Genomic DNA, 112,035 nt, shown 5'->3' with positions numbered 1-112,035 from the left:
GTGGTGGAGTACGTCAACCCCAGCTTCACCGCCATCACCCAGTACAGCACCGACGAGGTCCAGGGCCATCACCTGGCCGAGCTGCCGGCGCTGGAAAACCTCAGCCAGATCCTCTTCGACTCGCCGTCGAGCCTGGCCATCGGCAACAGCTGGCAAGGCGAGTTCAAGAGCCGGCGCAAGAGCCTCGAACCCTACTGGGGGCAGTTGTCGATCTCCAAGGTGTACGGCGACAACCGCGAGCTGACCCACTACATCGGCATCTACGAAGACATCACCCAGAGCAAGCTCGCCCAGCAGCGCATCGAACGCCTGGCCTACACCGACAACCTCACCAGCCTGGGCAACCGCCCGGCGTTCATCCGCAGCCTCGACGAACGCTTTGCCCGCGACGGCAGCAGCCCGACCTGCCTGCTGCTGGTAGACATCGACAACTTCAAGCGCATCAACGACAGCCTCGGCCACCAGACCGGCGACAAGCTGCTGATCAGCCTCGCCCGCCGCCTGCGCAACAGCCTGAGCAGCGGTGGCAGCCTGGCGCGCTTCGCCAGTAACGAGTTCGCCGTACTGCTCGACGACACCAGCCTGGAAGATGGCCAGAACATCGCCCAGCAGTTGCTGCGCACCCTCGACAAGCCGATGTTCGTCGACAACCAGCTGATCAACGTCACCGCCTCGGTAGGCCTTGCCTGCGCGCCGCTGCACGGCACCGACCCGCAGACCTTGATGAAGAACGCCGGCCTTGCCCTGCACAAGGCCAAGGCCAACGGCAAGCACCAGGTGCAGGTGTTCACCGAAGTGCTCAATGCCGAGGCCAGCTACAAGCTGTTCGTCGAGAACAACCTGCGCCGCGCCTTGACCCAGAACGAGCTGGAGGTCTTCTACCAGCCCAAGCTGTGCCTGCGCAGCGGACGCCTGCTGGGGCTGGAGGCGCTGCTGCGCTGGAACCATCCCGAGCGCGGCATGATCCGCCCCGACCAGTTCATCAGCGTGGCCGAGGAAACCGGCCTGATCATCCCGATCGGCAAGTGGGTGGTGCGCCAGTCGTGCCGGATGAGCCAGGAGCTGCGCGAAGCCGGCATGGGTAACCTGCACGTGGCGATCAACCTGTCGCCCAAGCAGTTCTCCGACCCGGAGCTGGTCAGCTCGATCGGCGCCATCCTCAAGGAAGAAGCCCTGCCCCCGCACCTGCTGGAGCTGGAACTGACCGAGGGCCTGCTGCTGGAGGCCACCGAAGACACCCGGCGCCAGCTCGACGAGCTCAAGCAATTGGGCCTTACCCTGGCGATGGACGATTTCGGCACCGGCTATTCGTCGCTGAGCTACCTGAAGAAGTTTCCCATCGACATCATCAAGATCGATCGCAGCTTCATCAACGAGATCCCCGACAACCAGGACGACATGGAGATCACCTCGGCGGTTGTGGCCATGGCCCACAACCTCAAGCTCAAGGTGGTGGCCGAAGGCATCGAGACCGCCGAGCAGCTGGCGTTCCTGCGCCGTCACCGCTGCGACGTCGGCCAGGGCTACCTGTTCGACCGGCCGATCCCCGGGCGCGAGTTGGTCGACAAACTCAGGCGCTATCCACGCGGGCCAGTGGCCTGACAGACGCGACAAGCTCGGGCACTATAGAGGCCATGCGGGCCTCTTCGCGGGCAAGCCCGCTCCTACAGGGTAATTCAACGCTGCAGGAGCGGGCTTGCCGGCGAAGAAGCCACAACCGATCCCACTGTCAGACAGAGGAACAATCATGGTCCTGCGCTCGGAAATCCTGGTGAACAAGAACGTCCTGCCCACTGCGGAACAGGCACTGCCTGGCCGCGAAACGCCAATGACCCTGCCCGAATTCCACTACGTGTTCGAAGGCACCCCGCTGCTCGGCCCGTTCTTCGAGGGCAGCATCGATTTCGCCATCTTCGGCCTGGGCTGTTTCTGGGGCGCCGAGCGACGCTTCTGGCAGCGTGAAGGCGTGGTCAGCACGGTGGTCGGCTATGCCGGCGGCTTCACCCCCAACCCGACCTACGAGGAAGTCTGCTCGGGCCTGACCGGCCACACCGAAGTGGTGCTGGTGGTGTTCGACAAGGACAAGGTCAGCTACCGCGACCTGCTGGCCATGTTCTGGGAGCTGCACAACCCGACCCAGGGCATGCGCCAGGGCAACGACATCGGCACCCAGTACCGCTCGGCGATCTACTGCACCTCGCCTGAACAACTGGAACAGGCCAAGGCCAGCCGCGACGCCTTCCAGGCCGAGCTGAACAAGGCCGGCTTCGGCGAGATCACCACCGAGATCGACCAGGCGCCGACCGTCTACTTCGCCGAGGCCTACCACCAGCAGTACCTGGCCAAGAACCCCGACGGCTACTGCGGTATCGGCGGCACCGGAGTGTGCCTGCCACCCAGCCTGCAGGGTAACTGAGCATGGGCATGATCCTGTTCCACGCCTCGCTGTCGCCGTTCGTGCGCAAGGTCATGCTGGTGCTGCACGAGACCGGCCAGCTGGACCGCGTGCGCCTGCAGACCGTCAACATCAGCCCGGTGAACGATGACGAGCAGCTCAACCGGGACAACCCGATCGGCAAGATCCCAGCCCTGCGCCTGGACGACGGCAGCGTGCTGCACGACAGCCGGGTGATCTGCGAATACCTCGACACCCAGCACGTCGGCAACCCGCTGATTCCCCGCGAGGGCTCAGCGCGCTGGCGGCGCCTGACCCTGGCCTCCCAGGCCGATGCGATCATGGATGCGGCGGTGTCGAGTCGCTATGAAAGCTTCCTGCGTCCTGAGGACAAGCGCTGGGACGGCTGGCTGCAGGCGCAGTCGCAGAAGATCCGCCGTGGCTTGGCGGATCTTGAGCAGCATCACCTGGCAGAGATCGCCTCCGGCTTCGATATTGCCGCGATTGGCGTGGCCTGCGCACTGGGCTATCTGGACCTGCGCCAACCGCAGCTCGGCTGGCGTGAGCAGCACCCGGGGCTGGCCGCGTGGTATGCCGAAGTGAGCCAGCGACCGTCGATGCTGGCGACCGTACCGGTGGCCTGAAGGGTCCTTCGCGGGCAAGTCGCAGGGGCGGTTCGGCGCTTCGACTTTCCCGCGAATGCCTCACCCCGGTCTGGCAGGAAACAGCAATCCCACGCGAACCGCCAGCCAGCGCCCGATTTCCCTGTCCTCCCTCATGCCGCCCTCCCCACCCGCGACCAGTCCAGCCGACGGGTCAGCACCATGAACACGCCGAGCAGGCCGAAGCACAGCAGCGAACCCATCAACAGCGCGTAGTCCTCGGCACTCAGCAGCCCGTACAGCAGGCCATACAGTGCCGCCAACCCTGCGGCAAAACCGATTCCACGCTGCGCGCTGTGCAGCACATGGCTCAGGTAGAACCCGATCAACAACACGCACGCCGCCGCCGACAGGCCATATGCCAGGCCAAAGCCCAGGTGCTCCGACAGCGACAGCAACAACAGGTAGAACAGCGCCAGCGCCACGCCGACCAGCACGTACTGCACCGGATGCACGCTCAGGTTCTTCAGCACCTCGAACAGGAAGAAGCCGGCAAAGGTCAGGGCAATGAACAGCAGCGCGTACTTGATCGCCCGCTCGCTCTTGAGGTACTGGTCCACCGGATCGACGAAGCTCACGCCGAAGGTCCGTGCGCTGAACTGCGCGCACTCGTCGGCCCCGCTACACTGGCGCAGGGCATCTTCCAGGTTGGTGGCGAAGAACGAGGTCTGCCAACGCGCGGTGAAGCCCTGTGCGTCGATCTCGCGGCTGGCTGGCAGGTAGCTGCCGACGAAGCTTGGATGTGGCCAGTTGGCTTGCATCTGCACCCGGCTGCTGCGCCCCACCGGCAGTACATGAAACTGGCCGGTGCCCTGCAGCGCGAGATCGAAGGCATAGCTGAACTCGCGGGCCGCCTGGCCGTCCAGTTGCGGCAGGCTGACGTGCACGCCACCGGTCATCCAGTCCAGGCCAGTGCCCGCTTCGAACGGCAGGCGCTGATCGTCGATGCTCAGTTCCAGGGCATTCTCGATGCCACGAATGTCGCTGATGCCCACCACCATGAACGGCTTGTCGAACCGATAGTCGTCGTAGTCCTTGTCGATGCCCCAGCGCTCCGGCAGCTTGAAGCTTCCGCTGATGCGGTTCCTGGCGTGGAACAGGCGTGCCTGGTAGATGCCACGGGCGCGCAGTTCGGTGTCGACCTGGCTGTCGACCTCGAAGGTTTCCGGCAGAAAGTACAGGTAGCCGCCGACCGTGCTGGTTTCCTGCACGGCTTCGCCATCCTTGTTGATCCACCGGCGCTGGTACTTGCGATACGGCACCACCAGCAGCGGGCCGCTGATCTGCTGGTCGAAGCTCGAGCTCTGGGCGATGTCCTGCAGCACGTTGTCGCGCAGCGCCTGGCGCTCATCGATCAGGCCGCCGATCATCAGCAAGGGGATCAGTAACAGCAGCATCAGCAGGGCGATCAGGCCGAGCTTGAAACTCAGGGTCTTGGTCATGGGGCTTGGGCTCCGGTTGTGATGGGCGCAGGTTGCACCCGGCACATGGAGCCAATGGGGAGGGTATGTGGAGATTGTGTGGAGATCGCCAGCCTGGCGCTCGCCCTTGCAGAAGGCGAGTCAGCTCATGCGTCGCGCCGGCAGCCACAACCTGACCTGCACCCCGCCCTCGACATTGCCCACCGCCAGTGCGCCGCCATGCAGTTGCATCACCTCGGCGACGAAGTTGAGCCCGAGCCCGCTGCTCTTGCGCCCGGTGCCCGGGCGCGGCAGCGAATAGAAGCGCTCGCTGAGCCGATCGATGGCGTAATCCGGAATCGCCTCTGCCTGGTTGAACAGGCTCAACGCCACCCGCTCGCCTTCGCGCGCCAGTTCGAACGACAGCTCCCCGCCGTGCGGGGTGAAGTCCAGGGCGTTCTCCAGCAGGTTGGCCAGCGCCTGGCGCAGCAGGAACGGATCGCACAGCAGCGACAGGCCAACAGGCACCTGTTGCCGGACCTGCAAACCGGCGCCGTCGATCCGTGCGGCATATCCCAGCAGCAGCTCTTCGATCAGGCCAGCCAGCGGTACCTGTTGCTCGTCCTCCAGCGCCTGCAGTTGCTCCACCCGGGCCAGGTTGAGCAAGCGCTCGATCATCTGCTGCAGGCGCTCGCTCTCGCGCTCGATATTGGCGGCAAAACGTGCCCGCTGCTCGTCCGGCATCGGCCCCTGCAACAGCTCCGAAGCCCCACGAATGGCAGCCAACGGGCTTTTCAGCTCGTGGGTGAGGGTGTGCACATAACGCTCGACGTAGGCTTTGCCCTCCAGCTGGGTGCGCATGCGCTCAACCGCCGTGGCCAGTTGCAGCAGCTCGCCACCCTTGTAGTGCGGCAGCGCGGCGCGCTCGCCCTCGCTCACGGCCTGGGCGTAATGGGTCAGCCGACGCAACGAACGCGCCAGCCACCACGACAGCGCCGCCCCCACCAGCAGCCCGAGCACGATCAGCCCCAGGCCGAGCGTCAGCAGGCGCCGCTCGGAGCGATCGATGTAGGGTTGCAACGAGCTGTTGGGCTTGGCCACCGTGACCACCCCGATGACCTGCCCGTTGTCCAGGATGGGCGCCGCGACGTGCATGACCGAGGTGCTTTCATCGTCCGGATCGCTGCGGGTGGAGCGCGCACCGTACTGGCCGCGCAGGGTCAGGTAGACGTCGTTCCAGCGCGAGTAGTCCTTGCCCAGCGCCTGGCCGCTGGAATCGAGCAGGACGATGCCATGGACATCGGTGACATAGATGCGGTGGCTGACCTGGTTCTTCGCCAGCCCCCAGATATCGGCACCGGGCCGTCGCTGCCCGTAGGACTCGAGCAACTGCGGCAGGCGACTTTGCCCCAGCGTGCCGGCCTTGACGTCGTCGTGGAGAATTTCGGCCAACAGGTTGGCGGTATCGACCAGGGTTTCCTCGGAAGACTGGCGCACCACCGGGCGGATCTGTTCGCGCACGGTATTGAGCAGGAAGTAACCCGACAACCCGACGAACAGGAAGTACACCAGAAAGATCCGGATCCCCAGGCGCATCAGGCGTGGTCCGGGCTGTAGCTGTAGCCCAGGCCGCGGTGGGTCTGGATCGGCTCGCCAGCGCCGGATACCTGCCGCAGCTTGGCCCGCAGGCTCTTGATGTGGCTGTCGATGGTGCGCTCGTAACCCGCGTCGCACGCCACACCCAACCCGTCGAGCAGTTGCTCGCGGCTGAATACCCGTCGTGGCTGCTCGAGCAGGCACTGGAGCAGGCGGAATTCATGACGGGTGAGGCCCAGGGCCTGACCGCGATAGAGAATGCGCATGCCCAGCGTATCGACCTCGAAGCGCTGCGTCGGGGCGACCGGCTCGACCCTCGGCGCCATGCGCTTGAGGATCGCCCGCACGCGTGCTGCCACCTCGCGCGGGCTGAACGGCTTGACCACGTAATCGTCGGCGCCGATCTCCAGGCCCACCACCCGGTCGATCTCGCCATCGCGGGCACTGAGGAACATCACCGGCACCTCGCTGAACCGGCGCAACTGCCGACAGGTCTCGAAGCCGCTGATATCGGGCAGGCCGATGTCGAGGATGACCAGGTCGGCCGGGCGCTGGCGCATCTGTTCGAGCGCGGCGCTACCCAGGGTCACCCAGGTGGTGCTGTGGCCGTCGGCCTGCAGGGCGTAGACCAGGGTGTCGGCGATGGCGGACTCGTCTTCGACGATCAGGATGTGGGGCATGGGTGAGGCTCTGCTCGGGCTGTCAGCAGTCCGGTTTGTCTGCGGTATAGCGCCGCGCCGGGTTCACCGCCGCCTTGAACTCGCGCAGCGCCTTGGCACCGATCAGCAGCGGGTAGTTGAAGTTGCTGCGGTCGGTCAGGTTGACCTCGACCGTACGCTTGACGTCGCCCAGGCACAGTTCCAGGTCCACCACCGGGCGGCGGGCGGCCTCGGTCGGCTCGTCCTCGTCTTCCTCATCGCCCGAACGGGCCTTGATCTTGCTGATGCGCGCCACCTTGTGCTCGTAGACCTTGCCGTCGGCGTCCTTGGTCGCCAGGCGGAAACGCACCCAGTCCTCGCCGTCGCGGGTGAAGGTCTCGATATCCTTGGCCGACAGCGAGGCCGTCAGTGCGCCGGTGTCCATCTTGGCCTTGAGGGTCTGGCCGATCTCGGGGAGCTTGATGTACTCGTAGCGGCCATACAAGGTCGGCTCGGCGGCCATCACCGGCAGCGCCAGCAGTGACAGGAGGGCAAGCAGTGGTTTCACGGGAAGCATTCCTTGAGATGAGACAGTGCTTAGACTGTGCAGGCAGGATAGGTTCGTTGTCACAGCCTATCCAACATAATGTGAAACATTTGTCCCCGCCATCGGGCGTTGGACGTTTGGCGTAAGCCGTTACCCTGCTTATCATTGCCAACCGCAAATTTCACACAACAAGAGTCTTCCTATGCGTCGCCTGCTGACCGGCATTCTTACAACGGCCCTGCTGCTGCTCAACACCCTGGTGCTGATCGGCCCATTGCTGGTCTTCGCCCTGCTCAAGCTGGTGCTGCCTGGCCGCGGCCGCGACTACGCCTCCTGGGTGGTCATGTGGATTGCCGAAACCTGGTCGGAAATCGACAAGGCCATTTTTGCCCTGTGCATCCCGACCCGCTGGGACATTCGCGGCATCGAGAAACTGCACCCGAACACCTCCTACCTGTGCGTCAGCAACCACCAGAGCTGGGTCGACATCCCGGCGCTGATCGAAAGCCTCAACCGTCGCGTGCCGTTCTTCAAGTTCTTCCTCAAGAAAGAGCTGATCTGGGTACCGCTGCTGGGGCTGGCGTGGTGGGCGCTGGACTACCCGTTCATGAAGCGCTACAGCAAGGCCTTCCTCGACAAGCATCCCGAGCTCAAGGGCAAGGACCTGGAGATCACCAAGGCCGCCTGCGAGTTGTTCAAGCGCCAGCCGGTGACCGTGGTCAATTACCTCGAAGGCACCCGTTTCACCGAGGCCAAGCGCGACCAGCAACAATCCCCCTATCGCCACCTGCTCAAGCCCAAGGCCGGCGGCGTGGCGTTCGTGCTGGCGGCGCTGGGCGAACAGCTCGATGCATTGCTGGACGTGACCATCGTCTATCCCGGCAACAAGGCGCCAGGATTCTGGGATCTGCTCAACGGCAGCATCAGCCAGGTCATCATCGACATCCGCGTGCGCGAGCTGGATCCGGCGCTGTGCGAGGGTGACTACGAGAGCGATCCGGCGTTTCGCCAGAGCGTGCAGGCCTGGGTCAACCAGCTGTGGGAAGACAAGGACCAGCGCATCGAGCAACTGCGCGCAGAGCTGCGCTGACGCGACGTTGCGCAGCCCTTTCGCGACACGAAGCCACCTGCGGGCACAGCAGCGTCACACCGAGGGCGCTGCCCCCGCCGGGCTGTTCCACAGACTGCCCAGGTTCTGCAGCAGCGAACCGCCAATGCCCTGCTGCCCCAGGTACTGCAGGATCAACGGCGCGAACTGGCCAACCATGCCGGAATCCATGCCCAACGCCTTGAAGGCATTGTCCAGGTCACTGCGGTTCTCGACATTGCCCAACGCGTTGCTCAGCGCCGACGAATGCTGGCTGTTCTTGCCCAGCAGATCACCCAGCCCGTTCAACCCGCCCAGGGCGTTGGCGCCGGACAACAGGTCCAGGCCCGGCACGGCCTTGGTCAGTTGGCCGTAATCGGCGCTGCTCAAATTGTTGCGTGCCAGCCCCAGCATCGCGCCGGTTCCACCCACGGCCTGCTCGGGGGTGATCTTCAGCTCGCTGCCCAGGGTATTGAGCAGATCGGCCTGTGCGGCCGGAGCCTGGACCTGGCCTTTCGGTGTCTGCATGGCCGAAACGGCGTTGGCCGCATCGTTGAGGTTGAAGGCGAACACCGGGCTTGCAGCCAGGGTCATCAGGGTTGCCAAGGTGAGTGCTTTCATCGGAGGGACCTCATAGGCCGGGATGGCCCGGGAAACGAGGCGTTTGACTGGGCGGCTGGAGCTTTGTTCCGGGCCGGATGTCGGTAAGTAACGAGCCCGCTCCCACAGGCAGTCACGCCAACTGTGGGAGCGGGCTCGTCCCGCGATTGGACCGCAAGGCGGCCCCAAAGACCTCAGGCAGCGCTGAAGGTCTTGTGCGGGTCGATCACGAATTTCTTCGGCACACCGGCATCGAACTCGCCGTATCCTTCCGGTGCCTGGTCGAGGCTGATCACCTGCACGCCCACCACTTCGGCGATGTTGATCCGGTCCCACATGATCGCCTGCATCAGCTGGCGGTTGTACTTCATGGTCGGGGTCTGGCCGGTGTGGAAGCTGTGCGACTTGGCCCAGCCCAGGCCGAAGCGAATGCTCAGCGCGCCAATCTTCGCCGCCGCGTCCACCGCGCCCGGATCTTCGGTGACGTACAGGCCCGGAATGCCGATCTTGCCGGCCACGCGGGTCACCTGCATCAGCGAGTTGAGCACGGTCGCCGGCGCCTCGTGCTTGGCGCCTTCGTGGCCATGGCCACGCGCCTCGAAGCCCACCGCATCGACGGCGCAGTCCACTTCCGGCTCGCCGAGAATATCGATGATCTGCTCGTGCAGCGGCGTGTCCTTGGACAGGTCGACCACCTCGAAGCCCTGGGACTTGGCATGCGCCAAGCGCAGCGGGTTCAGGTCACCGACGATCACGCAGGCGGCGCCCAGCAGGCGTGCCGATGCGGCAGCGGCCAGGCCGACCGGGCCGGCGCCGGCCACATAGACCGTGCTGCCCGGGCCGACGCCCGCGGTGACAGCGCCGTGATAGCCGGTGGGCAGGATGTCCGACAGGCAAGTCAGGTCACGGATCTTCTCCATGGCCTTGTCGCGGTCAGGCAGTTTCAGCAGGTTGAAGTCGGCGTACGGCACCAGCACGTATTCGGCCTGGCCACCGGTCCAGTCGCCCATGTCGACATAACCGTAGGCGCCACCGGCACGGGCCGGGTTGACGGTCAGGCACACGCCGGTGTGCATCTCCTTGCAGGAACGGCAGCGCCCGCAAGCGACGTTGAACGGCACCGACACCAGGTCGCCGATCTTCAGGCGCTCGACATCGCGGCCCAGTTCGACGATTTCACCGGTGATCTCATGGCCGAGGACCAGGCCGACCTGCGCAGTGGTGCGGCCACGGACCATATGCTGGTCGGAGCCGCAGATGTTGGTGGAAACCACCTTGAGGATCACGCCGTGCTCGATCTTCTTGCCGCGCGGATCCTGCATCTTGGGGTAGTCGATCTTCTGCACCTCGACCTTGCCTGCGCCGAGATACACCACTCCACGATTACCAGACATGCTCTTACCTCGCTTGATTTGTACTTGTGCAGCGTTGGTTGAAGCGCCGCCATCCATGGGCGGCATGTGTTACTGGAATGCAGGGAATTGTGGGCCTGATGCGGGATGTCGCGGTGACTGGATGCGACAGGGGGTTGTCTGTTTACGGCAGGTCGAAAGCGGCGAGGCCATTCGCGGGCAAGCCCGCTCCCACAGGTTCCTCGCAGCCTGAGCCCCGTCAGAGCACCACAGTGCGATTGGCGTTCAGGAACACCCGCCGTTCGATGTGATACCCCACCGCCCGCGCCAGGGTCAGGCACTCGATATCGCGCCCCTTGGCGATCAGGTCTTCCGGGTAGTGGCTATGATCCACCACCTCGACGCCCTGGGCGATGATCGGCCCTTCGTCGAGATCGTTATTGATGTAGTGCGCAGTGGCACCGACCATCTTCACGCCCTTGTTGTATGCCTGGTGATATGGCTTGGCACCCTTGAAACCCGGCAGCAGCGAGTGGTGGATGTTGATCGCCCAGCCATCCAGGCGCCGGCACAGCTCAGGCGACAGCACCTGCATGTAGCGCGCCAGGATCACCAGCTCGGCGCCGGTTTCCTCGATCACCTTGAGCACCTTGCGCTCCTGGCCCGGCTTGTCGTTCGGGTCGAGGGCGAAGTGGTAGTAGGGGATCTTGTGCCAGTGCGCCAGCGGCTCCAGGTCGGGGTGGTTGGAGATCACCGCGACCACCTCCATGCCCAGCTGGCCGATACGCTGGCGATACAACAGGTCGTTCAGGCAATGGTCGGCCTTGGACACCATGATCACCACCTTGGGGCGGTGATTGGGTGCGGTCAGCTCGAAGGCCATGCCGAACGTTTCGCTGCGCTCGGCGAGCCCGGCGCGGAAGGCGTCTTCATCGAAGCCTTCCGGCGCGCGGAACTCGACACGGATGAAGAAGCGCCCCGACAACCGGTCATCGAAGGAATGGTGCTCGGTGACGTAGCAGCGCTGCTCGAAGAGGTGACGCGTGACCACGTCGACCGTACCGAGCATGCTCGGGCAGTCGGCGGTGAGAATCCAGGTATCCGGTGCCCGACTCATGACGTGCGCTCCTTAAGCCTCGATGGCCAGGCCGTATTCGGCCGATGCGTCCTGCAGCCACAGCCACCAGTAGTCGGAGAAGCTGCGGCGGATAACCAGCTCCCAGGTGTCTTCGGCAGTGCGGCGGATCACCAGTTGCGACTTGGCGAACACGGTGCCGACGGCCTTGCCCACCGGGAAGTTGTTCGGGTGTACATCATAGCTGGTGGATTTCATCAGCACGTCGCGCACGTTAGGGCCGCGCAGCTCCAGCAGGGTCTGCCCGCCGCTGACGTTGACCACCTGGATGTGCTGGCCGTCGAGGGCATCGCGCAGCTTCTGCTCGACGGTGAACTCCTGGCCGCCAGGCACGATCAGCAACCACTCGTCGGGGCCGACCCACTGCAACGACATCTCGTTGTTGGCTACCACCGTCAGCGCCACCGGCAGCTCCAGGCCCAGGGCCTTGTGCACGGCGCCGGCGAACTGGGGATCATGACCATCGCCACGGAGCGTCAGGTGACCGAGGAATTTCTTTTCGCGCAGGGTCACGCCTGCGTTGTTGCGGCCCTTGCCGACCAGGCTGGCCAGGTCTGCATGGTGTAGCGGCGACTGGGCCTTGGCATCGCTGCCGGGGTTTTGCTGGAAGACGTTGATAGCGCTCATTTCTTACCTGCCTTGAATTCTTGTGCGACGCGACCCGAGACCCTGTAGGAGCGGGCTTGCCCGCGAAGAGGGCGGTGAATGCACCATCGCATTCGCGGGCGAGCCCGCTCCCACAGGGACCTCATTCCAACCAGGAGTACTGGCTGGGCCTTAGACGTTCTGCCGCTCACCCTTCGGATCGAAGAACACCGAAGACACGATTTCCGCTTCGATCACGCTGCCATCGGCCTGCGGCGAATAGACCCGCTCACCGAGGCGCTTGAGACCGCCCTTGACCACGCCCATGGCGAACGAATAGCCCAGGGAGTTGGCCTTGTAGCTGGAGGTCACGTGACCGACCATGTCCATCGGAATCGGCTGTCTGGGGTCGAACACCAGCTGGGCGCCCTCGGGCAGCCACACGTTCGGGTCCACCGGCTTGAGGCCGACCAGTTGCTTGCGGTTCTCGCGGGTGGTGTCTTCGCGGTTCATGCCACGCAGGCCGATCCACGAGTACGGCTTGTTGCGCCCCACGCACCAGCTCATGTTGAGGTCGTCCGGGGTCATCGAGCCGTCGGTGTCCTGGCCGACGATGATGAAGCCCTTCTCGGCACGCAGCACGTGCATGGTCTCGGTGCCGTACGGCGTGAGGTTGTACTGCTTGCCCGCCTCGATGATCTTCTCCAGCACGCCCATGGCGTAGTTGGCCTGGACGTTGACCTCGTACGACAGCTCGCCGGTGAACGAGATACGGAACACCCGCGCCGGCACGCCACCGACGTTGCCTTCCTTCCAGCTCATGAACGGGAAGGCGTCCTTGTCCAGGTCGATGTCGCTGATCTCTTCGAGCAGCTTGCGGCTGTTGGGGCCGGACAGGGTCATGGTCGCCCAGTGGTCGGTAACCGAGGTGAAGTACACCTTCAGCTCCGGCCATTCGGTCTGGTGGTACAGCTCCAGCCACTGCAGGACCCGGGCCGCACCGCCGGTGGTGGTGGTCATGATGAAGTGGTTGTCGCCGACGCAGGCGGTCACGCCGTCGTCGAAGACCATGCCGTCTTCCTTGCACATCAGGCCGTAGCGGGCCTTGCCCACGTCGAGCTTGGTCCAGGCGTTGGTGTAGATGCGGTTGAGGAACTCGCGTGCATCCGGGCCCTGGATGTCGATCTTGCCGAGGGTGGATGCATCGAGCAGGCCGACGCTGTCACGCACGGCCTTGCACTCGCGGGCCACGGCGGCATGGATGTCTTCGCCAGGCTTGGGGAAGTACCACGGGCGCTTCCACTGGCCGACGTCCTCGAACTCGGCGTTGTTCTTCACGTGCCAGGCATGCAGCGCGGTGAAGCGCACCGGCTCGAACAGGTGGCCGCAGTGCCGGCCCGCTACCGCACCGAAGGTCACCGGGGTGTAGTTGGGGCGGAACATGGTGGTACCCATTTCCGGGATGGTGATCCCCAGCGAACGGGCGGCGATGGCCAGGCCGTTGATGTTGCCCAGCTTGCCCTGGTCGGTGCCGAAGCCCAGCGCGGTGTAGCGCTTGACGTGCTCGACCGACTCGAACCCTTCACGGGTAGCCAGCTCGATGGCTGCGGCGGTGACGTCGTTCTGCTGGTCGACGAACTGCTTGGGCGCACGGGCCGTGCCCTTGTCGTGCGGCACCTGGAACAGTGCCACGGTGGCCTCTTCCTTGCGCTGCAGGGTCTTGGGCAGGCTGCCGACGCTGGCCTTGAAGCCTGCCTCGGTGGCTGCACGGGCGCCGCCCTCGAAGCCATCGGCAAGCACGTCGCCCAGGGCGTAGACGCCATTCACGCCACCGACGCACACGCGTTTCTGCGGCGCATCGCCAGGCACGAAACCGAGGATCTCTTCACGCCACACCGGGCGGCCGCCCAGGTGCGAGGCCAGGTGCACGATCGGGCTGTAGCCGCCGGAGGTGGCAACCAGGTCGCACTCGAGCCATTCACCCGGGCTGGTGACCTTGTGCGCCTGCACATCGATGGCCGCCACACGGGCACCGGTGACGTGCTTGCCGCCACGGGCCTCGATCACGGCACTGGAGGTGAGGATGCGAATGCCCTTGGCGCGCGCCTCTTCGACCAGCGAACCGCGCGGGTTATGCCGCGCATCGGCGATGGCGACCACCTGCAGGCCGGCGTCGTGCCAGTCCAGCGCAGTGCGATAGGCATGGTCGTTGTTGGTCGACAGCACCAGCTTGCGGCCCGGTGCCACGCCATAGCGACGCACGTAGGTCGACACGGCACCGGCCAGCATGTTGCCCGGCAGGTCGTTGTTGCCGTACACCAGCGGGCGCTCATGGGCACCGGCAGCCAGCACCACGCGCTTGGCCCGCACACGGTGCACGCGCTGGCGCACCTGGCCGATCGGCGCGCGATCACCGAGGTGGTCGGTCAGGCGCTCGTGGATGGTCAGGAAGTTATGGTCATGGTAGCCGTTGACCGTGCTGCGCGACAGCAGGGTGACTTCCGGCAACGCCTGCAGTTCGGCCAGGGTCGCGGCGACCCAGTCGGCGGCCGGCTTGCCGTCGAGGGTCTCGCGGCTGTCGAGCAGGCTGCCGCCGAACTCTTCCTGTTCGTCGGCCAGGATCACCCGTGCACCACTGCGGCCAGCGGCCAGTGCGGCGGCAAGGCCGGCCGGGCCACCGCCGACGATCAGCACGTCGCAGTGCTGGTTCATGTAGTCGTAGCTGTCAGGATCGTTCTGCAGCGGCGCACGCCCCAGGCCTGCCGCCTTGCGGATGTACTTCTCGTAGGTCATCCAGAACGACTTGGGATACATGAAGGTCTTGTAGTAGAACCCCGGCGGCATCATGTTGCCGCCGACCTTGCCGATGATGCCCATCATGTCGTTGTTGACGTTCGGCCAGCCGTTGGTGCTGGTGGCGACCAGGCCCGAGTACAGGGCTTGCTGGGTGGCGCGCACGTTGGGGATCTGCGTGGCTTCGCTGGAGCCGATCTGCAGGATGGCATTCGGCTCTTCGCTGCCGGCGGCGATGATTCCGCGAGGGCGCGAGTACTTGAAGCTGCGCCCGACGATCTCGACGCCGTTGGCCAGCAGCGCGGCGGCCAGGGTGTCGCCGGCATAACCCTGGTAGGTCTTGCCGTTGAAGGTGAAGTTCAGCACCTTGCTGCGGTCGATACGACCGCCGCTGGCGAGGCGGTAGACCTGGCTCATACTTTTTCTCCCTGGCCCTTGGCGGTCGCCGGTGCGGCGCTTTGACGGGATGCGGCGGTCACCTGGGGCTTCTCGCCGATCTTGTAGGTTTCGAGAATCTCGTAGGTCACCGTGTCACGGGTAACGTTGAAGTACTGGCGGCACCCGGCGACGTGGTCCCACAGTTCGTGGTGAATACCGCGCGGGTTGTCGCGGAAGAACATGTAGGTGCCCCACTCTTCGTCGGAGCAGGTGTTCGGATCCAGCGGGCGGGCGATGTGCGCCTGGCCTGAAGCGTGGAATTCTTCTTCGGAGCGCAGCTCGCCGCAGTGGGGACAGAAGATTTGCAACATGACGGTTGTCTCCGGGTCAGTGGGCGACGGCAGCAGCGCCGTGTTCGTCGATCAGCGCGCCGTTGTAGAAACGGTCGATGGAGAAAGGCGCGGCCAGCGGGTGCATCTCGCCCTTGGCCAGGCTCGCGGCGAAGACGTTGCCCGAACCCGGGGTGGCCTTGAAGCCGCCGGTGCCCCAGCCGCAGTTGAAGAACATGTTCTTGACCGGGGTCTTGGAGATGATCGGGCAGGCGTCGGGGGTGGTGTCGACGATGCCGCCCCACTGGCGGTTCATGCGCACGCGCGAGAGGATCGGGAACATCTCGACGATCGCCTGCAGGGTGTGCTCGATGACCGGGTACGAGCCGCGCTGGCCGTAGCCGACCCAGCTGTCGATACCGGCACCGATCACCAGGTCGCCCTTGTCGGACTGGCTGATGTAGCCGTGCACGGCGTTGGACATGATCACGCTGTCGATGATCGGCTTGATCGGTTCGGAGACCAGTGCCTGCAGCGGGTGCGATTCGAGCGGCAGGCGGAAGCCGGCCAGCCTGGCCATGTGCCCGGAGTTGCCGGCAGTGACCACGCCGACGCGCTTGGCGCCGATGAAGCCCTTGTTGGTTTCGACACCGATCACCGCGCCGTTTTCCTTGCGGAAACCGATCACTTCGGTCTGCTGGATCAAGTCCACGCCCAGGGCGTCGGCGGCGCGTGCGTAACCCCAGGCCACGGCATCGTGACGGGCCACGCCGCCGCGACGCTGCACGGTGGCACCGAGGATCGGGTAGCGGGTGTTCTTCGAGCAGTCCAGATACGGGATTTCCGCCGCGACCTGCTCGGTGAGGATCAGCTCGCCATCGACACCGTTGAGGCGGTTGGCGTTGACCCGGCGCTCGGAGTCACGGATATCCTGCAGCGTGTGGCACAGGTTGTAGACGCCGCGCTGGGAGAACATCACGTTGTAGTTGATGTCCTGCGACAGCCCTTCCCACAGCTTCATGGCGTGTTCGTAGAGATGCGCGGATTCGTCCCACAGGTAGTTGGAGCGCACGATGGTGGTGTTGCGCGCGGTGTTGCCGCCGCCCAGCCAGCCCTTCTCGACCACCGCGACGTTGGTGATGCCGTGTTCCTTGGCCAGGTAATAGGCGGTGGCCAGGCCATGGCCGCCACCGCCGACGATGACCACGTCGTAGACCTTCTTGGGGGTCGGCGTGCGCCACATGCGCTGCCAGTTCTCGTGGTGGCTGAGGGAGTGCTTGAGGAGGCCGAAGCCCGAATAGCGTTGCATGGTGTTCTACTCCACTCAGCGGTAGACCGGGAAGTCGGCGCACAGGGCGGCGACGTTCTTGGCGACATCGGCTTCGACGTCGGCATCGCCCAGGTTGTCCAGCACATCGCAGATCCAGCCGGCCAGCGCCACGCACTGGGCGACCTTGAAGCCACGGGTGGTGACGGCCGGGGTGCCGATGCGCAGGCCCGAGGTGACGAACGGCGACTGCGGGTCGTTGGGTACCGCGTTCTTGTTGACGGTGATGTGGGCGCGGCCGAGGGCGGCGTCGGCGTCCTTGCCGGTCAGGCCCTGGCGAATCAGGCTGACCAGGAACAGGTGGTTGTCGGTGCCACCGGAAACCACGTCGTAGCCACGCTCGATGAACACCTGGGCCATGGCCTGGGCATTCTCGATGACCTGCTTCTGGTAGGTCTTGAACTCAGGCTCCAGCGCCTCCTTGAAGCACACCGCCTTGGCGGCGATCACATGCATCAGCGGGCCGCCCTGGGCGCCGGGGAACACGGCAGCGTTGAGCTTCTTCTCGATCTCTTCGTTGGACCTGGCCAGGATCAGGCCGCCACGCGGACCGCGCAGGGTCTTGTGGGTGGTGGTGGTGACCACGTCGGCGAACGGAATCGGGTTCGGGTACAGACCTGCCGCGACCAGGCCGGCCACGTGGGCCATGTCGACGAACAGCAGCGCACCGACCTTGTCGGCGATCTGACGGAAGCGTGGGAAATCGAGGGTCTTGGAGTAGGCAGAGAAGCCGGCGACGATCATCTTCGGCTTGTGCTCGACGGCCAGGCGCTCGACCTCGTCGTAGTCGATCAGGCCGGTATCGGTATTGATTCCATACTGAACGGCGTTGTACAGCTTGCCCGAGGACGACACCTTGGCGCCGTGGGTCAGGTGGCCGCCGTGGGCCAGGCTCATGCCCAGGATGGTGTCGCCGGCCTGCAGCAGGGCGAGGTAGACCGCGCTGTTGGCCGAGGAGCCGGAGTGCGGCTGGACGTTGGCGTAGTCGGCACCGAACAATTGCTTGGCGCGCTCGATGGCCAGCGCCTCGACCTTGTCGACGTGCTCGCAGCCGCCGTAGTAGCGCTTGCCCGGATAGCCTTCGGCGTACTTGTTGGTGAGGCCGCTGCCCTGGGCCTGCATGACGCGCTTGCTGGTGTAGTTCTCCGAGGCGATCAGCTCGATGTGATCTTCCTGGCGCTGTTCCTCGGCATTCATCGCCGCCAGCAGTGCGTCGTCGTAACCCTGGATCTGGTCTTGCTTGCTGAACATCGTGTATCTCCCGGCAGCGATCGTTTCTTGTCTGGTGAGGGTCTTCCCACCCTTTGCAGCGATGGTATGACCGGGCCGGGGGGGCACAGATGCCTGCGCGCGCCTTGCAATGGCGCGTTTACGACATTGCCGGTGTGTTCATCAGGGTCTCCATGCCCCTCGGCGTGGCGCCTTGCCTGTGGGGGCCGGCTTGTCCCGCGATGAGGCCGGAAAAGCCTGTATAGGCAACCGTTTCAGCGATGGTTTAGAGTGCTGCCTTGCGACGTAAAAAGGACAGGCGTCATGACCGATAACAACCAACAATTCGCCAGCGACAACTATTCCGGCATCTGCCCCGAAGCCTGGGCTTCGATGGAGAAGGCCAACCAGGGCCACGAGCGCGCCTACGGTGACGACCAGTGGACCGAGCGCGCCTCGGCCTACTTCCGCAAGCTGTTCGAAACCGACTGCGAGGTGTTCTTCGCCTTCAACGGCACCGCCGCCAACTCGCTGGCGCTGGCCTCGCTGTGCCAGAGCTACCACAGCGTGATCTGCTCCGAGACCGCCCACGTCGAGACCGACGAATGTGGCGCACCGGAGTTCTTCTCAAACGGCTCCAAACTGCTGACCGCACGCAGCGTCGACGGCAAGCTGACGCCCGAGACCATCCGCGAGATCGCCCTGAAGCGTCAGGACATCCACTTCCCCAAGCCGCGCGTGGTCACCATCACCCAGGCCACCGAGGTCGGCAGCGTGTACCGCCCCGACGAGCTCAAGGCGATCAGCGCCACGTGCAAGGAGCTGGGGCTGAACCTGCACATGGATGGCGCACGCTTCTCCAATGCCTGCGCATTCCTCGGCTGCTCGCCGGCCGAACTGACCTGGAAGGCAGGCATCGACGTGCTGTGCTTCGGTGGCACCAAGAACGGCATGGCGGTAGGCGAGGCGATCCTGTTCTTCAACCGCGACCTGGCCGAAGACTTCGACTACCGCTGCAAGCAGGCCGGGCAACTGGCGTCGAAGATGCGTTTCCTCTCCGCCCCTTGGGTCGGGTTGCTCGAAGACGGTGCTTGGCTACGCCACGCCGAGCATGCCAACCAGTGCGCACAGTTGCTGGCCTCGCTGGTCAGTGATCTGCCGGGTGTCGAACTGATGTTCCCGGTGGAAGCCAACGGGGTGTTCCTGCAACTACCGGAGTTCGCCATCGATGCCCTGCGCAACAAGGGCTGGCGCTTCTACACCTTCATCGGCAGCGGTGGCGCGCGCTTCATGTGCTCCTGGGACACCCAGGAAGCACGCGTGCGTGAACTGGCGGCAGATATCCGCGCAATCATCGGCGGCTGAGCGAGCAGGCTCTCGGCGGGAGCGGGCTTTCCCGCTCCCACGTAGAATGCGTCGGCTCAAGATCATCAGCAGGACAGTTGCCCCGCCTCAGGCCTGGGTTCAGGACTCGCCGATGGTCCGGGCAATCGCGTCGACCGTGGCATCGACCTTGGCCTGGGTGCGTTCGAGCGTCTGCGCATGCTCGCGCTGCAACTCGATCTGCTTCGAGCACAGATTCAGGGCGGCCAGCACCAGCAGCTTGTCGCCGATCAGCGTGGGGTAGCTGCGCTTGGTCTCGGCCAGGGCGACGTTGAGCATGCGCACGGCCTGCGAGAGGGTTTCTTCCTGGCCTTCGGGCGCCTTCAGTGAATAGTCGGTGCCCAGAATGTTCACGACATTGATCGGCTGCGCTTGCAGTCTCATGCGCCGACGACACCTGCGCTGGCGCGCTCGACCAGCGCCTGGATGCGCGCGGCGGTGGCGCCCTGCTTTTCTTCCTGCTCCATCAGCGACAGCTGCAGGGTCTCGTTCTCTTCCTTGGCCTGGGCCAGTTGCTGGTCGAGGTTCTGGTTCTGCTCGGTCAGCTGCGCGTTCTTGTGCATCAGGTCGCCGACCAGCTGCTCCAGTTGATTCAGGGATGCTTCCAACATGCGTCTATCTCGGGTTGTTGCAAAGGGCGCACACGATAAAGAAAAGCACGCGCCCCCGCCATTAAAAATCAGGAAACAAGGGGTTTGTTCCGGCAGATTGACAGGCTTGAAGGCACCTTGTTCCGGCATGGGTCAACCGCCTGTCAGGAAGGACGATTGTACGCCGTCGTTTTAGCTCGGTTTTGCCTAAAGACTTGTAGGCCTCGACCGATAGGCAGGTAGGCCATATCTCTTCGCACGGACGCGAGCCCTCCCCCCGGATCTCGACGTCATGTCCCTACGCAATCTGAATATCGCCCCGCGTGCCCTGCTCGGTTTTTCCCTGATCGGTGTGCTGATGCTCGGCCTCGGTATTTTTTCGCTCATCCAGATGGGCAATATCCGTCAGGCGGGCATCATCATCGAGCAGGTCAACGTCCCCAGCATCAAGCTGCTGGACGAAATGACCGCCCTCAACCTGCGCTTGCGCACCCTGTCGTATCGCCTGCTGGTCAATCGTGATACCCAGGCCGACACCATGCGCCTGATGGACGAGCGCAACGCCCAGATCGACAAGGCCCGCAGCGCCTATGCGCCGCTGGTCACCGAGCCTGAAGAGCAGGCGGCCTTCGATCAGCTCGGGCAATTGCTGGCCCAGTACCGCCAGCTCGAGGCGCGCCTGCGCAGCCTGAGCCAGGCCGGCCAGCTCGACCCGCTGCGCGAGATGCTCAACCGCGACCTGCTGGCCAACTCCGACCAGATCAACAAGGCCATGGATCACCTGGTGCAGATCAACACCGTGCAGACGCGCCAGACCAACGAAGCGGCCGCCCGCCAGTACGACAATGCCTTCTCCCTGGTCATCGGCCTGCTGGTTGCCGCCACCGTGCTGACGCTGCTGTTCGCCCTGCTGCTGACGCGCAGCATCGTGCGCCCGATCGACGAGGCCCTGCGCTCGGCCGAGCAGATCGCCGAAGGCAATCTCAGTGAACGCATCGTCGCCGACGGCACCGACGAAGCTGCGCGCCTGCTGCAGGCCATGGCCAAGATGCAGGACAAACTGCGCGACACCCTGCAATTGATCGCCGGTTCCGCCACTCAGCTCGCCTCGGCAGCCGAGGAGCTCAACAGCGTCACCGACGAAAGCGCCCGCGGCCTGGCCCAGCAGAACAACGAGATCCAGCAGGCCGCCACGGCGGTCACCGAGATGACCAGCGCAGTCGAAGAGGTCGCTCGCAATGCCGTCAGCACCTCGGAGGCCTCGGGTGAAGCCAGCCGCTCGGCCGGCGACGGTCGTGATCTGGTCATCGAGACGGTCGGCGCCATCGAGCGCATGAGCAACGATGTGCAGACCACCGCCAGGCTGATCGAGGACCTGGCCGGGCAATCACGCGATATCGGCAAGGTGCTGGACGTGATCCGCGGCCTGGCCGACCAGACCAACCTGCTGGCGCTCAACGCTGCCATCGAAGCGGCGCGGGCCGGTGAAGCCGGCCGTGGCTTCGCGGTGGTGGCCGACGAGGTACGGGCATTGGCCCATCGTACCCAGCAGTCGACCAGCGAGATCGAACGGATGATCGGCAGCATCCAGGGCGGCACCGAGCACGCCGTGGAATCGATGCGCACCAGCACCGACCGCGCCGAATCGACCCTGAACATCGCCCGCGGCGCAGGCCTGGCGCTGGACACCATCACCAGCGCCGTGGCGCAGATCAACGAGCGCAACCTGGTGATCGCCAGCGCCGCCGAAGAGCAGGCCCAGGTGGCCCGCGAGGTGGACCGCAACCTGGTGAACATCAACGATCTGTCGGTGCAGAGCGCGACCGGTGCGCACCAGACCAGCGTCGCTAGTGCCGAGCTGTCGCGTCTGGCGGTGGATCTGAATGGGCTGGTGGCGCGGTTCAGGACCTGACCTGCAAAGCCATCGGGGCTGCTGCGCGGCCTGTCGCGGTACAAGGCCGCCCCCACAGGCACCTGTGGGGGCGGCTCGGATCAATACTCGATCCGCACATCCCCCTTGGGCACGCTGCAGCACGACAGGATGTAGCCTTCGGCTTCGTCTTCCTCGGTGATGCCACCGTTGTGGTCCATCTCCACTTCGCCGCCGAGCTTGAGCACCTTGCAGGTGCCGCAGATACCCATGCCGCAGGCCTTGGGGATCATCAGCCCGACTTTCGCCGCTGCCGCATGCACGGTTTCGCCCGGTGCAACGCGGATGCTCTTGTCGCTGCCGACGAACTCCACCAGGTTGAGGTCGGCCACATCCACTTCCGGCGCCTCGGCGGCCGCTTCGGCATGCTCGACCGCATCGGCCTTGGCCTCCGGCGGCGTCGCGCCGAACGATTCCTCGTGGTAGTTCTTCATGTCGAAGCCGACCGCCTCGAGCATGCGCTTGACCGCGTTCATGTAGGGCGTCGGGCCGCAGCAGAAGATCACCCGCTCCAGGTAGTCAGGGGCAATCAGCTCCATCAGTCGCTGGTTCAGGTAGCCGCGATAGCCCGCCCAGGGTTCGCCCAGCCCGTGCTTCTCGCAGATGATGTGCAGGCTGAAGTTGGGGATGCGCGAGGCCATCTGCTCCAGCTCGCGGTGGTAGATGATGTCCTTGGGCGAACGGGCACTGTGCACGAACACCATGTCGACGTTGGCATTGGTGTCGTAGAACCAGCGCGCCATGGACATCACCGGGGTGATACCGACGCCACCGGAGAGGTAGAGCATCTTCGCCGCCGGGAAGTCGATGGCGTTGAACAGCCCGACCGGGCCGTGCACGGGCAGCTCCAGGCCTTCGTGCATGGTGTCGTGGAGGAAGTTCGATACCAGCCCGCCCGGCACGCGCTTGACCGTGATCGAGAAGCTGTAGGGCACCGACGGCGCGCTGGAGATGGTGTAGGAGCGCATCACCGGCTTGCCTTCGATCTCCAGCTCCAGGGTGACGAACTGCCCGGGCTTGAAGAAGAACATGATCGGCTGGTCGGCCATGAAGCAGAAGGTGCGCACGTCCCAGGTCTCCTGGATGACCTTGACGCAGCGCACGATGTGACGGCCGTTGACCCAGGTCTGGGTAGTGACCGGGTTGAGGAAGGTTTCGGACATGTTCTTCTCCAGCAGCCGACTATCGGCCTTCTTATGGCTGCGATAATGCGCAAGCCAGAGGCGTCGTACATTCCCATCCGCGACATCGGCGTACTTATCGCGACCAGCCCCGAGGTACAAGGGTTGGCGCGTCGGAATTCGATTCGGCCATGTCGCCCATGGATATGGTTCGCAAACGGCGCGAACGCACACTCCTCGGCAAATGGAACTGCTGTTTTTTCGCTGACAGCCTTGCGGCAACCACAACAACGATTAGCCACCTTTCGCCGGCCGACAACGGCCTTGAGGATAAAACGATGGACGTCACCGCAACCCTGAGCCTGGGCGATCCACTGGAACCTGCACGCAAGGCCACCGCCGAGATGTTGCAGACCCGCGAGCGCACCTACTCGCTGCCGCAGCCGTTCTACTGCGACGAGCGCCTGTTCCAGATCGACATGCAGGAGATCTTCCACAAGGAGTGGCTGATCGCGGGGATGACCTGCGAGATTCCGGCGAAAGGCAACTACCTGACCCTGCAGATCGGCAAGAACCCGGTGATCGTGATTCGTGGCACCGAGGGCAAGGTGCACGCCTTCCACAACGTCTGCCGCCACCGCGGCTCGCGCCTGTGCGTCAGCGAAAAGGGCAAGGTGGCCAAGCTGGTCTGCCCGTATCACCAATGGACCTACGAACTCGACGGCCGCCTGCTGTTCGCCGGCACCGAGATGGGCGCCGACTTCGACATGAACCAGTACGGCCTCAAGCCGATCAACGTGAAGACGGCAGGCGGCTACATCTTCATCAGCCTGGCGGAAAACCCGCCGGCCATCGACGAGTTCCTGGCCACGCTCGACCACTACATGGAACCGTACGACATGGAAAACGCCAAGGTGGCGGTGCAGACCACCTTGATGGAAAAGGCCAACTGGAAGCTGGTGCTGGAGAACAACCGCGAGTGCTACCACTGCAACGGTTCGCACCCCGAGCTGCTCAAGACCCTGCTGGAGTGGGACGACACCAACGATCCGCGCGCCGACCAGGCGTTCAAGGACCACGTCGCCGCATCCGCCGCCGCCTGGGATGCCGAGAAGATTCCGTACCTGCACAAGAGCCACGGCCTGCGTAACCGTATCGTGCGCATGCCGCTGCTCAAGGGCACCGTGTCGATGACCATGGACGGCAAGCAGGCCTGCAAGAAACTCATGGGCCGCATCAAGAACCCCGACCTGGGCTCGATGCGCATCCTGCACTTGCCGCACTCGTGGAACCACTGCATGGGCGATCACATGATCGTCTTCACCGTCTGGCCGATCAGCGCCCAGGAAACCATGGTCACCACCAAGTGGCTGGTGCACAAGGACGCGGTCGAGGGCGTCGACTACGATCCCGAGCAGATGCGCAAGGTGTGGGACGCCACCAACGACCAGGACCGTCGCCTGGCCGAAGAGAACCAGCGCGGGATCAACTCCACCGCCTACCAGCCCGGCCCGTACTCGAAGACCTACGAGTTCGGCGTGGTCAACTTCATCGACTGGTACAGCGACCGCGTCCTGGCCAACCTGGGTGCGGAACCCGCGCCATACCTGAAGGAAGTCAAGGTGCAGTAAGCCTTCACCGCTGTTGATAAGCGCCACGGCCGAGTGATCGATCGTGGCGTTTTACATTGCAATCCAGAGGAACTGAACACGTTATCCACAGAGTTGTTCAGGTGCGCTGTGGACAGGCGTCGAGCATCTGCAGAAAGCCGATTGATCATTATTTGATCAAGTCTTTACAAGCCTTTGATTCAAAGGCCTACAGGCAATATCGAACACCTTGTCCACAGATACGCCAACAGATTTTGTGGGCACATGCGGATCTAGTGGAAAAGTGCTGTGGATAATAGCTTCTGAGCCTTACCAATCATGCTCTTGAGAACGATTATCCGGGTTTTGATCAATTATTGACCATTATCTTGCAGGCCAATTAAATCAAGGCATCCAGCAGTTGCCCAACATATTATCCACAGAGGCGCCAACAGCGATTGTGGGAAACATCATGGGAATGACCCGTGATTGCCACAAGCGATTCACAAGGCGGGCTGTATATTTTTTGATCAATCCTCTACAGCCTTTGATTTCAAAGGGCTGTAGAGAAGCGCGAACACTTTATTCACAGGGTCGCGAACAGATTTGGTGGGCAACTCTTTGTAAAAGCTGGAGCCGCTCTGCGGCCCCAACCGATCAGCGCAACACGCCTTCCTCCACCAGCAACTTGAGGATCGCCTCGGCGCCCTCCTGTGGAGAAACATCCTTGAGCACCTTGCCGCCGCCACCACTGGCCTTGGCCGTGGCCGCTTTCATCCGGTCGGCACCGCTCTTGGCCTTGATCACCTTGAGCCGCTTGGGCCGCGGACGGGCAGGCTGCAAGGCATCGCCTTCGAGCAGCTCATCGTCCACCACGGCCACGTTCCGCGCCGCCAGTACACCCCGGCGCGCCGGACCGAACGCACTCTGGCGCGGCTTGGGCGCGGCGTTATCCACAGTCGCCAGCAACGGCAGGCGCACCTTCAACCGGCGTCGTTGGCCGCGTGGCAAGGCTTGCAGCACCTGGGCGGTGCCATTCTCGATCGATTCCACCTCGGCCAAGCCCACCACCAACGGCCAGCCGAGCTTCTCGGCCAGCAGGAACGGCAGCATGCCCGAACCTTCACCCGTCTCGGCCTGGCTGCCGGTCAGCACCAACTGGGCACCGGCGTCGCGCAGGTAATCCCCCAGCACCCCCAGCACATCGGCTCCCGCAGGCTGCTCGAGCACATCCAGATGCTCCAGGCCCATGCCCAGGTAGCCGCGCAGAGCCTCTTCGCGCGGGTCGCCGGCATGCACCACCTGCAAGTTATCCCCAGCCAGCTGCAAGCCCAACTCTACAGCGCGTGCATCCTGCTCGGCGCGGCGGGCGCGACCTGAGCTGGGGTGGGCGCCGATGGAAACCAGGCTGATGACTTTCGTACTCATGCTCGTGCCCTTATGCCGCGTCGCGCTGAGCGCCGCTGCGGAAGTTGTCCACAGCCTCGATCAGGGCCTGGAGAATCGCCGCGCTGTCGCCAATCACCGACAGGTCGGCCCGCTTGATCATGTCGCAGCCCGGGTCCATGTTGATCGCCACCACCTTGTCGCAGGCACCGATGCCCTGCAGGTGCTGGATCGCCCCGGAGATCCCCACCGCCACGTAGACCCGCGCCGTGACCCAGGTCCCGGTGGCGCCGACCTGGCGATTGCGCGGCATGAAGCCATCGTCCACCGCCACCCGCGACGCGCCCTCGGTGGCGCCAAGCGCCACGGTCGCCCTGTGGAAAAGATCCCAATCCTTCACACCGTTGCCGCCGGAGACGATGAATTCGGCTTCGGCCATGGCAATCGACGCCGGGTCCACGGCCACCGGGCCAAGATCCTCGATGCGCGACAGGCTGCGTGCCACCCCTGTGGACAACTCCACCGGCAGCGCTTCGTGTCGGGTTTCGCTGACCGGCTCGGCGCACTCGGCAGCTGCCAGGATCAGACGCGGCAGGCCACGTTGCAGGTCCTGCTGGCCGGCACCGGCACGGCCGATGCACTGGCCGTCCTTGATCTGCCAGACCCTCGTGGCAGGGCGTTCGCCCAGGGCCGCGCCAAGGCGCCGTCCCAGCTCGCCACCACCGGTGCGGCTGTCAGGCAGCAGCCAATGCTGCGGCGCGAACTGGTTATCCACAGCGCGCAGGCCCTGGACGAGTTGCTCAGGCGCATAGCCTTCGAACGCTTCGCCTTCGATGACCAGCAGGCGGTCGACACCGGCTGTGGAAAAGTTGTTTTCCTTGTGCTCGCCGAACACCACCGCCAGCACTGCACCGTCGCTGCCGGCCAGGCTGTGGGCCAGGCCCAGCAGGTCGCGGTCGTGGCTGCCGAGACGACCACCGACCATGTCCGGGACCACCGCGATGTAGAACGCCGGATCGGCCACCTGATGCAGCGGCAGCTGCACCTCGGCCGTAGCCGTACGTCTTGCGCCGAGCGCCGTGCCCTGCTGGGCACCGCTTCGGTCGATGCGCTTGAGGCCGGCAGGGCCGACGAAGCCGGCGGCGATGGCATGCGGGCTCTTGCGGATCAGCCCGTTGGGGCCCATCCAGCGCGTCTGTTGCGTCTGCATTGCCGCGTGCAGCGGGTGCAGGCGGTTACGGGCGATCCACTCGGCGCGTGGGTCGCGGCGGATGATGTCGCTCATCAGTGCACCTCCGCAGGTTCACGTTTGGCCAGGTTGGGCTTGCTCGCCGTGGCGGGCGCTTCGTCTTCGATCAGCGCATCGGCGACCAGCTCGGCCAGGTCCTTTATCTGTGGGCGCGGCTCGACCACGCCCTCGAGCATCGCCGTGCACTGTGGACAACCTACCGCCACAAGTTCCGCCTCGGTCTCGCGGATATCGTCCATGCGCATGTCGGGGATGCGCTGCTTGCCGGGAATATCGGTGATCGGCGCACCGCCGCCACCGCCACAGCAACGCGAGCGGAAGCCCGAGCGCTGCATCTCGCGCACCTCGATGCCCAGCGCCTTGAGCACGTCGCGCGGGGCCTGGTACTCGCCGTTGTAGCGCCCCAGGTAGCACGGGTCGTGGTAGGTCACGCTACCGCCCTTGTGCTGGCCGAGGTTGAGCTTGTTGGCGGCGATCAATTCGGCGATGCAGGTGCTGTGGTGCTGCACCTGGTACTCGCCTCCAAGGGCGCCATATTCGTTCTTCAGCACATGGAAGCTGTGCGGATCGCAGGTGACGATGCGCTGGAAGCGGTACTGGGCCAAGGTCTGGATATTGCGCCGGGCCAGTTGCTGGAAGGTCGCTTCATCGCCCAGGCGCCGCGCCACATCGCCGCTGTCGCGTTCCTCCAGGCCGAGCACGGCGAAGTCCACGCCCGAGGCCTTGAGCACCTTGACGAAGGCGCGCAGGGTACGCTGGTTGCGCATGTCGAAGGCGCCGTCACCGACCCAGAACAGCACCTCGGTGCTCTTCACCTCCGACAGCAGTTTCAGGTTCAGGTCGGCGGCCCAGTTCATGCGCCCGCCGGGGTTGAAGCCGCCGGGGTTGTCGGTGGCGATCAGGTTGTCCAGCACCTCGGCGCCCTTGTTCGGCGTGGCGCCTTTTTCCAGGGTGAGGTGGCGACGCATGTCGACGATGGCATCGACATGCTCGATCATCATCGGGCATTCCTCGACGCAGGCGCGGCAGGTGGTGCACGACCATAGCGTTTCGGCATCGACCAGGCCATTGACGATCGGCTGGTGCGGATGGCCGCCGTGCTCGCCGACCGGCTTGCCGGGGTAGGGGCTGCCGGCGAACTGCGCGTCGGTGCCCCCGGCCAGGCCGATGACCATGTCCTGAATCAGCTTTTTCGGGTTCAGTGGCTGGCCGGCAGCGAATGCCGGGCACATCGCCTCGCACTTGCCGCACTGCACACAGGCGTCGAAGCCCAGCAACTGGTTCCAGGTGAAATCGACCGGCTTTTCCACGCCCAACGGCGCGTTCGGGTCTTCCAGGTCCAGCGGCTTGAGACCGGTGGAGCGGCCACCACCGAAACGCTCGGCACGGCGGTGCCAGGCCAGGTGCAGGGCGCCGGCGAAGGCGTGCTTCATCGGCCCGCCCCAGGTCATGCCGAAGAACAGCTCCGACACACCCCACAGCACGCCAAGGCCAAGAACGCCGACCATCACCCAGCCGCCGGTATTGGCCGGCAGGATGCCCGCAACCGGCAGGGTGGCGATGAAGAAGCTCGCGGCAAACACCAGCAGGCTTTTCGGCAGGCGCATCCATGGGCCTTTGGACAGGCGCGCGGGCGGATTCAGACGACGCCTGAAGACGAAGATCGCACCGCTGAACATGATCACCGTAGCGACCAGCAATGCGTAGCCAAGAATCTTGCTCTGCAGGCCGAAACCGTGCACCAGGATCGCCAGCAGCGCCGACAGCACGAAGCCGCCTGCAGTGGCAACGTGGGTTCTGGACATGTACTTGTCGCGTTCGACCACATGGTGCAGGTCGACCAGGTAACGCCGTGGCATGGCCAGCAGGCCGCCGAGCAGGTCGACCTTGCTTGGCCGCCCGCGCCGCCACATGCGCACCCGGCGCAGGGCGCCGAGCACCGCCAGGGCGAGTGCGGCGAACAGCAGGATGGGTAGAAGGGTGTTCAACATGGGAGGCTCCCACAACAGCGGTTGCAAGGGGTTCAGGCCCCTGGAATCCTGCACCGCCCCTGTGGGAGCGGGCTTGCCCGCTCCCACAAGGGCCGGTGTGTGCCGACAGATCGATCAGAAGTCCTTGCACAGGCGCAGGGCGTCATAGATCGCCGCATGCACGTTGCGCTGGGCCACGCAGTCGCCGATGCGGTACAGCAGGTAGCCCTCGCCCGGCTGGCTGAGGATCGGCTGCGGCTGGATCGCGAACAGGGCATCGATGTCGATCTGGCCCTTGTTGCGCGAACCCTCCTTGAGCCCGTAGTACAGCTCCTCGTCCGGACGCACGCCGTTCTCGATCACCACCTGGTCGACCACACGCTCTTCCTTGGCCCCGGTGTATTCGTTCTCCAGCACCGCCACCAGCTTGTCGCCCTCGCGATAGACCTTCTCCAGCATCATGTCCCCGGTCATGATCACTTCCTTGGGGTAGATGCTGCGGTAGTAGGTCGGGAAGGTCGTGCCGCCCATGGCCACGCCTGGCTTGATGTCGTCGGTGACGATCTCGACCTGGCTGCCCTTGTCGGCGATGAAGTCGGCGGTGGACATGCCGGTGAACTCGCAGATGGTGTCGTACACCAGCACGTTCTTGCCCGGCGCGACCTTGCCGTCGAGCACGTCCCAGCTGCTGACCACCAGCCCTTCGGCGGCGCCCCAGTGCTCGTTCTGCTCGATGAACGGATGACCGCCCACCGCCAGCACGATGATGTCAGGGCGCAGATCCTGGATGGTCGGGATATCTGCCGCGGTGCCCAGGCGCAGGTCGACCTTCAGGCGGGCGAACTCCAGCTGGTACCAGCGGGTGATGCCGGCGATCTGGTCACGCTGCGGCGCCTTGGCGGCGATGGTGATCTGCCCGCCGATCTGCTCCTTCTTCTCGAACACGGTAACGTCATGGCCACGCTCGGCGGCCACCCGTGCGGCCTCCATGCCGGCAGGGCCGGCACCGACCACCACCACCTTGCGTTTCGGCCCGGTGGACTTCTCGATGATGTGCGGCACGCCCATGTATTCACGGGACGTCGCGGCGTTCTGGATGCACAGCACGTCCAGGCCCTGGTACTGACGGTCGATGCAGTAGTTGGCACCGACGCACTGCTTGATCTGGTCGATCTGGCCCATCTTGATCTTGGCGATCAGGTGCGGGTCGGCCATGTGCGCGCGGGTCATGCCGACCATGTCGACATAGCCGCCCTCGAGAATACGCGTGGCCTGGTTCGGGTCCTTGATGTTCTGCGCGTGCAGCACCGGGACCTTGACCACTTCCTTGATGCCGGCCGCCAGGTGCAGGAACGGCTCAGGCGGGTAGCTCATGTTGGGGATGACGTTGGCCAGGGTGTTGTGGGTGTCGCAACCCGAACCGACCACGCCGATGAAATCGATCATGCCGGTGGCGTCGTAGTAGGCGGCGATCTGCTTCATGTCCTCGTGGCTCAGGCCATCGGGATGGAATTCGTCGCCGCAGATGCGCATGCCCACGCAGAAGTCGTCACCGACCTCGGCGCGCACGGCCTTGAGCACTTCCAGGCCGAACTTCATGCGGCCTTCGAAGCTGCCGCCCCATTCGTCGGTACGCTTGTTGACCCGCGGGCTCCAGAACTGGTCGATCATGTGCTGGTGCACGGCCGACAGCTCGACACCGTCCAGGCCGCCTTCCTTCGCCCGGCGTGCAGCCTGTGCGTAGTTGCCGATGACCCGCCAGATCTCTTCCACCTCGATGGTCTTGCAGGTGGCGCGGTGCACCGGCTCACGGATGCCGGACGGCGACATCAGGGTCGGCCAGTGGAAGCCGTCCCAGCGCGAGCGGCGGCCCATGTGGGTAATCTGGATCATGATCTTGGCGCCATGCTTGTGCATGGCGTCGGCCAGGTTCTGGAAGTGCGGGATGATCCGGTCGGTCGACAGGTTCACCGAGGCCCACCACTGCTGCGGGCTGTCGATGGCCACCACCGACGAGCCGCCGCAGATGGCCAGGCCGATGCCGCCCTTGGCCTTCTCTTCGTAGTACTTGACGTAGCGCTCGGTGGTCATGCCGCCGTCGGTGGCGTAGACCTCGGCGTGCGCGGTGCTGAGCACGCGGTTGCGGATGGTCAGCTTGCCGATCTGGATCGGCTGGAACATTGCTTCGAATGCCATGACGCTCTCTCCGGCTTACAACGGCTTTGTAACGAACAGGCCATCTTCGTGGCCTTCTTCAGAACCGCCATAGACCTGCTCCGCCACCGTGCGGATCGAGCTGCCACGGGCAGCGAGGATCTGGTCCATGGCACCGGCGAACCAGCCGGTGAACATGTAGTCGACCTTGCGGCCGCATTTGCCATACACGTAGACGAACGCCGAGTGCTTGAGCTTGACGCTGCACGTCCCTTTGTCGAGGTCGATGTCCTGAATCTCGAACAGGCCCCAGCCACGCTGGCTCAGGCGCTTCATGTAGTGCTCGAACACCGCCACGCCTTCCAGGCCATGGCACTCGGCTTCTTTTTCGCACCAGTGCCAGGCGGACTTGTAACCCGCCTTGTAGAGGATCTCGGCGTAGGCGTCGGCGCCCAGCACTTCCTCGATGCCGATGTGGTTGTTGACGAAGAAATGCCGCGGTACGTACAGCATCGGCAGGGCGTCGGAGGTCCAGACACCGGTCTCGCTGTCGACTTCGATTGGCAATTGCGGGGCGATCTTGGCCATGGAAACTCAACTCCATAAAATTTTTGGATTCGATCAAAAGCCGCTTTGGCTTTTGCTTTTATAAAAAGCCGCAGTGAGTGCTGTCGGGGCCGTAGCGAGCGCGTCGAGCGCAAGGAAGGGCCGAAGCGAAAAGCGAGACAGTGCCGAGGCACGGCGAGCTTTTCGTGAGGGCCTGACGCAGCGATCGGCGTGCGCAGCAGGCCCCAGCAGTGCTCACTCGCCCCAGACGTCCTTTAGGACGTTCACCCAGTTCTCGCCCATGATCTTGCGCACCACGCGCTCGGAATGGCCGCGCTTGAGCAGGGTCTCGGTGAGGTTGGGGAATTCGCCGACGGTGCGGATGCCCAGCGGGTTGATGATCTTGCCGAAGTTGGTCAGGCGACGGGCGTAGCCCTTGTCGTGGGTCAGGTACTCGAAGAAGTCCTGGCCATGGCCCTGGGTGAAGTCGGTGCCGATACCGATGGCGTCTTCACCGACGATGTTCATGGTGTACTCGATGGCCTCGGCGTAGTCGTCGATGGTCGAGTCGATGCCCTTGGCCAGGAACGGCGCGAACATGGTCACGCCGACGAAGCCGCCGTGGTCGGCGATGAACTTCAGTTCTGCATCCGACTTGTTGCGCGGGTGCTCTTTCAGGCCAGACGGCAGGCAGTGGGAATAGCAGACCGGCTTCTTCGATTCGAGGATGACTTCCTCGGACGTCCTGGAGCCGACGTGCGAGAGGTCGCACATGATGCCCACGCGGTTCATCTCGGCGACGATCTCGCGGCCGAAGCCCGACAGGCCGCCGTCGCGCTCGTAGCAACCGGTGCCGACCAGGTTCTGGGTGTTGTAGCACATCTGCACGATGCCCACGCCCAGCTGCTTGAACACGTCGACGTAGGCGATCTGGTCTTCGAAGGCGTGGGCGTTCTGGAAGCCGAAGAGGATGCCGGTCTTGCCCAGCTCCTTGGCCTTGCGGATGTCGGCGGTGGTGCGCACCGGCATGACCAGGTCGCTGTTGTCGCGGATCAGCTTCTGGCTGGAGGCGATCTGGTCGACGGTAGCCTTGAACCCTTCCCAGACCGACACGGTGCAGTTGGCTGCGGTCAGGCCGCCCTTGCGCATGTCCTCGAACAGCTCGCGGTTCCACTTGGCGATGATCAGGCCATCGATGACGATGCTGTCGGCGTGTAATTCGGCTGGGCTCATCAGGCTGTCCCCTTTTGTGAGTTGGGCCACGCCGAATCGTGTGCCGGCGCTTTGGGGCCAGCATATGCCTGCGGCCCTTGTCGCCCCGATGCAAAAACGACAGGGGGTTTGCCGAAAGCGTCAATGCGCGACATGGCAGGCTCTGGCGCGCCGCTCGCCAATGAGAGCGAGTCTCGACAAGAACCGTTCATGAACATTTTCCTCGCCCTCTACCACCCGGCTCGAGGCTGAGCGAGAATCTCGACGATTCGTCAGCCTGTTCAGGAGAAAACGGATGAAATCAAAGGCATGGCTGGTACTGCTGTTCGTGGCGCTGGGCGCCCAGGCCGCCGAAGAAGAAAGCACGCCCTGCGACACTGTCGAGACCGACGCGCAGACCTACGCGTGCGCCGCGTACAACAAGCAGACCGCCGAGCGCGAACTGAAGGCCGCCTACGACGACCTGATCCAGCGCATCCGAGACCAGTACGCGGATGAAAACGACAAGGCCGTGGCGCTCAGCGGGCGCATGGAAGCGGCGGAAAAACTCTGGACCCAGTTGCGCGATGCCGACTGCAAGGTCGAGACCTATGCCGAGAAGCCCGGCAGCAAGGCCTTCGAGGCGGCGTGGAATACCTGCGTGGCGCAGCGTAGCGATGAACGGTCGGAGTACCTGCAGTCGGTGGGGCAGCAGTGATCCTGCAGGTCTGCCTGTGCCAATCCCTCAAACGGCCTTGGCCAACCTGTCTTCCCGTGGGCATCGCTCGAACCGCCCACGGTAACAGCGAGTGAAATACGACGCCGACTCGAACCCGCATGCAATGCCGACCTCCAGCACGCTCATGTCGGTCTGGCGCAAGAGCTGCCGGGCCTTGTCCAGCCTGAGCCTGAGGTAGAAGCCGCTGGGCGTGTCGTCCAGGTGCAGGCGGAACAGGCGCTCCAACTGGCGCCGGGTCACCTGCACGGCATCGGCCAGCACCTGGGTGTTGAGCGGTTGCTCGGTGTTGCGCTCCATCTCGCCGATCACCTTCACCAGCTTCTTGTTGCGGATGCCGTAGCGCGTGGCGATCTCCATGCGCTGGTGGTCCTGGCGCGGGCGGATGCGGCTGACCACGAACTGCTCCGAGACCTGGATCGCCAGCTCGCTGCCATGGGCCTGGGCGATCAGGTCGAGCATCAGGTCGATGGAGGCGGTACCGCCTGCGCACGTGATGCGTCGGCGGTCGATCTCGAACAGCTCCTGAGTGGCCTGCAGGCGCGGATAACGCTCCTTGAACGCCTCCAGCGCCTCCCAGTGCAAGGTCGCACGATAACCATCGAGCATGCCCGCCTCGGCCAGCACCACTGCACCGGTATCGATGCCGCCAAGAATGCCGCCGTCATGATCGAAACGCCGCAGCGCCTGCTGCAGCGCCGGCCCATGGCAGGCCAGCGGCTCGAACCCGGCCACCACCAGCAGCATCTGCGCGGATCCGGCATCCGCAAGCGCCTGGTCGGCGTTGACCGACATGCCATTGCTGGCCTGTACCGGCCCCCCATCCAGGCTCAGCACCTGCCAGCGATACAGCGCACCACGAAAGCGGTTGGCCACGCGCAGCGGCTCGACCGCGCTGATGAAGCCCAACGCGGAAAATCCCGGCAAGAGAAGAAAGTGGATGGTTTCCGGCATCGCTCACTCCTGGGAGGTGGATGGTCGCTGCAGTGCAACTCTTGGTCGCCAGCGTGCGATTGCCCACTGTGCCATGGGCGTAACTTTTTTCCCACGGCCCGCAGAGGCCGGATCCCATAACAATATGCACTGCCGATGGAGAGCCACCATGCATCGCTTTATCCGCCGCAGCCTGTTGTCCCTCGCTCTCAGCACCACCGTAGCCACTCCGCTTTTCGCCGCCGAGCCCGCCGTGTGCAAGAACGTGCGCCTCGGTGTGGTCAACTGGACCGACGTCATCGCCACCAGCGCCATGGCCCAGGTCCTGCTCGACGGCCTGGGCTACCAGACCAAGCAGACCAGCGCCTCGCAGCAGATCATCTTCGCGGGCATCCGCGACAAGCGTCTCGACATGTTCCTCGGGTACTGGAACCCGATCATGACCCAGACCATCACCCCGTTCGTCGATGCCAAGCAGGTCAAGGTGCTCGACAAGCCCAGCCTGGAAGACGCCCGCGCCACGCTCGCAGTACCCAAGTACCTGGCCGACAAGGGCCTGAAAAGCTTCGCCGACATCCACAAGTTCGAGAAGGAACTGGGCGGCAAGATCTACGGCATCGAGCCAGGCTCGGGCGCCAACACCCAGATCAAGGCAATGATCGCCAGCAACAAGTTCGACCTGGGCAAGTTCCAGCTGGTCGAATCGAGCGAGGCCGGCATGCTCGCCGCCGTCGATCGTGCCGTACGACGCAAGGAAGCGGTGGTGTTCTTCGGCTGGGCACCGCACCCGATGAACGTGAACATCGACATGGTCTACCTGGGCGACAGCCAGGATGCCCTGGGCCCGGACGAAGGTCGCGCCACGGTATGGACCGTCACCGCGCCCGACTACGCCGAGCGCTGCCCCAACGCCAACCGCCTGCTGGCCAACCTGACATTCAGCGCCGAGGACGAGAGCCGCATGATGCAGCCGCTGCTCGACCACAAGGACCCGCTGGACTCGGCCCGCCAGTGGCTCAAGGACCACCCCCAGGACAAGGCCCGCTGGCTCGAGGGCGTGACCACCTTCGACGGCAGGCCGGCGGCTGACAATCTCAAGCTCACCGCCAACTGATCCGGCCTCTTCGCGGGCAAGCCCGCTCCTACAGGCTATGCGCATGCCAGGGGCAACTCGGCCCCCTGTGGGAGCGGGCTTGCCCGCGAAAAGGCCACCACCGATATCACAAGGAACCACCATGAACCACGACGTCATAATCACCTGTGCCCTGACCGGAGCCGGCGACACCGTTGCCAAGAGCCACCTGGTCCCGGTCACCCCCAAGCAGATCGCCGAAGCCGCGGTCGAGGCCGCCAAGGCCGGCGCCACCGTCGTCCACTGCCACGTCCGTGACCCGCAGACCGGCCGCTTCAGCCGCGACGTCGCGCTGTACCGCGAAGTGATGGAGCGCATCCGCGAGTCCGACGTCGACGTCATCGTCAACCTCACCGCCGGCATGGGCGGCGACCTGGAGATCGGCCCGGGCGAGGCGCCGATGGACTTCGGCGCCGGCACCGACCTGATCGGTCCGCTGGAACGCCTGGCCCACGTCGAGGCGCTGCTGCCGGAAATCTGCACCCTGGACTGCGGCACCCTCAACTTCGGCGACGGCAACTCGATCTACGTATCCACGCCGGCGCAACTGCGTGCCGGGGCCAAGCGCATCACCGAACTGGGTGTGAAGGCAGAGCTGGAAATCTTCGACACCGGTCACCTGTGGTTCGCCAAGCAGATGATCAAGGAAGGCCTGCTCCACGACCCGCTGTTCCAGCTCTGCCTGGGCATCCCATGGGGTGCGCCGGCCGATACCACCACCATGAAGGCCATGGTCGACAACCTGCCGGCCAACGTGACCTGGGCCGGTTTCGGCATCGGCCGCATGCAGATGCCCATGGCGGCGCAGGCGGTACTGCTCGGCGGCAACGTGCGCGTGGGCCTGGAAGACAACCTCTACCTCGACCGTGGCGTGCTGGCCAGCAACGGCCAGTTGGTGGAACGCGCGGTGGAGATCATCTCGCGCCTCGGTGGCCGCGTGCTGACCCCGGCCGAAGGGCGCGAAAAAATGAATCTCAAGCGTCGCGGATAAAACGGCCCCGCCGCAATCCCTGTGGGAGCGGGCTTGCCCGCGAAAAATACGGCGCGGTGCATGGCACCGGCTTCGCCGGTGTTCGCGGGCAAGCCCGCTCCTACAAGGCCCGCGCCAACCTCAAGCACATAGAGAGACCAACATGTCCTTCATCACCGAGATCAAGACCTTCGCCGCACTCGGCAGCGGCGTCATCGGCAGCGGCTGGGTCGCCCGCGCCCTGGCCCACGGCCTGGACGTGATCGCCTGGGACCCGGCGCCCGGCGCCGAGCAGGCCCTGCGCAAGCGCATCGCCAATGCCTGGCCGGCCCTGGAAAAACAGGGCCTGGCACCGGGTGCGGCGCAGGACCGCCTGACGTTCGTCGCGACCATCGAAGAATGCGTACGCAACGCCGATTTCATTCAGGAGAGCGCCCCGGAACGTCTGGACCTCAAGCTCGACCTGCACGCCAAGATCAGCGCGGCGGCCAAGCCGACCGCGATCATCGGCTCCAGCACTTCGGGCCTGCTGCCCAGCGAGTTCTACGAATCGGCCACCCACCCCGAGCGCTGTGTGGTCGGCCATCCGTTCAACCCGGTATACCTGCTGCCGCTGGTGGAAATCGTCGGCGGCAAGCACACCGCGCCTGAAGCCATCGAAGCCGCAAAGACCATCTACACCGCGCTGGGCATGCGCCCGCTGCATGTACGCAAGGAAGTCCCGGGCTTCATCGCCGACCGCCTGCTCGAAGCGCTGTGGCGCGAGGCGCTGCACCTGGTCAACGACGGCGTCGCCAGCACCGGTGAAATCGACGACGCGATTCGCTTCGGCGCAGGCCTGCGCTGGTCGTTCATGGGCACCTTCCTCACCTACACCCTGGCCGGTGGCGATGCCGGCATGCGCCACTTCATGTCGCAGTTCGGCCCGGCACTCAAGCTGCCCTGGACCTACCTGCCCGCCCCTGAGCTGACCGACAAGCTGATCGACGACGTGGTCGACGGTACTTCCGAGCAACTGGGCGAGCGCAGCATCGCGGCGCTGGAGCGCTACCGTGACGACACCCTGCTGGCGGTGCTGGACGCCGTGAAGAACAGCAAGGCCAAGCACGGCATGGCCTTCGGCGATTGAGGAGACAACGATGGCGGCACTGATCACCTATCGTACCCCCGTCCAGAAGGACTGGGTCGACTACAACGGCCACCTGCGCGATGCCTTCTACCTGCTGATCTTCAGCTACGCCACCGATGCGCTGATGGAGCGCATCGGCCTGGACGCCGACAGCCGCGGGCAGAGCGGGCAATCGCTGTTCACCCTGGAAGCGCACATCAACTACCTGCACGAGGTAAAGCTCGGCACCGAGGTCTGGGTACAGACGCAGATCATCGGTTTCGACAAGAAGCGCCTGCACGTCTACCACACGCTGCACCGCGAGGGCTTCGACGAGGTACTGTCGGCCAGCGAGCAGATGCTACTGCATGTGGACCTGGCGGGGCCGAAGTCGGCGCCGTTCAGCGAGCGCAGCACGACCCTGCTGCAAGGCCTGGTGGATGCGCAGCATGACCAGGCACCTGCGGAGTTCGTAGGCCGGGTAATCGGTTTGCCTGCACGATCCTGAAGCCTCTCCCGAGGCCGCCCGCGAACCCCCTCTCCAGCCGGGGCAAGGCAGCGCGCTGTCTTCTTCGCGGGCGAGCCCGCTCCCACGGAACCTCAAAAAAAACCCCGGAAAGCCGTGAGCCTCCGGGGTGCGAGAGCGAGCAACATCCACTGTGCGTGAGTGAGGGTGACCAAACCCTCGGTGCCGTGAATGACTCCAGTTTGCTCACTTCCCCGCCGGTCGATTTAGCCGGGAACGACCTGTTCTTAGCCAAAGCGGCCATCGCGACGCGATGCCCTTGCGGGTCTGTCGCCCTGGTCACAGAATCGGTCGTAAATCACTGCACCAGACAAGGACAACAACCATGATGCATGCGGATCTGATCGACCAGGACGACCTGCTGGGCCACCTGCGCGCACGCGGCTTCGATATTCCCGCCGGAGCCAGCGCCGAGCAGGCCTGCGAAGTGGTGGTGCGCGGGCTGACCGAGCCCAATGCCCGGGCACTGAAGGGGATGGTGGAGCAGATGTATACCGGCAGCGCGACCATTCTGCCAGCGGTGCGCCAGGCCATCGACAAGCAGCTGTTGCCGGCGTTGGCGCAGTTCAGCCAGCGCGCCTGATTCAGGATCTTCACTGAATTCTTCGCGGGCAAGTCGGAGCGCCGAACCGCCGCTCCTACAGGGATCGCGTAACCCTGTAGGAGCGGCGGTTCGGCGCTCCGATTTACCCGAAGAAGGCGACGCGGCTCAGAGCCTCACACTGGCAAAGGTCGACTCGTTGCGCGCCTGGCTCAGCGCCGCCATCGGCCCGCTGTGCGGCGACAGCGCCATGGCCTGCGGAATCGGCATCATCGCCACCTGCTGCGCGGTATTGGAGCCCACGCGCTCATCGCGCGGCGGAATGCCGAAGTACTCGCGGTAGCACTTGGAGAAGTGCGGCGTGGAAACGAACCCGCACACCGACGCCACTTCGATGATCGACATCGGCGTCTGCTTGAGCAGCTGCCGTGCACGGATCAACCGCAACTTCAGGTAGTAGCGCGACGGCGAGCAGTGCAGGTATTTCTGGAACAGGCGCTCGAGCTGGCGTCGTGAAACGTGGACGTACACCGCCAGTTCATCCAGGTCGATCGGCTCTTCGAGGTTGGCCTCCATCAGCGCGACGATTTCCTGCAGCTTCGGCTGGTTGGTGCCGAGCATGTGCTTGAGCGGCACGCGCTGGTGGTCCTGCTCGTTGCGGATGCGCTCGTAGACGAACATCTCGGAGATCGCCGCCGACAGCTCGCGGCCATGGTCGCGGCTGATCAGGTGCAGCATCATGTCCAGCGGCGCAGTGCCGCCGGAACTGGTGAAACGGTTGCGGTCGAGAGTGAACAGGCGGGTGCTCATGTTGACCCGCGGGAAGGCTTCCTGCATGGCTGCCAGACACTCCCAGTGCACGCTGCAATCGAAGCCGTCGAGCAGCCCGGCACAGGCCAGTGCCCAGCTGCCGGTGCACACCGCGCCAAGCCTGCGCGACTGGCGCGCCTGGGCCTGCAGCCAGGTGACATGCTCGCGGGTGACGGTACGCTGGATACCCACGCCGCCACAGACGATCACCGTATCCATCGGCGGCGCATTGTGCATCGCGGCATCGGGGGTGATCTGCAGGCCATCGCTGGCCCAGACCTGGCCCCCGTCGACGGTCAGGGTGTGCCAACGGTACAGCTCGCGACCGGAAAGCTGGTTGGCCATGCGCAGCGGTTCGACAGCCGAGGCGAGCGAGATCAGGGTGAAGTTGTCCAGCAGGAGAAAGCCGATGGACTGGGGTGCTGTGCGGTTCTGGGTTGGGGTCCCGGAGGTATACGACGTCATCGCGGTTTCTCCTCACACAAATGCAGGGCGTGCCTCAGGCGGGCACCGTTTCTTGTAATGGCCCCGATTCGTATGCAGGGGCTTTGCCAATCTCAACGCAATCGCCGTGCCTGATCTTGAACGGCTATCCAAAAAAACCCAAAAACGACGTTTCCGTGCGACTTGTAGGGCTTTTCTCAGGTGGCGAGCGGGTCGCCGCAAATACGCGGGCCAGCGCCTCTGCGTGTAACGGCTGAGCAATTCGGTAGCACTTGTGGGAAGGCTGCCCAGAAGCGACATTCATAAGTGTCACCGACAATGACACCCCTGGTAGCGACAACCGACAGCCGGTCGATGACAGCCGCTGCACGATAAAGCGGCACAGCGGCCAGACGAGGGCCAGATCGGCGCATCAGCACTCGATGACGCTGACGGCCAGGCCGCCGCGCGAGGTTTCCTTGTACTTGTCGTGCATGTCGGCGCCGGTGTCGCGCATGGTACGGATCACCTGGTCGAGGGAGATGAAGTGCTCGCCGTCGCCACGCAGGGCCATCTGCACGGCATTGATCGCCTTCACCGCGGCGATGGCATTGCGCTCGATACAGGGCACCTGCACCAGGCCGCCGACCGGGTCGCAGGTCAGCCCCAGGTTATGTTCGAGCGCGATCTCGGCGGCGTTCTCCAGTTGTGGCGGCGTGGCACCGAGTACCTCGGCCAGGCCTGCGGCAGCCATGGCGCAGGCAGAGCCCACCTCACCCTGGCAACCGACTTCGGCACCCGAGATCGAAGCGTTCTTCTTGCACAGGATGCCCACCGCCGCCGCGCCCAGGAAGAACTCCACCACGTTGGACTCGTCCACTGCATCGGAGAAGCGCATGTAGTAGTGCAGCACCGCCGGAATGATGCCCGCAGCGCCATTGGTGGGCGCGGTGACCATGCGCCCGCCGGCGGCGTTCTCTTCGTTGACCGCCAGGGCGAACAGGTTGACCCACTCCATCGCACTCATGGTCGAGCCGATGACGTTGGGTTTGCCGATCTCCTGCAGGCTGCGGTGCAGCTTGGCGGCGCGGCGGCGCACATTGAGCCCGCCGGGCAGGATGCCTTCGTACTTCAGGCCGTTGTTCACGCAATCCTGCATGGCACGCCAGAGCTTGAGCAGGCCGGCTCGGATCTCGTCCTCGCTGCGCCAGACCTTCTCGTTCTCCATCATCAATTGCGACACGCTCATGTCGTTTTGCTTGCACAGGCGCAGCAGTTCGGCGGCGCTGTTGAAATCGTATGGCAGCACGGTCTGGTCGGCATCCAGCACACCGCTTGCCGCCTGGGCCGCATCGACCACGAAGCCGCCCCCCACCGAATAGTAGGTATCGCGGTGCAGCTCACCTTCGGCGCCTTCGGCGACCAGGGTCATGGCGTTGGGGTGATAGGGCAGGTTCTCGTCGAGCAGCAGCATGTCGCGCGCCCAGACGAATTCGATGGGCAGGCGGCTGTCGAGTAGCAGCGTGGAGGTTTCGCGCAGGTCGGCGATGCGCGGGGTGATCTGGGTGGGGTCGATCGAGTCTGGCCATTCGCCCATCAGCCCCATGATCGTCGCGTTATCGGTACCGTGGCCGATGCCGGTGGCCGACAGCGAGCCATACAGGCGCACCTCGATGCGCCGCACCTGCTCCAGCTGGCCGCGTTCACGCAAGCCCTGGACGAACAGCGCCGCGGCGCGCATGGGGCCTACGGTGTGCGAGCTGGAAGGCCCGACACCGATCTTGAACAGGTCGAACACGCTGATGGCCATTGTCGAATCACCTCTTGATGGGCTTGTCTCTGCGCGCCATGTGGCGGCGCAGCCAGCTGCTAGGCTGATAGCGGCGAGTTGCCGCGAATGCACGCATCATCGGGCTTTTACCCCTCCCCTCGCCGTCTGCAACCGACGTACTTTTGTCCGGCAGCGCCTTGTGACAAACGCCATCATTTCGCCGTTTTCAGGCGAACCGGCGACGCAAAGACACGGCCCGGGGGGTGGAAAAATCCGTAAGCGACATTGCCCGTACTGGATACGACCTGTCCTGCACTGGTTACGACTCCACCAGTAGGCGATTGCCCGACGCTGGGGGATTATCGAAAGCGACTCGTATTGCACGGCCTCGCAACCTGCCCTCTGCAGGCCTGGACGACCGACACCCTAGAAAGCGTCGGCGCCCTGCGCGAACCCGAAGAAAAAATCACAGGAGTCCACCCATGAAAGGTTCACCCTCGCTGTTGCTGGTCGCGTTGCTTGCAGCACCCGTGTTCGCCCAGGCCGCCGAACCGGAACAGTGCCAGACGGTACGTTTCTCGGATGTCGGCTGGACCGACATCACCGTGACCACGGCGACCACCAGCGTCGTCCTCGAAGCGCTGGGCTACAAGACCCACACCACCATGATCTCGGTACCGGTGACCTACAAGTCGCTGGCCACCGGCAAGGACCTGGACGTGTACCTCGGCAACTGGATGCCGACCATGGAGAACGACATCAAGCAGTACCGCGACGCCGGTACCGTCGAAACCGTCCGCGCCAACCTGGAGAACGCCAAGTACACCCTGGCGGTGCCCCAGGCCCTGTATGACAAGGGGCTGAAGGATTTCAGCGACATTCCCAAGTTCAAGAAGGAACTGGACGGCAAGATCTACGGCATCGAGCCGGGCAACGACGGCAACCGCACCATCCAGAGCATGATCGACAAGAACGCATTCGGCCTCAAGGACGCCGGTTTCAAGGTCGTGCAGTCGAGCGAGGCCGGCATGCTGTCGCAGGTCGACCGGGCGCAGAAGCGCGGTGAAGCGGTGGTGTTCCTGGGCTGGGAACCGCACCCGATGAACACCCGCTTCAAGATGCAGTACCTGACCGGCGGCGACGACTTCTTCGGACCTGAATTCGGCAAGGCCACCGTCCTGACCAACACCCGCAAGGGCTATGTGCAGGAGTGCAGCAACGTGGGCCAGTTGCTGAAGAACCTGGTGTTCGAGCTCAAGGATGAAAGCACCATGATGGGCTATGTCCTGGACGACAAGATGAAGCCCGAAGCGGCTGCCAAGCGGTGGCTCAAGGACAACCCCGGCAAGCTCGATACCTGGCTTGCGGGTGTCACCACCGTGGATGGCAAACCAGGCCTGGAGGCGGCCAAGGCCAAGTTGACGCAGTAGCTGTAGGCACTACCTCGGGGTGGGACCGTGCCCACCCCGGACTGATTTCAATCATTGCAGGTGGAAGCTCGCTATCATGCTTATCGATCAGAAAATACCCCTGGGGCAGTACATCGCCTCATTTGTCGAATGGTTGACCCAGAACGGCGCCAACTACTTCGACGCTATCGCCCAAGGCCTGGAATTCATGATCCATGGCGTCACCAGTGCCCTGACCTGGTTCAACCCCTTCGTTCTCATCGCCCTGTTCGCCGCCCTCGCGCACCTGATCCAGCGCAAGTGGGCGCTGACCGTCTTCGTCGCCCTGTCGTTCCTGCTGATCCTCAACCTGGGCTACTGGCAGGAAACCATGGAAACCCTGGCGCAAGTGAGCTTCGCCACGGTCGTCTGCGTGGCCATCGGCGTGCCGCTAGGCATCATTGCCGCGCACAAGCCGATGTTCTACACCGCCATGCGGCCAGTGCTCGACCTGATGCAGACCGTGCCCACCTTCGTCTACCTGATTCCGACCCTGACCCTGTTCGGCCTGGGCGTGGTGCCGGGGCTGATCTCCACCGTGGTGTTCGCCATTGCCGCGCCCATCCGCCTCACCTACCTGGGCATCTGCGACGTACCGCAGGAGCTGATGGACGCCGGCAAGGCCTTCGGCTGCTCGCGGCGCCAGCTGCTGACGCGCATCGAACTGCCGCACGCCATGCCGAGCATCGCCGCAGGCGTGACCCAGTGCATCATGCTGTCGCTGTCGATGGTGGTGATCGCCGCGCTGGTCGGCGCCGATGGCCTGGGCAAGCCGGTGGTCAACGCCCTCAACACCGCCGACATTTCGCTCGGCTTCGAAGCGGGCCTGGCGATCGTGCTGCTGGCGATCATGCTCGACCGTATCTGCAAGCAACCGGAACTGCCGGCAAGGAGTGAAGCATGAGCATCATTCGCTTCGAAGATGTCGACGTCATCTTCTCCAGCAAGCCGCGCGAAGCGCTGGCACTGCTCGACGAGGGCAAGACCCGCGAGCAGATCCTCAAGCAGACCGGCCTGGTGGTCGGCGTCGAGAAGGCCAACCTGGATATCGAGAAGGGCGAGATCTGCGTGCTGATGGGCCTGTCCGGCTCGGGCAAGTCGAGCCTGCTGCGCTGCATCAACGGGCTGAACACCGTCAGCCGCGGCAAGCTGTTCGTCGAGCATGAAGGCAAGCACATCGACATTGCCCACTGCACCCCGGCGGAACTGAAGATGATGCGCACCAAGCGCATCGCCATGGTGTTCCAGAAGTTCGCCCTGATGCCCTGGCTGACCGTGCGCGAGAACATCAGTTTCGGCCTGGAAATGCAGGGTCGCCCCGAGAAGGAGCGGCGCAAGCTGGTCGACGAGAAACTCGAGCTGGTGGGCCTGACCCAGTGGCGCAACAAGAAGCCCGACGAGCTGTCAGGCGGCATGCAGCAGCGCGTGGGCCTGGCCCGGGCGCTGGCGATGGACGCCGACATCCTGCTGATGGACGAACCTTTCTCCGCACTCGACCCACTGATCCGCCAGGGCCTGCAGGACGAGCTGCTGGAGCTGCAGCGCAAGCTGAGCAAGACCATCGTGTTCGTCAGCCACGACCTGGATGAAGCGCTGAAGCTCGGCAGCCGCATCGCGATCATGAAGGATGGCCGGATCATCCAGTACAGCAAGCCGGAAGAGATCGTGCTGAACCCGGCCGACGAGTACGTACGCACCTTCGTCGCGCACACCAATCCGCTCAACGTCCTGTGCGGGCGCAGCCTGATGCGCAGTCTGGACAACTGCAAGCGGATCAACGGTTCGGTGTGCCTGGATCCGGGCGGCGATTCTTGGCTGGACCTCGGCGAAGGCGGCTCGATCAAGCGTGCACGCCAGGGCCAGAACGGGCTCGACCTGCAGAACTGGGTGCCGGGCCAGGACGTGGAAAGCCTGGGCCGCCTGCCGACCCTGGTGCACGCCGACATCGGCATGCGCGAGGCGCTGCAGATTCGTTATCAGACGGGCAACAAGCTGGTGCTGCAGGAGAACGACAAGGTGGTGGGGATTCTGGGCGACAGCGAGCTGTATCACGCGTTGCTCGGCAAGAATCACGGCTGAGACAATTGGGGCTGCGTCGCAGCCCCAATCAACCGATCAGCGAACGACGATCCCGCGCGAAGCCATGTAGGCCTTCGCCTCAGGCACCGTGTACTCGCCAAAGTGGAAGATGCTCGCCGCCAGCACCGCACTGGCATGGCCTTCCAGAATCCCGTCGGCCAGGTGCTGCAGGTTGCCCACGCCACCGGAGGCGATCACCGGAATCCCCAGCGCATCGCTGATGGCACGGGTCACGCCCAGGTCGAAGCCGTTCTTCATGCCGTCCTGGTCCATGCTGGTCAGCAGGATCTCCCCCGCCCCCAGGCCTTCCATCTTCTTCGCCCATTCCACGGCGTCCAGGCCGGTCGGCTTGCGTCCGCCATGGGTGAAGATTTCCCAGCGCGGCGTCTCACCGGGCGCAGAGACCTTCTTGGCATCGATGGCCACGACGATGCACTGCGAACCGAAACGGTCGGCAGCTTCGCCGACGAATTCCGGGTTGAACACCGCGGCGGTGTTGATCGAGACCTTGTCGGCACCGGCATTGAGCAGGTTGCGGATATCCTGCACGGTACGCACGCCACCGCCGACGGTCAGCGGGATGAACACCTGGCTGGCCATGCGCTCGACAGTGTGCAGGGTGGTGTCGCGACCATCGACGCTGGCGGTGATGTCGAGGAAGGTGATCTCGTCGGCGCCCTGCTCGTTGTAGCGACGGGCGATTTCCACCGGGTCGCCGGCATCGCGGATGTTCTCGAACTTGACGCCCTTGACCACCCGGCCGTTGTCCACGTCCAGGCAAGGGATGATGCGCTTGGCCAGTGCCATGGTTCAGTCCTCAGCCTTGGTAGTTATCGCAGAAGGCCTGGGCCTCGGCGACATCGAGGGTGCCTTCGTAGATGGCACGGCCGGTGATGGCGCCGATGATGCCCGGGGCCTTGGCATCGAGCAGGGCCTTGATGTCACCCAGGTTGTGGATGCCGCCCGAGGCGATCACCGGGATCGAGGTGGCTTCGGCCAGGGCCTTGGTGAAGGGCACGTTGCAGCCCTGCATCATGCCGTCCTTGGCGATGTCGGTGTAGACGATCGCCGAGACGCCGTCGGCCTCGAATCGCCTGGCCAGGTCGATGACCTGCACCGAGCTGACTTCGGCCCAGCCGTCGGTGGCGACAAAGCCATCCTTGGCATCCAGGCCGACGATGACCTTGCCCGGGAAGGCCTTGCAGGCTTCGGCAACGAATTCCGGCTGCTTGACCGCCTTGGTGCCGATGATCACGTAGCTGACGCCAGCCTTGACGTAGTGCTCGATGGTTTCCAGCGAGCGGATGCCGCCGCCGATCTGGATCGGCAGGGTCGGGTAGCGCCTGGCGATGGCAGTGACCACTTCGCCGTTGACCGGCTGGCCTTCGAAGGCGCCGTTGAGGTCGACCAGGTGCAGGCGGCGGCAGCCACCCTCGACCCACTTGGCGGCCATGCTCACCGGGTCGTCGGAAAAGACCGTGGAATCTTCCATGCGGCCCTGGCGCAGGCGCACGCAGGCACCGTCCTTCAGATCGATAGCGGGGATAATCAGCATCTTGGGAACCTGTCTAATCGGTGGAGTTCAGGGCTTCTCGAGCGCCCACAGGTCGCTTTCGATGCTCTCGAACCGCTCCTTGAGGTGCAGCTGAACATCGGCAATCGCCCTGTTGTAGTAATACGGAGCCAGTTCGCGGGAAAACAGCTCGAGCACCTCGGCCACCTCGAACGAGCCCAGCTGCAACTCGAAACGGTCTTCGAGAAAGCGCTTGAGCGTGTCGAGCGCTTCGCGCGCCTGCTCGGGGGCCAGGGTGAGGATCGGCGCCTTGGTTTTCGAGCGGCTCATCACCAGCGCCCGTCCCAGGCCACGAAGTTCTGCAGCAGCTGCAGACCATGGGTATGGCTTTTTTCCGGGTGGAACTGCACGGCGAAACGCGAGCCATCGGCCAGCGCAGCGGCGAAGTCGACGCCGTAGTGACCGCGACCGACCACCTGGCCAGGCTTGCCGGCATTGATGTAGTAGCTGTGCACGAAATAGAAACGCGCACGGTCGGGGATGTCGTGCCACAGCGGGTGATCGATGCTCTGGCTGACTTCGTTCCAACCCATGTGCGGCACTTTCAGGTGCTCGCCGTCTTCTTCCAGGCCCTTGCCGAAGAAGCGCACCTGGCCGGGGAACAGGCCGATGCAATCGACCCCTTCGTTCTCCTCGCTGTGCTCGAGCAGCGCCTGCATGCCCACGCAGATACCGAGGAAAGGGCGATCCTGGCTGACTTCGCGTACCAGGCTGTCGAAGCCCAGGCGGCGGATCTCGGCCATGCAGTCGCGGATCGCACCAACGCCGGGGAACACCACGCGATCAGCCTCGCGGATCACCGCAGCATCGCTGGTGACCAGCACCTTGCCGGCCCCCACGTGCTCGAGGGCCTTGGCCACCGAGTGCAGGTTGCCCATGCCATAGTCGATTACGGCTACCGTCTGCATTTACAGGCATCCCTTGGTGGATGGCATCTGCCCGGCCATGCGCTCGTCGAGCGTCACGGCCATGCGCAGGGCGCGGCCGAAGGCCTTGAACACGGTTTCGATCTGGTGGTGGGTGTTGTGACCGCGAATCGTGTCGATGTGCAGGGTCACCAGGGCGTGGTTGACGAAGCCCTGGAAGAACTCCTGGAACAGGTCGACATCGAAGCCGCCTACCGAGGCACGGGTGAACGGCACATGCATCTGCAGGCCCGGGCGGCCGGAGAAGTCGATGACCACGCGCGACAGCGCTTCGTCCAGCGGCACGTAGGCGTGGCCGTAGCGGAAGATGCCTTTCTTGTCGCCGATGGCCTTGGCAAACGCCTGGCCGAGGGTGATACCGACGTCTTCGACGGTGTGGTGATCGTCGATATGCAGGTCGCCCTTGCATTCGATGTCCAGATCGATCAGCCCATGCCGGGCGATCTGGTCGAGCATGTGTTCAAGGAAAGGCACACCGATATCGAATCGGGCCTTGCCGGTGCCATCCAGGTTGATCGAGGCCTTGACCTGGGTTTCCAGGGTATTGCGCTCGACGGAAGCCTTACGTTCGACCATCACCAGCTCCGCAAAATCATTGGGCGAAAAGGGCTCCATTATAGGCCCAGAATGCGCCGGCTTGAAACGCGGATGACGTGTGGCAGCACAAAGCATTCGCGGGCAAGCCCGCTCCTACAAGGGCGACATGGCCCCGTGGGAGCGGGCTTGCCCGCGAAAGGGCCCTTCCAGGCCCGGCAAATCAGTGCATCAGTGGAACAGCACTGCAGTCTTCTGCAGGGTGATCCACACGCCCCAGGCCAGCGGAATCACCACCACGGCCCAGGCCAGCAGCACCAGCGGCAAGCTGCCCGGTGCGGCATGCCACTCCAGCGACTGCGCGCCATCGGCGCCCTTGTCGTGGCTCAGCGCGCGCTCGGCGGCCAGCTCCGCTTCGGTCATGAAGTACTTGTCGGCCACCGGACGCACCAGCAGGTTGCAGATGAAACCCAGCACCAGCAGGCCGGCGAGGATGTACAGGGTCATGTCGTAGGCAGCGGCGCGCGGTACGCCCGCAGCCAGCTGCGCTTCACGCAGGTAGGTGATCAGCACCGGACCCAGCACGCCGGCAGCAGCCCAGGCGGTCAGCAGGCGACCGTGGATCGCACCGACCATCTGCGTGCCGAACAGGTCGGCCAGGTAGGCCGGCACCGTGGAGAAGCCACCACCATACATCGACAGGATGATGCAGAACGCCGCGACGAACAGTGCCACGTTGCCGATGTGGCCCATGTTCGGCACCAGGGTATACAGGCCCACGCCGATGGCGAAGAAGGCGAAGTAGGTGTTCTTGCGCCCGATGTAGTCGGAGAACGACGCCCAGAAGAAGCGCCCGCCGATGTTGAACAGGCTCAGCAGGCCGGTGAAGCCGGCGGCGATGGCGGCGATCTGCGCCAGTTGCGCGGTATTCAGCTCGCTGAAGCTCAGGTCGTTGCCCAGCAGCTTGCCGCCGAACACTTCCTGCAGCAGCGGCGAAGCCATGCCCAGGATGCCGATACCAGCCGAGACGTTCAGGCACAGCACCAGCCAGACCAGGGCGAACTGCGGGGTCTTCCAGGCCACGCTGACGTGCACGTGACGGTCGGTGACCATGGCGTTGGCCTTCTTCGCAGGCGGCGTCCAGCCCTCAGGCTTCCAGCCGGTCGGCGGCACGCGGTACGCCAGTGCGCCAGCGGTCATGAACACGAAGTAGATGGCGGCCATGGCGATGAAGCTCTGCCATACGCCGACTTCCTGGCCGTTGGCAAAATGGCCCATCAGCGCAGTGGCCAGCGGTGCCCCCACCATCGCGCCGCCGCCAAAGCCCATGATCGCCATGCCGGTGGCCATGCCGCGCTTGTCCGGGAACCACTTGATCAGCGTGGAAACCGGCGAGATATAGCCCAACCCCAGGCCGATGCCGCCGATGACGCCCGAGCCCAGCCACATCAGCCAGAGCTGATGGGTCTTGATACCGATCGCCGAGATCACCAGGCCACCGCACCAGCACAGCGCCGATACCAGGCCGGCCTTGCGCGGACCGGCGTGTTCCAGCCAGCCGCCCAGCACGGCGGCCGAGCAGCCGAGGAAGACGAAGAACAGGGTGTAGATCCAGCTGAGCATCGAGATCTGCCAGTCGCAGTCGGCGCTGAACAGACGGGCGATGAAGCCCATGTCCGGCGAACAGGCGACCGGTGCAGTGATGCCGATGGCCTGGGACAGCGGCAGCCAGAAGACCGAGAAGCCGTAGGCCATGCCGATGCACAGGTGAATGGCCAGGGCGGCCGGTGGAACCAGCCAGCGGTTGAACCCTGGCCGGGCGATGATGCGCTCCTTCGACAGGAAGCCCGGCGCCCGTGTCGCCGCTCCCGCCGTTATGCTGCTATTCATGGATTCGATCCTTTTAGGTATGGTCTGTGCTTTCGGATCGTTTCCCTGGCTGTTTCGCGGCACACAAGGCGAAATTGGCACCGTTTTCGGCGTCGTTGCCCCGCGACACTAGGTCGCGGTCACTCCGGAAGCCGGGCAAGGTTACCAGCATAAGATGACGGTGAGATCAATCTGACATCGTTATTTTTCATGAAACTGAACCGCTACAGATTGGCTGCGCAACCGTTTGCGCTCTGCAAGCCCCCTTTTCGCAGCCAACCTCGCTCCTGCAACGCCCGTGCTGCGTGGCTTTCGTGGGGGCGGGGCTGGTCCGCGAACGAGGCCAAGGCAGACTCGGGCGTGGAACTGCAATGAGCAGAACTGTCGAAGCGGTACTCGGAAGCCATGGTCGCGGCGCTATACTCTGCCGCTTGAATTCATTTATCGGACTACAAGGACTCGCCCATGAAAGCGTTCGGCAAAATCCTGGGGCTGGGACTTCTCGGGTTGTTGCTGATCGTCGTGGCGCTGGGCTTCGCCCTGACCCACCTCTTCGATCCCAACGACTACAAAGACGAAATCCGCGAGCTGGCCCGCAACAAGGCCCATGTCGAGCTCACCCTCAACGGTGACATCGGCTGGAGCCTGTTCCCCTGGCTGGGCCTGGAACTGCACGAGGCGAGCATCGCCACCCTGAACAACCCCAAGCAGCCGTTCGCCGACCTGCAGATGCTCGGTCTGTCGGTGCGCGTGCTGCCGTTGCTGCGCCGCGAAGTGCAGATGAGCGATGTCCGTGTCGAGGGCCTGAACCTCACCCTGGTGCGCGACGAGCATGGCCACGGCAACTGGGAAGACATCGGCAAGCCGCTCCCCGACCAGAACGCCACGGCCAGCACGCAGGCCGCTCCGGCCGAAGGCGCACCAGCGCAGGCACCGACGCCGCAACCAGCGGCCAACGAGCGCGCGGTGAAACTGGACATCGACAGCCTGACCGTCAACAACGCCCGGGTGCAGTTCACCGACGAGCAGAACGGCAAGAGCTACGGCGCCGAAAGCATCCAGCTGAGCACCGGCCCGGTGCACGACGGCGTCAACACGCCGATCAAGGCCAGTGCCTTCCTCAGCGCCAGCGAGCCGAACATCAAGGCCCGTACCGAACTGGTCGGCGACCTGCGCTTCGACCGCAAGCTCAAGCGCTACAGCCTCGAGGACATGCGCCTGTCCGGCGAGACCTCGGGCGAGCCGACCGGCGGCAAGACCGTGACCTTCGCCGCCCAGGGCCAGGTGCTGGTCGACCTCGGGGCCAATGTCGCGTCCTGGAGTGGCCTGAAAATCTCGGCCAACCAGTTGCGCGCGCTCGGCGAGCTGAACCTGCGTGATCTGGACAAGGCTGCGCAACTGAGCGGCGGGCTGTCCATCGCCCAGTTCGACCTGCGCACCTTCCTCGACGGCATCGGCCATCCTCTGCCAGCCACCGCCGACCCTGCGGCGTTCGCCAAGCTTGAGCTGGTCGGTCGCCTGCAAGGGACGCAGAACTCCATTGCCATGGAAGACCTGGCGGTGAAGCTCGACCAGAGCACCTTCACCGGCCGTGTCGCCGTCGAAGACTTCGCCAGGCAGGCCCTGCGCGTCCAGCTCAAGGGCGACACCTTCGACGCCGACCGCTACCTGCCGGCCAAGAGCGACGAGGCCAAGGGTGCCAAGGCCGCACGCCAGGCCGAGGTCAAGCAGCAGGAGGCCAGCGCGATCGCCGGGGCCGGCTCCACGCCACTGCCCAATGCGCCCACCCAGGTGGCCTGGAGCAACGACAAGCTGCTGCCGGTCGATCGCCTGCGCGCCCTCGACCTGCAGGCCGATCTGTCGTTCGGCGTCCTGACCCTGGACAAGCTGCCGATCACCGACGCCCAGCTCAAGGCCAGCGGCCAGGGCGGCCTGATCACCCTGGAAACCCTGCGCGGCGGCCTGTACAACGGCACCTTCGAAGCCAAGGGCACGGTCGATGTGCGCCCTGCCGTGCCGCAACTGGGTGTGAACACCAGGATCAACCGGGTACCGGTTGAGCACTTCATCAAGCGCGAAAGCCCGGACCAGGCGCCGCCGGTCAAGGGCCTGCTGACGTTGTCGAGCGACCTGACCGCCACCGGCAACAGCCAGAAAGCGCTGATCGATACGCTCAACGGCAATGCCAGCTTCACCATCAACGACGGTGTGCTGGTCAATGCCAACCTCGAACAGCAGCTGTGCCAGGCCATCGCCACGCTCAACCGCAAACAGCTCAGCGGCGAGCCGCGGGCCAAGGATACCCCCTTCCAGGAGCTGCGCGGCACGCTGGTGGTACGCAATGGCGTGGCCAGCAACCCTGACCTGAAGGTGCGCATTCCGGGCCTGACCGTCAACGGCCAGGGCGATCTGGACCTGCGCGTGCTGGGCATGGACTACGGCATCGGTGTGGTGGTCGAAGGCGACCAGCGCGCCATGCCGGACCCGGCCTGCCAGGTCAACGAGCGCTACGTCGGGGTCGAAGTCCCGCTGCGCTGCCGCGGGCCGCTCGAGCTGGGTGCCAAGGCCTGCCGTCTTGACCAGGATGGCCTGGGCAAGGTCGCTGCGAAGCTTGCCGGCAATCGCCTCAAGGACAAGATCGACGAAAAGCTCGATGAAAAACTCGGCGACAAGGTGAGCCCGGAATTGAAAGATGCGCTCAAGGGGCTGTTCAAACGATGAGCCCCCAGCAGTTCTCCAGCGCCGTACTGGAGTGGTTCGACCAGCACGGCCGCCACGACCTGCCCTGGCAACAGGGCATCACCCCGTATCGGGTGTGGGTGTCGGAAATCATGCTGCAACAGACCCAGGTGAGCACCGTGCTCAACTACTTCGACCGCTTCATGCAGGCGCTGCCGACCGTGCAGGCCCTGGCCGAGGCGCCTGAAGACGAAGTGCTGCACCTGTGGACGGGCCTTGGCTACTACACCCGTGCCCGCAACCTGCAGAAGGCGGCGAAGATCGTCGTCGACCAGCATGGTGGCGAGTTCCCGCGCAGTGTCGAGGCGCTGACCGAGCTGCCCGGCATCGGCCGCTCGACCGCAGGCGCCATCGCCAGCATCAGCATGGGCCTGCGTGCGCCGATCCTCGACGGCAACGTCAAGCGCGTGCTGGCGCGCTTCACTGCCCAGGCCGGCTACCCAGGCGAGCCGAAGGTGGCCAATGCCCTGTGGGCCGCGGCCGAGCGTTTCACGCCCATGACCCGGGTCAACCACTACACCCAGGCGATGATGGACCTGGGCGCCACGCTCTGCACCCGCAGCAAGCCCAGTTGCCTGATCTGCCCGCTGCAACGCGGATGCGAAGCGCACCTGCTCGGCGAAGAGAAACGCTACCCCGAGCCCAAGCCGCGCAAGGCCCTGCCCCAGCGCAAGACGCTGATGCCGCTGCTGACCAATCACGAAGGCGCCATCCTGCTCTACCGTCGCCCATCCAGCGGCCTGTGGGGCGGCCTGTGGAGCCTGCCGGAGCTCGACAGCCTGGAACAGCTCGAAGACCTCGCCTACCAGCACGGCCTGCGCATGACCGAGAGCCAGGCGCTGCAAGGCCTGACCCACACCTTCAGCCACTTCCAGCTGGCGATCGAACCCTGGCTGGTGCGTGTCGACCCGGTCGGCTCGCACGTGGCCGAGCCCGACTGGCTCTGGTATAACCTCGCCACCCCGCCGCGCCTGGGCCTCGCCGCCCCGGTCAAGAAGCTGCTCGCACGCGCGGCCGATGAACTGATTGCAGGAGAGTCCCGATGACCCGCACCGTGAAGTGCCGCAAGTACAACGAAGAACTGCCAGGCCTGCCACGCCCGCCCTACCCCGGTGCCAAGGGCCAGGACATCTACGAGCACATCTCGCAGAAGGCCTGGGACGAGTGGCAGAAGCACCAGACCATGCTGATCAACGAGAAGCGCCTGAACATGATGAACGGCGAGGACCGCAAATTCCTCCAGGCGGAAATGGACAAGTTCTTCGCCGGCGAAGACTACGCCCAGGCCGAAGGCTACGTTCCACCCAGCGCGTGAGCGCGCAGCTGTACAAAAAATAGTCAGGATGCGTAAGCGACGGAATTAATTTAAAAAATTTTCAAAAAGTCGTTGACGCAGGGTCTGAAAACCTTTTTAATTCGCCCCGTCGCCCAGATAGCTCAGTCGGTAGAGCAGAGGATTGAAAATCCTCGTGTCGGCGGTTCGACTCCGTCTCTGGGCACCACCATTAAGCATCGGGTGGTTGCAAAGTCACCCGAAGCGACACAAGAAACCCGCCTAGTGCGGGTTTTTTGTTGTCTGCGATTTCTCTTGTGGGAGCGGGCTCGCCCCGCGATCGGGCGCGCAGCGGCCGCTTCCACAGGTGCTCCACCGGCCAGCATTGACCAGCATCAAAAAGCCAGCAACCGCATCGCCCTACACTGCTCCATGGACACTCGATCCCGAAAGGACCTCCATGAGCGACGATTCCCCCCTCCCCCTTGCCAACCCCGTCGAAGCTGCTCCGGTTACACCCCAGCGCACGCCGCGCAAGCGCAAACCGCAAGCGTCCATCACCCGCATCAGCCAGCAGCCCGCCGCGCTGGAAGTCGCCAGCGCGCGCAAGGGCAGCAACGAAGACAGCACCAGCGCCCGCCTGCCGGCCAGCTACCCGTACCACACACGCATGCGCCGCCAGGAGTACGAGAAGGCCAAGCACGCGCTGCAGATCGAGCTGCTGAAGGTCCAGAGCTGGGCCAAGGAAACCGGGCAGCGCATCGTGGTGCTGTTCGAAGGGCGCGATGCGGCAGGCAAGGGCGGGACCATCAAGCGTTTCATGGAGCACCTGAACCCGCGTGGAGCGCGGATCGTCGCGCTGGAGAAACCCTCCGAACAGGAGAAGGGCCAATGGTACTTCCAGCGCTACATCCAGCACCTGCCCACGTCCGGTGAAATGGTGTTCTTCGACCGCTCCTGGTACAACCGCGCCGGGGTCGAGCGGGTCATGGAGTTCTGCTCGCCGTTGCAGTACCTGGAGTTCATGCGCCAGGCGCCGGACCTTGAGCGCATGCTGTGCAACAGCGGCATCCTGCTGTTCAAGTACTGGTTCTCGGTCAACCGCGAAGAACAGCTGCGCCGCTTCATTTCCCGCCGTGACGACCCGCTCAAGCACTGGAAGCTCTCGCCGATCGACATCAAGTCGCTGGACAAATGGGACGACTACACGGCAGCGAAGGAAGCCATGTTCTTCCATACCGATACCGCCGATGCGCCGTGGACGGTCATCAAGTCCGACGACAAGAAACGTGCACGGCTCAACTGCATCCGGCATTTCCTCCACGCCCTGGACTACCCTGACAAGGACCACAGCGTCGCCCATGCCCCCGACCCGTTGCTGGTGGGCCGGGCCATGCGCGGCTTCGAAGAGGAAGATGCGGCGCAACAGGCCGGCTGAAACGAAAACGCCACCGCATCGGCGGTGGCGTTTTCGTTGATGGATGCCTTGCCTTCAGTGCCAGGCCGCGGACAGCGCCTCGAGCTCTGCTTCGCTGAGCAGGCCATCAGGGTAGCGACCCTTGAGAAGGCGGCGCGGATCGGTCTTCCTGACCCGGAGGCTTCCATGGTGCTTCAACCACTGCGCCAGCACCTTCAGCGATTCGTGATTGATCGCCATTGGGGACAAAGCCGACTCACTCGCTGCATTCATTTCGACACATACTCCCTGGGCAGTGAGCGGCTAAATTACTGTGGGATTGTTACAGGACGGTGTGAAACACCCCGCCCGAAACATCCGAATGAATGCAATACAAGAGATGTGCCAGGGCAGCGATCAACCAGCGGCGCAAACGAAAAAAGCCCGTCATGCGACGGGCTTCTGCAGTGGCGGGCGATCAGCGCTTGAACGGCGCCGGTTGCTGCTGGGTCAGGCAGTGGATGTTGCCGCCGCCCAGCAGCAGCTCGCGACCGGGGATCATTACCACTTCGTGGTCCGGGAAGATCTTGGCCAGGATCGCTCTGGCCTGCGCATCTGCCGGGTCGTCGAAGCTCGGGGCGATGATGCCGCCATTGACGATCAGGAAGTTCACGTAGGAACCGGCCAGACGCACCGACGGGTCACGCTCCTGGCTGCCGGCCACCTGGTCGACGCCGGCGCACTCTTCTTCGGTGGCGAACAGCGGCCCGGGAATGGGCATCTTGTGCACCACGAACTCGCGGCCCTTGGCGTCACGGGTGTTTTTCAGCACCTCGTAGGCCGCGTGGCAGCGCGCATAGTTGGGGTCGTTGGAATCATCGGTCCAGGCCAGTAACACTTCGCCCGGGCTCACGTAACAGCAGAAATTGTCGACGTGGCCGTCGGTTTCGTCGTTGTACAGGCCATCGGGCAGCCAGACGATGGTTTCCACGGCGAGGCGCTCGCGCAGCACGTCCTCGATCTGCTCGCGGGTCAGGTGCGGGTTGCGGTTGCGGTTGAGCAGGCACTCCTCGGTGGTGATCAGGGTGCCTTCACCATCGACGTGGATGGACCCACCCTCGAGCACGAAACCTTCGGTGTGGTAGCGCTGGCAGCGCTCCATCTCCATGACCTTGGCAGCCAGCTCCTCGTCGCGGTTCCACGGCGCGTACAGGCCGCCGTCGAATCCGCCCCAGGCGTTGAAGCCCCAGTCCACGCCGCGCACCTCGCCGTGGTCGTTGATCACGAAGGTCGGGCCGGTGTCACGGACCCAGGCGTCGTCGTTGCTGATCTCGACCACGCGGATGTTGGGCAGGTCGAGCTGGCGACGGGCGTTCTCGTACTGGGCGGCAGACACCGCCACGGTGACCGGTTCGAAACGGGCGATGGCCTTGGCCAGGGTGACGTGCGCAGCCTGTGCGGGCTTGCCGCCCAGGCGCCAGTTGTCCGGGCGCTCCGGCCAGACCATCCATACCTGGGTCTGCGGGGCCCACTCGGCGGGCATGTGGAAACCGTCGGCGCGGGGAGTCGAGTTCAGGGTCTTCATGGGTAGCCTCTGGATGGCCCGGCAAGCTGGAGCCAGGGTTGGATGGTCAGGTGTCGGTAAGCGCTTTTTCGCGGGCAAGCCCGCGAAAAAGCCACAGAATGCCACCAATCTAACCGATAGATATCGGCTTTTAAAGCCTTAAATAAAACTGAAACACATATCCAAACAAATTTAGCCGATATAAATCGATCTGCTGTCACGCCAGCTCAGATAACACCCGCTCCACACAGTCGACGAAGTAATCCACACTCGCGCGCGTGGTGCACATCGGCGGCTTGATCTTGAGGATGTTCAGGTAATCCCCGGTCGGCTGCATGAAGATCCCCAGGTCGCGCAGGCGGTCGCACAACAGCATGGTTTCCTCGGTGGCTGGCTCCAGCGTCTGGCGGTCGCGTACCAGCTCCAGCCCGAGGTAGAAGCCCGAACCGTGCGCCGCCCCGGCAAGCGGATGTTTATCGACCAGCGCCTGCAGCCGCGCCTTGAAGTGGCGGCCCACGTCGCGGGCGTTGTCCCACAGCCCCTCGTCGCGCATCACATCGAGTACGGCCATGCCGATCCGACAGCTCACCGGGCTGCCGCCAGCCGAGGAGAAGAAGTAACCCTCCGCTTCCAGCGCCTCGGCGATCTCGCGGCGGGTGATCACGGCCCCGAGCGGCTGGCCGTTGCCCATGCCCTTGGCCATGGTGATGATGTCCGGCACCACGCCCTGCTCCTCGAACCCCCAGAAGTACTCGCCCAGACGGCCGTAGCCGACCTGCACTTCGTCGGCGATGCACACTCCACCGCGCGCCCGCACCTTGGCGTAGGCCTCGCGCAGGTAGCCCTGGGGAAGCGAGATGCCGCCGGCGTTGCCGTACACCGGCTCGCAGATCATCCCCGCCAACTGGCGGCCTCGGGCGTCCAGGTCGGCGAGCTTGGCATCCACATCGCGCAGGTAATCGCCGGCGCTGTCCGCGCCTCGGTAACGGCCACGGAAGGTATTGGGCGCCTCCACCGGATGCACCCAATCCGGCCGGGTCTGCAGCGCCTGGGGATTGTCGGCGATCGAAGTGGAGATGGCATCGGTGGCCACCGACCAGCCGTGGTAGGCCTCCAGCACGCTGAGCAGGTCACGACCGCCGCTGTAGGCCCAGGCCAGGCGAATCGCCAGGTCGTTGGCCTCGGTTCCGCTGTTGACCAGGAACACCCGGTCGAAGCCTTCCGGGGCCAGCTCGAGCAGGCGCTCGGAGAACTCGGCGATGGCTGCATAGTGGAAACGCGAGTTGGTGTTGACCAGCGACCACTGGCGCGCCGACTCGGCGACCATCCGTGGGTGCCCGTGCCCCAGCACCGCGACATTGTTGAGCATGTCCAGGTAGGAGCGCCCGTGCATGTCGATCAGGTAGTTGCGCCAGCCACGCTCGATATGCGGCGGCTCGGCATAGTAGTGCTTCTGCGAGCGGGCGAAACTGGCGTCGCGCCGCGCCAGCAACGCCCTGGCGTCGACCAGCGGCTCGGCATCGCAGTCATGGCCCAGCAACGGCGCAGGCGACGGACACAGCGCCAGCCAGGCCTTGGCCTGGGACGGCCTGGCGAAGAACGGCGGCTGGATGTGTGGTTCCAGGCACAGCTGCACGCTGAGAAAGCCGCAGGTCGAACCCAGCAGCTGGCCCTTGCTCACCGACTCGCCATCCTCCGGCGCCTGCTCCAGGCCGCTCAACCACAGCCCCCAGCTGGAGGTACTGAGGCAACCGCGACCGTCCCCGGTACTCAGCCAGATACCGTCCTGCGGAGCCTGCAGCACGCTGCCGGCGGGCAGGTTCAGCTCCACACCCAAAGCACAGGTGGCCGGCTCGTCCGGGCGGTCGAAATGGGTTTGCGACAGGCGATATTGTCCGTGCAGGGTGCTGGCAGGCACGGGTTGGGCGAGCAGCAGGCGCTGGTCGAAGCCGGCTTGCTGCCAGTTGCCCGCCACACAGTGCGGGCTCAGCACGCCCAGGTCCAGCCTGCTCAGCGCCTGTACGTCCAGGCCCGGCAGCAGCGCCGCGCAGTCGCCCAGCTCGGCGGTATTTGGGGCGAAGCCTGCCGCCTGCAGGATCGCCGCCTCCATCAACGCGGCAGGTACTGCGGTGGCGGTGTCGAAGATTTCCCATTCATGGGCGATGTTGTCGCGGGTGTACTGGTTGTCCGGGTCGACCGTGAGCTGCTGCTCGCTGCTGAGCACCAGCACCGCCGAGCGGTTCAGCACCAGCGGCCAGAGGGCGCGCAGCTCTGCTTCGCCCAGGGGGTTTACCGCCTGGTAGGCGCTGACCACCGGGAGGATGCGCAGCGGGTCGCCTTCGGCGTGATGCAGCAAGGCTGCACAGGTGACGGAAAGGTCGGCGATGCGCCAGGTACGCGACAGGTCACCGAAGTCGATCACACCCCGTGCCTGCCATTGACGGTGTTCATCCAGCGCCCAGACCACGTTGTCATCGGTGATGTCCAGGTGCACCGCCTGGATCGGCAGCTGCCCGACCAGCGGCTGCAGGCGCGCGCGCACCTGGCTTGTCAGTTCCTCGACCCGCTCGCGCCGGGCTTCGTCCTTGATGACCGGCAACAGATGCTCGATCAATGCCTCGGCATGCCGTGGATCCCACTGCAGGGTACGCTCCAGCCCCGGATGCTCGAAGCCCGCCAGGGCCTTGCCGACCTGCGCGCACAGTGCGCCCAGCTCGGCCATCAAGCGCTCCGGCATGTGCCTGAGGCGCGTCAGCGGCTGGCCTTCGAGGTACTCGAGCACCCGGCAACGCAGGGCCTGGCCGCCAATCTCCAGCGCCAGCAGCCCTTCGCCGTTCAGCGCCGGGCGCACCGCCGGCACCGGCAGGGCCTGCGCGCGCAGATAGGCGAGTGCCGCGTGCTGCGCCTCGAGCTCCACCTGGGCATAGCTGCCATGGCAGAGCTTGAACACGAAACGCCCCTGCTCGCTGTCCAGCCGGTAGTTCACGTCCTGCTGGCTGCCGAGGGGCACCAGCGCGCCGTGCAGGCCGTAATACGCCTGCAGGGCATGGCTGGCCTGCGCCTCGGAAACCTCGGGACGTGGAAGGCTGGAGCGATGGATCAGGGTGTGCAACGGCATGGTGCGAACCTCGGCCTCTTTTTTGCTTATATCGCCATTACCACTGCCCGGAAGCAAGAGGCACGAGGCGCAGGCTGTCGTTGCAGACCTGCAATCTCGCCCGCCAGAGCCGCGGCCCAGAAGGCCTGGCACTATCAGGAGTTGCTGTCGATGTTCGCTGAACCGCTGTCGCTGTCGCCTCGTTCGCACCGGCTCCTTGACGCCGGGGCAGCGTTGCGCCGGTCGTGCGCGTCAGAAGTTCGTCACAATGCCGATGGAGGCCGGTCATGAAGAAGGTCGCCATCCTGCAGTCGAACTACATCCCCTGGAAGGGCTACTTCGACCTGATCGCCGCCGTCGACGAATTCATCCTCTACGACGACATGCAGTACACCAAGAACGACTGGCGCAACCGCAACCAGATCAAGACCCCCAAGGGCGTGGAGTGGCTGACCGTCCCCGTCGGCCAGGACATCGACCGGCGCATCCGCGACGTGCAGTTACAGGATGCCCGCTGGCAGATCAAGCACTGGAAGACCCTCGAGGCGAACTACGCCAAGGCCCCGTACTTCAGGGCCATCGCCGGATGGCTGAGGCCACTGTACCTGGAGCAGACCCACCACCAGCTCAGCACCCTGAACCACCGGCTGCTGCAGGCCATCTGCGGGTACCTGGGCATCGGCACGCGTATCAGCCACTCCTGGGACTACCGCCTGGGCGAAGGCAAGAGCGAACGGCTGGTCGACCTGTGCCGGCAAGCCGGTGCCAGCCAATACCTGTCCGGCCCGGCCGCGCGCGACTACCTGGATGAAAGCCTGTTCGCCGAACAGGGCATCACGGTCGGGTGGTTCGACTACAGCGGCTACCGCCAATACCCGCAGCAGTGGGGTGAGTTCACCCATGGCGTGACCATCCTCGACCTGCTGTTCAACTGTGGCCCGGACGCACCGCACTTCATGAAGCATGTGCGGCCACCGGCTCCTGAATCCGCCGCGCCGACGGGCGCCGCCACCGACCTGCGAGTCTCCCCATGAGCAATGCACTGGACAGCTACATCGGCGCCTACAGCGATCGCTTCGGTTTCGCCTTCGACAACGACATCATGCTCAACTGGTATCCCCAGCGGATCATGAAGTTGTGCCAGGCGCACAACTCGATTCTGGAGCTGGGTGTCGGCCACGGCTTTTCCACCAACCGCTTCTCGCGCTTCTTCGCCTCGCATACGGTGATCGACGGTTCGCCCTCGGTCATCGCCCAGTTCCGGGAAAACTACCCCGACAGCCCGGTGAACATCGTCGAAAGCTATTTCGAGCACTTCGACACCGAGCAGACCTTCGACCTGATCGTGATGGGATTCATCCTCGAGCACGTCGACAACCCGCAGCAGGTCCTCGAGCACTTCCGCCGCTTCCTCGCCCCTGGCGGCCGACTGTTCGCCCTGGTGCCCAACGGCGAGTCGCTGCACCGGCGCATCGGCCATGCCGCAGGCAAGCTCGACGACATGATGAAGCTGGGCCAGGGTGATCTGGAGCTGGGCCATCAGCGCACCTACTCGGTCAGCCGCCTGACCGAAGAACTGGAGCAGGCTGGCTACCGCATCGTGCGCAAGGAAGGGGTGTTCCTCAAGCCGTTGATGACTTCGCAACTGCAGCCGCTGGGGCTGTCCAACGAGATCATCGAAGGCATGTGCACGGTCGGTATCGACTACCCCGAACTCTGCTGCGCGCTGATGTTCGAGGCCCAGGTCGAGCCGGCATGAGAAGCCTGTTGATCGGCAGTACCTCGGTCATCGGCCAGGCCATCGCCGCCCGGCTTGCGACGCTGGGTGAAGTGAGGACCGCGGGGCGTCGCGAAGCGGACTTCCCGTTCGACCTGGAGCAGGCAGACAACCCGCCCTTCGGTGGCGGGCACTTCGATACCGTGGTGCTGGTGGCCGCCGCCTTTGGTGGGACCTCCACCGAAGCACTGATCCAGGCCGAGCAGGTCAACGCGGTCGGTACCCTGCGCGCTTGCGAACTTGCGGCGCAGAGCGGCGCCCGGCACGTGATCCTGGTGTCTTCGGTGTTCGCAGGCTTTACCGCCGACGACCCTCACTACAACATCTATTCGCTGTCGAAGCGACATTCCGAGGAGCTTGCACAGCTGTTCTGCAAGCAACGCGAAATCGCCCTGACCATCCTGCGTCCGAGCCAGGTCTACGATTCAGCCGGTGCCTGCCGCAAACACCAGGGGCTGCTGTACGTCATCGCCGAAACGGCACGCGCGGGGCAGACGGTGCAGCTGTATGGCAACAATGACGCGCAGCGCAACTACTTGTACCTGGACGACCTGGCGGAAATCGTGGCGCGGGTCGCGCAGCGCAGGGTGATCGGGCGCTTCGACTGCGTACACCCGCACAGCCCCAGGCTGTCCGAGATCGCCGAGGCAGCCTTCGCCGCCAGCAGACGCAGCGTCGACATCCGCTTCCTGCGCGACAAGCCGGACATCGCCGACATGCCGCCCATGCACGCCGATGCACAACTGCACCAGGCCATCGACTATTGGCCAACCACCGACATTCGTACCGGTCTGCAACTGATGCAGGCCCACCAGGAGGCCCGGCAATGACCACGGTCATGGTTACCGGCGTCGGCGCGATCATGGGCTACGGTCTGCTGAAATCGCTGCGCGCCGCCGACCCTGCACTCAAGTTGCTGGGTACCGATATCTACGACGATGCGGTCGGCCAGGCCTGGTGCGATCACTTCGAACAGGCACCGCTGACCGCCGATCTCAGGTATCAGGGCTGGCTGCTGCAGATGATCGAGCAGTACCGGGTCGACCTGCTGATTCCCGGCATCGAACAGGATGTGCACTGGCTCGACGAACACCGTGACGTACTGGCGGCCAGCGGCTGCCGGATCGTGCTCAACGACGCCCGGCTGATCAGCCTGTCGCGCGACAAGTACGCCATGGACCAGGCCCTGCTGGCACATGAAGACGACGCCCGTATCCCCAGCCACCTGACCGGCGACTTTGCCTCGCTTTCGCAGCAGCTCGGCCTGCCGTTCCTGCTCAAGCCCCGGCGCAGCTACGCCTCCAAGGGCCTGGTGTGGGTCCACGAGGAGCGCGACTTCACGCCTTGGGCGCCGTTGCTGGGCGAGGTACTGATGGCCCAGCCGATCATCGGCAGCGCCAGCCAGGAGTACACCGTGGCCGTATTCGGCGATGGCCAGGGCGGCAGCTGCGCGAGCATCACCTTCCAGCGCAGCCTGGCCTCTGACGGTTCCACCGCCAAGGCCAAAGTGCGCCACGACGCCAGCCTGGATGCGGTAGTGACGCGCCTGTGCCAGCACTTCAAGCCGGTCGGGCCGACCAACCTGCAGTTCCGCCGGGCAGACGACGGCACCTGGAAACTGCTGGAGATCAATCCGCGCATCTCGTCCACCAGCTCCATCCGCACGGCCTTCGGCTACAACGAGGCAGCCATGTGCCTGGCCTGGTATCTCCAGGGCGAAAGGCCCCGGCAACCAGCGGTCCGCGCAGGTTTTGCGGTGCGCTACATCGAGGACTACGTGGTTCATGATCGGGATCATTTCTGACATTCACGGCAATTTCGCCGCGCTGTCCGCCGTGCTCGCCGAGCTCGACCGGTTGGGCGTGGGCGAGATCATCTGCCTGGGCGACACCGCCGGCTACTACAGCCAGGTCAACGAGTGCTGCGATGCCTTGCGCGCCCGCGGGATCTTCTCGCTGATGGGCAACCACGATGCCTATATCGCACGCCATCAGCCTTGTCCGCGCTCCAACAGCGCCAACGCCTGCCTGGACTACCAGCACAAGGTGCTCAGCGCCGACAACCGCCGCTGGCTCGAAAGCCTGCCGGAGCGCGCCAGCCTGCACGGCCTGGAGCTGATCCATGGCGGCTGGAACGATCCGCTCGACGAGTATCTGGAGCCCGGCGAAGCCTATTTCAGTGATCTCCAGGGTCGCTTCTTCGCCTCCGGGCACAGCCATGTGCAGTTCCTCTGGCAGGGCCGCGACAAGACCTGGTGCAACCCCGGCTCGGTCGGCCAGCCGCGCGACGGCGACCCTCGTGCGGCCTTCGCCACCTGGGACGGCCAGCGTTTCACGCTGCACCGCATCGCCTATGACGTCGAAGCCGCACAACGCGCGATGGCGCACGCAGGCTTCAACGCGTACTTCTACGAAAACCTTGCCAAGGGCACGCAGATCGGCGGGCGCATCAGCGCGATCCGCAGCGACCTTCCGCCCGCCAGACCTGCAGGAAACCATCCATGAGCCTGGAAAAGATCCCCTTCAACCGCCCCTACATGACCGGCAAGGAATTCCACCACATTGCCGAAGCCAACCTGGGGCAGATGCTTGCCGGTGACGGTCCGTTCACCAAGCGCTGCCATGCCTGGCTGGAGGCGCGCACCGGCAGCGGCAAGGCGCTGCTGACCCACTCCTGCACCGCCGCCCTGGAGATGTGTGCGCTGCTGCTCGACATCCAGCCGGGTGACGAAGTGATCATGCCGTCCTACACCTTCGTCTCCACCGCCAACGCCTTCGTCCTGCGCGGCGCGGTGCCGGTGTTCGTCGACGTCCGCGAAGACACCCTCAACCTCGACGAGCGCCTGATCGAAGCCGCCATCACCCCGCGTACCAAGGCCATCGCCGTGGTCCACTACGCCGGTGTCGCCTGCGAGATGGACAGCATCATGGCCATCGCCCGCAAGCACGGCCTCAAGGTGGTCGAGGATGCCGCGCAGGGCGTCATGTCCAGCTACAAGGGCCGCGCGCTGGGCAGCATCGGCGACCTGGGGGCCTTCAGCTTCCACGAGACCAAGAACGTCATCAGCGGCGAAGGCGGCGCGCTGCTGGCCAACGATCCGGAACTGGTGATGCGCGCCGAGATCATTCGCGAAAAGGGCACCGACCGCAGTCGCTTCTTCCGCGGCCAGGTCGACAAGTACACCTGGCAGGAAGTCGGATCGTCGTTTCTCCCAGGCGAGCTGACCGCAGCCTTCCTCTGGGCGCAGCTGCAGGAAGCCGAGGCCATCACCGCCAGCCGCCTGGCCACCTGGGCGCGCTATCACGACGCCCTCGCCGGCCTGGAGGCGGACGGCCTGCTGCGTCGGCCGATCATCCCGCAGGACTGCCAGCACAACGCCCACATGTATTATGTGCTGCTCGCTCCCGGCATCGACCGCCAGGCCGTATTGCAGGCGATGCGCGACAAGGAAGTGTATGCCGTGTTCCACTATGTGCCTCTGCACTCCTCACCGGGCGGTGAGCGTTATGGGCGCGTCCATGGCGCCATGCAGATGACCGACGACTTGTCCGACCGCCTGGTGCGCCTGCCGCTGTGGTGCGGCCTGGGCGATGAACGCCAGGATCGGGTGGTTGAAGTCCTGGCCAAGGTACTGGCAGGTCGTTGAGCGTCGGGTCACTACGCAACTGCACCATACTGTCACACACTCACTAGCAGGAAAGTTACAGCACATGCGTATTCTCGTTACTGGTGGTGCCGGCTTTATCGGCTCGGCACTGATCCGCCACCTGATCGGTCACACCGACCATGAAGTGCTGAACCTCGACAAGTTGACCTACGCCGGTAACCTCGAGTCGCTGCACGGCATCGCCAGCGACAGCCGCTATGAGTTCGTCCAGGCCGATATCGTCGATCAGAAAGCGGTCAGTGCTGTACTCGACCGTTTCCAACCCGAAGCGATCATGCACCTGGCCGCCGAGTCGCACGTTGATCGCTCGATCGATGGGCCCGCAGCCTTCATCCAGACCAACATCACCGGCACCTACACCCTGCTCGAGGCCACCCGGGCCTGGTGGAATCGCCAGTCAGAAGATGTGCGCACCGCGTTCCGCTTTCACCACATCTCCACCGACGAGGTGTATGGCGACCTGCACGGTGCCGACGACCTGTTCCGCGAAACCACGCCCTACGCCCCCAGCTCGCCATACTCGGCCAGCAAGGCGGCGTCCGACCATCTGGTCCGCGCCTGGCATCGCACCTACGGCCTGCCGGTGCTGATCACCAACTGTTCGAACAACTACGGCCCGTATCATTTCCCCGAGAAACTGATCCCACTGATGATTCTCAACGCCCTCGCCGGAAAGCCACTACCGGTGTACGGCAACGGCCAGCAGGTACGTGACTGGCTGTTCGTCGAAGACCACGCGCGCGCGCTGCTCAGGGTGGTAACCGCAGGCAAGGTTGGCGAGACCTACAATATCGGTGGGCACAATGAGCAAAAGAATCTCGATGTCGTACACGCGATCTGCAACTTGCTCGAAGAGCTCGCGCCCCAGCGCCCTGCCGACATCACTCATTTTGCCGACCTCATCACTTTCGTTCAGGACCGTCCCGGCCACGACCTGCGCTACGCCATCGACGCGGGCAAGATCGAGCGCGAACTGGGCTGGGTGCCGGAGGAAACCTTCGAGTCCGGCCTGCGCAAGACCGTGCAGTGGTACCTCGACAATCTGGAGTGGTGCCGCCACGTCCAGGACGGCAGCTATCAGGGCGAACGCCTGGGTAACTCCGACTTCAAGGATCTGATCGCATGACCAAGGGTATCGTCCTCGCCGGAGGCTCCGGCACCCGCCTGCACCCCATCACGCTCGGCGTCTCCAAGCAGCTGCTGCCGATCTACGACAAACCGATGATCTACTACCCGATATCGGTACTGATGCTCGCCGGTATCCGTGACATCCTGCTCATTTCCACCCCTCAGGATCTACCGCAGTATCGCGCACTGTTCGGCGACGGCAGCCAGTTCGGCATCAACCTCAGCTATGCCGAGCAGCCCTCGCCTGATGGCCTGGCCCAGGCCTTCCTGATCGGCGAAGACTTCATCGGCGATGATTCGGTTTGCCTGATCCTCGGCGACAACATCTTCCATGGCCAAGGTTTCAGCGAACAGCTGCTGCGCGCGGTCAACCGCCCATCCGGGGCGACGGTGTTCGGCTACCTGGTCAAGGACCCGGAGCGCTTCGGCGTGGTCGAATTCGACGCACAGGGCAATGCCCTGTCCATCGAGGAAAAACCAGTCGCACCGCGCTCCAGCTACGCGGTGACCGGCCTGTATTTCTACGACAACGATGTGATCGAGATCGCCAAGGGCGTGCGCCCTTCGCCTCGGGGTGAACTGGAAATCACCGACATTACCAACGCCTACCTCAAGCGCGGCGACTTGAGGGTCGAACGCTTCGGGCGCGGTTTCGCCTGGCTGGACACCGGAACCCACGATAGCCTGCTGGAGGCGTCGCAGTACGTGCAGACCATCGAGCACCGCCAGGGCCTGAAAGTGGCGTGCCTGGAAGAAATCGCCTATCAGAAGGGCTGGATCTGCCGGGAAAGACTGCTGGCCAAGGCCAACGAACTGAAGAAAACCGGCTACGGCCAATACCTGCGCAAACTGGCTGAAGAAACGCCATGAACGTCATCAGTACCGCTATTCCTGAAATCCTCATCATCGAACCCAAAGTGTTCGGTGACAGCCGTGGTTTCTTCCTCGAAAGCTTCAACGCCCGCACCTTCGCCGAACGCACCGGGGTCGATGTCGAGTTCGTTCAGGACAATCATTCACGCTCCCAGCAGGGTGTGCTGCGCGGTCTGCACTACCAGTTGCAGAACCCGCAAGGCAAGCTGGTCCGCGTGATCCAGGGCGAGGTGCTGGACGTGGCCGTGGACATCCGCCGAAGCTCGCCAACCTTCGGGCAGTGGGTCGGGGCACGCCTGTCCGCCGACAACCACCGCCAGTTCTGGATTCCACCAGGCTTCGCCCATGGTTTCGTGGTACTCAGCGAATCAGCCGACTTCCTGTACAAGACCACCGACTACTACAACCCCGCCGCCGAACGCTGCATTCGCTGGGACGATCCGCAGTTGGCGATCGACTGGCAACTCGAGGCGGCGCCGTTGCTGTCGGCCAAGGACCAGGCCGGCAGACTGCTCAAGGATGCGGAGCTGTTCCCATGAGAATCCTCGTCTGCGGCCACAATGGCCAGGTCGCCCAGGCGCTCCGGCAGGCACTGAACGGGCTTGGCGACTTGCACCTGCTCGGCCGCGACCAGCTTGACCTGGCTCAGCCCGAGGCCTTGCGCGAGCCTCTGCGCCAGCTCGCACCCGACCTGATCATCAACGCTGCAGCCCACACCGCCGTGGACCAGGCTGAAAGCGAAGCGCAACTGGCTTACGCAATCAACGCCCAGAGCCCGCGAGTGCTGGCCGAGGAAGCCGCAAGCCTGGGTGCACCGCTGATTCACTACTCCACCGACTACGTGTTCGACGGCAACAAGACAACGCCCTATGTCGAAACCGACCCGGTGAATCCGCTGGGTGTCTACGGCCAGAGCAAACTGGCGGGGGAGCAGGCGATCACCAGCGTGGACGCCGAGCACCTGATCCTGCGCACCAGCTGGGTGTACTCGCTGCATGGGCGCAACTTCCTGCTGACCATGCAACGCCTGCTGCAGGAGCGTGCGCAACTGAAAGTGGTCGACGACCAGATCGGTGCCCCCACCTGGGCGGGGACCATCGCTACCAGCACCCGTGCCCTGATCGAGCGTTGGCAGGCTGGCGAAGCGGGTGCCTGGGGCACCTATCACCTGACCGCCCAGGGCGAAACCTCCTGGTTCGGCTTTGCCGAGGCCATCGCCGCGCAACTCAAGGCGCGTGGCCTGCCCTGCGCCGAGTTGCTGCCCATTGCCAGCAGCGAATATCCGACCCCGGCGCGCCGCCCACTCAATTCGCGCCTGGACTGCTCGCGCCTGGCACACGAATGGCAGGTCAGCCAGCCGGATTGGCAGCAGGCGCTGATCGACTGCCTGAAGTAGCGCATAATTGCGCCAGATCCTTCTGGCGCACCTGGCGATGACCTCGACTCCAATCAATTCACGACGCCCCCGCTGGCGCAGCCTGGCCCTGCTGGCGCTGTGCCTGGCCCCGCTGCTGTGGCCGCTGCATCATCTTGCCGAACGCTACTACCAGGACCAACTGGCCTCGCAGAACCGCCAGACCCTCGACCTCTACGTCGCCAACCTGCTCGGCACCCTGCACCGCTACGAGACCCTGCCGCAGATCCTCGGCGACCTGCCGGCGCTGCGCGGCGTGCTGGCCGACCCGTTCAAGCTGGAGGCGGTGACCAACGCCAATCGCCTGCTGCGCGAAATCACCCAGCAGACCGGCGCCGAAGTGATGTACCTGATGGATGTCAGCGGTAACACTCTGGCGGCGTCCAACTGGGACAAGCGCGACAGCTTCGTCGGTCGCAACTTCGCTTTCCGCCCCTACTTCATCGAGGCGATGGAAGGCCGCCTGGGGCGCTTCTTCGGCCAGGGCACCACCTCGGCCAAGCGCGGCTACTTCTTCGCCGCCGCAGTGCGTGACGGCGAACGGGTGGTCGGGGTGCTGGTGGTCAAGGTCGACCTCGACCACACCGAAACCCTCTGGGGCCGCACCCCGGAGCAGCTGCTGCTGACCGACCAGTATGGCGTGGTGGTGCTGACTTCGCGCCCGGAATGGCGTTTCCGCGCCACCCGCGTGCTCAGCGAAGACGAGCGCAAGGCGATGATCACCATCCAGCCCTACCCGACCCAGGCACCGCAGCCCTTGCGCCTGGAGCCCGATGCCTGGTTGACCCAGACCCGCGATATCAGGGAGACCGGCTGGCAGGTCAGCATCCTCGCCCCGCGCATCCTGGTCGACCGCTCGGTGCAGACGGTCATGGCCATCGGCGGCGGCGCGCTGCTGGTGACCATGCTCCTGGCCGGGCTGGTGATGCAGCGCCGCCGCCACTACATGGAGCGCATCGAACTGGAAGCCCGTGGCCGTCAGGACCTGGAAAACCGCGTGGTCGCGCGGACCGCCGACCTGGAATGGCTGAACAATCGCCTGAAGACCGAAGTGCTGGAGCGCGAGCAGGCCCAGCAGGAACTGGTACGCGCCCAGGACGAGCTGGTCCAGGCCGGCAAGCTGTCGGTGCTGGGCACCATGTCGGCGAGCATCAGCCACGAGCTCAACCAGCCCCTGGCAGCGATCCGCAGCTACGCCGAGAACGCCGAGATCCTGCTCGACCACCAGCGCACCGAGGATGCCCGCGGCAACCTCAAGCTGATCGGCGAACTGACCGGGCGCATGGCCTCGATCATCGCCCATCTGCGCGCCTTTGCCCGCCGCGACCGCCACGCCCCGGAAAGTGTCGCCCTGCAACCGGCGCTGGACGATGCCCTGGCACTGCTGGCCAAGCGGCGTCGGGCGATGGCGGTGGAACTGATCCGCGACCTGCCGGACGCCACCCTGTGGGTGCAGGCCGGCGAGACACGCCTGCGCCAGGTGCTCGGCAACCTGCTGGCCAATGCCCTCGACGCCCTCACCGAAAAAGCCAATCCGCGCCGCCTCTGGCTGAGTGCCGAAACGCGCGAGGACTGCGTCTACCTGTACATTCGCGACAACGGCCCGGGCTTCACCCGGCAGGCGCTGGAGCACGCCAAGGAGCCCTTCTTCACCACCAAGACCCGCACCCAGGGCCTTGGCCTGGGCCTGGCCATCTGTGAAAGCCTGATGCGCGCGCTCGGCGGCGAGCTGCTGATGGGCAACCACCCGGAAGGGGGTGCCCTGCTCACCTTGCAACTGCGGGTGGCAGCGCCCGGCGCCAACCTGAAACCTTCGGAGGATTCCTCGGCATGACCGAGACACTGATCGACAGCCACACCCAGGTCATCCTGGTCGATGACGATCCGCACCTGCGCCAGGCCTTGAGCCAGACCCTCGACCTGGCCGGCCTCAAGGTCGCCACCCTGGCCGACGCCCAGGGCCTGGCCGAGCGTATCGAGCCCGACTGGCCGGGTGTGGTGGTCAGCGATATCCGCATGCCCGGCATCGACGGCCTGCAACTGCTCGAGCAACTGCACAGCCGCGACAGCGAATTGCCCGTACTGCTGATCACCGGTCACGGCGATGTGCCGCTGGCGGTCCAGGCGATGCGCGCCGGGGCCTATGACTTCCTGGAAAAACCCTTCGCCAGCGATTCGCTGCTCGACAGCGTGCGCCGCGCCCTGGCCCTGCGCCGCCTGGTGCTGGACAACCGCAGCCTGCGCCTGGCCCTGAGCGACCGCCAGCAGCTGTCGACCCGGCTGGTCGGGCACTCGCCGCTGATGCAGCGTCTGCGCGAACAGATCGGCGCCCTGGCCGGGACCCGCGCCGACGTGCTGATCCTCGGCGAAACCGGTGCCGGCAAGGAGGTGGTGGCACGCGCCCTGCACGACCTGTCGAGCCGACGCGACGGTCCGTTCGTGGCAATCAACGCCGGCGCCCTGGCCGAGTCCGTGGTCGAGAGCGAGCTTTTCGGCCACGAGCCGGGCGCCTTCACCGGCGCGCAGAAACGCCGGATCGGCAAGTTCGAGTTCGCCAACGGCGGCACGCTGTTCCTCGACGAGATCGAGAGCATGAGCCTGGACGTGCAGGTCAAGCTGCTGCGCCTGCTGCAGGAGCGGGTGGTCGAGCGCCTGGGTGGCAACCAGTTGATCCCGCTGGATATCCGCGTGATCGCCGCGACCAAGGAAGACCTGCGTCAGTCCGCCGACCAAGGGCGCTTCCGCGCCGACCTCTACTATCGCCTGAACGTCGCACCGCTGCGCATCCCGGCGTTGCGCGAACGCGGTGATGACATCCTGGTGCTGTTCCAGCACTTCGCCGATGCCGCCAGCCAACGCCACGGCCTGGCGCCGCACACCCTGCAACCGGCACAGCGGGCCATGCTGCTGCGTCACGAATGGCCCGGCAACGTACGCGAGCTGCAGAACGCCGCAGAGCGCTTCGCCCTGGGCCTGGAGCTGGCCCTGGACGGCCAGGTGCCGCCCGCCAACGACAGCGCCGAGCCGGCACGCATCGGCAGCCTCAGCGAACAGGTCGAACAGTTCGAGCGCTCGCTCATCGCTGCCGAGCTGAACCAGCCGCACAGCTCCCTGCGCAGTCTCGCCGAAGCGCTGGGCATTCCGCGCAAGACCCTGCACGACAAGCTGCGCAAGCACGGCCTGAGCTTCGCCGACGCAGCCCACGACGACCACGAGGAACAGCGGCCATGACGACCGACAGCCAGTACCTGCAGGCAGTCCTGCACGGCGATATACCGCTGACCCGGGAAATGGGCATGGAAGTCATCGACTGGCGCGAGCAGTGCCTGCGCCTGCAGTTGCCGCTGGCGCCCAACGTCAACCACAAGAGCACCATGTTCGGCGGCAGCCTCTACTGCGCCGCCGTGCTGGTCGGCTGGGGCTGGTTGCACCTGCGCCTGCGCGAGCTGGGGATCGATGACGGGCATATCGTCATCCAGGAAGGGCAGATCAGTTACCCGTTGCCGGTGACAGGCAAAGCAGTGGCACGTTGCCCGGCGCCGGATGCCAAGGCCTGGGAGCGCTTCCTGACGCTGTACCAGCGCCGCGGCCGGGCGCGGCTGACCCTGGAAACCACGGTGAGCAACGCCGATAGCGATGCCGCCGCCGTGAACTTCAGCGGCCAGTACGTCCTGCACCGTTGACCGGGCTGCGGCGAGGGGTCAGATTCGGGCGAGAAGCGCCTGGCGCCAGGCGGCCTTGGCCGGCAAGGCCAGGAAGAACGGATTGAGCAGCGACTCGCGTGGTGGATAGCGGAACGGCTGGCCATCGACCTCGATCACCTCACCACCCGCCCCTTCGACCACTCCCTGCGCCGCCGCCGTATCCCATTGCGAGGTCGGCGCCAGGCGCGGGTAGAAATCGGCAGCACCCTCGGCCAGCAGGCAGAACTTCAGCGAGCTGCCGATATTGGCGAGTTCCAGCTCACCCACCTGGGCGCGGAGGTCGGCCAGCAGGGCTTCCTGCTCGGGGCTGGTATGGCGACGGCTGGCAACCACGGTGAAACGCCCATCGGCAGGTGCTGCGTCGCGCACGTGAATCCGCTGAGGTTCGCCCCGGGGCTCGACACGCCATGACCTCAAAGCCCGACCACCGAAGTAGCAGCGGCCATTGGTCGGCATCGACACCACGCCGAACACCACCTCGCCGTGCTCGATCAACGCGATGTTGACGGTGAACTCCTCGCTGCCGGCGATGAATTCCTTGGTGCCATCGAGTGGGTCGACCAGCCACCAGCGCGTCCAGCCTTCGCGTTCAGCCAGCGGGATGCTGCAATCTTCCTCCGACAGCACCGGGATGTGCGGCGCCAGCGCCTGCAGGCCGTCGGCGATGATACGGTGGGCGGCAAGGTCGGCCGCGGTCACCGGCGAATCATCGGCCTTGCTGGTGATCGCGACATCGGTCCGCCAGAACGGCAGGATCGCCTCGCCCGCAAGCCCGGCAAGCTTCACCACTTCATGCATCAGTTGCCGATCGTTCATGCGCCCAGCACTCCACGCTGGATCAGCAGGTCACGCGCCAGGTACAGCGCCGCCAGCGCCCTGCCTTCACTGAACTGCGGATGCATGGCCAGGGTCGAGAGCTCGCGCAGGTTGACCTTGTCGACGCGCATCGGCTCAGGCTCGTCGCCCTCCAGGCGCTCTTCGTAGAGGTCGGTCGCCAGCACCACCTGGATCTTCTGGCTCATGTAGCCAGGCGACAGCGACAGCTCGGTGAGGTGCTCCAGCTGACGCGCACCAAAGCCTGCCTCTTCCTTGAGCTCGCGATCGGCCGCCGCCAGCACGTCCTCGCCCGGCTCGATCAGGCCCTTGGGCAGCGACAGCTCGTACTCGTCGGTGCCGCCGCAGTATTCCTCGACCAACACCGCATGCTCGGCATCGAGCATCGCCACGATCATCACCGCACCATAGCCGGTGCCGCGACCGACCAGCCGCTCGTAGGTGCGCTCGTTGCCGTTGGAGAAGCGCAACTGCACGGCCTCGACGCGGAACAAACGGCTGCTGGCGACGATCTCGCGGCTGAGGACGGTGGGTTTCTGGCGCATGGGTGCGGCTCCTTGGCGTGAACGGGTTACTATACCGTGGCTTGCCGACCGATCGAGAATTTCCCATGCCTGTTCTGCCCTGGTCCGACATCGATACCGTCCTGCTGGACATGGACGGTACCCTGCTCGACCTGCACTACGACAACCGCTTCTGGCTCGAGCACCTGCCCCAGCGCTACGCCGAGCTGCACGGCGTGAGCCGGGCAATGGCCGAGCTGGAAATGCGACCGCTGTTCGAGCGCCATGCCGGCACCCTGAACTGGTACTGCCTGGACTTCTGGAGCCGCGAGCTGCGCCTGCCGATCCGCGAGCTCAAGCGCGAGATCGCCGACCTGATCGCCCTGCGCCCGGATGCCGACACCTTCCTTGCGGCCATTCGCCGAGCTGGCAAGCGTGTGGTGATGATCACCAATGCCCATCGCGACTCGCTGTCGCTCAAGCTGGAGAGGGTGGAGCTTGCGCCTTATTTCGAACGGCTGATCAGCTCGCACGATTATGGCTACCCCAAGGAAAGCCCGCAGTTCTGGGATGCACTGCTCGCCGACATCGGTTTCGACCCCGCACGCAGCCTGTTCATCGACGACACCCTGGCGATCTTGCGCAGTGCGCAACGGTTCGGGGTGGGGCATCTGCTGGCAGTGAGGCAGCCCGATAGCCAGGCGGATGTGCGCGACACGCAGGAGTTTTCAGCGGTCGAGGATTACCGGGAGTTGTTGTCGGGATTGTGAAGGCCTCATCGCGGGACAAGCCCGCGATGAGCGCAACACCGATCCTCAGTCCGGAATACGCAGCACCTGCCCCGGATAGATCTTGTTCACATCCTTGAGCATCGGCTTGTTGGCCTCGAAGATCTTCTGGTACTTGTTCGGATCGCCATATACCCGCTTGGAGATCGCGCTCAGGGTATCGCCCTTCTCCACCGTGACGAACCGCGCCGCCTGCGCCACAGGCCCGGTGACGGTGATCTGGTCATCCACCGAAGCCACCCCGTTGATGTTGCCCGCCGCGAGGATGATCTTCTCCTTTTCCTCCTGGCTGGCCACCTCCCCCTTGAGGATGACCTTGTCGCCCTCTACAGTGGCCGAGATATTCGGGTTGCCCAGGCCGACCTTGGCCACATGCTCCTTCAGCTGCTCCTCGGCATTGGCGTTGCCGGGGGTCAGCAGATCGATCAACTTCTCGCCGGCTTCCTTCACGAAACTGAACAGGCTCATGACGCGCTCCTTGTTGATGATTCCTCGGAATCCCAGAGTCTAGGCCAGGAATCGGCGGATCGCCCCGGTGCGACCAATCGACGCGGTCTATCACCGCATAGAACCTAGCGATTAGACGCCGCGTGCCCACAAGCCTAGGCTTGTGCAAGTAAAGAGCCGCCGGTGATCCGTCCCGATGAACAGCAAGCCTCCGGTCTGCGCGGCATCGACACCGTTGTCCCTGCCTGCAGCCAGCAACACCTACGACTACGTCCAGCTCTCCGACCAGGCGAGCGACAGCACGCCCCTGGCCGAAGAAGTCGCCCTGGCGATCGTCTACAACGGCCTGAACCAGGCGGTGATGCTGGTCAGCCCGACCGACCTGGAAGACTTCGCCGTCGGCTTCAGCGTCGGCAGCGGTATCGTCACCAGCACCGAAGAAATCTATGACGTGAAGCTTTCCGGCAGCGGCTCGGCGCTGTACGCCGACCTGGAAATCTCCAGCCGGGCCTTCTGGAACCTCAAGGATCAACGCCGCCAGATGGCCGGTACCAGTGGCTGCGGCCTGTGCGGCGTCGAGGCGCTGGAGCAGGCCCTGCCGCAGCTGAACCGACTGCCCGGCGCGCCCTTGCCGCCGGTCGCGTGGCTCAAGGACCTGCGCCAGCGCATCGACGCCTTCCAGCCTCTGGGCCAGCACTGCGGCGCTGTGCATGCAGCGCTGTTCATGGACGGCAACGGCGAGCTGCTGCTGGGGCGCGAGGACATCGGTCGGCACAACGCGCTCGACAAGCTGATCGGCGCCCTGCTGCGCCAGCGCATCGACACCCGCGGCGGCCTGGCCATCGTCACCAGCCGCTGCAGCCTGGAGCTGATCCAGAAAGTCCTGCGCGCCGGCATCCAGACCCTGGTCAGCCTGTCGGCACCGACCGGCCTTGCCCTGCAATGGGCACGCAGGCACAACCTCAACCTCATCCATTTGCCCAAACACAGTGCACCGCGGGTCTTCAGCCCAGCGGCGGAGTCTTAACAGCCGTGACTTCCTTCGAGAAACTTCCAGACAACGCCCCCGCCTCCACTCCACGCTACAAGCCCTACCACGGCCCGGCCGGTGGCTGGGGTGCGCTGCGCAGCGTGGCCAAGGCCTGGGTCGGCAGCGACAACGCGCTGAAGAACCTGCGTGCCCTGCTCAAGACCAACCAGAACGGCGGCTTCGACTGCCCCGGCTGTGCTTGGGGCGACTCGCCCGAAAGCGGCATGGTCAAGTTCTGCGAGAACGGCGCCAAGGCGGTCAACTGGGAAGCCACCAAGCGTCGGGTCGATGCGGCCTTCTTCGCCCGCTACAGCGTCAGCGCACTGCTCGAGCAAAGCGACTACTGGCTCGAATACCAGGGCCGCCTGACCGAGCCGATGGTCTACGATCCGGCGAGCGACCGCTACCAGCCGATTGCCTGGGACGCCGCCTTCGAGTTGATCGCCAGCCACCTCAAGGCGCTCGAATCGCCTGACCAGGCCGAGTTCTACACCTCCGGCCGGGCCAGCAACGAGGCCGCGTACCTGTACCAGCTGTTCGTGCGCGCCTTCGGCACCAACAACTTCCCCGACTGCTCGAACATGTGCCACGAGGCCAGCGGCGTGGCCCTGGGGCAGAGCGTCGGCGTCGGCAAGGGCACCGTCACCTACGACGACTTCGAACACGCCGATGCGATCTTCGTGCTGGGCCAGAACCCGGGCACCAACCATCCGCGCATGCTCGACCCGCTGCGCGATGCGGTGAAGCGCGGCGCCCAGGTGGTCTGCGTCAACCCGCTCAAGGAGCGCGGCCTGGAACGCTTCCAGCACCCGCAACACCCGCTGGAGATGCTGCTCAACAGCGACCGGCCGACCAACACCGCGTTCTTCCGCCCTGCGCTGGGTGGCGACATGGCGCTGCTGCGCGGCATGGCCAAGTTCCTCCTGCAGTGGGAGCGCGAGGCCCAGGCCAAGGGCGAACCGGCGATCTTCGACCACGTGTTCATCGCCGAGCACGGCCAGGGCGTGAACGAATACCTGGCGGTGGTCGATGCCACGCCGTGGGAGCAGATCGTCGAGCAGTCCGGCCTGACCCTCGATGACATCGAGCTGTCGGCCCGCATGTACTGCAAGGGCAAGCGCGTGATCATGTGCTGGGCGATGGGCATCACCCAGCACCGCCACTCGGTGCCGACCATCCAGGAAATCGTCAACCTGATGCTGCTGCGCGGCAACATCGGCGTACCGGGCGCAGGCCTGTGCCCGGTGCGCGGCCACAGCAACGTGCAGGGCGACCGGACCATGGGTATCAACGAGCGCCCGCCGGTGGCCCTGCTCGATGCCATCGAGAAGCGCTTCGGCTTCCCGGTGCCACGCAGCAACGGTCACAACACGGTCGAGGCGATCCACGCCATGCTCGAGGGCCGGGCCAAGGTGTTCATCGGGCTGGGCGGCAACTTCGCCCAGGCCACCCCGGACACCGAGCGCACCGCCCAGGCCCTGCGCAACTGCGCGCTGACCGTGCACATCAGCACCAAGCTCAACCGCAGCCACCTGATCCATGGCCAGCAGGCGCTGATCCTGCCGTGCCTGGGCCGTACCGATATCGACCTGCAGGCCGAAGGCCCGCAAGCAGTCACCGTCGAAGACTCCTTCAGCATGGTTCACGCCTCCAATGGCCAGCTGCGCGCGCTGTCCAAACAGATGCGCTCGGAACCTGCGGTGGTCGCCGGCATCGCCGCCGCTACCCTGGGCAACCATCCTGTGGACTGGAACTGGGTGGTGGCCGACTACGACCGCATCCGTGACCTGATCGCCGACACCATCCCGGGCTTCGCCGACTTCAACGAGCGGCTGAACCTGCCAGGTGGTTTCTACCTGGGCAACAGCGCCGGCAGCCGGCAGTGGAAGACTGCAAGCGGGCGCGCCAACTTCAAGCCCAACCTGCTGCCGGACAGCCTGCTCGACGAGCGCGTGCGCGCCAGCGGCCAGGTGCCCGACCTGATCCTGCAGTCGATGCGTTCGCACGACCAGTACAACACCACCATCTATGGCCTGGATGACCGCTACCGTGGCGTGCGTGGCCAACGCGAAGTGCTGTTCGCCAACGAGGCCGACATCATCCGCCTGGGCTTCCAGCCGGGGCAGAAGGTCGACATCGTGTCGCTGTGGGGCGACGAGCACGTGCGCCGGGTAGAAGGCTTCACCCTGCTGGCCTTCGACATTCCCGCCGGCCAGGCCGCAGCCTACTACCCGGAAGTGAACCCGCTGGTGCCGTTGGACAGCATCGGCGACGGCAGCCACACGCCGACCTCCAAGTTCATCGCCATCAAGCTGGAAGCGGCACGAGGGAACGGTCGGATCATCTAGCAAGAGGTCGCGCGATCGCTGTAGCAGCAGGCGCCCCGTTGCAACCCAGCAAAAAGCCCCGATCGAATGACGGGGCTTTTTTGTGTATCAAGTAACCTCAGACCAGCAAAAATAGATAAAGTTTCACAACAAAATCAGCAACTTATAAAATTGTGTACAATCCATGCAACTCGTCGGATTTCCGTTGCCAGCCGCTTCGATGCGCTTCAAATTCCGCCTCGTCATCCCTCTGAGGCTCTCTTGATGAAGAAGTACTCCTCGATTCTGTTGTTGTCTTTTGGTCTGCTCAGCGGCGTTGCCATGGCAGGCGGCACCACCGAGGCCGGCATTGGCGGCGCATTGGGTGGGGTACTGGGCTCGGTGGTCGGCCAGTCCATTGGCGGCAACACCGGCTCGGCCATCGGCGCAGGCCTGGGCGGCGCTGCAGGCAGTGCGGTGGGCGCCGACAAGCGTCAGCGCGGTGAAGCCGCCATCGGCGGTGCACTGGGCGCGGCAGGCGGCAACGTGGTCGGGCGCCAGGTCGGTGGCAGTACTGGCAGCCTGATCGGCGCGGCCGCAGGCGGCGGTGCCGGTGGCGCGCTGGGCAACTACATGGGCAACAAGGCCGATGAAGACGACCGCCATGACCGCGAGCGCGATCGCCGCTACCGTCGCGGCGACGACCGCCGCCACTGGGACAACGGTCACCACTACGGCCATCGCAAGCACAAGCGGCACTGGCGCCACTGATCGGCGCCGTCACCTACGCCTGACACCTAAGGCCCTGCCCCTCATCCGGCGGGGCCTTTGCGTTACGGCGACACAGGGATTAAGGGACACCCCGATATGGGGGCAGGTAGCCACTAGCTATCATTTCCCATCCGCCATTACACATGGGACGCAGGGAATGCGCATGATCACCGTTGCTCCGATCCGCCAGCCCGGCCGTGGCGAGGCCGAGGGATGACGGACGGCATGCATTCACCCCACCTGGACCAGGACTGCTTCCAGCGCATTCGCGATCACATCGCCAACGCCACCGGCCTGCAACTGGCAGACAGCCGCAGGCCGACGGTCGCCAGGCGCCTGAACGAACGCTTGGCGTTTCATGGCCTGGCGAGCTTCGAGGCTTACCTCGACCTCCTCGACGCACACCCCGCTGAACGCCAGCCGCTGCTGCAACTGCTGATCGCCCGTGACACCTACTTTTTCCGCGAACACCGGCACTTCGAGCACCTGGCGCGCTGGCTCCCCGGGCTCGCTCACCCGCCGCGCCTGTGGAGCGCAGCCTGCGCCAGCGGCGAGGAAGCCTGGAGCCTGGCCATGGTCGCCGCGCTCAGTTCCAGGCCCGGCTGGCAGGTGCTGGCCAGCGACTACGACAGAGGCCTGCTTCAACAAGCCAGCCACGGCGAATACGCCATCGCCCAGGCGCGCTACTTCCCTGCGGGGTGGGCCAGCCGGATCGACCTGTGCACACTCGATGAGGCAGCCGGTCGCCTGCAGATCGCTGCGAACCTGCGCGAAAAGGTACGCTTCGAGGCGATCAACCTGATCGAGCCGCTGCCGGCCGACCTGGGCGGATTCGATGTCATCCTGCTGCGCAACCTGCTCGCCGGCTTTGATCCGCGCTGCAAGGCCGACGTCCTGCAGCGCCTGGTGCCGCACTTGCGTCCGGGCGGCCTGCTGATGATCGGCCACAGCGAAAGCATCCATGGCCTGGACCTGCCCCTGCGGCCACTACTGCCATCGGTGTTCGAACGCCTATGATGAATAGCACTGCCGCATCGAACGGCAGACAAGGACTGGTCGCGCTCAAGCGCGGCAGTGCGCTTGTGGATCGAGCAGGCCTGCCGCCCCCCTTCCCTTGCGAAACAGGCCTTGACCCATGCCCTGCCGAATCCTGCTTGCCGACGACTCGCCCCTCTTCCGCGCCGGCCTGCGCGCCCTGCTCGAACAGAAAAAGGAATATGCCGTGGTCGGTGACACCAGCGACGGCATGAGCGCCGTGGCGATGGCGGAAAAGCTGCGGCCGGAAATCGTCGTGCTGGACATGACCAGCGACACTCTCGATTGCCAGCAGGTGCTGCAGGAGCTGTTCATCCGTGTACCCAACGCCCGCGTCCTGATGCTTTCGGCACGCTCGGAGCTGGAGCATGTGATGAGCTGCCTGCAGCTTGGTGCCCAGGGCTTCCTGCTCAAGACTGCCACGGTCGGGGAATTGGAACAGGCACTGCAGACCTTGCGCAGCGGGGGTCAGTACCTGTCGTCGAGCGTCTTGCCGATGGTCATCGGCCAGGCACTGAAACATAGCCGCAAACGCCCGCCCAGCAATGCCCAGGCGCCACTGACCACGCGCCAGCTGGAGATACTGCGCCTGATCGCCCGCGGCGAGAGCACCCGCTCGATCGCCGAAGGCCTCGGCCTGAGCATCAAGACCATCGAGGCGCATCGCTCGCAGATCATGCATCGCCTGCAGATACACGACGTTCCGGGGCTGGTGCTGTTTGCCGTGCGCGAGGGGATCATCCGCCTCAACGATTGAGCGACAGGCCTGCCAGGATCAGTTGCAGGGTTTCCGGCAGCGTCGCCGGCCGCCCAGAGGCGCGCTCGATGAACACCTGCACCACGGTGCCCGCCGCGCAGGCCTGGTCTTCACCGGGGCGGTACAGCGCCAGGCGAAACTCCACCGTGCTGCCAGCCAGCCGCGCTACACCCAGCCCGACCTCCAGCACATCGGGGAAGCCGGGAAAGGCATAGAAGTCTGCGGCAGATCCAACCACGAATCCGGCCAGCTCACCTGCGCGCAGGTCCAGCTCGGCCTGTTCGACGAGAAAGGCATGGATGGCAGTCTCGAAGAAGGCATGCACCGTCGCACCGGCGAGGTGGCCGTTGTGGTCGTTGTCCTGGGCACGGGTGAGGATGGGATGAAAATGAGAAAAGGCACTGCGCTGGATGGACTCGGTCATGGGGTATCCAAGGCGGGTGGCAAGAAAGGGAAGCTTCCCATATCTGATCCGTAAAACCATAGACGCAAACCCGGCCCATGAACGCCAGCCATGAAAAAGCCGCCTCGAAAGGCGGCCTTTTCAGTGCGACCGGTACAGCTTACAGCTGCGGGCCAGCGGCCTTGATGGCGTCGGAAACTTCGAATTTCTTGAAGTTTTCGATGAACAGCTTGGCCAGGCCTTTGGCGGCCTCGTCGTAGGCAGCTTTGTCAGCCCAGGTGGCGCGCGGGTTCAGCAGCTCGGTATCGACGCCTGGAACCGACTTCGGCACGTCCAGGTTGATGATGTCCAGGTGCTCGGTTTCGGCGCCGACCAGAGCACCGCTCTGGATCGCGGCGATCACGCCACGGGTGGTCGGGATGCTGAAGCGCTTGCCGACACCGTAGCCACCACCGGTCCAGCCGGTGTTGACCAGGTAGACCTTGGAGTTGAAGCCGTTGATGCGCTTGATCAGCAGCTCCGCGTATTCACCGGCAGGGCGGGCGAAGAACGGCGCGCCGAAGCAGGTGGAGAAGGTCGACTTGATGCCGCCGCCCGAGCCCATTTCGGTGGAACCGACCAGCGCGGTGTAGCCGGACAGGAAGTGGTAGGCCGCCTGCTCGTTGTTCAGGATCGACACCGGAGGCAGAACGCCGGTCAGGTCGCAGGTCAGGAAGATGACCGCGTTCGGCTCGCCACCCAGGTTGGCTTCGGCGCGCTTGGCGACGTGCTCCAGCGGGTAGGCAGCGCGGCTGTTCTGGGTCAGGCTGACGTTGGTGTAGTCGGCGTGGCCGGCTTCGTCGATGACGACGTTTTCCAGCACCGCACCATGCTTGATGGCTTTCCAGATGACCGGCTCGTTCTTCTCGGACAGGTCGATGCACTTGGCGTAGCAGCCACCTTCCATGTTGAAGACCACGCCTTCGCCCCAGCCGTGCTCGTCGTCACCGATCAGGTAACGGCTTTCGTCAGCGGAGAGAGTGGTCTTGCCGGTGCCGGACAGGCCGAAGAACAGGGTCACATCGCCTTCTTCGCCGATGTTGGCTGCGCAGTGCATCGGCAGCACGTCGACGGCCGGCAGCAGGAAGTTCTGCACCGAGAACATGGCTTTCTTCATCTCGCCGGCGTAGCGCATGCCTGCGATCAGCACTTTCTTCTGGGCGAAGTTGAGGATCACGCAGCCATCGGAGTTGGTGCCATCACGCTCTGGAACGCACTCGAAGTTGGCAACGTTGAGGATCTGCCACTGGTCACGGCCGGCCGGGTTGAACTGGCCTTTTTCCGGGTTGATGAACAGGCAACGGCCGAACAGGTTCTGCCAGGCGGTCTGGGTGGTCATCTTGACCGGCAGGTAGTGATCGGCGGCGGCACCGACATGGACGTAGGAGACGAAGTGCTCCTGGGCGTCGTTGAACGCCTGGACGCGGTCCCACAGGGCATCGAACTTGTCGGCCGGGAACTTGCGGTTGATCGGGCCCCAGGCGATGGCGGCAGAGGTGCTCGGCTCATCGACGATGAAACGGTCGGCGGGCGAACGGCCAGTACGGTGACCGGTTTCCACGACCAGTGCACCAGTATCGGCCAGCACGCCTTCACCGCGTTGCAGCGCATGTTTTACCAGCTCGTCGACGGTCAGGTCGGTGTACACGGTGTTGTTGGCTTGCGTCATGAGATACCCCATCCGGCCCGAGGCCGAGTGCTCCAAACGTTTTGTAGTTGTCTGTTTCAAACTACTACAGCGAAAAAAGTGGCCGGATTATGCCAGAAACGCCCAAAAAAAGTAGGCCCCTCCTGTCGTAACTGCGCTTTTGCGCAATTAGACAGGAGAATCTCCTGTAGTGAAGCGTTTCAGTGAAGAGTTTCTGACGCCTCGTCCGTGCCGCCGCCAGCAAACAATTGCGCGACATCGGTGGCATCGAAGAAATAACGCTCGTTGCAGAACTGGCAATCGATCTCGACCTGCCCCCCACATTCCTCGACGAGCGCCTTGGCATCCGCCTCGCCAAGGCTGACCAGGGCATTGCCGGAACGCTCGCGCGAGCAGCTGCAGTGGAAGCGCAGCGGCTCGATGTCGAACAGGCGCACGGCATCTTCGTGGTAGAGGCGGTGCAGCAGGGTCTCGTTGTTCTCGGCCCATTCTTCAGGATTGAGCGTGCTGGCCATGGCCACCACGTGCTGCCAGCTGTCCTCGCGCTCATCCTCGTCACGCTGCCGGTCGACCGGCAGTTGCTGCAGCAGCAGGCCACGGGCCTTGCCGGTCGAGGTGTCGAGCCAGAAGCGGGTGTTGAGCTGCTGGGACTGGACGAAGTAGTTGGTGAAGCATTCGGACAGGTTGGCGCCATCGAGCTCGACAGTGCCCTGGTAGCGCTGGCCCTTGACCGGATCGATGGTCAGGGTGAGGTGGCCGTCGGGCATCAGTTGCGACAGGGTGGCATCAGCCGGGATCTGCTCGGCCTCGTAACGCGCCATGCCTCGAATGTCGCGATCGCCCGAGCACTCCACCATCAGCAGCGGGATCGGCCCTTGCGAACGCGCCTGCAGGATGAGCAGGCCGTCGAACTTGAGCGCGCCGACCAGCAGCGAAGTCGCGGCCATCAGTTCGCCCAACAGCGCGGCGACTGGCTGCGGGTAAGGGTGGCGGGCGAGCACTTCGCCGTAGCTCTTGTCGAGTTCGACCCATTCGCCACGCACATCGCGCTCTTCGAACAGGAAACGTTGGGTGAAATCGGTATCAGGTAGATCGTTCATGTTTTAGCTATCTGAAAATTCTGAAAAGGGTGACAAAATGATTACACAAGCCTGCAAAGGCCCATCGTAAAGCGCGCACACGGCGCTGAAATTCAGCTGGCAATAGAGGTATTTTATGGATAATCGGCCACTGTTCCAAGAAAAGTGGTCCTGGGGACCGCTGGCAGCCTGCACTTTGCTGCCCATCGCTCTACTGTGTTTCTGGTTGTGGCCGTTTGGCCAGATCCTGTTCCTGACTTTCGACGAGTGGCTGTTCCGCGCACTCAACAGCCCGCTGGCAGACAACACCCCCTGGCGATACATCTGGACCCTGGGCAGCCTGCGCCCCTTCGACATCGTGGTCGGTCTGATCCTGCTCCTGCTGCTGATCAAGGGCGACTGGGTGTTCAAGGCCGTGCAGGTGCGCCAGGCGTTCTTCGGCTTTTTCGTCAGTCTGCTGGTATTAGTGGTGGTTCGCGCACTGTTTTCCAAGTGGGTGGATGCATCCGGATGGCAACATGACAGCCCGTCCATCGTATTCGACGATGCCGTGCGCCTGAGCCACTACTACCCGAACCTCGAAGCCCACTGGGAGCTCAAGGACCGTTCGAGCAAGAGCTTCCCCGGCGATCACGCGTCGGTGTTGCTGCTGTGGGCACTGTTCATGAGCCTGTTCAGCCGCCGCCTGGTCCAGGGCCTGGTGATCTGGGGCCTGGCTGCCTTGTTCATGCTGCCACGCCTGGTGGCCGGTGCCCACTGGGGCCAGGACGATTACATCGGTGGCCTGGGCATGGCCGTGCTGGCACTTGGCTGGACCGTGCACACACCGCTGGCGGCCAAGGCCAGCGCGGCGCTGGTACGTTGGACCTCACCGCTGTTCAAAATACTGGGCAAGCTGCCGCTGGTCGGGCGCATGAGCGTGATGCGTACAGCCTGACAGTGCACACCGAGACCGGGCGCCGCAGTATCCTCTTCGAGGGTAAAGCTGCTCCCGGATCGACTCGGCGTCACTCAAAGCTGCCATGCAGCTGGTGGATCTGCCGCCGCTGCTTCTTGTTCGGCCGGCCGTCGGTGGTCACTCCCATCGCTCCGGCCTTGCGCAACTCGGCGGCCTGCTCGCGGCGCTTCACGCTGTCCGGCGTCTCCTCGTACAATGTCTGCGCCTCGGGTGCGCCACGGCGCACCACCGACAGCGCCCTGACCACCACGGTCTTCTCGTCGAAACCGGTACGCAGCACGAACTCGTCGCCGACCCGCGGCTCCTTGCCCGGCTTGCAGCGCTCACCACGACAATGCACCTTGCCGCTCTCGATCGCGGCCTTGGCCAGCGCCCGCGTCTTGTAGAAGCGTGCCGCCCACAGCCACTTGTCCAAGCGGACCTTGTCGTCATCTTCCGGCTTGTGTGCCATCTCCCTACCTCGAATTCTGTCTTTAACGGAACTGTACTACCGTAACTGTCGGATGCAAAAAGTCCGCATGATGCTTACAGTTCACCACCTCATTCGCAGGGTGTGCTTCTTGAAAACATTTGACCATCTCACAGTGATCGGCCTGCGCGAATGGATCGCCCTGCCCGACCTCGGTCTCGCCGGGTTGCGGGCCAAGATCGACACCGGTGCCAGCACCTCCAGCCTGCATGCCACCGACATCGAGCCCTTCGAACGCGACGGGCAGCCCTGGGTACGCTTCACCGCGCACCTGGGCTCGGTGGTGCAGTTGCGTCATCGCCGCTGCGAAGCGCCGCTGGTGACCATGAAAACCATCAAGAGCTCCAACGGCCACGCCCAGACCCGCTACGTGATCCGCACACCGCTGGCACTGGGCGACCGGGTCTGGGAAGTGGAGTTCACCCTGGCCTGTCGCAAGAACATGCGCTATCGGCTGCTGCTTGGATCGAAGGCGCTGATCCACGGTCAACTGGTAGTCAACCCCGGCCTCAAGTACGTCCAGGACAAACCGGCCTTCCCGGCCACTCTTTCCCCCGTCACAGGTGCTGCATGAAGATCGCCGTGCTTTCGCGCAACCCGCGTCTGTATTCCACCCGCCGCCTGGTCGAAGCCGGAACCCAACGCGGCCATGAAATGGTCGTGATCGACACCCTGCGTGCCTACATGAACATCGCCAGCCACAAGCCGCAGATCCACTACCGCGGCAAGCCGCTGGAAGGCTTCGATGCGGTGATCCCGCGCATCGGTGCTTCGGTGACGTTCTATGGCTGCGCGGTGTTGCGCCAGTTCGAGATGATGGGCGTCTATCCACTCAACGAGTCGGTGGCCATCGCCCGCTCGCGTGACAAGCTGCGCTCCCTGCAGTTGCTGTCACGCCGCGGCATCGGCCTGCCGATCACAGGGTTTGCCCACTCCCCCGACGACATTCCCGACCTGATCCAGATGGTCAACGGTGCACCGCTGGTGATCAAGGTGCTCGAAGGCACCCAGGGCATCGGCGTGGTGCTGTGCGAGACGGCCAAGGCGGCCGAGTCGGTGATTGAGGCGTTCATGGGGCTGAAGCAGAACATCATGGTCCAGGAATACATCAAGGAGGCTGGCGGCGCCGACATCCGCTGCTTCGTGGTGGGCGAAAAGGTCATTGCCTCGATGAAGCGCCAGGCCAAGCCGGGAGAGTTTCGCTCGAACCTGCACCGCGGCGGCGTCGCCAGCCTGATCAAGATCACTCCGGAGGAGCGCATGACAGCGATTCGCGCGGCAAAGGTCATGGGGCTGAGCGTGGCGGGCGTGGACATCCTGCGCTCCAACCACGGCCCGCTGGTCATGGAGGTGAATTCGTCTCCGGGGCTGGAAGGCATCGAAGTCACCACCGGCAAGAACGTCGCCGGGATGATCATCGAGCACCTGGAAAAGAACGGCGGACCCAACCAGACCAGGACCAAGGGCAAGGGTTGAACGCAAACCGTATCCCCCCTTCGCAGCCCTAGCTGCGAAGGGGACCCTCACACGGCATTGCGCGGCAACAACAGGCCCAGCGGCAGCCTTACCCGGGCCTCGATGCCCCCGCCGGATCGATTGCGCAGCTCGACATTGCCGCCATGCTGGGCGGCGATCCGCTTGACGATCGCCAGCCCCAGGCCGGTGCCCTTGCCGCCCCGCGCGCGATCACCGCGGATGAACGGGTTGAAGATGGTCTCCAGCTCCGACTCGTCGATGCCAGTGCCGCGGTCCAGCACGCTGAGCACCACGTAAGGGGCGCTCTGGTCGCCGGACACATAGGCTGCGACTTCCACCCCCTTGCCAGCGTGATGCAGGGCATTTCCGATCAGGTTGCCCAGCATGCGCTTGAGCGATACCCGCCGCAGCGGGAATGGCGGTATCGGCTCCAGGCACAGCCGCACGCGTTCTTCGGGCTGGTTGTAGGGCGCCACCACCTCGCGGATCAGGTAGCCCAGGTCGACCTCCTCCACCGGCTCGTCACGGCCGTCGCGGATGAAAGCCAGGAACTGGTCGAGAATCGCGTCCATGTCCTCGATATCGCGGACCATGTCCTCGCTCAGCTCGCTCTCGTTGCCCATCAGCGACAACGACAGCCTCAGCCGGGTCAAGGGTGTGCGCAGGTCATGGGAAACCCCCGCGAGCATCAGTTCGCGCTCGCGCCCCGCCTGCTCGACGTCTTCGGCCATCTGGTTGAACGCCCGGTAGACCTCGGTCATCTCGCTGGGCGTGTCACTGATCGGCAGACGCACGCTACGCCCCTGGCCCAGCTGGCGGGCGGCGAAGACCAGGCGCTTGAGCGGCTGGTTGAGCTGGCGCACGAAGATCCACGCCGAGGCGGTCGACAGCAGGCCGATGGCCAGGAACCAGCCAAGCACGTTCCAGATCTTCTGCCCACGCAGCGGATGCGGGTACAGCGGCACCTTCAGCCAGCCCGGCCCCAGGCTCGGCGCGTTGACCCACAGCGCCGGCGGCGCATGCACGCGCAGGCGCACTTCGGTGTCCTCGCCCAGTTCAGCCTGCATCTGGCGCTGGTAGATCTCGCTGTAGGGCCAGTGCTGCTCACCCTCCGGCACACCCGAGCCGGTCACGCGGATCAGCCCGGCGGCCTCGGCAATCTGGTCGCGGTTCTCTTCGTCCGCCGCCCAATAGGCGCGCAGGGTCAGCGCCACGCCGTGGCTGTACTGGCGGTCGACGAGCACGTCCTCGTTCATCAGCAGGTACACCAGGGTCAGCGCCTTGGAGAACAGGACGACGATCAGCACCAGCCACAGGGTGCGGGCGAAGAAGCTTTGCGGAAACCAGAGGGGCGTTTTCATCGGGACGACTGCTGCAAGGCGGGAACGGGAATGGCAACGACCACAGACGAAAACAGGGCGACCCTCGCGGGCCGCCCTGCCGCGTCAGGGCAGAGGCTCATCTACCGGCATTTCCGTCCGGCACGAAGACATAGCCTACGCCCCAGACGGTCTGGATATAGCGCGGCTTGGACGGATCGGGCTCGATCATCCGGCGCAGACGCGAGATCTGCACGTCGATGGAACGCTCCAGCGCGTCCCACTCACGACCACGGGCCAGATTCATCAGCTTGTCGCGGGTCAGCGGTTCGCGGGCATGCATGACCAGCGCCTTGAGCACCGCGAACTCGCCGGTGGTGAGCATGTGCACTTCATCACCACGCTTGAGCTCGCGGGTGGCCAGCGACAGTTCGTAGTCGCCGAAGGTGACGGTCTCTTCCTCGCTGCCCGGGGCACCGGGAACGCTCGGGGCCTGGCGACGCAGCACGGCCTTGACCCGCGCGACCAGCTCGTCGGGGTTGAACGGCTTGGCCAGGTAGTCGTCGGCACCCAGCTCGAGGCCCTTGATGCGGCTGAGCTCGTCGCCCTTGGCGGTGAGCATGATGATCGGGATCTGGTTGTTCGCTGCGCGCAGGCGGCGGCAGGCGGACAGACCGTCTTCACCGGGCAGCATCAGGTCGAGCACCACCAGGTTGAACACTTCGCGGGCCAGCAGGCGGTCCATCTGCTCGACATTCGGCACGGCACGGGCACGGTAGCCCTTGCTGGTGAAGAAACGTTCCAGCAGGCTGCTCAGCCCCGGATCGTCGTCAACGATGAGAATCTTTTCGCCTTCAGCATTGTTTGCGGTGCTGGTCATCAATAACTCCTCTGATATCGCCGCGCATTATGGCGTAGCCATTGCGACGCGTGCCGTGTGCATTGTTAGCAGATTTTTCCCCGGGTGCCACTTCCGCCACTGCGCGCATGGCCCTGCGCTATCACCGCAAGCCGGACGCGATGGGTATAATGCGCGGCTTTCATCCAGCGCCGCCGGGCCTGAACCCCCACTGCGGCCTTAGTATTCACTATTTGTCAGGTGGTTCTCATGGACAGCATCAACAGCCGTATCGCCGAGGAACTGGGCGTGCGCCCACAGCAGGTCGAAGCGGCCGTGGGCCTGTTGGACGAAGGCTCGACCGTGCCCTTCATCGCCCGGTACCGCAAGGAGGTCACCGGCAGCCTGGACGATACGCAACTGCGCCACCTGGAAGAGCGCCTGCGTTACCTGCGCGAACTCGACGAGCGCCGCGCCAGCATCCTGGCCAGCATCGAGGAACAGGGCAAGCTGACCCCCGAACTGGCCCGCGACATCAAGCTGGCCGATACCAAGACCCGCCTCGAAGACCTTTACCTCCCCTACAAGCAGAAGCGTCGCACCAAGGGCCAGATCGCCCTGGAAGCCGGCCTGGGCGAGCTGGCCGACGGCCTGTTCAACGACCCGCAACTGAACCCGGAAGCCGAAGCAGCACGCTTCGTCGATGCCGAAAAGGGCGTGGCCGACGTCAAGGCCGCCCTCGAAGGGGCCAAGTACATCCTCATGGAGCGCTTCGCCGAAGACGCCGCCCTGCTGGAAAAACTGCGCGGTTTCCTCAAGCAGGAGTCGGTGCTCACCTCCCGCGTGGTGCCGGGCAAGGAAGAAGAAGGCGCCAAGTTCCGCGACTACTTCGCCCATGACGAGCTGCTGCGCAATGCCCCCTCGCACCGTGCCCTGGCAATCTTCCGCGGGCGTAACGAAGGCGTGCTGAGCGCCTCGCTCAAGGTAGGCGAGGAACTGCCGGGCACCCTGCACCCCTGCGAGATGATGATCGCCAGCCATGTCGGCATCGAAAATCGCGACCGTGCGGCCGACAAGTGGCTGGGCGAGGTGGTGCGCTGGACCTGGAAGGTCAAGCTCTACACCCACCTGGAAACCGACCTGTTCGGCGAGCTGCGCGACAACGCCGAAGGCGAGGCGATCAACGTCTTCGCCCACAACCTGCACGACCTGCTGCTGGCCGCCCCGGCCGGCCCGCGTGCTACCCTGGGCTTCGACCCGGGCCTGCGCACCGGCTGCAAGATCGCCGTGGTCGATGCCACCGGCAAGCTGCTGGACTACACCACCGTCTACCCGCACGCGCCGAAAAACGACTGGGACCGCACCATCTCCATCATGGCCGCGCTGTGCGCCAAGCACTCGGTGGAACTGATCGCCATCGGCAACGGCACCGCCAGCCGCGAGAGCGACAAGCTGGTCGCCGAACTGGTCAAGAAATACCCGGCGCTGAAGATCACCAAGATCATGGTCTCCGAGGCCGGCGCCTCGGTGTACTCGGCCTCGGAACTGGCCGCCCGCGAGTTCCCGGACCTGGACGTGTCGATCCGCGGCGCCGTGTCGATTGCCCGTCGTCTGCAGGACCCGCTGGCCGAGCTGGTGAAGATCGACCCGAAATCCATCGGTGTGGGCCAGTACCAGCACGACGTGTCGCAGGTGAAGCTTGCGCGCGGCCTGGACGCCGTGGTCGAGGACTGCGTGAACGCCGTGGGCGTTGACGTCAACACCGCGTCGGTGGCGCTGCTGACCCGCATCTCCGGCCTCAACGCCACGCTGGCACAGAACATCGTCGCGCACCGCGATGCCAACGGCCCGTTCGCCACCCGTGCAGCCTTGAAGAAAGTCAGCCGCCTGGGCGAAAAGACCTTCGAGCAGGCCGCAGGCTTCCTGCGCGTGATGAACGGCGACAACCCGCTGGACGCCTCGGCCGTGCACCCCGAGGCCTACCCGCTGGTGCAACGCATCGCGGCCGACACCGACCGCGACATCCGCTCGCTGATCGGTGACAGCGGCTTCCTCAAGCGCCTCGATCCGAAGAAGTTCACCGACGAAAGCTTCGGCCTGCCGACCGTCACCGACATCCTCCAGGAACTGGACAAGCCCGGCCGCGACCCGCGCCCCGAGTTCAAGACCGCGACCTTCCAGGATGGCGTCGAGGACCTCAAGGACCTGGAGCCGGGCATGATCCTCGAAGGCGTGGTGACCAACGTCACCAACTTCGGTGCCTTCGTCGACATCGGCGTGCACCAGGATGGCCTGGTACACATCTCGGCGCTGTCGGAGAAGTTCGTCAAGGACCCGCGCGAGGCGGTCAAGGCTGGCGACGTGGTCAAGGTCAAGGTCATGGAGGTGGATATCCCGCGCAAGCGCGTCGGCCTGTCCATGCGCATGAGCGACACCCCCGGCGAGAAGGTCGAAGGCAACCGTGGTGGTAGTCGCGGCAACGGCGGCAACCGTTCGCAGCAGGCGCCACGCCCGCGTGAAACCGCGACCGCGGCACCGGCCAACAATGCCATGGCCGCGCTGTTCGCCAACGCCAAGCAGTTGAAGAAGAAGTGATGGACGTCCCGAAGGAATACGTCGAAAGCGCCTTCAGCCAACTCCTGGGCTGTCGCCTGCAACGCCTGGACAGCGGCGTTGCCGAGGTAGCCTTGGCGCTGGAACCGCACCTGCGCAACCGTGGCCAGAAGCTGCACGGCGGGGCGATCTTCAGCCTGGTGGACATCGCCATGGGCCTGGCCTGCTCGGCCAGCCACGGCTTCGACCAGCAGAGCGTGACCATCGAGTGCAAGATCAACTACATGCGCGCCGTCAGCGAAGGCGAGGTGTTGTGCACTGCCCGGGTGATCCATGCCGGGCGACGCACGCTGGTGGTCGACGCCGATGTAGTCCAGGGCGACAAACTGGTGGCCAAGGCCCAGGGAACCTTCGCGGTTCTCTAGCTCCCCGGGTGGTAACTGCGGTATTTTTGCCGGTATCGGTCGGGCGCTGTCACTGACCCTATCGCGGGACAAGCCCGCTCCCACAGGTGCCTCGGTGCTTTTGTGGGAGCGGGCTTGTCCCGCGATGAGGTCGGCAAAGCCCCCGAATTATCTGCGCTACCACCACCGGAACCGCGTAAACCAGGCGACAACGCCAGTTCCTTTGTCCCTACCCTTGTAGACCGTCATTTCTACCCCCATATTGGGGCGACTGACGCGTGAAGGAATCCATCTTGAGCGACCTCCTCAACCGCCGCCTGAGCTTGCTCGGCGCCAATCTCCCCCTGCTCAGGCAGTGCCTGCACGGCATTGAGCGCGAATGCCTGCGCGTGACCGACGAAGGTCGGCTGGCCCAGACCCCGCACCCCGAAGCCCTGGGTTCGGCCCTGACCAACGAGCAGATCACCACCGATTACTCCGAGTCGCTGCTGGAGTTCATCACTCCGGCCCTGGCCGACCCGGCAGAGGTGCTCGAGAACCTCGAGCAGATCCACCGCTTCGTCTACACCAAGCTCGGCGACGAATACCTGTGGAGCCCGTCGATGCCTTGCGCGCTGCCGGCCGAGGAAGACATCCCGATCGCCGAGTACGGCAGCTCCAACATCGGCAAGCTCAAGCATGTGTACCGCAAGGGCCTGGCCCTGCGCTACGGTCGCACCATGCAATGCATCGCCGGCATCCACTACAACTTCTCGCTGCCGGAGGCCCTGTGGCCACTGTTGCGCGAAGCCGAGGGCAGCGAGCAGGACGACCGCGACTATCAGTCGTCGGCCTACATCGCCCTGATCCGCAACTTCCGTCGCTACAGCTGGCTGCTGATGTACCTGTTCGGCGCCTCGCCGGCACTGGACAAAGGCTTCCTGCGCGGTCGCCCGCACCAGCTCGAAGAGCTGGACGCCGAAACCCTGTACCTGCCCTACGCCACCAGCCTGCGCATGAGCGACCTGGGCTACCAGAGCAACGCCCAGGCCGGCCTGACGCCCTGCTACAACAACCTGTCCAGCTACACCGACAGCCTGCGCAAGGCGGTCGGCACGCCCTACCCGCCGTACGTCGAGGTGGGTACGCACAAGGACGGCGAGTGGGTGCAGCTGAACACCAACATCCTGCAGATCGAGAACGAGTACTACTCGAACATTCGCCCCAAGCGCGTCACCTACACCGGCGAACGGCCGATCCAGGCCCTGATCGCACGCGGCGTGCAGTATGTCGAAGTGCGCTGCCTGGACATCAACCCCTTCCTGCCGGTGGGCATCGACCTGACCGAGGCGCGCTTCCTCGACGCCTTCCTGCTGTTCTGCGCCCTCGAAGACAGCCCCTGCCTGGACAACGCCGAGTGCGGCCAGTGCACCAGCAACTTCCTGACCGTGGTCAAGGAAGGTCGTCGTCCCGGCCTCGAGCTGCAGCGCAATGGCCAACCGGTCGGCCTGCGCGAGTGGGCCAGCGAACTGATCGAGCGCATCGGTGGCCTGGCCGACCTGCTCGACCAGGCCCAAGGCGGCGACGAACACGCCAAGGCCCTGGCCGAGCAGCAAGCCAAGGTCGATGACTCCTCGTTGACGCCTTCGGCGCAGGTGCTGGCGCGCATGACCGAACACGACGAGACCTTCGTCAAGTTCTCCCTGCGCCAGAGCCAGCTGCACGCCGAGACCTTCCGCGAGCAACCGCTGACGGTCGAGCAGCAGCAGCACTTCGAGACCCTGGCCCGCGAGTCGCTGGCCCGGCAGTCGGAGCTGGAGCAGGAGGAAGTCGGTGACTTCGACCTGTTCGTCGGCGCCTACCAGGCCAGCATCCTGGCGATCAGCAACTGATGAGTCGCCCCCCCGCCCAGCGCAAGCCACGCGCCAGCAGCCAGGCCAGGATCGAGGCGATCCTGGCGGCGGCCCGCGAGCTGCTGGCAGGCGAGGGGGTGGCCGGTCTTTCGATCTACAGCGTGGCCGAGCGGGCGCAGATCCCGCCGTCCTCGGTGTATCACTTCTTCGCCAGCGTTCCGGCGCTGCTCGAAGCCCTCACCGCAGATGTGCACCGTGCCTTTCGCGAGGCCTTGAGCGCACCCATCGACAGCCATGCGTTCAGCACCTGGCAACAGCTGTCGCGCCTGGTCGAGCAACGCACGCTGGACATCTATCACCAGGACACCGCCGCTCGGCAGTTGATTCTCGCCCAGCACGGGCTGAGTGAAGTGGCGCAGGCCGACCGCCAGCACGACCTGGAACTGGGCAGGCTGATGCACGGCTTGTTCGACCGGCATTTCCAGCTGCCGAGCATGCCCACGGACGTCGATGTGTTTGCGCTGGCGATGGAACTGAGCGACCGGGTGTATGCCCGGTCGATGCAGTTGCACGAGCAGATCACTCCGCGCATGGCCGAGGAAGGGATGCGGGTCTTCGAGGCTTATCTGGGGCTGTATCTGCCGCCTTTCCTTGCCCGGCGTCCAAGCTGAAACCGCTTTCGCAGGCAAGTCGCAACGGCAGTTCTCCGTTGCGACTTGCCCGCGAAGGCCTTCACACGGCCCGGGAGTCGAACGCCATCACAGCTTGGCGATGGACACCTCGGTCGATTTCACGAAGGCGATCACCTCGCTGCCCACCTGCAACTCCAGCTCCTTGACGGAACGGGTGGTGATCACCGAGGTGACGATGCCGGAGGCGGTCTGTACGTCGATTTCCGACAATACCGGGCCTTCGAGGATTTCCTTGACGGTGCCTTTGAACTGGTTGCGGACGTTGATCGCTTTGATGGTCATGGCTTGATTTCCTTTGGTTGGCTTCGCAGATTCAGTGGGCCCAGCGCAGTTGCGTGGGCAAAGGGGCTACAGGTTCCGGCTCGGGCGGGGTGCCCGGCACGGACAGGACACGGTTGAGCACTTCGCTTTCCAGTGCCGCCAGGCGGTGCGAGCCTCGCGCACGCGGTCTGGCCAGGTCGACGCTCAGGTCGAGACCGACCTCGCCGTCCTCGATCAGGATTACCCGGTCGGCCACGGCGACGGCTTCGTTGACGTCGTGGGTGACCAGCAGCACGGTGAAGCCGTGCTCGCGCCAGAGGCGCTCGATCAGTTGCTGCATCTCGATCCGGGTCAGGGCATCCAGCGCACCCAGCGGCTCGTCGAGCAGCAGCAGGCGCGGCTGGTGAATCAACGCCCGGGCCAGTGCCACGCGCTGCTTCTGCCCGCCAGACAACGCCGCAGGCCATTCATGGGCGCGGTCGGCCAGCCCGACAGCTTCCAGCGCCTGCACGGCACGCGGCCGCCAGTCACCAGACAGGCCAAGCCCGACGTTGTCGATCACCTTCTTCCACGGCAGCAGACGCGCGTCCTGGAACATCAGGCGGGTTTCCTCGCGCGCCTCGGCCAGCGGCGCGGCACCGGCCAGCAGCTCACCGGCGCTGGGCTGGTCGAGGCCGGCCAGCAGGCGCAGCAAGGTGCTCTTGCCGCAGCCGGAGCGGCCGACGATGGCGACGAACTGGCCGGCCGGGATGTGCAGGTCGATACCGCGCAGCACTTCACGCTTGCCGAAGGTCTTGCGCAGACCGTTGGCGGCCAGCGGGATGCCACGCAGCAGGCGCGGCGGTTGTTCCTTGAGCACGGTCATGCGCCCTCCTTCTTCGCCACCTGGTAGGCGGGGTGCCAGCGCAGCCAGACACGCTCCAGGCCACGGGCGGCGAGGTCGGCGAGCTTGCCGAGCACGGCGTACAGGACGATGGCCAGGACCACCACATCGGTTTGCAGGAATTCACGGGCGTTCATCGCCAGGTAACCGATACCGGCATTGGCCGAAATGGTCTCTGCCACGATCAGCGTCAGCCACATGAACCCCAGGGCAAAGCGCACCCCTACCAGGATCGACGGCAGTGCACCCGGCAGGATCACCTGGCGGAACAGGCCAAAGCCGGACAACCCATAGCTTCGCGCCATCTCCACCAGCGCCGGATCGACGTTGCGGATGCCGTGATAGGTGTTCAGGTAGATCGGGAACAGCGTGCCCAGGGCGACCAGGAAGATCTTCGCCGACTCGTCGATACCGAACCACAGGATCACCAGCGGGATCAGCGCCAGGTGCGGCACGTTGCGGATCATCTGCACCGAGCTGTCGAGCAGGCGTTCGCCCCAGTTCGACAGGCCGGTGATGAAACCCAGCAGCAGGCCGATGCTGCCACCGATCAGAAAGCCCACGCCGGCACGCCAGCCGCTGATCGCCAGGTGCGTCCAGATCTCGCCGCTGCGCACCAGCTCGACACCGGCGCTCACCACCGCGCTAGGCGCCGGCAGGATGCGCGTCGACAGCCATCCGGCGCTGACCGCCAGCTGCCACACCGCCAGCAGCAACACGGGCAAGGCCCATGGCGCCAGGCGCTGCGACAGGGTGGAGGAAGTTGCACGACTCATGGTCCGGCCCTCAGCTCTGCGACACGGACTTGGGCAGGATGTCGTTGGCGACCATTTCACCGAACGGGCTCACATAGCCACCAGCCTTGGCCTGCTCCGGGCGCTGCACGTCCAGGTGCGGGAACAGCAGCTCGGCAACCCGGTACGACTCTTCCAGGTGTGGATAGCCGGAGAAGATGAAGGTATCGATGCCCAGGTCTGCGTACTCCTTCACCCGCGCCGCGACGGTCGGACCATCGCCCACCAGCGCGGTACCGGCGCCACCGCGCACCAGGCCGACGCCTGCCCACAGGTTCGGGCTGACTTCCAGCTTGTCGCGGTTGCCGTTGTGCAGGGCCGCCATGCGCTGCTGGCCGACCGAGTCGAAGCGCGCCAGCGAAGCCTGGGCGCGGGCGATGGTGTCGTCGTCCAGGTGCGAGATCAGGCGATCGGCCGCCGCCCAGGCTTCTTCGTTGGTTTCGCGCACGATCACGTGCAGGCGGATGCCGAAGCGCACTTCGCGCCCTTGTGCAGCCGCTTTCTCGCGCACTGCCGCGATCTTCTGCGCCACGGCAGCCGGTGGCTCGCCCCAGGTCAGGTACAGCTCGACCTGCTCTGCGGCCAGGTCCTGTGCGGCATCCGACGAGCCACCGAAGTACAGCGGCGGACGCGGTTGCTGGATCGGCGGATAGAGCAGCTTGGCGCCCTTCACCTGGATGTGCTTGCCGTCGTAGTCGACCACTTCGCCCTCGAGCACCTTGCGCCAGATGCGGGTGAATTCGACCGAAGCTTCGTAGCGCTCCTGGTGGTTCAGGTGCAGGCCATCACCGGCAAGTTCATCCGGGTCGCCGCCGGTCACCAGGTTGAACAGCGCGCGACCGTTGGACAGGCGGTCGAGGGTCGCGGCCTGGCGCGCTGCCACGGTCGGGGAAATGATCCCTGGACGCAGGGCGACCAGGAACTTGAGGTTCTGCGTCAGCGGAATCAACGATGCCGCCACCAGCCAGGAGTCTTCGCAGGAGCGACCGGTAGGGATCAGCACGCCACCGAAACCGAGGCGATCAGCCGCCTGGGCGATCTGCGTCAGATAGCCGTGATCGACGGCGCGCGCGCCTTCGGAGGTGCCCAGGTACTTGCCGTCACCGTGGGTGGGGAGGAACCAGAAAATGTTAAGGCTCATTGGAGTTGTCTCCTCAAGGTTGGCTCAAGCCGCAGCGGTGCTGCGGCGCAGGCGAAGGGTTCAAGGCGCGCTGGCGACCTTGGCCGGTGGGGTCCAGATCACGTCCTTGATGCTCAAGGGCTTGGGAATCAGCTTCAGGGCCTGGAAGGTGTCGGCGATCTTCTGCTGTGCGGCGATCACTTCCGGGGTCAGCGGCGCAGCGCCGTAGCCCTGGCGCTTGACCGAGGTCAGGGTGATGTCCGCCGGCAGGCCGAGCAGCGGCGCGACCTGGTCGGTCACCTGCTGCGGGTTGGCCTGGGACCATTCGCCCACGGCGCGCACTTCGTCGATCAGGGTGCTGATCACTGCCGGGTGCCGGGTCGCGTAGCTGCGGGTGGCCAGGTAGAACTGGTGGTTGTCGACCAGGTCCTTGCCGTCACGCAGGGTGCGGGCCTGCAACTGCTGCTCGGCGGCGGCCTGGTACGGATCCCAGATCACCCAGGCATCGACGCTGCCACGCTCGAAGGCGGCGCGGGCATCGGCAGGCGGCAGGTACACAGGCTGGATGTCGCTGTATTTGAGGCCGGCGTCCTCGAGGGCGCGGACCAGCAGGTAGTGCACGTTGGAGCCTTTGTTCAGCGCGACTTTCTTGCCTTTGAGCTCCTTCACCGACTGGATCGACGAACCCTTGGGCACGAGGATCGCCTCACTGTGCGGCGCAGGCGGCTCATAGGCCACGTAGAGCAGGTCGGCACCGGCGGCCTGGGCGAAGACAGGCGGCGTTTCGCCGGTGACACCAAAGTCGATCGAGCCGACGTTCAGCCCTTCGAGCAGCTGCGGGCCGCCGGGGAATTCGGTCCATTGCACGTCGATGCCCTGTTCCTTCAGGCGCTTCTCCAGCGAGCCCTTGGCCTTGAGCAGCACCAGCGTGCCGTATTTCTGGTAACCGATGCGCAGGCTCTCGGCCTGGGCTTGGGTGATGGCGCCGAAGGACACAGCCGCCGCAAACAGGGCGACCAGACCACGACGCAAGAAGACTGTGCGCATGGCGCTCTCCTGTGCGAATGAGGTTCGGGTTGCACCTGCTTGCCTCGTTGTCGGGCGAGTAAGGTGGAAAAACGGTGACGCGGTTTCGCAGGTGGCTCAGATGCTCCAACGAGCACTGAGCAGCCGTTCGTTGAGTACGCCAGGCGCGACCGGCCGCGGCCGACGTGCCAGGGCGCCGTGAAAGGTTTCCAGCGAGTCCAGCAGGCGCGCCTCCAGGGCTTCGGCCAGCTGCGCCGGGCGGGTGCCTTCGGCATAGGCGACCTGGCTGTCGTCGGCGAAGATCCCTTGCAGGGTCTCCTGTGCCTTGAGTGCCGACAGCACGGGTTTCAACGCGTAATCCACCGCCAGCATGTGGGCGATGCTGCCGCCGGTGGCGATCGGCAACACGACCTTGTGTTCCAGCGCGCGCTCGGGCAGCAGGTCAAGCAGGGTCTTCAGGGCGCCGGCGAAGGACGCCTTGTACACCGGGGTCGAGACCAGCAGGCCGTCGGCCTCGGCCACCAGTTGCTGGAAATGCTGCACCTGCGGGCTGTCGAAGCGCGCATGCAGCAGGTCTTCTGCCGGAAACTCGCGCACCTGGAAGGTCACCACCTCCACACCGCGCTCCTGCAGCCACTGGCGCGAACGCTCGAGCAGCACGCCGGAGCGTGAACGGACACTGGGGCTACCGCCTATCGAAACAACCAGCATTGCAACGCATCCTTCAGTTCGGTTCCGGGGGTTGGCCCCTGGGGATGGAACCGACATTAGCAGGTGATGGCATATATCCATAAATCATATTTTTTCATTTGTTTATTCTTTATGGAGATATGAAATTTCGACCTGCCACGCTCCCTGCGGCCTGTGGCAGGCAAGCCGCCCCCACGCACAACAGGCATAAAAAAGGGCCGTCGAAACGGCCCGAAATCCCTGCTTGGCTAAGAGCAATGCAACGAGGATTCAACGATTGGGTTGCGGGGTGAGGCGCAGATAAGGTTTGACCGCACGATAACCTTTCGGGAAGCGCTGCTTGATTTCTTCCTCATCCTTCAGCGAAGGCACGATCACCACTTCGTCACCGTCCTGCCAGTTGCCTGGCGTGGCGACCTTGTAGTTGTCGGTCAACTGCAACGAGTCGATCACCCGCAGGATCTCGTTGAAGTTGCGCCCGGTACTGGCCGGATAGGTGATGGTCAGGCGCACCTTCTTGTTCGGGTCGATCACGAACAGCGAGCGCACGGTAAGGGTGTCGCTGGCATTGGGATGGATCAGGTCGTACAGGTCGGAGACCTTGCGATCGGCGTCAGCGATGATCGGGAAGTTGACCACGGTGTTCTGGGTCTCGTTGATGTCATCGATCCACTTGTGGTGCGAGTCGACCGGGTCCACCGACAACGCGATGGCCTTGACCCCGCGCCGGGCGAAATCGTCCTTGAGCTTGGCGGTCAGGCCCAACTCGGTGGTGCATACCGGGGTGAAGTCGGCCGGGTGGGAGAACAGCACGCCCCAGCTGTTGCCCAGCCACTCGTGAAAACGGATCTTGCCGGCGCTGGAATCCTGTTCGAAGTCGGGGGCGATGTCGCCGAGTTTGAGGCTCATGGAAGCGGCTCCTGTGCTGTGTCTGGCCTTGTGGAATTCAATGTGCCTGCTGTCGATTAAAAATAAAAAGAATAAATAATGATTTATTTATAACCGTTAAGCATACGGACGTGCAGGCACAAAAAAGCCTCGCACCAGGCGAGGCTCTTTCGTGTACAGCTACGACTTACATGAAGTTGTAAGTGTAGTTGAAGATCAGACGAGTCTGATCGGCATCGTTGATGCTCTCGCCGCCGCCACGGTAGGTACCGTGACGCAGGCTGACGCCCAGGCCCTTGAGGGTGCCTTCCTGCAGGACGTAGTCGATACGCGCGTCGCGTTCCCACTCGCTGTAGGTGCCGCTGGTGCGGGCGTTCTTGATGTCGTCACCGCGCAGGTAGGCGACGGACGCCTTCAGGCCTGGCACGCCCAGACGTGCGAAGTCATAGGAGTACTGACCGAAGGTGGTGTTCTCGCCAGCACGGGCGAACTGGTTGATCATGCTGTCGGTGAACAGGTAGAAGCTCGAGCCACCGTTGCCTTCCAGCGGCGAGGTGCTGCCGTCCTTGCGCACGTTGCCCTGGTTCAGCCAGACGAAACCGCCGTCGTCGCCGACCTGTTGGTGACCCAGCATGATTGCGTGGCCGCCGATGGTGTAGGTGAACATCGCCGACCAGGTCTTGTTGTCGACCTCGCCTGCGTTCTTGGCGTAGCCACCGTTGTTGTTGAAGGTGTAGCCGGCCTCGCCGTTCTTGCCGTCGCTGCTGCTCTTGAACCAGCGCAGATCGGTCTTGAACGACTGGTCGTTGGCGATCTGGTAGACGTGGGTCAGGCCCAGGAAGTGCTGCTTGTAGAAGTCTTCCAGGTTCGAGTAGTAGTACTGCAGGGTCAGGTCTTTGGTGACCTTCCAGTCGCCGCCGGCGAACTGGAACTTGTTGCTGTCGCGGTAGGCGCCGCCAACGGACAGGCCGGTGCGGTTGCTCGAGGCACGGCCCATGGCGTGGGTCAGCTGGCCCGCGTTGAGGGTGACGTTGTCGATTTCCTTCGACTGGACGGTACCGCCCTCGAAGGTTTGCGGCAGCAAGCGACCGTCGTTGGAGACCAGGATCGGCAGGTTCGGCGCCAGGGCGCTGCCGTAGTGGACTTCGGTCTTGGAGAAGCGAGCCTTGGCGTTACCGCCGATGCGAGCCCACTGGCTCACGGCAGAGCCGTCGCTGTCGCTTGGGTAGAAGGTGTTGCTGTCCGGGTGACGACCGCGGCCGCCATCGAGGTGAATACCCCACAGCGCCTGGACGTCGACGCCGAAGCCGACGGTGCCTTGAGTGAAGCCGGAGAGGTAGTCGAGCTTGAAACCTTGGGCGGTTTCGCGCTGGTCACCGTTACGACCCTGAGCGTTCGTGCGAACTTCATGGTCGTCGTTGTTGAAGTACATGGTGCGCGAGCTGATGGATACCTTGCTGTCTTCGATGAAGCCAGCGGCGCCCGCTTGTTGGGCGAGAACCCCCAGTGCCACGGCCAGAGCCAGGCTAGACTTGTACATGCTTTGCTCCTCTACGTTCTAATTTTTGTAATCTCAAAGCGGAGGGATCTGCTGCCCCCCTCGCCCGGGTAAGCGATTTAGCACCAAAGTGTGACCGGTAAGTCAATCGTTACCAGAGATTTCACGACTTTGGTCTAATGCACCTGCGCTACAGGATAATGACAATCCTATAAATCCAAAATGACCGTTTTGTGAAATCGTCAGATTTTTCCGGAATAAATACGGAACCTTACGCGTCATTTGGTGTATCGGCATCCTTCGCTCATAGCTTCCGGTTATCTGCAGCCCTTTGCCAGAGGGCGCCCCGTGAAAAGTTGTGAAAGCGTAGCCTTTCACAAAAATTTCACAACCTTCCGTCCGATAGCCCCGCCTCACTAAGCGTTTTGTCTCCTAAGCTAATTCTGAAAAGTTATTTATTTTGTAATTCTTAGATCATTTAGTCTTCGCGTCATTCATCACCCGATGCCTGACGAGAGGTTCGATCATGATCCCCCACGCCCCCCTGCGCCTGTTCGCCGCCCTGGCCCTGGCCAGCGCCAGCTGGTTCGCCCAGGCCGCCGACCTGACCGTGGCCTACCAGACCACCGTCGATCCGGCCAAGGTGGCCCAGGCCGACGGCAGCTATGAGAAGGCCAGCCATGCCAGCATCGACTGGCGCAGGTTCGACAACGGTGCCGACATCATCGCCGCCGTGGCCTCCGGAGACGTGCAGATCGGCTACCTGGGCTCCAGCCCTCTGGCCGCCGCGACCACCCGCAAGGTACCGGTGCAGACCTTCCTCATCGCCACCCAGATCGGGGCCGGCGAGGCGCTGGTGGTGCGCGACAGCATCAAGACACCGCAGGACCTGATCGGCAAGAAAGTCGCCGTGCCCTTCGTTTCCACCGGCCACTACAGCCTCCTGGCCGCACTCAAGCGCTGGAACATCGACCCTTCCAAGGTGCAGATCCTCAACCTTGCGCCACCGGCGATCACCGCCGCCTGGAAGCGCGGCGACATCGACGCTACCTATGTCTGGGACCCGGCCCTGGGCGTGGCCAAGGAAAACGGCAAGGTGCTGATCACTTCCGGCGAGCTGGCAAAGGAAGGCGCACCGACCTTCGATGCGTGGATCGTGCGCAAGGACTTCGCCGAGAAGCACCCGGACATCGTCAAGTCGTTCGCCAAGGTTACCCTCGACGCCTACGCCGACTACCGCAAGGACCCACAAACCTGGCTGGCCAACCCGGACAACGTGAACAAGCTGGCCAAGCTGTCAGGCGCCAAGCCCGGCGATATCCCGGGCCTGCTCGAAGGCAACGTCTACCCGCTGGCCGCCGACCAGAGCGCGGCACTCGGCGCACCGACCACCCAGGCGCTGACCGACACCGCGACCTTCCTCAAGGAGCAGGGCAAGGTCGAGGCGGTACTGCCGGACTACGCGCCGTACGTGACGGCGAAGTTCCTGCCCAACTGACGCCAGCCCGACACAACCGATCGAACCCAGGGGCGCCTGCGCCCCGAACCGGAGCCCACCATGGCCTTGCTCGAGCTGGAGCGCATCAGCGCACAGTACCCCGGCGCCCCCACCCCGGTGCTGGATGACATCAACCTGACCCTGGGCCCACGGCAACTGCTGGTAGCCCTCGGCCCCTCCGGCAGCGGCAAGACCTCGCTGCTCAACCTGATCGCCGGCTTCGTCGCCCCGAGCGGCGGGCGCATCAGCCTTGACGGCGTGCCCGTGCAAGGCCCCGGTGCCGATCGCGGCGTGGTGTTCCAGGATGATGCCTTGCTGCCCTGGCAGAACGTACTCGGCAACGTCGCCTTCGGCCTGGAGCTGGCCGGCGTGCCGCGCGCCGAGCGTGAAGCCAAGGCGCGGGAAATGCTGGCCCTGGTCGACCTGACCGGGTTCGGCGAACGACGCACCTGGCAGCTTTCCGGCGGGCAGAAGCAACGTGTGGGGCTGGCCCGCGCCTTGGCGGCAGACCCGCGCGTGCTGTTGATGGACGAACCCTTCGGCGCCCTCGACGCCTTCACCCGCGAACAGATGCAGGAACTGTTGCTGCAGGTCTGGCAGCGTACCGCCAAGCCGGTATTCCTGATCACCCACGACATCGAGGAAGCGGTGTTCCTGGCCAGCGAGCTGGTGCTGCTGGCGCCGAACCCGGGCCGGGTGGTCGAGCGCCTGCAACTGGACTTCGGCCAGCGCTACGGCGCCGGTGAATCGGCACGGGCGATCAAATCCGATCCACGCTTCATCGAAACCCGCGAGCACGTGCTGTCGCGGGTGTTTTCCCAACGTTCCGCGCGCCGCGAGGAGTCCGTATGAGCAGCCTGGACCTGCCGGTTGCCGGCAAGACCGCCACCCCCTCCACGCCTGTGGCAAAACCTGCTCGCCGCCCGCTGCCCACGCGCTGGATCAGCGCCGCGACCCTGGCCAGCCTGCTGCTGGCCTGGTGGCTGGTGACGGCGGCAGGCTGGGTCGAACCCCTGTTCCTGCCGGCCCCCGGCGATATCCTGGCCAGGGCCTGGGTGCTGCTGACCCAGGGCTACATGGACGCCAGCCTGTGGCAGCACCTGGGCGCGAGCCTGGGGCGGATCGGCATGGCACTGCTCGCGGCGACGCTGACGGCGATTCCCGTCGGCATCGCCATCGGCTACAACCGCATCGCCCGCGGCATCCTCGACCCACTGATCGAGTTCTACCGGCCGATCCCGCCACTGGCCTACCTGCCGCTGATCGTGATCTGGTGCGGCATCGGCGAGCTGTCCAAGGTACTGCTGATCTACCTGGCGATCTTCGCCCCGATCGCCATCGCCACCGCCACCGGCGTGCGCACCGTCGACCCGGCCAAGCTGCGCGCCGCGCAGTCGCTGGGGGCGAGCAAGGTGCAACTGATCCGCCATGTGATCCTGCCCAGCGCATTGCCCGACATCCTCACCGGGATTCGCATCGGCCTTGGGGTCGGCTGGTCGACGCTGGTCGCCGCCGAGCTGATCGCCGCCACCAGTGGCCTGGGCTTCATGGTGCAGTCGGCCGCGCAGTTCCTGGTCACCGATGTGGTGGTGCTGGGCATTCTGCTGATCGCGCTGATCGCCTTCGCCCTGGAGATGGGATTGCGTGCCCTGCAGCGCAAGCTGGTGCCCTGGCATGGGCAAAGCCACTGACCGAGATTTTCGTTGCCTGCACCGCCCCCTGTGGCAGCGGATCTACCCGCCAAAGGTGCAGCACAGATACTTCAAGCGAGCCCCGACATGAGCCTGACCATCACCCCCCTCAGCCCCGCCCTCGGCGCCCAGATCAGCGGAATCGACCTGGCCCGCGAGATCAGCGAAGCACAGCGCGATGCCATCGAGCAGGCGCTGCTCGAGCACCAGGTGCTGTTCTTCCGTGACCAGTCGATCGATCCCGCGCAGCAGGCCCGCTTCGCCGCGCGCTTCGGCGACCTGCACATCCATCCGATCTACCCCAACGTGCCGGAAACACCGCAGGTGCTGATTCTCGACACCGCAGTCACCGACGTGCGCGACAACGCCGTGTGGCACACCGACGTCACCTTCCTGCCAACCCCGGCGCTGGGTGCGGTGCTCAGTGCCAAGCAGCTGCCGGCATATGGCGGCGACACCCTGTGGGCCAGCGGCATCGCAGCGTTTGAGGCGTTGTCCGCACCGCTGCGGCAGATGCTCGACGGGCTCACGGCCACCCACGACTTCACCAAGTCGTTCCCGCTGGAGCGCTTCGGTACCACTGCCGATGACCTGGCCCGCTGGGAAGCTACCCGACGCAACAATCCGCCGCTGTCGCACCCGGTGGTGCGCACCCATCCGGTGAGCGGGCGCAAGGCGCTGTTCGTCAACGAAGGCTTCACCACGCGGATCAACGAGCTGGGCGAACACGAGAGCGAAGCCCTGCTCAAGCTGCTGTTCGCCCACGCCACCCGGCCGGAGTTCAGCATCCGCTGGCGCTGGCAGGAGAATGACGTGGCGTTCTGGGACAACCGCGTGACCCAGCATTACGCGGTGGACGACTACCGGCCGCAGCGCCGGGTGATGCATCGGGCGACGATTCTCGGCGACGCTCCGTTCTGAGGCCATTCGCGGGCGGAGCGCCGAACCGCCGCCCCCACAGGTGCTCCACAGTTGCTGAAGACTGTGGCGTACCTGTGGGGGCGGCGGTTCGGCGCTCCGACTTGCCCGCGAATGGAAGCGCCGCGCGTTACCTGACCAGGTGCAGGAACTGCATGTGCCGTTCGTACTGGTCAAGGATGTCGTTGATGATCTGCTCCTTGCTGTAGCCAACCAGGTCGTAGTCCTGGCTGCCTTCGGCCAGGTGCACCTCGGCGCGGTAGTAGCGACGGTTCTTCAAGTCCTGGGTGCCCAACCCGCCCAGCGCGAACGACGGGGTGAAGTAACCACGCATCTGCACCTGGTAGATGAACGGCTGCTCCTCGCCATGGCCGATCTTCAGGCTGACGTTGTCGTGGCTCGGGTCATCCTGGGTGATCAGCGCCAGGCCCTTCTGCTCGAACACTTCGGTCACGTCGGCAATCGCCGGGCGCACCACGTCATCCATGAAGCGGTACACCTCGTCGCGCGACGGGAAATGCACCGCCTGGCTCAGGCGCTGGCGCCAGCCACCGCGCCCGCGACGGGACTGGGCGAACGGTGCCAGCGAGTGCATCTGCGCGATCTGCCGCTGGCCTTCCAGGTAGAACGCCTTGTGCAACCCCCACATCATGCACAGCAGGATCAGCGAGAACGGCAGCGAGGTCAGCACCACCGCCGACTTCAGCGAATCGATGCTGCCGGCGAACAGCAGCCCGCTGGTGACCAGGGCAGTCATCGCGCCCCAGAAGATCCGCAGCCAGTTCGGCCCGTCCTCGTCGGCATTCCCGCCCTTGGCCGAAAGCGTGGACAGCACCACGGTGCCGGAGTCGGCGGAGGTGACGAAGAACACGAAGCTGATGAACACGGTGACCGCAATCACCGTCTTGCTCCAGGGGTAGGTTTCCAGCAGCAGGTACAGGCTCATCGACGGATTGTCCAACGCCGACTGCCCCAGCGCGGTCATGCCGTGGTTGATCACCTGGTCCAGCGCGCTGTTGCCGAAGATCGACATCCACGCCAGGGTGAAGCCCAGTGGGATCAGCAGCACGCCGAAGACGAATTCGCGGATGGTGCGGCCACGGGAAATGCGCGCGATGAACAGCCCGACGAAGGGCGCCCAGGCAATCCACCAGGCCCAGTAGAACACCGTCCAGCCGCCCAGCCAGTCGCGGTTCTCGCTGTAGGCGTAGACATCGAAGCTCTTGCGCGGCAAGGCGCCGAGATAGTCGCCCAGGTTCTGGATCAGGGTATTGAACAGGTGCTGGGTAGGCCCTGCGAACAGCACGAACAGCAGCAGCGCACAGGCCAGGAACAGGTTGATGTCGCTCATCACCCGCACGCCCTTCTCCACCCCGGCGACCGCCACGGCCACCGCCGCGCCCATCATCAGGGCGATCAGCAGCACCTGCACCCACTGGCTGTGGTCGATGCCGAACAGGTAGTCGAGACCGGCGTTCAGGTGCAGCACGCCAAACCCCATGTCCGCACCCAGGCCGAACACCGTGGCAATGATGCCGAAGCCGTCCACCGCGTAGCCGATCGGCCCGTTGATGCGCTTGCCGATCAGCGGATACAGGGCCGAGCGCAAGGCCAGCGGCAGGTTGTGCCGGTAGGCGAAGTAGGCCAGGGCCATGCCGACGAAGGCGAACACGCCCCAGCCGTGCAGGCCCCAGTGCAGGAACAGGATCTGCATCGCCTGACGCCCGGCCTCGGCCGTGCCCGCCTCGCCCTGGGGCGGCTGGAGCATGTGGGTCAGGGGTTCGGAGACGCAGAAGAAGAACAGCGTGATGCTGATGCCGGCGGCGAACAGCATGCCGGCCCAGGACAGGTAGCTGAACTCGGGCTGGTCGTGGTCGGCGCCGAGCTTGATCTTGCCGTAGCCGGACACCGCAGTGACCACCACGAACACCAGGTACAGGGTCATGGCCAGCATGTAGTACCAGCCGACCGTGTTGGCCGCCCAGTTCTGCGCCGCCAGCAGCCAGTCGCCTGCTGCTTGCGGATTGGCGATGACCACCAGGCCGAATATCAGGATGAAGCTTGCCGCGAAGTAGAACACCGGAGGGTTCATGCGGATCTTGCCATTGGCAAGGGAAGGCGTCGGTGCACTCATGAAGCGAGCACCTCGACAGCGGTGAAAAGGCTCGGATTGAACGGGTTCAGCAAAGGGAATCCTCCTGTTGAACACCGGCAGCGGACCAGCGTTTTAATTTGAACAAGCGTTCAAGTTAAACATGGATCGGATTTCAATGCGACCTGTGGTCGCTGGCGGGCGACCAATTGACCTGTGCTCCTTGCCAGCAGTTCCGGCCCTGTCGCGGGGCAAGTCGCAGCGGCGAACCGCCGCTCCCACAGAGGCAGTGTCGACCCACGTTCCGTGTTGTATCTGTGGGAGCGCGACAGGGCCCGCCGGGCCTACCTCACTGTTTGTCCTGGCAATCGAGCTGCAGGTTGGCCTGGGTGATGTTGCTCTCGGCCGGCACGCTGCGGGTCAGCCAGACATTACCGCCAATGGTCGAGCCCTTGCCGATGGTGATGCGCCCCAGGATGGTCGCACCGGCATAGATCACCACGTCGTCCTCGACGATGGGGTGGCGTGCCAGGCCCTTGTGCAAGGTGCCCGACTCGTCCGACGGGAAGCGCTTGGCGCCCAGGGTCACCGCCTGGTAGATGCGCACGCGCTCGCCGATGATCGCCGTCTCGCCGATCACCACGCCGGTACCGTGATCGATGAAGAAGCTCTGGCCGATCTGCGCACCGGGGTGAATGTCGATGCCCGTGGCCGAATGCGCCAGTTCCGAGCTGATCCGCGCCAGCAGCGGCAGGCCAGCCCGATACAGGTGGTGCGCCAGGCGGTGGTGGATGATCGCCAGAATCCCGGGATAGCACAGCAGCACCTCGTCGACACTGCGCGCTGCAGGGTCGCCGTGGTAGGCAGCCAGCACATCGGTGTCGAGCAGCACGCGCAGGCCCGGCAAGGCTTTGGCGAAGCCCTGGATCAGGCCCAGGGCGTGGCTGTCGACGTTGTGCGGCTCGACCTCGGTATTGCCATGGCGGGCGGCGTAGCGCAGCTCCAGGCGGGCCTGGGCCAGCAGCGAGGTAAGGGCGGCATCGAGGGTATGGCCGACATAGAAGTCCTCGCTTTCCTCGCGCAGGTCCACCGGGCCCAGGCGCATGGGAAACAGCGCCCCGCACAGTTGCTCGAGGATCTCGCGCATCGCCTCGCGCGACGGCAGCTCGCGGCCGCCCTGCTTGTTGCTGCACCGGCCATTGCGGCTGCGCCACTGGTCACGCGCCTGGCGCAGTTCGCTGACGATGCCCGGCAACTGCCAATGGCCGGTCGATGGATGTTCGCTCACGGTGTTCTCCTGGCTTGCGGCGTTGTCGGGAAGGTGTGACCGCCCGCGTCGGGACGACCACACAGGGATCCGCCGCTTGTGGGATTCACTCTACGGCAAATTCTTCCCTTGGAAAAAACAACGCTTTATTCCATCCTGCACTAAGTCGGGCATAAGCAGCGATGACGGGGGCTGCGTTCACAGCTACCCTCAACACTGCCCTTCAGGGAAGAAATAACCTAAAGGAATAATAGATAATTTTTTATTATTTCCTGAGCTATACAGCCCACCCTATAGTCGCCACCCACTACTTAAAACAAAGCGCGGGGACAGCCATGACCAGATTCACCAAGCCACTTCTCAATGCCAGCCTGGCGCTCCTGCTGGGTACCGGCCTGCTGGGCAACGCCTTCGCCGGCGAGCAGTTGAAGACCATCCAGGAAAAAGGCGTGATCAACGTCGGCCTGGAAGGCACCTACCCGCCCTTCAGCTTCGTCGACGAGAACGGCAAGCTGACCGGCTTCGAGGTCGAGCTCTCGGAACTGCTGGCCAAGGAGCTGGGGGTCAAGGCCAAGGTCCAGCCGACCAAATGGGACGGCATCCTCGCAGCGCTCGAGTCCAAGCGCCTGGACGTGGTGATCAACCAGGTCACCATCTCCGAAGAGCGCAAGAAGAAGTACGACTTCTCCGAGCCCTACACCATCTCCGGTATCCAGGCGCTGGTCCTGAAGAAGAAGGCCGAGCAGCTGAACATCAAGACCGCGCAGGACCTGGCCGGCAAGAAGGTCGGCGTGGGCCTGGGCACCAACTACGAGCAATGGGTCAAGCAGGATGTGCCCAAGGCCGACGTGCGTACCTATGAAGACGATCCGAGCAAGTTCGCCGACCTGCGCAACGGCCGTATCGACGCCATCCTGATCGACCGCCTGGCAGCCCTGGAATACGCCCAGAAAGCCAAGGATACCCAACTGGCCGGCGACGCCTTCTCGCGCCTGGCATCGGGCGTGGCCCTGCGCAAGGGCGAGCCAGAGTTGCTGGACGCAGTGAACAAGGCACTGGACAAGCTCAAGGCTGACGGCACCCTGGCCAAGCTGTCCGAGAAATACTTCGGTGCCGACGTCACCAAATGATTCCTGAAGCCCTGCAACTTGTTATCGACTCTACGCCCTTCCTGCTCAAGGGCGCGGGTTACACGGTACTGCTCAGTGTCGGCGGCATGTTCTTCGGCCTGGTGCTGGGCTTTGCCCTGGCACTGATGCGCCTGTCGAAGATCCTGCCGCTGGACTGGCTGGCGCGGATCTACGTGTCGTTCTTCCGCGGCACGCCACTGCTGGTGCAACTGTTCGTGATCTACTTCGGCATGCCGCAGATCGGTATCGAGCTCGATCCGATCCCGGCCTCGCTGATCGGTCTGTCGCTGAACATGGCAGCGTACATCTGCGAAATCCTGCGTGCGGCGATCTCCTCGATCGACCGCGGCCAGTGGGAGGCTGCCGCCAGCATCGGCATGACCCGGACCCAGGCCATGCGCCGGGCGATCCTGCCCCAGGCCATGCGCACCGCCTTGCCGCCGCTGGGCAACAGCTTCATCTCGCTGGTCAAGGATACCGCCCTGGCGGCGACCATCCAGGTGCCGGAGCTGTTCCGTCAGGCGCAGCTGATCACCGCGCGGACCTTCGAAGTCTTCACCATGTACCTGGCCGTGGCCGTCATCTACTGGATTCTCTGCAGTATCCTGGCGCACTTCCAGAACCGCATGGAAGCGCGGGTCAACCAGCATGACCAGGAGCACTGAGATGATCGTAGTAGAAGGCCTGACCAAGCAGTTCAAGGGCCAGACCGTGCTCAAGGGCATCGACCTGACGGTCGAGGCCGGTGAAGTCGTCGCCATCATCGGCCCCAGCGGCTCGGGCAAGACCACCTTCCTGCGCTGCCTGAACCTGCTGGAAACCCCCGATGCCGGGAAGATCCGCATCGGCGACATCGACATCGACGCCGACCGCCCGCTCGGTGGCCAGCAAAGCGCGATCCGTCGCCTGCGCCAGCAGGCCGGATTCGTGTTCCAGAACTTCAAC

The 112,035-nt window shown here is 64.5% G+C and carries 105 protein-coding genes, 1 tRNA gene and 1 pseudogene (2 of these 107 running past the window's edge); 55 read left to right on the top strand and 52 right to left on the bottom strand.

What is annotated here, in order from left to right; translation table 11 throughout:
• The 3 genes from AC1TXO_RS01870 to AC1TXO_RS01860 all read left to right on the top strand — a co-directional run.
• Positions 1–1,602: the 3' portion of a putative bifunctional diguanylate cyclase/phosphodiesterase gene (locus AC1TXO_RS01870; protein ID WP_486404809.1), read on the top strand. It extends 1,092 nt beyond the left edge of the window; 1,602 of the gene's 2,694 nt are visible here — the last part of the coding sequence; the start codon falls outside the window, past its left edge; its stop codon occupies positions 1,600–1,602.
• Positions 1,603–1,747: 145 nt separating this feature from the next.
• The gene (gene msrA / locus AC1TXO_RS01865) at positions 1,748–2,416 is read left to right on the top strand and encodes a peptide-methionine (S)-S-oxide reductase MsrA (RefSeq protein WP_486404808.1); all 669 of its coding nucleotides are present in this window, start codon (positions 1,748–1,750) and stop codon (positions 2,414–2,416) included.
• An 8-nt stretch (positions 2,417–2,424) separates the two neighbouring features.
• Entirely contained in the window at positions 2,425–3,039 is a 615-nt protein-coding gene (locus AC1TXO_RS01860) for a glutathione S-transferase (RefSeq protein ID WP_486406776.1), read from the top strand.
• 131 nt (positions 3,040–3,170) lie between these two features.
• On the opposite strand, the gene creD is transcribed toward AC1TXO_RS01860, so the two are convergent.
• From creD to rloA2, 4 genes are all read right to left on the bottom strand, one after another.
• Complete coding sequence (creD, locus tag AC1TXO_RS01855) at positions 3,171–4,499, bottom strand: cell envelope integrity protein CreD (protein ID WP_486404807.1); 1,329 nt, start codon at positions 4,497–4,499, stop codon at positions 3,171–3,173.
• Positions 4,500–4,619: 120 nt separating this feature from the next.
• Complete coding sequence (gene creC, locus AC1TXO_RS01850; protein WP_486404806.1) at positions 4,620–6,053, bottom strand: two-component system sensor histidine kinase CreC; 1,434 nt, start codon at positions 6,051–6,053, stop codon at positions 4,620–4,622.
• Entirely contained in the window at positions 6,053–6,733 is a 681-nt protein-coding gene (creB, locus tag AC1TXO_RS01845; protein WP_486404805.1) for a two-component system response regulator CreB, read from the bottom strand. Before creB ends, creC begins: the two co-directional genes overlap by 1 nt.
• Positions 6,734–6,755: 22 nt before the next feature.
• Positions 6,756–7,259, bottom strand: coding sequence for a retropepsin-like aspartic peptidase RloA2 (gene rloA2 / locus AC1TXO_RS01840; protein ID WP_486404804.1), 504 nt, complete (start codon positions 7,257–7,259; stop codon positions 6,756–6,758).
• Positions 7,260–7,440: 181 nt separating this feature from the next.
• Here rloA2 and AC1TXO_RS01835 point away from each other — a divergent pair, with 181 nt between their 5' ends.
• The gene (locus AC1TXO_RS01835) at positions 7,441–8,328 is read left to right on the top strand and encodes an acyltransferase (protein WP_486404803.1); all 888 of its coding nucleotides are present in this window, start codon (positions 7,441–7,443) and stop codon (positions 8,326–8,328) included.
• A 54-nt stretch (positions 8,329–8,382) separates the two neighbouring features.
• Here AC1TXO_RS01835 and AC1TXO_RS01830 read toward each other — a convergent pair whose 3' ends face one another.
• From AC1TXO_RS01830 to AC1TXO_RS01795, 8 genes are all read right to left on the bottom strand, one after another.
• Positions 8,383–8,946 (bottom strand): DUF2780 domain-containing protein, encoded by a 564-nt coding sequence (locus AC1TXO_RS01830; protein ID WP_486404802.1) that lies wholly within the window; start codon positions 8,944–8,946, stop codon positions 8,383–8,385.
• 173 nt (positions 8,947–9,119) lie between these two features.
• A complete protein-coding gene (fdhA, locus tag AC1TXO_RS01825; protein ID WP_323453333.1) occupies positions 9,120–10,319 on the bottom strand; it encodes a formaldehyde dehydrogenase, glutathione-independent in 1,200 nt (399 codons plus the stop codon).
• Positions 10,320–10,536: 217 nt separating this feature from the next.
• Positions 10,537–11,394: a formyltetrahydrofolate deformylase gene (gene purU, locus AC1TXO_RS01820; protein WP_486404801.1), complete on the bottom strand. Its 858-nt coding sequence runs from the start codon at positions 11,392–11,394 to the stop codon at positions 10,537–10,539.
• Between the two features lie 12 nt (positions 11,395–11,406).
• Positions 11,407–12,039 (bottom strand): sarcosine oxidase subunit gamma, encoded by a 633-nt coding sequence (locus AC1TXO_RS01815; protein ID WP_486404800.1) that lies wholly within the window; start codon positions 12,037–12,039, stop codon positions 11,407–11,409.
• A gap of 150 nt (positions 12,040–12,189) precedes the next feature.
• Entirely contained in the window at positions 12,190–15,207 is a 3,018-nt protein-coding gene (locus AC1TXO_RS01810) for a sarcosine oxidase subunit alpha (RefSeq protein WP_486404799.1), read from the bottom strand.
• Positions 15,204–15,539, bottom strand: coding sequence for a sarcosine oxidase subunit delta (locus AC1TXO_RS01805; protein WP_186667473.1), 336 nt, complete (start codon positions 15,537–15,539; stop codon positions 15,204–15,206). Before AC1TXO_RS01805 ends, AC1TXO_RS01810 begins: the two co-directional genes overlap by 4 nt.
• A 16-nt stretch (positions 15,540–15,555) precedes the next feature.
• On the bottom strand, positions 15,556–16,806 hold the full coding sequence (locus tag AC1TXO_RS01800; protein WP_486404798.1) for a sarcosine oxidase subunit beta family protein: 1,251 nt from the start codon (positions 16,804–16,806) through the stop codon (positions 15,556–15,558).
• Positions 16,807–16,821: 15 nt separating this feature from the next.
• Positions 16,822–18,075, bottom strand: coding sequence for a serine hydroxymethyltransferase (locus tag AC1TXO_RS01795; RefSeq protein WP_486404797.1), 1,254 nt, complete (start codon positions 18,073–18,075; stop codon positions 16,822–16,824).
• Between the two features lie 282 nt (positions 18,076–18,357).
• Here AC1TXO_RS01795 and AC1TXO_RS01790 point away from each other — a divergent pair, with 282 nt between their 5' ends.
• Positions 18,358–19,398 (top strand): threonine aldolase family protein, encoded by a 1,041-nt coding sequence (locus AC1TXO_RS01790; protein WP_486404796.1) that lies wholly within the window; start codon positions 18,358–18,360, stop codon positions 19,396–19,398.
• A gap of 99 nt (positions 19,399–19,497) precedes the next feature.
• On the opposite strand, the gene AC1TXO_RS01785 is transcribed toward AC1TXO_RS01790, so the two are convergent.
• Entirely contained in the window at positions 19,498–19,800 is a 303-nt protein-coding gene (locus AC1TXO_RS01785) for a cell division protein ZapA (protein ID WP_486404795.1), read from the bottom strand.
• Positions 19,797–20,027, bottom strand: coding sequence for a hypothetical protein (locus AC1TXO_RS01780; RefSeq protein ID WP_486404794.1), 231 nt, complete (start codon positions 20,025–20,027; stop codon positions 19,797–19,799). The genes AC1TXO_RS01785 and AC1TXO_RS01780 overlap by 4 nt, the downstream gene beginning before the upstream one ends.
• Positions 20,028–20,298: 271 nt before the next feature.
• On the opposite strand from AC1TXO_RS01780, the pseudogene AC1TXO_RS01775 reads away from it, so the two are divergent.
• Positions 20,299–21,015: pseudogene (locus tag AC1TXO_RS01775) on the top strand (MCP four helix bundle domain-containing protein); the annotation flags it as partial.
• Between the two features lie 30 nt (positions 21,016–21,045).
• Positions 21,046–21,918: a methyl-accepting chemotaxis protein gene (locus AC1TXO_RS01770; protein ID WP_486406775.1), complete on the top strand. Its 873-nt coding sequence runs from the start codon at positions 21,046–21,048 to the stop codon at positions 21,916–21,918.
• Positions 21,919–21,998: 80 nt separating this feature from the next.
• On the opposite strand, the gene gbcB is transcribed toward AC1TXO_RS01770, so the two are convergent.
• On the bottom strand, positions 21,999–23,099 hold the full coding sequence (gene gbcB / locus AC1TXO_RS01765; protein WP_486404793.1) for a glycine-betaine demethylase subunit GbcB: 1,101 nt from the start codon (positions 23,097–23,099) through the stop codon (positions 21,999–22,001).
• A gap of 296 nt (positions 23,100–23,395) precedes the next feature.
• On the opposite strand from gbcB, the gene gbcA reads away from it, so the two are divergent.
• Positions 23,396–24,688: a glycine-betaine demethylase subunit GbcA gene (gene gbcA / locus AC1TXO_RS01760; protein ID WP_486404792.1), complete on the top strand. Its 1,293-nt coding sequence runs from the start codon at positions 23,396–23,398 to the stop codon at positions 24,686–24,688.
• A 615-nt stretch (positions 24,689–25,303) separates the two neighbouring features.
• On the opposite strand, the gene etfB is transcribed toward gbcA, so the two are convergent.
• The 6 genes from etfB to AC1TXO_RS01730 all read right to left on the bottom strand — a co-directional run bounded on the left by etfB (position 25,304) and on the right by AC1TXO_RS01730 (position 33,184).
• Positions 25,304–26,074, bottom strand: a complete 771-nt coding sequence (etfB, locus tag AC1TXO_RS01755; RefSeq protein WP_486404791.1) for an electron transfer flavoprotein subunit beta — start codon at positions 26,072–26,074, stop codon at positions 25,304–25,306.
• A 10-nt stretch (positions 26,075–26,084) separates the two neighbouring features.
• Complete coding sequence (etfA, locus tag AC1TXO_RS01750; protein ID WP_486404790.1) at positions 26,085–27,317, bottom strand: electron transfer flavoprotein subunit alpha; 1,233 nt, start codon at positions 27,315–27,317, stop codon at positions 26,085–26,087.
• Positions 27,317–29,272, bottom strand: coding sequence for a dimethylglycine demethylation protein DgcB (gene dgcB / locus AC1TXO_RS01745; RefSeq protein ID WP_486404789.1), 1,956 nt, complete (start codon positions 29,270–29,272; stop codon positions 27,317–27,319). Before dgcB ends, etfA begins: the two co-directional genes overlap by 1 nt.
• A 114-nt stretch (positions 29,273–29,386) precedes the next feature.
• Positions 29,387–31,447: a dimethylglycine demethylation protein DgcA gene (gene dgcA / locus AC1TXO_RS01740; RefSeq protein ID WP_486404788.1), complete on the bottom strand. Its 2,061-nt coding sequence runs from the start codon at positions 31,445–31,447 to the stop codon at positions 29,387–29,389.
• 15 nt (positions 31,448–31,462) lie between these two features.
• The gene (locus tag AC1TXO_RS01735) at positions 31,463–31,993 is read right to left on the bottom strand and encodes a DUF5943 domain-containing protein (protein ID WP_054891724.1); all 531 of its coding nucleotides are present in this window, start codon (positions 31,991–31,993) and stop codon (positions 31,463–31,465) included.
• 213 nt (positions 31,994–32,206) lie between these two features.
• Positions 32,207–33,184: a dipeptidase gene (locus AC1TXO_RS01730; RefSeq protein WP_486404787.1), complete on the bottom strand. Its 978-nt coding sequence runs from the start codon at positions 33,182–33,184 to the stop codon at positions 32,207–32,209.
• Positions 33,185–33,458: 274 nt separating this feature from the next.
• Between AC1TXO_RS01730 and AC1TXO_RS01725 the strand changes: the two genes are divergently transcribed.
• On the top strand, positions 33,459–33,860 hold the full coding sequence (locus AC1TXO_RS01725) for a lysozyme inhibitor LprI family protein (RefSeq protein ID WP_486404786.1): 402 nt from the start codon (positions 33,459–33,461) through the stop codon (positions 33,858–33,860).
• Positions 33,861–33,887: 27 nt separating this feature from the next.
• Here the strand turns inward: AC1TXO_RS01725 and AC1TXO_RS01720 are convergent, their stop codons facing one another.
• Positions 33,888–34,832 carry a GlxA family transcriptional regulator gene (locus tag AC1TXO_RS01720; protein ID WP_486404785.1) on the bottom strand — a complete coding sequence of 315 codons (945 nt, stop codon included), beginning with the start codon at positions 34,830–34,832 and terminating at the stop codon, positions 33,888–33,890.
• 148 nt (positions 34,833–34,980) lie between these two features.
• Here AC1TXO_RS01720 and choX point away from each other — a divergent pair, with 148 nt between their 5' ends.
• From choX to AC1TXO_RS01695, 5 genes are all read left to right on the top strand, one after another.
• A complete protein-coding gene (gene choX / locus AC1TXO_RS01715; protein ID WP_486404784.1) occupies positions 34,981–35,925 on the top strand; it encodes a choline ABC transporter substrate-binding protein in 945 nt (314 codons plus the stop codon).
• Between the two features lie 121 nt (positions 35,926–36,046).
• Entirely contained in the window at positions 36,047–36,934 is an 888-nt protein-coding gene (gene cdhC / locus AC1TXO_RS01710; RefSeq protein WP_486404783.1) for a 3-dehydrocarnitine:acetyl-CoA trimethylamine transferase CdhC, read from the top strand.
• A gap of 142 nt (positions 36,935–37,076) precedes the next feature.
• Positions 37,077–38,042: an L-carnitine dehydrogenase gene (locus AC1TXO_RS01705; RefSeq protein WP_486404782.1), complete on the top strand. Its 966-nt coding sequence runs from the start codon at positions 37,077–37,079 to the stop codon at positions 38,040–38,042.
• A gap of 10 nt (positions 38,043–38,052) precedes the next feature.
• Complete coding sequence (locus AC1TXO_RS01700) at positions 38,053–38,529, top strand: thioesterase family protein (protein ID WP_486404781.1); 477 nt, start codon at positions 38,053–38,055, stop codon at positions 38,527–38,529.
• 343 nt (positions 38,530–38,872) lie between these two features.
• Positions 38,873–39,130, top strand: coding sequence for a hypothetical protein (locus AC1TXO_RS01695; RefSeq protein WP_054891717.1), 258 nt, complete (start codon positions 38,873–38,875; stop codon positions 39,128–39,130).
• 126 nt (positions 39,131–39,256) lie between these two features.
• Here the strand turns inward: AC1TXO_RS01695 and gbdR are convergent, their stop codons facing one another.
• Positions 39,257–40,363, bottom strand: coding sequence for a choline metabolism transcriptional regulator GbdR (gene gbdR, locus AC1TXO_RS01690; RefSeq protein ID WP_486404780.1), 1,107 nt, complete (start codon positions 40,361–40,363; stop codon positions 39,257–39,259).
• A 391-nt stretch (positions 40,364–40,754) separates the two neighbouring features.
• Positions 40,755–42,131, bottom strand: coding sequence for an L-serine ammonia-lyase (locus AC1TXO_RS01685; RefSeq protein WP_486404779.1), 1,377 nt, complete (start codon positions 42,129–42,131; stop codon positions 40,755–40,757).
• A gap of 443 nt (positions 42,132–42,574) precedes the next feature.
• Between AC1TXO_RS01685 and AC1TXO_RS01680 the strand changes: the two genes are divergently transcribed.
• The 3 genes from AC1TXO_RS01680 to choV all read left to right on the top strand — a co-directional run bounded on the left by AC1TXO_RS01680 (position 42,575) and on the right by choV (position 45,619).
• Positions 42,575–43,522, top strand: coding sequence for a choline ABC transporter substrate-binding protein (locus AC1TXO_RS01680; protein ID WP_486404778.1), 948 nt, complete (start codon positions 42,575–42,577; stop codon positions 43,520–43,522).
• Between the two features lie 73 nt (positions 43,523–43,595).
• Positions 43,596–44,444 carry a choline ABC transporter permease subunit gene (choW, locus tag AC1TXO_RS01675; RefSeq protein ID WP_172964837.1) on the top strand — a complete coding sequence of 283 codons (849 nt, stop codon included), beginning with the start codon at positions 43,596–43,598 and terminating at the stop codon, positions 44,442–44,444.
• Positions 44,441–45,619, top strand: a complete 1,179-nt coding sequence (gene choV / locus AC1TXO_RS01670; protein WP_486404777.1) for a choline ABC transporter ATP-binding protein — start codon at positions 44,441–44,443, stop codon at positions 45,617–45,619. The genes choW and choV overlap by 4 nt, the downstream gene beginning before the upstream one ends.
• Positions 45,620–45,655: 36 nt before the next feature.
• Here choV and hisF read toward each other — a convergent pair whose 3' ends face one another.
• From hisF to AC1TXO_RS01640, 6 genes are all read right to left on the bottom strand, one after another.
• Positions 45,656–46,426 (bottom strand): imidazole glycerol phosphate synthase subunit HisF, encoded by a 771-nt coding sequence (gene hisF / locus AC1TXO_RS01665; protein WP_027594274.1) that lies wholly within the window; start codon positions 46,424–46,426, stop codon positions 45,656–45,658.
• A gap of 10 nt (positions 46,427–46,436) precedes the next feature.
• Positions 46,437–47,174 carry a 1-(5-phosphoribosyl)-5-[(5-phosphoribosylamino)methylideneamino]imidazole-4-carboxamide isomerase gene (hisA, locus tag AC1TXO_RS01660; protein ID WP_114169198.1) on the bottom strand — a complete coding sequence of 246 codons (738 nt, stop codon included), beginning with the start codon at positions 47,172–47,174 and terminating at the stop codon, positions 46,437–46,439.
• 27 nt (positions 47,175–47,201) lie between these two features.
• Positions 47,202–47,462: a DUF2164 domain-containing protein gene (locus tag AC1TXO_RS01655; RefSeq protein ID WP_486404776.1), complete on the bottom strand. Its 261-nt coding sequence runs from the start codon at positions 47,460–47,462 to the stop codon at positions 47,202–47,204.
• Positions 47,462–48,100, bottom strand: coding sequence for an imidazole glycerol phosphate synthase subunit HisH (gene hisH, locus AC1TXO_RS01650; protein WP_186720176.1), 639 nt, complete (start codon positions 48,098–48,100; stop codon positions 47,462–47,464). The genes AC1TXO_RS01655 and hisH overlap by 1 nt, the downstream gene beginning before the upstream one ends.
• Positions 48,101–48,694, bottom strand: coding sequence for an imidazoleglycerol-phosphate dehydratase HisB (gene hisB / locus AC1TXO_RS01645; RefSeq protein ID WP_054891708.1), 594 nt, complete (start codon positions 48,692–48,694; stop codon positions 48,101–48,103).
• A gap of 189 nt (positions 48,695–48,883) precedes the next feature.
• Positions 48,884–50,542 (bottom strand): OFA family MFS transporter, encoded by a 1,659-nt coding sequence (locus AC1TXO_RS01640; protein ID WP_486404775.1) that lies wholly within the window; start codon positions 50,540–50,542, stop codon positions 48,884–48,886.
• A 444-nt stretch (positions 50,543–50,986) separates the two neighbouring features.
• Between AC1TXO_RS01640 and AC1TXO_RS01635 the strand changes: the two genes are divergently transcribed.
• The 5 genes from AC1TXO_RS01635 to ppk2 all read left to right on the top strand — a co-directional run bounded on the left by AC1TXO_RS01635 (position 50,987) and on the right by ppk2 (position 55,971).
• Positions 50,987–53,242: an AsmA family protein gene (locus AC1TXO_RS01635; RefSeq protein ID WP_486404774.1), complete on the top strand. Its 2,256-nt coding sequence runs from the start codon at positions 50,987–50,989 to the stop codon at positions 53,240–53,242.
• Positions 53,239–54,306 carry an A/G-specific adenine glycosylase gene (gene mutY / locus AC1TXO_RS01630; protein WP_486404773.1) on the top strand — a complete coding sequence of 356 codons (1,068 nt, stop codon included), beginning with the start codon at positions 53,239–53,241 and terminating at the stop codon, positions 54,304–54,306. Before AC1TXO_RS01635 ends, mutY begins: the two co-directional genes overlap by 4 nt.
• Positions 54,303–54,575 carry an oxidative damage protection protein gene (locus AC1TXO_RS01625; RefSeq protein WP_029612825.1) on the top strand — a complete coding sequence of 91 codons (273 nt, stop codon included), beginning with the start codon at positions 54,303–54,305 and terminating at the stop codon, positions 54,573–54,575. Before mutY ends, AC1TXO_RS01625 begins: the two co-directional genes overlap by 4 nt.
• Before the next feature lie 111 nt (positions 54,576–54,686).
• Positions 54,687–54,762 (top strand) — tRNA-Phe (locus tag AC1TXO_RS01620).
• Between the two features lie 231 nt (positions 54,763–54,993).
• Positions 54,994–55,971 carry a polyphosphate kinase 2 gene (gene ppk2, locus AC1TXO_RS01615; RefSeq protein WP_486404772.1) on the top strand — a complete coding sequence of 326 codons (978 nt, stop codon included), beginning with the start codon at positions 54,994–54,996 and terminating at the stop codon, positions 55,969–55,971.
• Between the two features lie 54 nt (positions 55,972–56,025).
• On the opposite strand, the gene AC1TXO_RS01610 is transcribed toward ppk2, so the two are convergent.
• The 3 genes from AC1TXO_RS01610 to AC1TXO_RS01600 form a co-directional block, all read right to left on the bottom strand.
• Positions 56,026–56,223, bottom strand: a complete 198-nt coding sequence (locus tag AC1TXO_RS01610) for a hypothetical protein (RefSeq protein WP_486404771.1) — start codon at positions 56,221–56,223, stop codon at positions 56,026–56,028.
• A gap of 184 nt (positions 56,224–56,407) precedes the next feature.
• Entirely contained in the window at positions 56,408–57,514 is a 1,107-nt protein-coding gene (gene aguA / locus AC1TXO_RS01605) for an agmatine deiminase (RefSeq protein ID WP_486404770.1), read from the bottom strand.
• A 196-nt stretch (positions 57,515–57,710) separates the two neighbouring features.
• Complete coding sequence (locus AC1TXO_RS01600) at positions 57,711–60,611, bottom strand: aminotransferase (RefSeq protein ID WP_486404769.1); 2,901 nt, start codon at positions 60,609–60,611, stop codon at positions 57,711–57,713.
• 266 nt (positions 60,612–60,877) lie between these two features.
• Here AC1TXO_RS01600 and AC1TXO_RS01595 point away from each other — a divergent pair, with 266 nt between their 5' ends.
• The 13 genes from AC1TXO_RS01595 (at position 60,878) to AC1TXO_RS01535 (ending at position 73,132) form a co-directional block, all read left to right on the top strand.
• The gene (locus AC1TXO_RS01595; protein ID WP_486404768.1) at positions 60,878–61,624 is read left to right on the top strand and encodes a WbqC family protein; all 747 of its coding nucleotides are present in this window, start codon (positions 60,878–60,880) and stop codon (positions 61,622–61,624) included.
• Positions 61,621–62,349 (top strand): class I SAM-dependent methyltransferase, encoded by a 729-nt coding sequence (locus AC1TXO_RS01590; RefSeq protein WP_486404767.1) that lies wholly within the window; start codon positions 61,621–61,623, stop codon positions 62,347–62,349. The genes AC1TXO_RS01595 and AC1TXO_RS01590 overlap by 4 nt, the downstream gene beginning before the upstream one ends.
• Positions 62,346–63,197 (top strand): NAD-dependent epimerase/dehydratase family protein, encoded by an 852-nt coding sequence (locus tag AC1TXO_RS01585; RefSeq protein ID WP_486404766.1) that lies wholly within the window; start codon positions 62,346–62,348, stop codon positions 63,195–63,197. Before AC1TXO_RS01590 ends, AC1TXO_RS01585 begins: the two co-directional genes overlap by 4 nt.
• Positions 63,194–64,171: an ATP-grasp domain-containing protein gene (locus tag AC1TXO_RS01580; RefSeq protein WP_486404765.1), complete on the top strand. Its 978-nt coding sequence runs from the start codon at positions 63,194–63,196 to the stop codon at positions 64,169–64,171. Before AC1TXO_RS01585 ends, AC1TXO_RS01580 begins: the two co-directional genes overlap by 4 nt.
• Positions 64,152–64,871 (top strand): metallophosphoesterase family protein, encoded by a 720-nt coding sequence (locus tag AC1TXO_RS01575; protein WP_486404764.1) that lies wholly within the window; start codon positions 64,152–64,154, stop codon positions 64,869–64,871. Before AC1TXO_RS01580 ends, AC1TXO_RS01575 begins: the two co-directional genes overlap by 20 nt.
• Complete coding sequence (gene rffA, locus AC1TXO_RS01570) at positions 64,868–66,013, top strand: dTDP-4-amino-4,6-dideoxygalactose transaminase (RefSeq protein WP_486404763.1); 1,146 nt, start codon at positions 64,868–64,870, stop codon at positions 66,011–66,013. The genes AC1TXO_RS01575 and rffA overlap by 4 nt, the downstream gene beginning before the upstream one ends.
• Positions 66,014–66,077: 64 nt before the next feature.
• Complete coding sequence (gene rfbB, locus AC1TXO_RS01565; protein ID WP_486404762.1) at positions 66,078–67,160, top strand: dTDP-glucose 4,6-dehydratase; 1,083 nt, start codon at positions 66,078–66,080, stop codon at positions 67,158–67,160.
• Entirely contained in the window at positions 67,157–68,032 is an 876-nt protein-coding gene (gene rfbA, locus AC1TXO_RS01560) for a glucose-1-phosphate thymidylyltransferase RfbA (protein ID WP_486404761.1), read from the top strand. The genes rfbB and rfbA overlap by 4 nt, the downstream gene beginning before the upstream one ends.
• A complete protein-coding gene (gene rfbC / locus AC1TXO_RS01555) occupies positions 68,029–68,574 on the top strand; it encodes a dTDP-4-dehydrorhamnose 3,5-epimerase (protein ID WP_486404760.1) in 546 nt (181 codons plus the stop codon). Before rfbA ends, rfbC begins: the two co-directional genes overlap by 4 nt.
• Positions 68,571–69,431 (top strand): dTDP-4-dehydrorhamnose reductase, encoded by an 861-nt coding sequence (rfbD, locus tag AC1TXO_RS01550; RefSeq protein WP_486404759.1) that lies wholly within the window; start codon positions 68,571–68,573, stop codon positions 69,429–69,431. The genes rfbC and rfbD overlap by 4 nt, the downstream gene beginning before the upstream one ends.
• Positions 69,432–69,468: 37 nt before the next feature.
• Positions 69,469–71,283 carry a sensor histidine kinase gene (locus AC1TXO_RS01545; protein ID WP_486406774.1) on the top strand — a complete coding sequence of 605 codons (1,815 nt, stop codon included), beginning with the start codon at positions 69,469–69,471 and terminating at the stop codon, positions 71,281–71,283.
• Positions 71,280–72,680 (top strand): sigma-54-dependent transcriptional regulator, encoded by a 1,401-nt coding sequence (locus AC1TXO_RS01540; RefSeq protein WP_486404758.1) that lies wholly within the window; start codon positions 71,280–71,282, stop codon positions 72,678–72,680. Before AC1TXO_RS01545 ends, AC1TXO_RS01540 begins: the two co-directional genes overlap by 4 nt.
• Positions 72,677–73,132: a YiiD C-terminal domain-containing protein gene (locus tag AC1TXO_RS01535; protein ID WP_486404757.1), complete on the top strand. Its 456-nt coding sequence runs from the start codon at positions 72,677–72,679 to the stop codon at positions 73,130–73,132. Before AC1TXO_RS01540 ends, AC1TXO_RS01535 begins: the two co-directional genes overlap by 4 nt.
• An 18-nt stretch (positions 73,133–73,150) precedes the next feature.
• Here AC1TXO_RS01535 and cysQ read toward each other — a convergent pair whose 3' ends face one another.
• Complete coding sequence (cysQ, locus tag AC1TXO_RS01530; RefSeq protein ID WP_486404756.1) at positions 73,151–73,969, bottom strand: 3'(2'),5'-bisphosphate nucleotidase CysQ; 819 nt, start codon at positions 73,967–73,969, stop codon at positions 73,151–73,153.
• A complete protein-coding gene (gene nudE, locus AC1TXO_RS01525; protein ID WP_486404755.1) occupies positions 73,966–74,532 on the bottom strand; it encodes an ADP compounds hydrolase NudE in 567 nt (188 codons plus the stop codon). The genes cysQ and nudE overlap by 4 nt, the downstream gene beginning before the upstream one ends.
• Positions 74,533–74,597: 65 nt before the next feature.
• Between nudE and yrfG the strand changes: the two genes are divergently transcribed.
• Complete coding sequence (yrfG, locus tag AC1TXO_RS01520) at positions 74,598–75,260, top strand: GMP/IMP nucleotidase (protein ID WP_486404754.1); 663 nt, start codon at positions 74,598–74,600, stop codon at positions 75,258–75,260.
• A 45-nt stretch (positions 75,261–75,305) separates the two neighbouring features.
• Here the strand turns inward: yrfG and lysM are convergent, their stop codons facing one another.
• A complete protein-coding gene (gene lysM, locus AC1TXO_RS01515) occupies positions 75,306–75,746 on the bottom strand; it encodes a peptidoglycan-binding protein LysM (protein ID WP_486404753.1) in 441 nt (146 codons plus the stop codon).
• A 175-nt stretch (positions 75,747–75,921) separates the two neighbouring features.
• Between lysM and fdhD the strand changes: the two genes are divergently transcribed.
• From fdhD to AC1TXO_RS01490, 5 genes are all read left to right on the top strand, one after another.
• On the top strand, positions 75,922–76,752 hold the full coding sequence (gene fdhD / locus AC1TXO_RS01510; RefSeq protein ID WP_486404752.1) for a formate dehydrogenase accessory sulfurtransferase FdhD: 831 nt from the start codon (positions 75,922–75,924) through the stop codon (positions 76,750–76,752).
• Positions 76,753–76,757: 5 nt separating this feature from the next.
• Entirely contained in the window at positions 76,758–79,103 is a 2,346-nt protein-coding gene (locus AC1TXO_RS01505) for an FdhF/YdeP family oxidoreductase (protein WP_486404751.1), read from the top strand.
• Between the two features lie 243 nt (positions 79,104–79,346).
• Entirely contained in the window at positions 79,347–79,832 is a 486-nt protein-coding gene (locus tag AC1TXO_RS01500) for a glycine zipper domain-containing protein (RefSeq protein ID WP_486404750.1), read from the top strand.
• A gap of 225 nt (positions 79,833–80,057) precedes the next feature.
• Positions 80,058–80,849: a CheR family methyltransferase gene (locus tag AC1TXO_RS01495; RefSeq protein WP_486404749.1), complete on the top strand. Its 792-nt coding sequence runs from the start codon at positions 80,058–80,060 to the stop codon at positions 80,847–80,849.
• Positions 80,850–80,967: 118 nt separating this feature from the next.
• Entirely contained in the window at positions 80,968–81,624 is a 657-nt protein-coding gene (locus AC1TXO_RS01490) for a response regulator (protein ID WP_486404748.1), read from the top strand.
• Here AC1TXO_RS01490 and AC1TXO_RS01485 read toward each other — a convergent pair.
• From AC1TXO_RS01485 to hslO, 3 genes are all read right to left on the bottom strand, one after another.
• Positions 81,614–82,048, bottom strand: a complete 435-nt coding sequence (locus AC1TXO_RS01485) for an acyl-CoA thioesterase (protein WP_486404747.1) — start codon at positions 82,046–82,048, stop codon at positions 81,614–81,616. The two genes, AC1TXO_RS01490 and AC1TXO_RS01485, sit on opposite strands and share 11 nt — an antisense overlap.
• 139 nt (positions 82,049–82,187) lie before the next feature.
• Positions 82,188–83,735, bottom strand: a complete 1,548-nt coding sequence (locus AC1TXO_RS01480) for a phosphoenolpyruvate carboxykinase (RefSeq protein WP_486404746.1) — start codon at positions 83,733–83,735, stop codon at positions 82,188–82,190.
• 179 nt (positions 83,736–83,914) lie between these two features.
• Entirely contained in the window at positions 83,915–84,814 is a 900-nt protein-coding gene (gene hslO, locus AC1TXO_RS01475) for an Hsp33 family molecular chaperone HslO (RefSeq protein ID WP_486404745.1), read from the bottom strand.
• Positions 84,815–84,929: 115 nt separating this feature from the next.
• Between hslO and AC1TXO_RS01470 the strand changes: the two genes are divergently transcribed.
• The gene (locus tag AC1TXO_RS01470; RefSeq protein WP_486404744.1) at positions 84,930–85,730 is read left to right on the top strand and encodes a phosphatase PAP2 family protein; all 801 of its coding nucleotides are present in this window, start codon (positions 84,930–84,932) and stop codon (positions 85,728–85,730) included.
• A gap of 70 nt (positions 85,731–85,800) precedes the next feature.
• Here the strand turns inward: AC1TXO_RS01470 and AC1TXO_RS01465 are convergent, their stop codons facing one another.
• Entirely contained in the window at positions 85,801–86,202 is a 402-nt protein-coding gene (locus tag AC1TXO_RS01465; RefSeq protein ID WP_486404743.1) for an RNA-binding S4 domain-containing protein, read from the bottom strand.
• A 109-nt stretch (positions 86,203–86,311) separates the two neighbouring features.
• On the opposite strand from AC1TXO_RS01465, the gene rimB reads away from it, so the two are divergent.
• Together rimB and rimK are read left to right on the top strand one after the other, a co-directional pair.
• Positions 86,312–86,794, top strand: coding sequence for a retropepsin-like aspartic endopeptidase RimB (rimB, locus tag AC1TXO_RS01460; protein ID WP_486404742.1), 483 nt, complete (start codon positions 86,312–86,314; stop codon positions 86,792–86,794).
• Positions 86,791–87,696 (top strand): 30S ribosomal protein S6--L-glutamate ligase, encoded by a 906-nt coding sequence (rimK, locus tag AC1TXO_RS01455; protein WP_486404741.1) that lies wholly within the window; start codon positions 86,791–86,793, stop codon positions 87,694–87,696. Before rimB ends, rimK begins: the two co-directional genes overlap by 4 nt.
• A 47-nt stretch (positions 87,697–87,743) precedes the next feature.
• Here rimK and AC1TXO_RS01450 read toward each other — a convergent pair whose 3' ends face one another.
• Together AC1TXO_RS01450 and ompR are read right to left on the bottom strand one after the other, a co-directional pair.
• Positions 87,744–89,057 carry an ATP-binding protein gene (locus AC1TXO_RS01450; protein WP_486404740.1) on the bottom strand — a complete coding sequence of 438 codons (1,314 nt, stop codon included), beginning with the start codon at positions 89,055–89,057 and terminating at the stop codon, positions 87,744–87,746.
• A 97-nt stretch (positions 89,058–89,154) separates the two neighbouring features.
• Positions 89,155–89,895, bottom strand: a complete 741-nt coding sequence (ompR, locus tag AC1TXO_RS01445; RefSeq protein WP_486404739.1) for an osmolarity response regulator transcription factor OmpR — start codon at positions 89,893–89,895, stop codon at positions 89,155–89,157.
• 228 nt (positions 89,896–90,123) lie between these two features.
• On the opposite strand from ompR, the gene AC1TXO_RS01440 reads away from it, so the two are divergent.
• The 4 genes from AC1TXO_RS01440 to AC1TXO_RS01425 all read left to right on the top strand — a co-directional run bounded on the left by AC1TXO_RS01440 (position 90,124) and on the right by AC1TXO_RS01425 (position 95,313).
• Positions 90,124–92,448 carry a Tex family protein gene (locus AC1TXO_RS01440; protein WP_486404738.1) on the top strand — a complete coding sequence of 775 codons (2,325 nt, stop codon included), beginning with the start codon at positions 90,124–90,126 and terminating at the stop codon, positions 92,446–92,448.
• The gene (locus tag AC1TXO_RS01435) at positions 92,448–92,831 is read left to right on the top strand and encodes a PaaI family thioesterase (protein WP_486404737.1); all 384 of its coding nucleotides are present in this window, start codon (positions 92,448–92,450) and stop codon (positions 92,829–92,831) included. Before AC1TXO_RS01440 ends, AC1TXO_RS01435 begins: the two co-directional genes overlap by 1 nt.
• Before the next feature lie 272 nt (positions 92,832–93,103).
• Positions 93,104–94,681, top strand: coding sequence for a glutamate--cysteine ligase (gshA, locus tag AC1TXO_RS01430; protein ID WP_486404736.1), 1,578 nt, complete (start codon positions 93,104–93,106; stop codon positions 94,679–94,681).
• Entirely contained in the window at positions 94,681–95,313 is a 633-nt protein-coding gene (locus tag AC1TXO_RS01425; RefSeq protein ID WP_486404735.1) for a TetR/AcrR family transcriptional regulator, read from the top strand. Before gshA ends, AC1TXO_RS01425 begins: the two co-directional genes overlap by 1 nt.
• An 87-nt stretch (positions 95,314–95,400) precedes the next feature.
• Here the strand turns inward: AC1TXO_RS01425 and AC1TXO_RS01420 are convergent, their stop codons facing one another.
• The 8 genes from AC1TXO_RS01420 to AC1TXO_RS01385 form a co-directional block, all read right to left on the bottom strand.
• Positions 95,401–95,616 carry a TOBE domain-containing protein gene (locus tag AC1TXO_RS01420; RefSeq protein WP_008095172.1) on the bottom strand — a complete coding sequence of 72 codons (216 nt, stop codon included), beginning with the start codon at positions 95,614–95,616 and terminating at the stop codon, positions 95,401–95,403.
• Positions 95,617–95,647: 31 nt separating this feature from the next.
• A complete protein-coding gene (gene ssuB / locus AC1TXO_RS01415; RefSeq protein ID WP_486404734.1) occupies positions 95,648–96,460 on the bottom strand; it encodes an aliphatic sulfonates ABC transporter ATP-binding protein in 813 nt (270 codons plus the stop codon).
• Complete coding sequence (ssuC, locus tag AC1TXO_RS01410; RefSeq protein WP_486404733.1) at positions 96,457–97,254, bottom strand: aliphatic sulfonate ABC transporter permease SsuC; 798 nt, start codon at positions 97,252–97,254, stop codon at positions 96,457–96,459. Before ssuC ends, ssuB begins: the two co-directional genes overlap by 4 nt.
• A 10-nt stretch (positions 97,255–97,264) precedes the next feature.
• The gene (ssuD, locus tag AC1TXO_RS01405; protein WP_486404732.1) at positions 97,265–98,413 is read right to left on the bottom strand and encodes an FMNH2-dependent alkanesulfonate monooxygenase; all 1,149 of its coding nucleotides are present in this window, start codon (positions 98,411–98,413) and stop codon (positions 97,265–97,267) included.
• Between the two features lie 60 nt (positions 98,414–98,473).
• Positions 98,474–99,439 (bottom strand): sulfonate ABC transporter substrate-binding protein, encoded by a 966-nt coding sequence (locus tag AC1TXO_RS01400; protein ID WP_486404731.1) that lies wholly within the window; start codon positions 99,437–99,439, stop codon positions 98,474–98,476.
• A gap of 96 nt (positions 99,440–99,535) precedes the next feature.
• Positions 99,536–100,129, bottom strand: coding sequence for an NADPH-dependent FMN reductase (gene ssuE, locus AC1TXO_RS01395; RefSeq protein WP_486404730.1), 594 nt, complete (start codon positions 100,127–100,129; stop codon positions 99,536–99,538).
• 249 nt (positions 100,130–100,378) lie between these two features.
• Positions 100,379–101,017 (bottom strand): peroxiredoxin, encoded by a 639-nt coding sequence (locus AC1TXO_RS01390; RefSeq protein ID WP_486404729.1) that lies wholly within the window; start codon positions 101,015–101,017, stop codon positions 100,379–100,381.
• 166 nt (positions 101,018–101,183) lie between these two features.
• Positions 101,184–102,536 (bottom strand): OprD family porin, encoded by a 1,353-nt coding sequence (locus AC1TXO_RS01385; RefSeq protein ID WP_486404728.1) that lies wholly within the window; start codon positions 102,534–102,536, stop codon positions 101,184–101,186.
• 484 nt (positions 102,537–103,020) lie between these two features.
• Between AC1TXO_RS01385 and tauA the strand changes: the two genes are divergently transcribed.
• From tauA to tauD, 4 genes are all read left to right on the top strand, one after another.
• A complete protein-coding gene (gene tauA, locus AC1TXO_RS01380; RefSeq protein WP_486404727.1) occupies positions 103,021–103,992 on the top strand; it encodes a taurine ABC transporter substrate-binding protein in 972 nt (323 codons plus the stop codon).
• A gap of 60 nt (positions 103,993–104,052) precedes the next feature.
• Positions 104,053–104,844 (top strand): taurine ABC transporter ATP-binding subunit, encoded by a 792-nt coding sequence (tauB, locus tag AC1TXO_RS01375; protein ID WP_486404726.1) that lies wholly within the window; start codon positions 104,053–104,055, stop codon positions 104,842–104,844.
• On the top strand, positions 104,841–105,683 hold the full coding sequence (gene tauC, locus AC1TXO_RS01370; RefSeq protein ID WP_486404725.1) for a taurine ABC transporter permease TauC: 843 nt from the start codon (positions 104,841–104,843) through the stop codon (positions 105,681–105,683). The genes tauB and tauC overlap by 4 nt, the downstream gene beginning before the upstream one ends.
• Positions 105,684–105,770: 87 nt before the next feature.
• Complete coding sequence (gene tauD / locus AC1TXO_RS01365) at positions 105,771–106,604, top strand: taurine dioxygenase (RefSeq protein WP_486404724.1); 834 nt, start codon at positions 105,771–105,773, stop codon at positions 106,602–106,604.
• A 127-nt stretch (positions 106,605–106,731) separates the two neighbouring features.
• Here tauD and betT read toward each other — a convergent pair whose 3' ends face one another.
• Positions 106,732–108,693, bottom strand: a complete 1,962-nt coding sequence (betT, locus tag AC1TXO_RS01360; protein WP_486406773.1) for a choline transporter BetT — start codon at positions 108,691–108,693, stop codon at positions 106,732–106,734.
• 349 nt (positions 108,694–109,042) lie between these two features.
• Positions 109,043–109,981, bottom strand: coding sequence for a serine O-acetyltransferase EpsC (epsC, locus tag AC1TXO_RS01355; protein WP_486404723.1), 939 nt, complete (start codon positions 109,979–109,981; stop codon positions 109,043–109,045).
• Positions 109,982–110,295: 314 nt separating this feature from the next.
• On the opposite strand from epsC, the gene tcyJ reads away from it, so the two are divergent.
• The 3 genes in view from tcyJ to tcyN are tightly spaced (at most 1 nt apart) and all read left to right on the top strand, a layout consistent with a single transcriptional unit that may run on beyond the window.
• Positions 110,296–111,090, top strand: a complete 795-nt coding sequence (tcyJ, locus tag AC1TXO_RS01350; protein WP_486404722.1) for a cystine ABC transporter substrate-binding protein — start codon at positions 110,296–110,298, stop codon at positions 111,088–111,090.
• Complete coding sequence (tcyL, locus tag AC1TXO_RS01345) at positions 111,087–111,755, top strand: cystine ABC transporter permease (protein WP_486404721.1); 669 nt, start codon at positions 111,087–111,089, stop codon at positions 111,753–111,755. Before tcyJ ends, tcyL begins: the two co-directional genes overlap by 4 nt.
• A 1-nt stretch (position 111,756) precedes the next feature.
• Positions 111,757–112,035, top strand: partial view of an L-cystine ABC transporter ATP-binding protein TcyN gene (gene tcyN / locus AC1TXO_RS01340; RefSeq protein WP_486404720.1) — the beginning only. Its footprint extends 483 nt past the window's final position; 279 of the gene's 762 nt are visible here — the first part of the coding sequence; the start codon lies at positions 111,757–111,759; its stop codon lies beyond the right edge, outside the window.

This window comes from Pseudomonas sp. FA117 (assembly GCF_057370475.1).
This window is presented reverse-complemented; position numbering and strand designations above follow the sequence as displayed.

Bases quoted from the DNA above. Each gene is read 5' to 3' on its own strand.
- gbcA (WP_486404792.1), top strand. From the start codon at position 23,396: ATGGACGTCACCGCAACCCTGAGCCTGGGCGATCCACTGGAACCTGCA.
- AC1TXO_RS01485 (WP_486404747.1), bottom strand. From the start codon at position 82,048: ATGACCGAGTCCATCCAGCGCAGTGCCTTTTCTCATTTTCATCCCATC.
- AC1TXO_RS01590 (WP_486404767.1), top strand. From the start codon at position 61,621: ATGAGCAATGCACTGGACAGCTACATCGGCGCCTACAGCGATCGCTTC.
- AC1TXO_RS01635 (WP_486404774.1), top strand. From the start codon at position 50,987: ATGAAAGCGTTCGGCAAAATCCTGGGGCTGGGACTTCTCGGGTTGTTG.
- AC1TXO_RS01685 (WP_486404779.1), bottom strand. From the start codon at position 42,131: ATGGCCATCAGCGTGTTCGACCTGTTCAAGATCGGTGTCGGGCCTTCC.
- AC1TXO_RS01610 (WP_486404771.1), bottom strand. From the start codon at position 56,223: ATGAATGCAGCGAGTGAGTCGGCTTTGTCCCCAATGGCGATCAATCAC.
- AC1TXO_RS01400 (WP_486404731.1), bottom strand. From the start codon at position 99,439: ATGCGCACAGTCTTCTTGCGTCGTGGTCTGGTCGCCCTGTTTGCGGCG.
- rimK (WP_486404741.1), top strand. From the start codon at position 86,791: ATGAAGATCGCCGTGCTTTCGCGCAACCCGCGTCTGTATTCCACCCGC.
- AC1TXO_RS01625 (WP_029612825.1), top strand. From the start codon at position 54,303: ATGACCCGCACCGTGAAGTGCCGCAAGTACAACGAAGAACTGCCAGGC.
- AC1TXO_RS01770 (WP_486406775.1), top strand. From the start codon at position 21,046: ATGGCCAAGATGCAGGACAAACTGCGCGACACCCTGCAATTGATCGCC.
- AC1TXO_RS01495 (WP_486404749.1), top strand. From the start codon at position 80,058: ATGCATTCACCCCACCTGGACCAGGACTGCTTCCAGCGCATTCGCGAT.
- ssuB (WP_486404734.1), bottom strand. From the start codon at position 96,460: ATGACCGTGCTCAAGGAACAACCGCCGCGCCTGCTGCGTGGCATCCCG.
- AC1TXO_RS01695 (WP_054891717.1), top strand. From the start codon at position 38,873: ATGATGCATGCGGATCTGATCGACCAGGACGACCTGCTGGGCCACCTG.
- fdhA (WP_323453333.1), bottom strand. From the start codon at position 10,319: ATGTCTGGTAATCGTGGAGTGGTGTATCTCGGCGCAGGCAAGGTCGAG.
- AC1TXO_RS01385 (WP_486404728.1), bottom strand. From the start codon at position 102,536: ATGTACAAGTCTAGCCTGGCTCTGGCCGTGGCACTGGGGGTTCTCGCC.
- tauC (WP_486404725.1), top strand. From the start codon at position 104,841: ATGAGCAGCCTGGACCTGCCGGTTGCCGGCAAGACCGCCACCCCCTCC.
- AC1TXO_RS01815 (WP_486404800.1), bottom strand. From the start codon at position 12,039: ATGAGCGCTATCAACGTCTTCCAGCAAAACCCCGGCAGCGATGCCAAG.
- mutY (WP_486404773.1), top strand. From the start codon at position 53,239: ATGAGCCCCCAGCAGTTCTCCAGCGCCGTACTGGAGTGGTTCGACCAG.
- hslO (WP_486404745.1), bottom strand. From the start codon at position 84,814: ATGAACGATCTACCTGATACCGATTTCACCCAACGTTTCCTGTTCGAA.
- ompR (WP_486404739.1), bottom strand. From the start codon at position 89,895: ATGACCAGCACCGCAAACAATGCTGAAGGCGAAAAGATTCTCATCGTT.
- AC1TXO_RS01640 (WP_486404775.1), bottom strand. From the start codon at position 50,542: ATGAATAGCAGCATAACGGCGGGAGCGGCGACACGGGCGCCGGGCTTC.
- creC (WP_486404806.1), bottom strand. From the start codon at position 6,053: ATGCGCCTGGGGATCCGGATCTTTCTGGTGTACTTCCTGTTCGTCGGG.
- rffA (WP_486404763.1), top strand. From the start codon at position 64,868: ATGAGCCTGGAAAAGATCCCCTTCAACCGCCCCTACATGACCGGCAAG.
- AC1TXO_RS01860 (WP_486406776.1), top strand. From the start codon at position 2,425: ATGATCCTGTTCCACGCCTCGCTGTCGCCGTTCGTGCGCAAGGTCATG.
- AC1TXO_RS01795 (WP_486404797.1), bottom strand. From the start codon at position 18,075: ATGTTCAGCAAGCAAGACCAGATCCAGGGTTACGACGACGCACTGCTG.
- aguA (WP_486404770.1), bottom strand. From the start codon at position 57,514: ATGAAGACCCTGAACTCGACTCCCCGCGCCGACGGTTTCCACATGCCC.
- AC1TXO_RS01720 (WP_486404785.1), bottom strand. From the start codon at position 34,832: ATGCCGGAAACCATCCACTTTCTTCTCTTGCCGGGATTTTCCGCGTTG.
- gbcB (WP_486404793.1), bottom strand. From the start codon at position 23,099: ATGTCCGAAACCTTCCTCAACCCGGTCACTACCCAGACCTGGGTCAAC.
- dgcA (WP_486404788.1), bottom strand. From the start codon at position 31,447: ATGGCATTCGAAGCAATGTTCCAGCCGATCCAGATCGGCAAGCTGACC.
- creD (WP_486404807.1), bottom strand. From the start codon at position 4,499: ATGACCAAGACCCTGAGTTTCAAGCTCGGCCTGATCGCCCTGCTGATG.
- tcyL (WP_486404721.1), top strand. From the start codon at position 111,087: ATGATTCCTGAAGCCCTGCAACTTGTTATCGACTCTACGCCCTTCCTG.
- AC1TXO_RS01580 (WP_486404765.1), top strand. From the start codon at position 63,194: ATGACCACGGTCATGGTTACCGGCGTCGGCGCGATCATGGGCTACGGT.
- AC1TXO_RS01680 (WP_486404778.1), top strand. From the start codon at position 42,575: ATGAAAGGTTCACCCTCGCTGTTGCTGGTCGCGTTGCTTGCAGCACCC.
- AC1TXO_RS01595 (WP_486404768.1), top strand. From the start codon at position 60,878: ATGAAGAAGGTCGCCATCCTGCAGTCGAACTACATCCCCTGGAAGGGC.
- tcyJ (WP_486404722.1), top strand. From the start codon at position 110,296: ATGACCAGATTCACCAAGCCACTTCTCAATGCCAGCCTGGCGCTCCTG.
- tauA (WP_486404727.1), top strand. From the start codon at position 103,021: ATGATCCCCCACGCCCCCCTGCGCCTGTTCGCCGCCCTGGCCCTGGCC.
- AC1TXO_RS01600 (WP_486404769.1), bottom strand. From the start codon at position 60,611: ATGCCGTTGCACACCCTGATCCATCGCTCCAGCCTTCCACGTCCCGAG.
- AC1TXO_RS01790 (WP_486404796.1), top strand. From the start codon at position 18,358: ATGACCGATAACAACCAACAATTCGCCAGCGACAACTATTCCGGCATC.
- ppk2 (WP_486404772.1), top strand. From the start codon at position 54,994: ATGAGCGACGATTCCCCCCTCCCCCTTGCCAACCCCGTCGAAGCTGCT.
- cysQ (WP_486404756.1), bottom strand. From the start codon at position 73,969: ATGAACGATCGGCAACTGATGCATGAAGTGGTGAAGCTTGCCGGGCTT.
- AC1TXO_RS01730 (WP_486404787.1), bottom strand. From the start codon at position 33,184: ATGAGCCCAGCCGAATTACACGCCGACAGCATCGTCATCGATGGCCTG.
- choV (WP_486404777.1), top strand. From the start codon at position 44,441: ATGAGCATCATTCGCTTCGAAGATGTCGACGTCATCTTCTCCAGCAAG.
- tauD (WP_486404724.1), top strand. From the start codon at position 105,771: ATGAGCCTGACCATCACCCCCCTCAGCCCCGCCCTCGGCGCCCAGATC.
- AC1TXO_RS01545 (WP_486406774.1), top strand. From the start codon at position 69,469: ATGACCTCGACTCCAATCAATTCACGACGCCCCCGCTGGCGCAGCCTG.
- AC1TXO_RS01420 (WP_008095172.1), bottom strand. From the start codon at position 95,616: ATGACCATCAAAGCGATCAACGTCCGCAACCAGTTCAAAGGCACCGTC.
- AC1TXO_RS01830 (WP_486404802.1), bottom strand. From the start codon at position 8,946: ATGAAAGCACTCACCTTGGCAACCCTGATGACCCTGGCTGCAAGCCCG.
- nudE (WP_486404755.1), bottom strand. From the start codon at position 74,532: ATGCGCCAGAAACCCACCGTCCTCAGCCGCGAGATCGTCGCCAGCAGC.
- AC1TXO_RS01780 (WP_486404794.1), bottom strand. From the start codon at position 20,027: ATGTTGGAAGCATCCCTGAATCAACTGGAGCAGCTGGTCGGCGACCTG.
- purU (WP_486404801.1), bottom strand. From the start codon at position 11,394: ATGAGTCGGGCACCGGATACCTGGATTCTCACCGCCGACTGCCCGAGC.
- AC1TXO_RS01800 (WP_486404798.1), bottom strand. From the start codon at position 16,806: ATGCAACGCTATTCGGGCTTCGGCCTCCTCAAGCACTCCCTCAGCCAC.
- ssuD (WP_486404732.1), bottom strand. From the start codon at position 98,413: ATGAGCCTTAACATTTTCTGGTTCCTCCCCACCCACGGTGACGGCAAG.
- AC1TXO_RS01465 (WP_486404743.1), bottom strand. From the start codon at position 86,202: ATGGCACACAAGCCGGAAGATGACGACAAGGTCCGCTTGGACAAGTGG.
- AC1TXO_RS01440 (WP_486404738.1), top strand. From the start codon at position 90,124: ATGGACAGCATCAACAGCCGTATCGCCGAGGAACTGGGCGTGCGCCCA.
- AC1TXO_RS01735 (WP_054891724.1), bottom strand. From the start codon at position 31,993: ATGGCCAAGATCGCCCCGCAATTGCCAATCGAAGTCGACAGCGAGACC.
- AC1TXO_RS01810 (WP_486404799.1), bottom strand. From the start codon at position 15,207: ATGAGCCAGGTCTACCGCCTCGCCAGCGGCGGTCGTATCGACCGCAGC.
- AC1TXO_RS01390 (WP_486404729.1), bottom strand. From the start codon at position 101,017: ATGAGCCTCAAACTCGGCGACATCGCCCCCGACTTCGAACAGGATTCC.
- ssuC (WP_486404733.1), bottom strand. From the start codon at position 97,254: ATGAGTCGTGCAACTTCCTCCACCCTGTCGCAGCGCCTGGCGCCATGG.
- AC1TXO_RS01700 (WP_486404781.1), top strand. From the start codon at position 38,053: ATGGCGGCACTGATCACCTATCGTACCCCCGTCCAGAAGGACTGGGTC.
- rfbC (WP_486404760.1), top strand. From the start codon at position 68,029: ATGAACGTCATCAGTACCGCTATTCCTGAAATCCTCATCATCGAACCC.
- creB (WP_486404805.1), bottom strand. From the start codon at position 6,733: ATGCCCCACATCCTGATCGTCGAAGACGAGTCCGCCATCGCCGACACC.
- AC1TXO_RS01500 (WP_486404750.1), top strand. From the start codon at position 79,347: ATGAAGAAGTACTCCTCGATTCTGTTGTTGTCTTTTGGTCTGCTCAGC.
- hisB (WP_054891708.1), bottom strand. From the start codon at position 48,694: ATGGTCGAACGTAAGGCTTCCGTCGAGCGCAATACCCTGGAAACCCAG.
- AC1TXO_RS01805 (WP_186667473.1), bottom strand. From the start codon at position 15,539: ATGTTGCAAATCTTCTGTCCCCACTGCGGCGAGCTGCGCTCCGAAGAA.
- hisF (WP_027594274.1), bottom strand. From the start codon at position 46,426: ATGGCACTGGCCAAGCGCATCATCCCTTGCCTGGACGTGGACAACGGC.
- AC1TXO_RS01540 (WP_486404758.1), top strand. From the start codon at position 71,280: ATGACCGAGACACTGATCGACAGCCACACCCAGGTCATCCTGGTCGAT.
- AC1TXO_RS01725 (WP_486404786.1), top strand. From the start codon at position 33,459: ATGAAATCAAAGGCATGGCTGGTACTGCTGTTCGTGGCGCTGGGCGCC.
- ssuE (WP_486404730.1), bottom strand. From the start codon at position 100,129: ATGCTGGTTGTTTCGATAGGCGGTAGCCCCAGTGTCCGTTCACGCTCC.
- dgcB (WP_486404789.1), bottom strand. From the start codon at position 29,272: ATGTTGAACACCCTTCTACCCATCCTGCTGTTCGCCGCACTCGCCCTG.
- yrfG (WP_486404754.1), top strand. From the start codon at position 74,598: ATGCCTGTTCTGCCCTGGTCCGACATCGATACCGTCCTGCTGGACATG.
- rfbA (WP_486404761.1), top strand. From the start codon at position 67,157: ATGACCAAGGGTATCGTCCTCGCCGGAGGCTCCGGCACCCGCCTGCAC.
- lysM (WP_486404753.1), bottom strand. From the start codon at position 75,746: ATGAGCCTGTTCAGTTTCGTGAAGGAAGCCGGCGAGAAGTTGATCGAT.
- cdhC (WP_486404783.1), top strand. From the start codon at position 36,047: ATGAACCACGACGTCATAATCACCTGTGCCCTGACCGGAGCCGGCGAC.
- AC1TXO_RS01425 (WP_486404735.1), top strand. From the start codon at position 94,681: ATGAGTCGCCCCCCCGCCCAGCGCAAGCCACGCGCCAGCAGCCAGGCC.
- AC1TXO_RS01450 (WP_486404740.1), bottom strand. From the start codon at position 89,057: ATGAAAACGCCCCTCTGGTTTCCGCAAAGCTTCTTCGCCCGCACCCTG.
- AC1TXO_RS01705 (WP_486404782.1), top strand. From the start codon at position 37,077: ATGTCCTTCATCACCGAGATCAAGACCTTCGCCGCACTCGGCAGCGGC.
- etfB (WP_486404791.1), bottom strand. From the start codon at position 26,074: ATGAGTACGAAAGTCATCAGCCTGGTTTCCATCGGCGCCCACCCCAGC.
- AC1TXO_RS01655 (WP_486404776.1), bottom strand. From the start codon at position 47,462: ATGAGCCGCTCGAAAACCAAGGCGCCGATCCTCACCCTGGCCCCCGAG.
- AC1TXO_RS01585 (WP_486404766.1), top strand. From the start codon at position 62,346: ATGAGAAGCCTGTTGATCGGCAGTACCTCGGTCATCGGCCAGGCCATC.
- hisH (WP_186720176.1), bottom strand. From the start codon at position 48,100: ATGCAGACGGTAGCCGTAATCGACTATGGCATGGGCAACCTGCACTCG.
- rfbB (WP_486404762.1), top strand. From the start codon at position 66,078: ATGCGTATTCTCGTTACTGGTGGTGCCGGCTTTATCGGCTCGGCACTG.
- AC1TXO_RS01535 (WP_486404757.1), top strand. From the start codon at position 72,677: ATGACGACCGACAGCCAGTACCTGCAGGCAGTCCTGCACGGCGATATA.
- AC1TXO_RS01785 (WP_486404795.1), bottom strand. From the start codon at position 19,800: ATGAGACTGCAAGCGCAGCCGATCAATGTCGTGAACATTCTGGGCACC.
- fdhD (WP_486404752.1), top strand. From the start codon at position 75,922: ATGAACAGCAAGCCTCCGGTCTGCGCGGCATCGACACCGTTGTCCCTG.
- etfA (WP_486404790.1), bottom strand. From the start codon at position 27,317: ATGAGCGACATCATCCGCCGCGACCCACGCGCCGAGTGGATCGCCCGT.
- AC1TXO_RS01480 (WP_486404746.1), bottom strand. From the start codon at position 83,735: ATGACGCAAGCCAACAACACCGTGTACACCGACCTGACCGTCGACGAG.
- rfbD (WP_486404759.1), top strand. From the start codon at position 68,571: ATGAGAATCCTCGTCTGCGGCCACAATGGCCAGGTCGCCCAGGCGCTC.
- AC1TXO_RS01490 (WP_486404748.1), top strand. From the start codon at position 80,968: ATGCCCTGCCGAATCCTGCTTGCCGACGACTCGCCCCTCTTCCGCGCC.
- AC1TXO_RS01435 (WP_486404737.1), top strand. From the start codon at position 92,448: ATGGACGTCCCGAAGGAATACGTCGAAAGCGCCTTCAGCCAACTCCTG.
- betT (WP_486406773.1), bottom strand. From the start codon at position 108,693: ATGAACCCTCCGGTGTTCTACTTCGCGGCAAGCTTCATCCTGATATTC.
- choX (WP_486404784.1), top strand. From the start codon at position 34,981: ATGCATCGCTTTATCCGCCGCAGCCTGTTGTCCCTCGCTCTCAGCACC.
- tauB (WP_486404726.1), top strand. From the start codon at position 104,053: ATGGCCTTGCTCGAGCTGGAGCGCATCAGCGCACAGTACCCCGGCGCC.
- AC1TXO_RS01470 (WP_486404744.1), top strand. From the start codon at position 84,930: ATGGATAATCGGCCACTGTTCCAAGAAAAGTGGTCCTGGGGACCGCTG.
- msrA (WP_486404808.1), top strand. From the start codon at position 1,748: ATGGTCCTGCGCTCGGAAATCCTGGTGAACAAGAACGTCCTGCCCACT.
- AC1TXO_RS01575 (WP_486404764.1), top strand. From the start codon at position 64,152: ATGATCGGGATCATTTCTGACATTCACGGCAATTTCGCCGCGCTGTCC.
- hisA (WP_114169198.1), bottom strand. From the start codon at position 47,174: ATGCTGATTATCCCCGCTATCGATCTGAAGGACGGTGCCTGCGTGCGC.
- gbdR (WP_486404780.1), bottom strand. From the start codon at position 40,363: ATGACGTCGTATACCTCCGGGACCCCAACCCAGAACCGCACAGCACCC.
- AC1TXO_RS01835 (WP_486404803.1), top strand. From the start codon at position 7,441: ATGCGTCGCCTGCTGACCGGCATTCTTACAACGGCCCTGCTGCTGCTC.